Source organism: Bryobacter aggregatus MPL3, from assembly GCF_000702445.1.
Taxonomy (GTDB): domain Bacteria; phylum Acidobacteriota; class Terriglobia; order Bryobacterales; family Bryobacteraceae; genus Bryobacter; species Bryobacter aggregatus.
The window spans coordinates 1,150,857-1,266,199 of sequence record NZ_JNIF01000003.1 but is presented as its reverse complement, the minus strand read 5'-3'; the positions used below and the strand labels follow the sequence as shown (position 1 = coordinate 1,266,199).

The 115,343-nt window shown below is 57.2% G+C and carries 98 protein-coding genes and 2 pseudogenes (2 of these 100 cut by a window edge); 63 read left to right on the top strand and 37 right to left on the bottom strand.

Annotated features, from left to right (window positions below):
- Positions 1–655 carry the final stretch of a hypothetical protein gene (locus tag M017_RS0106180; protein ID WP_031496618.1) on the top strand. Its footprint begins 1,457 nt before the window's first position, so the window shows 655 of its 2,112 coding nt (coding positions 1,458–2,112); the start codon falls outside the window, past its left edge; it ends in the stop codon at positions 653–655.
- A 212-nt stretch (positions 656–867) separates the two neighbouring features.
- The gene (locus M017_RS0106175) at positions 868–2,229 is read left to right on the top strand and encodes a methyltransferase domain-containing protein (RefSeq protein ID WP_031496616.1); all 1,362 of its coding nucleotides are present in this window, start codon (positions 868–870) and stop codon (positions 2,227–2,229) included.
- Here M017_RS0106175 and M017_RS0106170 read toward each other — a convergent pair.
- Entirely contained in the window at positions 2,226–4,304 is a 2,079-nt protein-coding gene (locus tag M017_RS0106170) for a pyrroloquinoline quinone-dependent dehydrogenase (RefSeq protein WP_031496615.1), read from the bottom strand. The two genes, M017_RS0106175 and M017_RS0106170, sit on opposite strands and share 4 nt — an antisense overlap.
- 100 nt (positions 4,305–4,404) lie before the next feature.
- Here M017_RS0106170 and M017_RS0106165 point away from each other — a divergent pair, with 100 nt between their 5' ends.
- Genes M017_RS0106165 through M017_RS0106135 form a run of 7 tightly spaced genes read left to right on the top strand, consistent with a single transcriptional unit; the run spans position 4,405 to position 14,787 of the window.
- A complete protein-coding gene (locus M017_RS0106165) occupies positions 4,405–6,114 on the top strand; it encodes an efflux RND transporter periplasmic adaptor subunit (RefSeq protein WP_031496613.1) in 1,710 nt (569 codons plus the stop codon).
- A 3-nt stretch (positions 6,115–6,117) separates the two neighbouring features.
- Complete coding sequence (locus M017_RS0106160) at positions 6,118–7,422, top strand: efflux RND transporter periplasmic adaptor subunit (protein ID WP_080507537.1); 1,305 nt, start codon at positions 6,118–6,120, stop codon at positions 7,420–7,422.
- Between the two features lie 9 nt (positions 7,423–7,431).
- On the top strand, positions 7,432–9,132 hold the full coding sequence (locus M017_RS0106155) for an HlyD family secretion protein (protein ID WP_031496609.1): 1,701 nt from the start codon (positions 7,432–7,434) through the stop codon (positions 9,130–9,132).
- A gap of 5 nt (positions 9,133–9,137) precedes the next feature.
- Positions 9,138–10,397 (top strand): ABC transporter permease, encoded by a 1,260-nt coding sequence (locus tag M017_RS0106150; RefSeq protein ID WP_031496607.1) that lies wholly within the window; start codon positions 9,138–9,140, stop codon positions 10,395–10,397.
- A gap of 1 nt (position 10,398) precedes the next feature.
- Complete coding sequence (locus M017_RS0106145) at positions 10,399–12,105, top strand: TolC family protein (protein ID WP_031496606.1); 1,707 nt, start codon at positions 10,399–10,401, stop codon at positions 12,103–12,105.
- A complete protein-coding gene (gene mutL, locus M017_RS0106140; RefSeq protein WP_031496605.1) occupies positions 12,106–14,022 on the top strand; it encodes a DNA mismatch repair endonuclease MutL in 1,917 nt (638 codons plus the stop codon).
- 45 nt (positions 14,023–14,067) lie between these two features.
- A complete protein-coding gene (locus tag M017_RS0106135) occupies positions 14,068–14,787 on the top strand; it encodes a DOPA 4,5-dioxygenase family protein (protein ID WP_031496602.1) in 720 nt (239 codons plus the stop codon).
- A gap of 52 nt (positions 14,788–14,839) precedes the next feature.
- On the opposite strand, the gene M017_RS0106130 is transcribed toward M017_RS0106135, so the two are convergent.
- The 3 genes from M017_RS0106130 to M017_RS29180 all read right to left on the bottom strand — a co-directional run bounded on the left by M017_RS0106130 (position 14,840) and on the right by M017_RS29180 (position 23,007).
- Positions 14,840–18,298: a TonB-dependent receptor gene (locus M017_RS0106130; protein WP_155121276.1), complete on the bottom strand. Its 3,459-nt coding sequence runs from the start codon at positions 18,296–18,298 to the stop codon at positions 14,840–14,842.
- 151 nt (positions 18,299–18,449) lie between these two features.
- Positions 18,450–21,899 (bottom strand): TonB-dependent receptor, encoded by a 3,450-nt coding sequence (locus M017_RS0106125; protein ID WP_080507536.1) that lies wholly within the window; start codon positions 21,897–21,899, stop codon positions 18,450–18,452.
- A gap of 259 nt (positions 21,900–22,158) precedes the next feature.
- Positions 22,159–23,007: a hypothetical protein gene (locus M017_RS29180; RefSeq protein ID WP_155121275.1), complete on the bottom strand. Its 849-nt coding sequence runs from the start codon at positions 23,005–23,007 to the stop codon at positions 22,159–22,161.
- A 220-nt stretch (positions 23,008–23,227) separates the two neighbouring features.
- Here M017_RS29180 and M017_RS0106110 point away from each other — a divergent pair, with 220 nt between their 5' ends.
- From M017_RS0106110 to M017_RS30160, 5 genes and pseudogenes are all read left to right on the top strand, one after another.
- Entirely contained in the window at positions 23,228–23,650 is a 423-nt protein-coding gene (locus M017_RS0106110; protein WP_155121274.1) for a hypothetical protein, read from the top strand.
- A 9-nt stretch (positions 23,651–23,659) separates the two neighbouring features.
- Positions 23,660–27,298 carry an RHS repeat domain-containing protein gene (locus M017_RS0106105; protein ID WP_155121273.1) on the top strand — a complete coding sequence of 1,213 codons (3,639 nt, stop codon included), beginning with the start codon at positions 23,660–23,662 and terminating at the stop codon, positions 27,296–27,298.
- Positions 27,298–29,313 (top strand): RHS repeat protein, encoded by a 2,016-nt coding sequence (locus M017_RS0106100; RefSeq protein WP_031496592.1) that lies wholly within the window; start codon positions 27,298–27,300, stop codon positions 29,311–29,313. The genes M017_RS0106105 and M017_RS0106100 overlap by 1 nt, the downstream gene beginning before the upstream one ends.
- A gap of 6 nt (positions 29,314–29,319) precedes the next feature.
- Positions 29,320–29,895 (top strand): hypothetical protein, encoded by a 576-nt coding sequence (locus tag M017_RS0106095; protein WP_031496591.1) that lies wholly within the window; start codon positions 29,320–29,322, stop codon positions 29,893–29,895.
- A gap of 122 nt (positions 29,896–30,017) precedes the next feature.
- Positions 30,018–30,161, top strand: a pseudogene (locus tag M017_RS30160) (IS630 family transposase); the annotation flags it as partial.
- Between the two features lie 9 nt (positions 30,162–30,170).
- Here the strand turns inward: M017_RS30160 and M017_RS30155 are convergent.
- Positions 30,171–30,290 (bottom strand): annotated as a pseudogene (locus M017_RS30155) (IS630 family transposase); the annotation flags it as partial.
- A gap of 62 nt (positions 30,291–30,352) precedes the next feature.
- The gene (locus M017_RS0106085) at positions 30,353–31,387 is read right to left on the bottom strand and encodes an IS481 family transposase (RefSeq protein ID WP_031496587.1); all 1,035 of its coding nucleotides are present in this window, start codon (positions 31,385–31,387) and stop codon (positions 30,353–30,355) included.
- A 686-nt stretch (positions 31,388–32,073) separates the two neighbouring features.
- Between M017_RS0106085 and M017_RS0106075 the strand changes: the two genes are divergently transcribed.
- The 3 genes from M017_RS0106075 to M017_RS29175 all read left to right on the top strand — a co-directional run bounded on the left by M017_RS0106075 (position 32,074) and on the right by M017_RS29175 (position 35,492).
- Positions 32,074–32,739 (top strand): hypothetical protein, encoded by a 666-nt coding sequence (locus M017_RS0106075; protein WP_031496585.1) that lies wholly within the window; start codon positions 32,074–32,076, stop codon positions 32,737–32,739.
- Between the two features lie 531 nt (positions 32,740–33,270).
- Entirely contained in the window at positions 33,271–34,071 is an 801-nt protein-coding gene (locus M017_RS0106065; protein ID WP_031496581.1) for a hypothetical protein, read from the top strand.
- A 638-nt stretch (positions 34,072–34,709) separates the two neighbouring features.
- Entirely contained in the window at positions 34,710–35,492 is a 783-nt protein-coding gene (locus M017_RS29175) for a hypothetical protein (protein WP_155121270.1), read from the top strand.
- Positions 35,493–35,750: 258 nt separating this feature from the next.
- Here the strand turns inward: M017_RS29175 and M017_RS0106055 are convergent, their stop codons facing one another.
- A complete protein-coding gene (locus M017_RS0106055; RefSeq protein WP_031495428.1) occupies positions 35,751–36,785 on the bottom strand; it encodes an IS481 family transposase in 1,035 nt (344 codons plus the stop codon).
- A 253-nt stretch (positions 36,786–37,038) separates the two neighbouring features.
- Between M017_RS0106055 and M017_RS0106050 the strand changes: the two genes are divergently transcribed.
- Positions 37,039–37,266, top strand: a complete 228-nt coding sequence (locus tag M017_RS0106050) for an alkaline phosphatase family protein (RefSeq protein ID WP_155121269.1) — start codon at positions 37,039–37,041, stop codon at positions 37,264–37,266.
- A gap of 351 nt (positions 37,267–37,617) precedes the next feature.
- On the opposite strand, the gene M017_RS30630 is transcribed toward M017_RS0106050, so the two are convergent.
- Positions 37,618–38,121, bottom strand: a complete 504-nt coding sequence (locus M017_RS30630; RefSeq protein WP_080507451.1) for a transposase — start codon at positions 38,119–38,121, stop codon at positions 37,618–37,620.
- Positions 38,103–38,630 (bottom strand): IS630 family transposase, encoded by a 528-nt coding sequence (locus M017_RS29890; RefSeq protein ID WP_080507452.1) that lies wholly within the window; start codon positions 38,628–38,630, stop codon positions 38,103–38,105. Before M017_RS29890 ends, M017_RS30630 begins: the two co-directional genes overlap by 19 nt.
- A 366-nt stretch (positions 38,631–38,996) precedes the next feature.
- Here M017_RS29890 and M017_RS0106035 point away from each other — a divergent pair, with 366 nt between their 5' ends.
- A complete protein-coding gene (locus tag M017_RS0106035) occupies positions 38,997–40,721 on the top strand; it encodes an RHS repeat-associated core domain-containing protein (protein ID WP_031496577.1) in 1,725 nt (574 codons plus the stop codon).
- 434 nt (positions 40,722–41,155) lie between these two features.
- Here M017_RS0106035 and M017_RS28560 read toward each other — a convergent pair.
- A protein-coding gene (locus M017_RS28560) for an IS5 family transposase (RefSeq protein ID WP_202901601.1) occupies positions 41,156–41,931 on the bottom strand; the annotation gives its coding sequence in 2 pieces (ribosomal slippage) (positions 41,156–41,592 and positions 41,592–41,931; 777 coding nt in all).
- Between the two features lie 664 nt (positions 41,932–42,595).
- Entirely contained in the window at positions 42,596–43,120 is a 525-nt protein-coding gene (locus tag M017_RS29645; protein ID WP_162179849.1) for a transposase, read from the bottom strand.
- 165 nt (positions 43,121–43,285) lie between these two features.
- Here M017_RS29645 and M017_RS0106015 point away from each other — a divergent pair, with 165 nt between their 5' ends.
- Positions 43,286–45,784, top strand: a complete 2,499-nt coding sequence (locus M017_RS0106015; RefSeq protein WP_031496573.1) for a phosphocholine-specific phospholipase C — start codon at positions 43,286–43,288, stop codon at positions 45,782–45,784.
- A 254-nt stretch (positions 45,785–46,038) separates the two neighbouring features.
- Here the strand turns inward: M017_RS0106015 and M017_RS0106005 are convergent, their stop codons facing one another.
- Together M017_RS0106005 and M017_RS29160 are read right to left on the bottom strand one after the other, a co-directional pair.
- Positions 46,039–48,225, bottom strand: coding sequence for a hypothetical protein (locus tag M017_RS0106005; RefSeq protein WP_080507534.1), 2,187 nt, complete (start codon positions 48,223–48,225; stop codon positions 46,039–46,041).
- Between the two features lie 121 nt (positions 48,226–48,346).
- A complete protein-coding gene (locus tag M017_RS29160; protein WP_155121268.1) occupies positions 48,347–48,757 on the bottom strand; it encodes a hypothetical protein in 411 nt (136 codons plus the stop codon).
- A gap of 139 nt (positions 48,758–48,896) precedes the next feature.
- On the opposite strand from M017_RS29160, the gene M017_RS0105995 reads away from it, so the two are divergent.
- On the top strand, positions 48,897–49,394 hold the full coding sequence (locus M017_RS0105995; protein WP_031496568.1) for a hypothetical protein: 498 nt from the start codon (positions 48,897–48,899) through the stop codon (positions 49,392–49,394).
- Here M017_RS0105995 and M017_RS0105990 read toward each other — a convergent pair.
- Positions 49,391–50,176: a thiazole synthase gene (locus M017_RS0105990; RefSeq protein ID WP_031496566.1), complete on the bottom strand. Its 786-nt coding sequence runs from the start codon at positions 50,174–50,176 to the stop codon at positions 49,391–49,393. The genes M017_RS0105995 and M017_RS0105990 overlap by 4 nt on opposite strands.
- 55 nt (positions 50,177–50,231) lie before the next feature.
- Between M017_RS0105990 and rpsT the strand changes: the two genes are divergently transcribed.
- The gene (gene rpsT / locus M017_RS0105985) at positions 50,232–50,498 is read left to right on the top strand and encodes a 30S ribosomal protein S20 (protein ID WP_031496565.1); all 267 of its coding nucleotides are present in this window, start codon (positions 50,232–50,234) and stop codon (positions 50,496–50,498) included.
- Positions 50,499–50,522: 24 nt separating this feature from the next.
- Here rpsT and holA read toward each other — a convergent pair whose 3' ends face one another.
- The 10 genes from holA to M017_RS0105935 are packed head-to-tail and all read right to left on the bottom strand — an operon-like array spanning position 50,523 to position 60,398.
- A complete protein-coding gene (holA, locus tag M017_RS0105980; RefSeq protein WP_031496564.1) occupies positions 50,523–51,596 on the bottom strand; it encodes a DNA polymerase III subunit delta in 1,074 nt (357 codons plus the stop codon).
- A gap of 2 nt (positions 51,597–51,598) precedes the next feature.
- Positions 51,599–52,114, bottom strand: a complete 516-nt coding sequence (gene lptE / locus M017_RS0105975) for an LPS assembly lipoprotein LptE (protein WP_031496562.1) — start codon at positions 52,112–52,114, stop codon at positions 51,599–51,601.
- A complete protein-coding gene (locus M017_RS27435; protein WP_051669555.1) occupies positions 52,111–53,079 on the bottom strand; it encodes an Asd/ArgC dimerization domain-containing protein in 969 nt (322 codons plus the stop codon). Before M017_RS27435 ends, lptE begins: the two co-directional genes overlap by 4 nt.
- Positions 53,072–53,965 (bottom strand): CDP-diacylglycerol--serine O-phosphatidyltransferase, encoded by an 894-nt coding sequence (gene pssA / locus M017_RS0105965; protein ID WP_035957693.1) that lies wholly within the window; start codon positions 53,963–53,965, stop codon positions 53,072–53,074. Before pssA ends, M017_RS27435 begins: the two co-directional genes overlap by 8 nt.
- A gap of 5 nt (positions 53,966–53,970) precedes the next feature.
- Positions 53,971–54,576 (bottom strand): phosphatidylserine decarboxylase, encoded by a 606-nt coding sequence (locus M017_RS0105960; protein ID WP_031496555.1) that lies wholly within the window; start codon positions 54,574–54,576, stop codon positions 53,971–53,973.
- Between the two features lie 13 nt (positions 54,577–54,589).
- A complete protein-coding gene (locus tag M017_RS28555; RefSeq protein ID WP_162179848.1) occupies positions 54,590–54,898 on the bottom strand; it encodes a PilZ domain-containing protein in 309 nt (102 codons plus the stop codon).
- Positions 54,859–57,255, bottom strand: coding sequence for a DEAD/DEAH box helicase (locus M017_RS0105950; RefSeq protein WP_238325823.1), 2,397 nt, complete (start codon positions 57,253–57,255; stop codon positions 54,859–54,861). The genes M017_RS28555 and M017_RS0105950 overlap by 40 nt, the downstream gene beginning before the upstream one ends.
- Before the next feature lie 3 nt (positions 57,256–57,258).
- Positions 57,259–58,428, bottom strand: a complete 1,170-nt coding sequence (locus M017_RS0105945) for a Gfo/Idh/MocA family protein (protein ID WP_031496551.1) — start codon at positions 58,426–58,428, stop codon at positions 57,259–57,261.
- A gap of 2 nt (positions 58,429–58,430) precedes the next feature.
- Positions 58,431–59,804: an aspartate aminotransferase family protein gene (locus M017_RS0105940; RefSeq protein ID WP_031496549.1), complete on the bottom strand. Its 1,374-nt coding sequence runs from the start codon at positions 59,802–59,804 to the stop codon at positions 58,431–58,433.
- Entirely contained in the window at positions 59,805–60,398 is a 594-nt protein-coding gene (locus M017_RS0105935; protein ID WP_155121266.1) for a hypothetical protein, read from the bottom strand.
- 207 nt (positions 60,399–60,605) lie between these two features.
- Here M017_RS0105935 and M017_RS0105930 point away from each other — a divergent pair, with 207 nt between their 5' ends.
- The 7 genes from M017_RS0105930 to M017_RS0105900 all read left to right on the top strand — a co-directional run bounded on the left by M017_RS0105930 (position 60,606) and on the right by M017_RS0105900 (position 68,049).
- Positions 60,606–62,273, top strand: coding sequence for a DUF7948 domain-containing protein (locus tag M017_RS0105930; protein ID WP_080507532.1), 1,668 nt, complete (start codon positions 60,606–60,608; stop codon positions 62,271–62,273).
- A gap of 29 nt (positions 62,274–62,302) precedes the next feature.
- A complete protein-coding gene (locus M017_RS0105925) occupies positions 62,303–63,745 on the top strand; it encodes an SBBP repeat-containing protein (protein ID WP_155121265.1) in 1,443 nt (480 codons plus the stop codon).
- Positions 63,745–64,407 (top strand): HlyD family secretion protein, encoded by a 663-nt coding sequence (locus M017_RS0105920; protein WP_031496542.1) that lies wholly within the window; start codon positions 63,745–63,747, stop codon positions 64,405–64,407. Before M017_RS0105925 ends, M017_RS0105920 begins: the two co-directional genes overlap by 1 nt.
- Positions 64,404–65,039 carry an ABC transporter ATP-binding protein gene (locus tag M017_RS0105915; RefSeq protein ID WP_051669554.1) on the top strand — a complete coding sequence of 212 codons (636 nt, stop codon included), beginning with the start codon at positions 64,404–64,406 and terminating at the stop codon, positions 65,037–65,039. The genes M017_RS0105920 and M017_RS0105915 overlap by 4 nt, the downstream gene beginning before the upstream one ends.
- On the top strand, positions 65,036–66,166 hold the full coding sequence (locus M017_RS0105910; RefSeq protein ID WP_031496539.1) for an ABC transporter permease: 1,131 nt from the start codon (positions 65,036–65,038) through the stop codon (positions 66,164–66,166). The genes M017_RS0105915 and M017_RS0105910 overlap by 4 nt, the downstream gene beginning before the upstream one ends.
- 143 nt (positions 66,167–66,309) lie before the next feature.
- Positions 66,310–66,858 carry an RNA recognition motif domain-containing protein gene (locus M017_RS0105905; RefSeq protein WP_031496538.1) on the top strand — a complete coding sequence of 183 codons (549 nt, stop codon included), beginning with the start codon at positions 66,310–66,312 and terminating at the stop codon, positions 66,856–66,858.
- A gap of 138 nt (positions 66,859–66,996) precedes the next feature.
- Positions 66,997–68,049 (top strand): PIN/TRAM domain-containing protein, encoded by a 1,053-nt coding sequence (locus M017_RS0105900; protein WP_051669553.1) that lies wholly within the window; start codon positions 66,997–66,999, stop codon positions 68,047–68,049.
- Here M017_RS0105900 and M017_RS0105895 read toward each other — a convergent pair.
- On the bottom strand, positions 68,046–68,849 hold the full coding sequence (locus M017_RS0105895; protein WP_051669552.1) for a DUF4198 domain-containing protein: 804 nt from the start codon (positions 68,847–68,849) through the stop codon (positions 68,046–68,048). The two genes, M017_RS0105900 and M017_RS0105895, sit on opposite strands and share 4 nt — an antisense overlap.
- 187 nt (positions 68,850–69,036) lie before the next feature.
- Here M017_RS0105895 and M017_RS0105890 point away from each other — a divergent pair, with 187 nt between their 5' ends.
- Positions 69,037–70,053 carry a glycosyltransferase family 8 protein gene (locus M017_RS0105890; protein ID WP_035957692.1) on the top strand — a complete coding sequence of 339 codons (1,017 nt, stop codon included), beginning with the start codon at positions 69,037–69,039 and terminating at the stop codon, positions 70,051–70,053.
- A gap of 1 nt (position 70,054) precedes the next feature.
- On the opposite strand, the gene fdhD is transcribed toward M017_RS0105890, so the two are convergent.
- Both fdhD and M017_RS0105880 read right to left on the bottom strand, forming a co-directional pair.
- Positions 70,055–70,819, bottom strand: a complete 765-nt coding sequence (fdhD, locus tag M017_RS0105885) for a formate dehydrogenase accessory sulfurtransferase FdhD (protein ID WP_031496529.1) — start codon at positions 70,817–70,819, stop codon at positions 70,055–70,057.
- Positions 70,816–73,053 (bottom strand): FdhF/YdeP family oxidoreductase, encoded by a 2,238-nt coding sequence (locus M017_RS0105880; RefSeq protein WP_031496527.1) that lies wholly within the window; start codon positions 73,051–73,053, stop codon positions 70,816–70,818. The genes fdhD and M017_RS0105880 overlap by 4 nt, the downstream gene beginning before the upstream one ends.
- A gap of 63 nt (positions 73,054–73,116) precedes the next feature.
- Here M017_RS0105880 and fdhA point away from each other — a divergent pair, with 63 nt between their 5' ends.
- Positions 73,117–74,319 (top strand): formaldehyde dehydrogenase, glutathione-independent, encoded by a 1,203-nt coding sequence (fdhA, locus tag M017_RS0105875; protein ID WP_031496526.1) that lies wholly within the window; start codon positions 73,117–73,119, stop codon positions 74,317–74,319.
- A 77-nt stretch (positions 74,320–74,396) separates the two neighbouring features.
- The gene (locus tag M017_RS0105870; RefSeq protein WP_031496525.1) at positions 74,397–75,380 is read left to right on the top strand and encodes a multiheme c-type cytochrome; all 984 of its coding nucleotides are present in this window, start codon (positions 74,397–74,399) and stop codon (positions 75,378–75,380) included.
- Here M017_RS0105870 and M017_RS26340 read toward each other — a convergent pair.
- A complete protein-coding gene (locus M017_RS26340; RefSeq protein WP_162179847.1) occupies positions 75,370–78,558 on the bottom strand; it encodes a TonB-dependent receptor in 3,189 nt (1,062 codons plus the stop codon). The two genes, M017_RS0105870 and M017_RS26340, sit on opposite strands and share 11 nt — an antisense overlap.
- A 285-nt stretch (positions 78,559–78,843) precedes the next feature.
- Between M017_RS26340 and M017_RS0105860 the strand changes: the two genes are divergently transcribed.
- Positions 78,844–79,749 carry an NADP-dependent oxidoreductase gene (locus tag M017_RS0105860; protein WP_031496524.1) on the top strand — a complete coding sequence of 302 codons (906 nt, stop codon included), beginning with the start codon at positions 78,844–78,846 and terminating at the stop codon, positions 79,747–79,749.
- Positions 79,750–79,814: 65 nt separating this feature from the next.
- Here the strand turns inward: M017_RS0105860 and M017_RS0105855 are convergent, their stop codons facing one another.
- A complete protein-coding gene (locus M017_RS0105855; RefSeq protein ID WP_031496523.1) occupies positions 79,815–80,483 on the bottom strand; it encodes a PEP-CTERM sorting domain-containing protein in 669 nt (222 codons plus the stop codon).
- A 442-nt stretch (positions 80,484–80,925) separates the two neighbouring features.
- On the opposite strand from M017_RS0105855, the gene M017_RS0105850 reads away from it, so the two are divergent.
- Genes M017_RS0105850 through M017_RS27425 form a run of 11 tightly spaced genes read left to right on the top strand, consistent with a single transcriptional unit; the run spans position 80,926 to position 89,810 of the window.
- Positions 80,926–81,201 (top strand): hypothetical protein, encoded by a 276-nt coding sequence (locus M017_RS0105850; RefSeq protein ID WP_031496522.1) that lies wholly within the window; start codon positions 80,926–80,928, stop codon positions 81,199–81,201.
- Between the two features lie 19 nt (positions 81,202–81,220).
- On the top strand, positions 81,221–82,249 hold the full coding sequence (lpxD, locus tag M017_RS0105845; RefSeq protein ID WP_031496521.1) for a UDP-3-O-(3-hydroxymyristoyl)glucosamine N-acyltransferase: 1,029 nt from the start codon (positions 81,221–81,223) through the stop codon (positions 82,247–82,249).
- Entirely contained in the window at positions 82,242–83,054 is an 813-nt protein-coding gene (locus tag M017_RS0105840) for an LOG family protein (RefSeq protein WP_031496519.1), read from the top strand. The genes lpxD and M017_RS0105840 overlap by 8 nt, the downstream gene beginning before the upstream one ends.
- A gap of 26 nt (positions 83,055–83,080) precedes the next feature.
- Complete coding sequence (locus M017_RS0105835; protein ID WP_162179846.1) at positions 83,081–84,994, top strand: PP2C family protein-serine/threonine phosphatase; 1,914 nt, start codon at positions 83,081–83,083, stop codon at positions 84,992–84,994.
- Positions 84,995–85,003: 9 nt separating this feature from the next.
- On the top strand, positions 85,004–86,413 hold the full coding sequence (locus tag M017_RS0105830; protein WP_031496515.1) for a bifunctional ADP-dependent NAD(P)H-hydrate dehydratase/NAD(P)H-hydrate epimerase: 1,410 nt from the start codon (positions 85,004–85,006) through the stop codon (positions 86,411–86,413).
- A complete protein-coding gene (tsaE, locus tag M017_RS0105825; protein WP_031496513.1) occupies positions 86,394–86,828 on the top strand; it encodes a tRNA (adenosine(37)-N6)-threonylcarbamoyltransferase complex ATPase subunit type 1 TsaE in 435 nt (144 codons plus the stop codon). Before M017_RS0105830 ends, tsaE begins: the two co-directional genes overlap by 20 nt.
- Positions 86,825–87,568 (top strand): ABC transporter ATP-binding protein, encoded by a 744-nt coding sequence (locus M017_RS0105820; protein WP_031496512.1) that lies wholly within the window; start codon positions 86,825–86,827, stop codon positions 87,566–87,568. The genes tsaE and M017_RS0105820 overlap by 4 nt, the downstream gene beginning before the upstream one ends.
- On the top strand, positions 87,565–88,731 hold the full coding sequence (locus M017_RS0105815) for an ABC transporter permease (protein WP_031496511.1): 1,167 nt from the start codon (positions 87,565–87,567) through the stop codon (positions 88,729–88,731). Before M017_RS0105820 ends, M017_RS0105815 begins: the two co-directional genes overlap by 4 nt.
- 25 nt (positions 88,732–88,756) lie before the next feature.
- Entirely contained in the window at positions 88,757–88,927 is a 171-nt protein-coding gene (locus M017_RS29155) for a hypothetical protein (RefSeq protein WP_155121264.1), read from the top strand.
- Positions 88,928–88,947: 20 nt separating this feature from the next.
- The gene (locus M017_RS27430) at positions 88,948–89,439 is read left to right on the top strand and encodes a serine hydrolase (RefSeq protein ID WP_155121263.1); all 492 of its coding nucleotides are present in this window, start codon (positions 88,948–88,950) and stop codon (positions 89,437–89,439) included.
- Positions 89,397–89,810, top strand: coding sequence for a serine hydrolase domain-containing protein (locus M017_RS27425; protein WP_162179845.1), 414 nt, complete (start codon positions 89,397–89,399; stop codon positions 89,808–89,810). Before M017_RS27430 ends, M017_RS27425 begins: the two co-directional genes overlap by 43 nt.
- 5 nt (positions 89,811–89,815) lie before the next feature.
- Here M017_RS27425 and M017_RS0105800 read toward each other — a convergent pair whose 3' ends face one another.
- On the bottom strand, positions 89,816–90,916 hold the full coding sequence (locus M017_RS0105800; RefSeq protein WP_080507530.1) for a Gfo/Idh/MocA family protein: 1,101 nt from the start codon (positions 90,914–90,916) through the stop codon (positions 89,816–89,818).
- Between the two features lie 45 nt (positions 90,917–90,961).
- Here M017_RS0105800 and M017_RS0105795 point away from each other — a divergent pair, with 45 nt between their 5' ends.
- From M017_RS0105795 to M017_RS0105765, 7 genes are all read left to right on the top strand, one after another.
- Complete coding sequence (locus M017_RS0105795) at positions 90,962–91,810, top strand: 3-keto-disaccharide hydrolase (RefSeq protein WP_031496508.1); 849 nt, start codon at positions 90,962–90,964, stop codon at positions 91,808–91,810.
- Positions 91,811–91,813: 3 nt separating this feature from the next.
- Positions 91,814–92,170: a cupin domain-containing protein gene (locus M017_RS0105790; protein WP_031496507.1), complete on the top strand. Its 357-nt coding sequence runs from the start codon at positions 91,814–91,816 to the stop codon at positions 92,168–92,170.
- Positions 92,171–92,231: 61 nt separating this feature from the next.
- Positions 92,232–92,609 carry a BlaI/MecI/CopY family transcriptional regulator gene (locus M017_RS0105785; protein ID WP_031496505.1) on the top strand — a complete coding sequence of 126 codons (378 nt, stop codon included), beginning with the start codon at positions 92,232–92,234 and terminating at the stop codon, positions 92,607–92,609.
- The gene (locus M017_RS0105780; RefSeq protein ID WP_031496503.1) at positions 92,606–93,727 is read left to right on the top strand and encodes a M56 family metallopeptidase; all 1,122 of its coding nucleotides are present in this window, start codon (positions 92,606–92,608) and stop codon (positions 93,725–93,727) included. The genes M017_RS0105785 and M017_RS0105780 overlap by 4 nt, the downstream gene beginning before the upstream one ends.
- On the top strand, positions 93,728–94,855 hold the full coding sequence (locus M017_RS0105775; RefSeq protein WP_031496501.1) for a hypothetical protein: 1,128 nt from the start codon (positions 93,728–93,730) through the stop codon (positions 94,853–94,855).
- Positions 94,856–94,864: 9 nt separating this feature from the next.
- Positions 94,865–95,188 carry an energy transducer TonB gene (locus tag M017_RS0105770; RefSeq protein WP_080507529.1) on the top strand — a complete coding sequence of 108 codons (324 nt, stop codon included), beginning with the start codon at positions 94,865–94,867 and terminating at the stop codon, positions 95,186–95,188.
- 21 nt (positions 95,189–95,209) lie between these two features.
- Entirely contained in the window at positions 95,210–95,491 is a 282-nt protein-coding gene (locus tag M017_RS0105765; protein ID WP_031496497.1) for an energy transducer TonB, read from the top strand.
- Here the strand turns inward: M017_RS0105765 and M017_RS0105760 are convergent.
- Positions 95,478–96,056, bottom strand: a complete 579-nt coding sequence (locus M017_RS0105760) for a hypothetical protein (protein ID WP_155121261.1) — start codon at positions 96,054–96,056, stop codon at positions 95,478–95,480. The two genes, M017_RS0105765 and M017_RS0105760, sit on opposite strands and share 14 nt — an antisense overlap.
- Positions 96,057–96,078: 22 nt before the next feature.
- On the opposite strand from M017_RS0105760, the gene M017_RS0105755 reads away from it, so the two are divergent.
- Complete coding sequence (locus tag M017_RS0105755) at positions 96,079–96,747, top strand: class I SAM-dependent methyltransferase (protein WP_031496494.1); 669 nt, start codon at positions 96,079–96,081, stop codon at positions 96,745–96,747.
- 6 nt (positions 96,748–96,753) lie between these two features.
- Here the strand turns inward: M017_RS0105755 and tatC are convergent, their stop codons facing one another.
- Together tatC and M017_RS30395 are read right to left on the bottom strand one after the other, a co-directional pair.
- Positions 96,754–97,869, bottom strand: coding sequence for a twin-arginine translocase subunit TatC (gene tatC / locus M017_RS0105750; RefSeq protein ID WP_051669547.1), 1,116 nt, complete (start codon positions 97,867–97,869; stop codon positions 96,754–96,756).
- Positions 97,870–97,906: 37 nt separating this feature from the next.
- Positions 97,907–98,404: a twin-arginine translocase TatA/TatE family subunit gene (locus M017_RS30395; RefSeq protein WP_080507527.1), complete on the bottom strand. Its 498-nt coding sequence runs from the start codon at positions 98,402–98,404 to the stop codon at positions 97,907–97,909.
- Positions 98,405–98,462: 58 nt separating this feature from the next.
- On the opposite strand from M017_RS30395, the gene M017_RS0105740 reads away from it, so the two are divergent.
- Positions 98,463–99,401, top strand: a complete 939-nt coding sequence (locus M017_RS0105740) for a DUF6807 domain-containing protein (protein WP_031496490.1) — start codon at positions 98,463–98,465, stop codon at positions 99,399–99,401.
- Here the strand turns inward: M017_RS0105740 and M017_RS0105735 are convergent.
- A complete protein-coding gene (locus M017_RS0105735; RefSeq protein ID WP_031496489.1) occupies positions 99,331–101,892 on the bottom strand; it encodes a 1-acyl-sn-glycerol-3-phosphate acyltransferase in 2,562 nt (853 codons plus the stop codon). The genes M017_RS0105740 and M017_RS0105735 overlap by 71 nt on opposite strands.
- Positions 101,893–101,945: 53 nt before the next feature.
- On the opposite strand from M017_RS0105735, the gene M017_RS0105730 reads away from it, so the two are divergent.
- The 4 genes from M017_RS0105730 to M017_RS0105715 are packed head-to-tail and all read left to right on the top strand — an operon-like array spanning position 101,946 to position 106,833.
- Positions 101,946–103,154 carry an ATP-grasp domain-containing protein gene (locus M017_RS0105730; RefSeq protein ID WP_031496488.1) on the top strand — a complete coding sequence of 403 codons (1,209 nt, stop codon included), beginning with the start codon at positions 101,946–101,948 and terminating at the stop codon, positions 103,152–103,154.
- Positions 103,090–104,388 (top strand): hypothetical protein, encoded by a 1,299-nt coding sequence (locus M017_RS0105725; RefSeq protein WP_051669546.1) that lies wholly within the window; start codon positions 103,090–103,092, stop codon positions 104,386–104,388. Before M017_RS0105730 ends, M017_RS0105725 begins: the two co-directional genes overlap by 65 nt.
- A gap of 13 nt (positions 104,389–104,401) precedes the next feature.
- Positions 104,402–105,688 carry an AGE family epimerase/isomerase gene (locus M017_RS0105720; protein WP_162179843.1) on the top strand — a complete coding sequence of 429 codons (1,287 nt, stop codon included), beginning with the start codon at positions 104,402–104,404 and terminating at the stop codon, positions 105,686–105,688.
- Complete coding sequence (locus M017_RS0105715) at positions 105,685–106,833, top strand: amidohydrolase family protein (protein WP_051669544.1); 1,149 nt, start codon at positions 105,685–105,687, stop codon at positions 106,831–106,833. Before M017_RS0105720 ends, M017_RS0105715 begins: the two co-directional genes overlap by 4 nt.
- On the opposite strand, the gene M017_RS0105710 is transcribed toward M017_RS0105715, so the two are convergent.
- Complete coding sequence (locus M017_RS0105710; protein WP_031496482.1) at positions 106,830–107,096, bottom strand: DUF2277 domain-containing protein; 267 nt, start codon at positions 107,094–107,096, stop codon at positions 106,830–106,832. The two genes, M017_RS0105715 and M017_RS0105710, sit on opposite strands and share 4 nt — an antisense overlap.
- Positions 107,097–107,162: 66 nt before the next feature.
- On the opposite strand from M017_RS0105710, the gene M017_RS0105705 reads away from it, so the two are divergent.
- From M017_RS0105705 to M017_RS0105680, 6 genes are all read left to right on the top strand, one after another.
- Positions 107,163–107,780, top strand: coding sequence for a TetR/AcrR family transcriptional regulator (locus M017_RS0105705; protein ID WP_051669543.1), 618 nt, complete (start codon positions 107,163–107,165; stop codon positions 107,778–107,780).
- Between the two features lie 62 nt (positions 107,781–107,842).
- Entirely contained in the window at positions 107,843–108,226 is a 384-nt protein-coding gene (locus M017_RS0105700) for a DoxX family protein (protein WP_031496479.1), read from the top strand.
- A 26-nt stretch (positions 108,227–108,252) separates the two neighbouring features.
- Complete coding sequence (locus M017_RS0105695; RefSeq protein ID WP_031496478.1) at positions 108,253–108,669, top strand: VOC family protein; 417 nt, start codon at positions 108,253–108,255, stop codon at positions 108,667–108,669.
- 42 nt (positions 108,670–108,711) lie between these two features.
- Positions 108,712–109,203, top strand: coding sequence for an O-acetyl-ADP-ribose deacetylase (locus tag M017_RS0105690; protein WP_031496477.1), 492 nt, complete (start codon positions 108,712–108,714; stop codon positions 109,201–109,203).
- 20 nt (positions 109,204–109,223) lie between these two features.
- Entirely contained in the window at positions 109,224–110,348 is a 1,125-nt protein-coding gene (locus M017_RS0105685; RefSeq protein WP_080507525.1) for an alpha/beta hydrolase, read from the top strand.
- Positions 110,349–110,363: 15 nt separating this feature from the next.
- A complete protein-coding gene (locus M017_RS0105680; RefSeq protein ID WP_031496473.1) occupies positions 110,364–111,407 on the top strand; it encodes an aldo/keto reductase in 1,044 nt (347 codons plus the stop codon).
- Positions 111,408–111,419: 12 nt separating this feature from the next.
- Here M017_RS0105680 and M017_RS0105675 read toward each other — a convergent pair whose 3' ends face one another.
- Together M017_RS0105675 and M017_RS0105665 are read right to left on the bottom strand one after the other, a co-directional pair.
- The gene (locus M017_RS0105675) at positions 111,420–113,435 is read right to left on the bottom strand and encodes a sigma 54-interacting transcriptional regulator (RefSeq protein ID WP_238325822.1); all 2,016 of its coding nucleotides are present in this window, start codon (positions 113,433–113,435) and stop codon (positions 111,420–111,422) included.
- Between the two features lie 523 nt (positions 113,436–113,958).
- Positions 113,959–115,343 carry the 3' portion of a phosphoketolase family protein gene (locus tag M017_RS0105665; protein ID WP_031496471.1) on the bottom strand. It continues 973 nt past the right edge of the window, so the window shows 1,385 of its 2,358 coding nt (coding positions 974–2,358); its start codon lies beyond the right edge, outside the window; it ends in the stop codon at positions 113,959–113,961.

Sequence of the window (115,343 nt, the reverse complement as noted above, 5' to 3'; positions counted from 1 at the left end):
AATCCCAATTCCTCCCTCTGGCTATAAGGAGCTGTCCTTCGCCATTCCCATCCAAGTGCTCCGGCCAGGAACCTGTACATGGGAGGTGCAAGTCGTGACTCAGTCCGGATCTTTTGCATATACGGTAAATGAATTCTTTGAGGCCGCGGGAGCTATGCCATTTTCCTATACGCTAAGGGGATCTGTGCCAGGTTGGAAGATTCGTCGAGACCAAGCCGGTGGACACTTCAAAATTGAGCACGCGAGCGTCAATTGCGGTGGGCCGCTAGAGAGATGGTACGGTGAATCTTTGGCGAGTTCGGACTCCTACCGCTCGGCGGATTTTGAGAATCCAATTCCATCTTTCGATCTGAGTTTTGAGGAGTTTGATCGCCCTTCGCTTAACTTGACAGCTGACTTGTCGCCGACGAAGCCGTTTTTCTTCAATGTGAACGCTATAGCGGGTTTCGACAGCAACCTCTCATGTACAGCCGCCCCGACATACGCAGGCATCGCTTTGAGTTTCGATCGGATGCCCTCCCGAGAGGTGGATTGGCCAATTAAGGTTGTTGTGAGCGTGACACCGGATGCCATCGCGGGGCCGAGTCCCATTACCATCTCCTGCCTGGGGCGTGGCGTGACGAAAACAGCACTTCTGGATCTATCAATTTTTTGAGATCTGATGACGGGAATCGAGTAGAAGCCACTAGCCCCAGGTAAGCTGCATGGACGACGTGATTTTCGAAGAGTTCAAGGGAACGGGTAACCACGAAATCCACCTCGACGTCTGTCGAAGGCGCGGAGTAACTCGGACTTCCTTTCGAGCATGAACGGCTAAGATTTTTGATTTCAGAACGAGTGATATGACATAAGGGGGGAGATTTCTGAATGAGTCTGGCGCAGAGCGAAGAGTTTCGAGCGAAGGTGCGTGATTGGGTTGCCTCCATCGATCAGCAAACAAATTATCATAGCCTGGAGTTGCCCGATGGGGTCATTGTCCCTGGGGTGATTCCGATCGATGCGCTGCAGCAGCGGCTGCGCGACCTGGAAGTGCCGGGACAGCTCCAAGGGCTTCGGGTTTTAGACATCGGTGCGGCATCGGGTTGGAATAGTTTCGAGTTAGAGAAGCGTGGGGCAGAAGTTGTCGCAATCGACTGTGTGGAGTATCGCGAATTCAGCTCCATGATTGCGGTTTTAGATTCCAGCGTTGATTACAGAATTGTCGATGTCGATGAAATGTCTTCCCAGATCTTGGGAACCTTCGATGTTGTCCTCTTTCTCGGCGTGCTATACCACCTGCGTCATCCACTCCTTGCCTTGGAGCAACTGTGTTCTCTGACGCGAGACATTGCCTATGTCGAATCTTATGTCACCGATTCATCCGATTCGCGCAGCGATCAAGTGTCGATGGAGTTTTATGAAATCGATGAATTGGGCGGCCAGATTGACAATTGGTTTGGACCGACAACAAATTGTCTTCTCGCTCTGTGCAGAGCGGCTGGTTTTGCTTCCGTCACCTTGCAATATAGCCGCGGAGGACGTGCGGGGCTGATCTGCCGTCGGAAATGGGAGGCCCCGCCAATATGCCCTCAGGAGCAGCCCCCGGTATTAGTTGCTGCGGTGAACAATCGAAGCCATAACAATGAGTTTCATCTGGGGCTTGATGAGTACATCTGCATCTACTTCGACTGTGAAAAGTTTGTTGACCGGCATGGTCTCTTAATTGAGGTTGGCGGCTTTGGGATCGCACCGATGATTGTGGCTTGCAATGCCCAGGGGGAGTGGCAAGCAAACTCGCGCCTGCCTCCAGGCTTGCCGGTAGGGGAGCACGCGGTGAAGATTCGATTCCCCGGCAGTGCTTACTCCAATTCCTATGTGATCGAGCTCAAAGAGCGAGTGGAGAGGAGACGGCCCCAACGCTTTGAAGTTGCTCGAGAGATCACCGAAAGCCCCGTCGAGCTTTATCGGGTTGTGAATAGTAAGGATGGGAGCCAGCTTTTCCATGGACATCGCGCCGAACGCCTGTCGGCATCCTTCCGATCGACGGAAAAAGGTTTAGGGCCGGCTACGGTCTCCATGGAATGCGGTGGCCAAGCAATGAGTATCGATCTGTTGATTGAGTTGGGTGGCGGTGCCTGGCAAGTGAATGCGAAGCTGCCACCCTCGCTCGAGTCCGGATCGCATCCGGTGCGCCTGCGCACGGCAAAAAGTAATTTCAGCGCAGCGACGAGTGTGCGGCTGGAGCGCTAGGGCAAACTATAGGCGACAAAGGAGCCGCCTGATTCCCGCCCGCGGCCCCCGCCAGCAGGCACAACAATATACTGCTTGCCCTTATGCATATAGGTGGCAGGCGTCGCGTTGCCGCCTTGCGGCAATAGCGTCTCCCACAGTAGTTTCCCGGTCATTTTGTCGAAGACGCGGAACTTGCGGTCGTGGGCCGAGGCGGCAATGAAGAAAAGGCCCCCAGCGGTGACAATGCCGCCACCATGATTCTCTGCACCCGTATTCGGATAACCCTGGGCGACCAGTTCCGGATATTCCCCAAACGGAATCTTCCAGACATACTCGCCCGTGTTCAGATTGATCGCATTGAGGGTGCCCCAAGGGGGTGTCACGGCAGGATAGCCGTCCGGATCGAGAAACTTGTTGTAGCCGTCCATGGTGTACTTCAGCCGGGGCGCTGCGGCTCCAGCGCTGGCGATTTCGCTTTCCCGATCTTCTTGCTTGAGCAGCAGATTCGTGATCGCCTCAAGCGCCGGATCACCGAGATTGGCAAAGCCGGGCATGCGTCCCGAGCCTTTGCGCAGGAAATCGATCAGTTGCTCAGCCGTATACTTGCCGTTCAGATTGTCGACTGCCGGATATTCGGGCGGCGCGCCCTTTTGGTCGTCCCGATGGCAACTCGCGCAGCGGCTCATGTAGAGACGGCGAGCCGTATCAACCTTCTTCGTGACACGGGTGGGCACCAGTCGCAGCACCCAGGGCATCTCGTTCGCATTGATATAGAAGATGTTTGTGGTGGGGTCAAAGGCGCTGCCGCCCCATTCGGCGCCACCGGAGAATCCGGGAAAGACCACAGTGCCGCGCGTGCTCGGCGGCGTAAAGCGGCCACCATAGTCGAGATTCTTCAATCGTTCCACTACGGCCTTGTGGGCGAGTTCCGTCCGGGTGGTGGCCATGTCGGCAGTGAATTCCTGACGGCTGAAGGGCGCGGGCTTGGTGGGAATGCGTTGGGTGGTGGCGAGCAGTTCCCCTTCGACTCTACTGGCAGGAACCTGAATTTCCTGAAGCGGATAGATGCTTTCGCCGGTGTCGCGGTTGAGGAGATAAAGGTAACCATCCTTGCCCGCCTGCGCGACCGCATCGATCCACTTGCCGTCTTTGCGGATGGTGACCAGCACGGGCGCCTGCGGAAAATCGAGATCCCAGGCATCGTGTTTGACTGCCTGGAAGTGCCACTTGCGCTGGCCGGTCGCGGCGTCGAGGCAGAGAATTGTGTTCGCGTAGAGGTTGTCGCCGTGACGGTCGGCCCCGTAGAAGTCAAAGGCGGCCGAGCCCGTCGGGACAAAGACCGTGCCGCGTTTTTGGTCCACAACCAGCCCCGCCCAGTTGTTGGCGCCGCCACTATTCTTGCGGGCATCGGCGGGCCAGGTCTCGCTGCCGGGTTCGCCGGGCTTGGGAATGGTGTGGAAGGTCCAGGCGAGTGCGCCGGTGCGGACATTGTAGGCGCGGATGTCACCCGGCGTCGCAGGCAGATTCTCCGCAACCGAGCTGCCGAGAATAATCAGATCACGGTAAATAACGCCGGGCGTACTGACGCTGAGTTGGACGCTTTCGATCGGGCGGTCCTCAAAGGCGAGGCGCATGTCGATGCTGCCACCCTGGCCAAAGGCCGGATCGGGTTTGCCGGTGCGGGCGTCGAGCGAGTACAGCTTCAACCCCAGCGGCACGAAGATCCGCGCCTGCTTGCCGTCCGTCCAATGGGTGACGCCGCGATTCTTGTGATTAGGGCGTTTGCCGTCCCAGCCATCAAAACTCCAGATCAGTTTACCGGTGCCGGCATCGAGGGCAATCACTTTCAGCTTTGCCGTTGTGGTGTAAATGACCCCGCCGACCATGATCGGATTCGCCTGGATATCGGAGTCGCGCGAGGCGTCTCCAGCGTCGTAGGTCCAGGCGACCTTCAATTTGCTGGCATTGGACTTGTTGATCTGCTTCAGCGAAGAGTAGTGGGTATTGCCCGGACCGCCACCGAAGGCAGGCCAAGAGGAATATTGGCACCAGGCGTTTGTTACCAGTAGGGAAAGTAGCAGAAAGGTTCGCATGGAATTGAGCCAAGGACATTATTTCATTGCTGCGTCACGGAGTTTCTACAAGGCTAACCTTTCTTTACTTTTCGCCGTCTTGCATAATTAGTAGATTCCAATGCAGCCCAATGCCCAGCCAGACGCCGGAACTCCGGCGCCGGTCACGCCCAGTAGCAAGCCAGGTCCGGTGGTGGTCTCGGTCCACGAAGAGGAACGAAAACCGACCTCGAAGTGGTTGATTCTACTTGTCTTTGTCGTAGTCGGCGGGGTCGGCTACTGGTTGTGGACAAAACAGGTAGCGATCGATCGCGCGGCGGCGCAGGTGCGCGCCGGGGTTCGGACGGCGACCGTACAGACGGGACGCCTGGAGCGGTCTTTGCGTATTTCTGGCATCACGGCCGCGGAAAAATTCAATTCGCTGATCGCACCGCAGATCCGCGGCAACCGGAGTGGCCGTGGCCGGTCCGGTTTTAATCTTGCGGGCATGGATCAAGCTTCGGTGGCCAGCCTCCCGGCTCTCGGTGGAGGAGGGGGCGCTTCGAGTTCCGGTGGTTCTGCGGCCGCCGCAGGCGCGGCAAGTTCTTTAACCTCGAGTGGTGGAACGGCGGCTCGTTCTTTTGGTGGCTCGGGAGCGACCAAGGCGGCTTCCAGCCGTGTGAGTTCCGGCTCGAGCGGGTCGGCGAACCGGAGTACGGCCTCGGCTTCGAGCGGGTCGAGCTCCAGTCTCGGTTCGGACGGTCTGGGTTCCACTTCGAGCCAGCTCAATGGCGTACTCGGTGGCGGCGGTGGTGGCGGGGATTTCAATCTGGTTCTCCAGAATCTGGTGAAGCCGGGCTCGATGGTGCGGAAGGGGCAAACCGTCGCGGAATTTGACCGTCAGTTCATGCTGACCCGTCTCGACGACTACAACGCGACGGTCGCGACCGCCAAGGCGCAATTGGCGCAACAAAAGGCGAATCTGGAACTCGCTCGTTATACCCACAATCAAAATATCGAAAAAGCAAAAGCTGCTCTCGATAAGGCAAAGCTCGACATGCGCACGATTCCGGTGCTCAGCCAGATCGACGCGGAGCGGGCTCGGTTGTCGTTGGAAGAAGCGACGGCGCAGTACCAACAGCAATTGGCCGAGGGTAAGTTTATCGACGCACAGGAAAAAGCCCAGTTGAAGTATGCCGAACTGGAATTCAAGGCGCTCGAGATGGAACTCCGCCGGGCAGAACAGAACGCCGAGCGGATGATCTCAAAGGCGACGATCGACGGTATGACGGTGATGCAGAACATCTTCCGTGGTTCTGAGTTTGCTCAGATCCAGGAAGGCGATCAGCTCTACCCCGGACAGTTCTTTATGCAGGTGGTGGACCCGAACTCGATGATCATCAACGCGGTGGTGAATCAGGTGGATGGGGAACGACTGCGCATGGGCCAGAAGGCGCGGATTCGATTTGATGCCTATCCCGGCCTGGAAGTGCCGGCCCATATCGTGAGCATTGCTGCGGTGCCGAAATCAGGTGGCATGCGGGCGACCTACGTGCGCGAAATTCCGGTTCTGTTGCGGATCGATAAAATGGATCCGCGCATCATTCCAGATCTGAGTTGCAGCGTGGATGTCGTGTTGGCGGAAGATGCTGAGGCAACCATTGCGCCATTGGCCGGAGTGTTCGAGGACGAACGGACGGGGAAGAAGTTTGTGTACGTCAAACAGGGCGAGGCGTGGAATCGCCGCGAAATCGAAGTGGGACTGGAATCATATCTGGTGGCCTCGGTAAAGGGATTGAAGACGGGCGAGGTGATTGCTCTCGACAAGCCGCCGGCCGACAACAAGGGGTAGTGGATGTCAGAGATTAAACCAAAGATCCGTATTGGAATGACGGAAAGCAGCATCCGGCGCAAGCGGATCCTGATGGCGGTGGTTGTGATTGCTTGTGCAGGCGGGGCCTATGCCGCTTACAACTACAACCAGAAGGCGAGCGTGGTGGAGGTGCCGGTGGCGAAGGTGCGCCGCGGCGAGTTCCGCATTGTAGTGCGCACCCGTGGTGAGATTCGCAGTGTGAATTCAACCACGATCCTGGCGCCGCAAGTGCCGGAGTTGCGGATTGTCACGTTGGCCGAAAGCGGAAAAATGATTCGCAAGGGCGAAGTGGTGGTCGAATTTGACGCTGCGCAGCAGGAGCAGAATCTGCTCGAGCGCAATACGAGTGTCCGCACCATCGACAGCCAGACGGTGCAGACCCAAGCTTCGCATCGGATCGTTACCGAACTCGATGGCATGAACAAGATGACGGCGGAGTACAATCTCGAGCGCTCGAAGCTCGAGGCGAGCAAAGCCGAAGTGGTGAGCGAGATTGAAGGCGCCAAGAGCCGCATCGATGTGGGGATTTCTCACGGCGAACTCGGCCAGGTGGGGCAAACCATCAACACGCACAAGGCGACGCAACGCGCCGACATGGAGCGGATGGAGCAGAACAAGGACAAGGCGGTGCGCGACGTGAATCGCGCCAAGGGCTATCTGTCGAATATGGTGTTGCGCGCCCCGAGCGACGGCATCGTGAACCTGTTGCCGAATTTCCGCACCCAGGGGAATTGGGGATCGAGCCCGCCTCCCTTCAAGGAAGGCGACCGCGCCTGGACCGGTGCGGCGATCGCCGAGATTCCTGATCTCTCCGAGTTGCGCATTGATCTGAAGCTTGAAGAAGTAGACCGCGGCAAGATGGAGCTGGGACAGAAGGTAAAGGTGCGTGTCGATGCGATTCCCGATCGCGAATTCGATGCGAAGCTCGATTGGATCAGCCCGATTGCCTCGGTGCAATGGCGTGGCGGTGGCATGACGGAAAAGAGTTTTCCGGCGCGCGCCACGATCATTGGCAACGATAAGCGGCTGCGCCCGGGCATGAGTGCCTCAGCGGAGATTCTGATCGAAAGCAATGCGAATCAGCTCCTGATTCCGACACGGGCCAGCTTCAGCTCTCAGGGCAAGCCGAGCGTATATGTACAGAACGGACAGAACTTCACGGTGCGATTGATTGAAGTGGGCAAGCGCAATGACAACGAAATTGTTGTCCTGAACGGTCTCAAAGAGGGCGAAGCCGTCACTCTCGAGAACCCGGCAGAAGCAGCGCGGAAGCAGAAAAAACTCTAGACGGTAGCCATGCGAAAACTGATTTTGAGACTCGTCATCCTGTTGGCAGTCGTGGGGGCGGGTTATGCCGCCTTCCGCGTGTACCAACAACTGCCCCAGCGGCAGGAAACCACAGCAACCGCCAAGGTGAAGCAAGGAGATGTGGTGGTGCGAAGCTTTGCGCGCGGGGAACTGCGCGCGGTTCGCAGCGCAACGCTCACCGCACCGAATCTGTTTGGTACGGTGCAAGTGACCAAACTCGCCACGCTTGGTTCCATGGCGCGCGAGAAGGATTTGATCGTTGAGTTTGACGACGCCGAAGTGATTTCGCGTCTCGAAGAAAAGCAGCTCGAACTCGATCAAATCGATGAGCAAGTAAAGAAGGCGCAGGCCGATCTGGCGATTCGCGACAACCAGGATCAGGTGGAATTGCTGCGCTCGCGCTACGCTGTCCGGCGTGCGGAACTGGAAGTGAAGCGTAATGAGCTGATCAGCGCAATTGACGCGAAGAAGAATCTGTTGACGCTCGAGGAATCCAAGCGGCGCTTAGCCCAGCTCGAAAGCGACATCAAGAGCCGCCGGGAGCAGGCGCAGGCTGAACTGGCCGTACTCGGAGAGAAGCGCAATAAAGCGACGCTTGAATTGAATCGTGAAAATCAACGTCTGGCCCAGGTGAAGTTGATTGCCCCGATGAGCGGACTGGTGGCGATCAAGCCGAACCGTTCGACGGTCATGATGTTCGGGATGACCTTGCCGGATATCCGCGAAGGCGATCAAGTGCAACCCGGCATGCAGGTGGCTGACATCCTCGACCTCTCGGAGCTGGAGGTGGTGGCGAAGGTGGGCGAGTTAGACCGCGCCAATCTGACGGAAGGCCAGGATGTATCGATGCACCTTGATGCGCTGCCCGACAAGAAATTTACGGGCAAGATCAAGTCTTTGAGCGGCACCGCGTCTTCCAATATGTTCAGCGCAGACCCGGCTAAGAAGTTCGATGTGCTGTTCTCGATTGAGATGCACCAATTGTTGAAGGCGTTGGGGGCAAACGAGACCCAGATCAGCCGGATTCTCGCGCAGGCCGAAACGAATCGGCACAAGGCCCCGCTCCAGACAAATGCCAGCGCAGCGCCCGATGGAAATGTGGCCGATGAATTGACCAAGAAGCGCAAGGAACTGGTGGCGAAGTATGCCAATGGGAAGGTGCTGGCGGAACTCCGTCCAGAAGAGCGCAAGGCCGTCAACGCCAAGGTGGATGCGGATCTGCAGAAGCTTGGATTGATTGCCGCATCCAGTGGTGGCGGCGGGCATCGCCTTGCGGGACTGTTCAATGTGGGGGGCATCATGGTGTCGCAGAAAGATCTCGACAACGCCCGGCTCCCAGTTCCTCCTGATGAAGACAATCAACTCGACGTTTTGTTACGCCCCGGTCTGTTGGCTGACGTGGAAATCGTCGTCGACAAGGTGCCGAATGCGATCCATGTGCCTATCCAGTCCGTCTTTGAGAAGGACGGCAAGCAGATCGTCTACGTGAAGAACGGCAATCGCTTTGAGCCGCGTGAGATCAAGCCTTTGAAGCGCAGCGAGAGCGTCATGATCATTGCCAGTGGGGTCGCGGTGGGGGAAACCATCGCGCTGGCGGACCCGGAAGCAAAGCCGGGTGACAAGAAAAAGGGTGACCAGAAAAGCGGTGGTGCGGCTGCCGCGCTGCCTGGCGGCAAGGGAGGCATGTAAGCGCCATGAAGGGTATTTTCCAGGGCATTTTGCCCGAGCTTTACATGGGCCTCAGCAGCCTGCTCGTGCACAAGTTGCGCAGCATGCTGACGATGTTGGGCATGATCTTCGGCGTGGGCGCGGTGGTGGCCATGTTGTCCATCACAGCCGGCGCACAGAAGGAGATGATGAGCTACATCGACTTGCTCGGTGTGAACAACATCATTGTCGAGGCGAAGGAAGCGGTGGACCGCAACGAGTTGCAGGCGCGCCGTCTGGTTTCGCCCGGCTTGACTTTCCGCGACTACCGCGCGATCAAAGAGAATGTACAGGGGCTCGAAGCTTCGACTCCCCGCAAGCGCTTTAAGCCATTGAAGGTGTTGCCGAAGACCTCGGCCGAGACACCGCTGCTGATTGGCGTCGAGCCAAGCTATCTCATTATCAACAGCCTGAAGGTGACCGAAGGCCGCTTCTTCAACGAACAGGACAACGATACTTCGGCGCCCGTGTGCGTGCTGGGCGAAACGGCGAAGGTGAATCTGCTGGGCTATGAGCCCGCCGTGGGCAAGTTTGTGAAGGTGAATGACACCTGGCTGCAAGTGATCGGTGTGTTGTCGCAACAGGCGACGGCAGATTCGGATTCGGAAGGCGCTGAAGTCTCCAACCGCAACAATCTCATCATCTCGCCGCTGAACACCGTGATGCGGCGCTTTGAAGACAACAACAGCTTTTTGAAAGACGAGATTGACGGCATCTACATGCGGGTGTTGCCGACTGCGGACTCGATCGAGATTTCGGGTATTGTCCGATCGCTACTCGATTCCACCCACAAGGATGCGGGCGATTACAACACGATCGTGCCTGCGGGCTTGCTCGAACAGCGCCGCCGCACCTCCTTCATCTTCAGCGTCGTGATGCTTTGCATCGCCGGCATTTCTCTGTTGGTGGGCGGCATCGGCATCATGAACATCATGCTGGCGACGGTGCTCGAGCGCACCAAGGAGATCGGCATCCGCCGCGCCATCGGCGCGAGACAAGTCGACATCGTCCGGCAATTCTTGATGGAAGCCTTGCTGATCTCGATGCTCGGCGGGCTGATCGGCATTGCCTTTGGCTTTACGCTGTCGAAGGTGATCGCGACGGCGGCCGGATGGTCGACCGTTGTTACCACCTCGTCGATTGTCGTTGCCTTCGGCGTCTCGGTCGGCATCGGACTTGTCTTCGGTATTTATCCGGCCATGCAGGCCGCCAAACTGGATCCTATTGAGGCCATTCGCTACGAATAATATGCTCCGTACTATTAGCACTTCTGTGTTGCTCTGCTGCTGTGTGTTCGGGCAGACCACCACTACTACCACCACTGCTCCGAATGTCTTCAATGACTCCTCCGAGCTTTCGCCTTACCCGCAATTCGGGACCAAGAATTACTTTGCGACGATCTTCCGCCGGGACACTCCGAAGTTTGAACTTCAGGGGCCGGTGCGGTTGCAGGATCATGTTGTCGGCGAGAAGCTCGAGCTATCGCTGAAGGCGTATCTGGAACTCGCGTTAAATAACAACACGGACATCCAGATCCAGCGGCTGTCCTTGGAGATTCCGAAGAACGCAATCACCCGCGCCTTTTCCATGTACGACCCGCAGTTTGTCGGGCGTTTTGGCAGCACACGCTCCAAAACCGCTGCAACAGACGCCCTGGCGGGAGCCACGACCGTGTCCACCCTGTCGCAGCCTTTAACGCTGAACTGGTCGCAACTGGCGCCCACCGGCACGCAGTACAGCGTGAACTATGGGGCGAGCAAGAACAGCACCAATAGCACCTTTGCCAGCTTGAACCCAGCCTATTCGTCGAACCTCAATCTGGCCTTCACCCAGCCCCTGTGGCGTGGCCGCGACCTGTCGATCCTGCGGGCTCCGATCACACTTGCCAAGTCCCGTCTGCGGGCCAACGAGTATGCCTTCCAGGACCAGTTGCAGCAGTTGCTGACCAACGCGGAGAACGCGTATTGGGACGTGATTGGTGCGCGCGAGAATCAGAAGGTGCAGGAGCAGGCGCTGGCGCTGGCCGACACCAGTCTGAAGCGCGCACAGCGCGAACTGGAATTAGGCGCCCTGCCGGCTCTCGAAATCTACCAGCCGCAAGCCGTCTATGCCCGCGCTGAGATTCTTGTGACGCAGGCGCGTTATCGCCTGGCACAGGCTGAGGATGCCTTGCGCCGCCAGATGGGAATCGATCTCGATCCGGAACTGCGCAAACTTCCGATCATCCTGACGGAATCGGTGCTGCCTCCGACGGATAATACTCCCTTTGACAAGGAATCGATTGTGGCCGATGCGATCCGCCTGCGGCCGGACTTGCTGAATCAGCGCCAGCAGTTGGATATCGACGAGATCGGCATCAAAGTGACTTCTGACAGCCTGAAGCCGGACTTCTCGCTGTTTGGCAACTATTCGATCCAGGGCCGTGGTGGTCCTTTCATCCAACGGCAGAATATCTTCAATCCGGACGGCACCACCAGCCCGGTGGTATCGACGATTCCGGGGGGGATCGGCGATGCGCTCGGCCAGATGTGGGGCTTCGGCTATCCGATTATCGGCGGCGGCGTGCAGCTTCGTCTTCCGATCAAGGATCGCAATGCTTCGGCAAACTACGCCGATGCAGTGGTGAGCAAGCGGCTCGACCAGTTGCGCTTGCGCGTAGTCGAACAGAACGTCCGTCTCGATGTGCTGACGGCGATCAACCAGGTGGAGAATAGCCGGGCCAGTGTCGATCTCGCAAAGATCGCTGCAGACCTCGCGCAGAAGCGTGTCGAGGCCGACCAGAAGCGCTATGAACTCGGCACGATCACGCTGTTCTTCCTGCTTGATTCGCAGAATGCCCTGACCCAGGCGCAGAGTGATCTGGTGACGCAGAGCGTGCAGTACCGGCGCAATTTGCTGAACCTCTATCGCCGCGGCGGAACCCTTCTGACGGAGCGTGGTATTAGTACGAACTGAGTGGGAAAAATCAAAGTACTGCCGGACGCAGTCGCCAACCAGATCGCTGCTGGCGAAGTGGTGGAGCGTCCGGCCTCCGTCGTCAAGGAATTACTCGAGAATTCTCTCGATGCCGGTTCGACTGATATCCGGGTTGAAATTGAAGCAGGCGGGCGTCGCCTCATCCGCATCACCGACAACGGGTCGGGCATGATGCGCGATGATGCGATGCTCGCCTTTGAGCGTCATGCGACCTCAAAATTGAGCTCTGTCCATGATCTGGAGAGCATTGGCACGCTCGGCTTTCGCGGGGAAGCGCTGCCGTCGATCGGTTCGGTGTCGCGGCTGACTCTCGAGACGCATTCGCGCGACGAATCGAGCGGGACACGAGTCGAGATCAGCGGCGGCAAGATGATCAAGTGTGAGGACGCGGGACTCGCTGCCGGGACGATCCTCACGATTCGCGACCTCTTCTTCAATGTCCCGGCGCGCAAGAAGTTTCTGCGTAGCGAGCAGACCGAGCTGGCGCACATTGCCTCGCTGGTGACGCATTACAGCCTCGCACATCCAGACAAGTCCTTTGAACTGCATCATGGCCCGAGCGAATTGCTGCGGGTGACACCGGTGAGTACGGCGCTCGAACGGGTCTTTCAGGTGTTTGGGAATCGCATTCTCGAAGATCTGGTGGAGTTCGGCCCCGAGACCAAATCGCTGTCAACGCCTGAAGGGGAGCAGAAGAAGTTTTCATTGTCGGGCTTTGTCTCAAAGCCGCACATCCAGAAGCTGAACCGCAATTCGATCTATCTCTTTGTGAATGGGCGTCTGATTCGTGACAAGCTGTTGCTGCATGCTCTTACCAGCGCTTATCACAACCTTATTCCTCCGGCCTGCTATCCCTTTGCATTGCTGTTTCTCGATTGCGATTTTGGCGAAGTCGATGTGAATGTCCATCCGTCGAAGACCGAGGTTCGCTTTCGCCATAGCTCCTTTGTGCATGACTTTGTGCGCGATGCGGTTCGCGGCAAATTGATGGAATCGAAGCCAGTCTCGAGCCTGCCCTTGCCGAGCTACCAGACGCAGCCCGCCTCGTCGCTGCCCTTTAGCGAGTTCACGCAGCGGATCGAGAACACCGCACCCGACTACTCGGAGATGGTAGTTCCGTTTCCGGACGGGCCGCCGCCAGAGCCGCGTACGCTTCCGAACTTCCGGCTCGACCTGCCGGCGGGGCCTCCGCAGCGCTTTGACTTCAATGACGTTCCGCAAGCGACGATGCCACCGGCGCGGATGCGGATTCCCGATACGCATGGTCCTTTGCCGCCAGGCGTTGCTTCGGCTACGGAGATGGAGAGCATGGGTTCACTCGGCGATTTGCGGCCGATCGGGCAAATCCACAACAGCTTCATCATCGCGGCCGGCCGTGATGGTTTGTGGATCATCGATCAGCATGTGGCGCATGAGCGGATTCTGTTTGAGCAGGTGCTGCGGCAGTTTGCCCGCCGAGAAGCGCAGCAGCAACGGCTTCTCATGCCTATGGTGATGGAGCTCAGCGTGGGGCAGCACTTGGAGTATGCCCGGATCGCTGAAGAACTGGCGCGGGCCGGCTTTGAGACCGAGCCCTTCGGCAACCGGACCATCGCGATCCAGGCCGCGCCCACTGGCTTGGGGCCAGGGGATATCGAAAAGGCGATCCATGAGATTCTCGATATCGCAGAGACGGAGTTGCGCAAGTCTTCGGTGGAAGACCTGCGCCGCAACATTGCCGCCAGCGTCGCTTGCCGCGCGGCGATCAAGATCAATACACCGCTCGACCAGCAGAAGATGGACTATCTGCTGTTAGAACTGGCCAAGTGCGAGTATCCGATGGCCTGTCCGCACGGGAGGCCGATTGCCTTACGCTACTCCACACGGGACATTCTGAAGGGCTTTCATCGAATCTGAGCATTGTCTATGGATTTGGTATGCTATGTGGCAAGGAGATGTTGCATGGCTGACCACGATGAAGAAAAGATTGTTCCCAACACAGATGTTGACCAGTATTGGGCAGATCTGGTTGCGCCCTCGCGGCGGAATCTGATTCTTGCGGCTGGTGGTTTGGTAACGGCTGCTTTGGGAAGCGGGGAAGTCTTGGCCGCTGACGAGATCACGAGTGCGGACCCTCGCTATCAGGCGATCGTTCCTCCGCGCGATCAAGGCAAGAGTCCCTGGGGCTACGAGACTTATAAAGAGGCGACAACCCGGCCGCGCGGTGTCCGTCCGGGAGAAGAGGGTGGCTTGCCGAAAGCTCCCCGGCCCTATACCGACATCAAGAGCTATCACGCGCACTTCTACTTTGATGAGGACAGCTACGAGAAGGCGGCGCTGGTGCGCAAGTGGTCGGCTGAGCGCTTTCCGGTGGAGTTGGGCAATTGGAATCTCGAGCCGCGCGGGCCACATGTAACTCCGTCCTTCTACTTTGGTTTCACGAACGATCTGTTGCCGACTTTGGTGCCATGGCTACAACTGAACAGCCTGGGGCTGACGGTGTTGTTGCACCCGAATACAGACGACCCGCGCGCCGATCATCTGTACTACACACTGTGGGTGAATCGCTCGCAGCCGGTGAATGCCTATGGGATGAAGAAGCCACCGAAGAACGCCGATGGTTCGTCGCAGATCGAGAAGATCTTCCCGAACACGAAGCCGACGATCAAGCTGGAATCTTAGCAATTGAAAAAGGGCGCAGACTCCAGTCTGCGCCCTTTGCTTTTAGGTTGATTTAGAACTGCAGCATGAGCGTGAGGTTCATGAGCGGTTGGCCACCGAAGTTGGCAGTTGTGGGGTCGCCGGTGACTTTGCCGAAGTTCTGCGGATTGCGGAAATCGACTACCAAATCAGGGTTGTTGAAGTTGAAGGTCTTAAAGACGTTCTGCATGTCCCAGCGCAACTGAGCGCGGAAACGCTCGTTGACCTGGAAGTTCTTCTGCGCGGACACCGTGGTCCAGCGCAGCGGCGTGCCGGTGACGATGTTGCGGCCGGCGTTGCCGACCTTAAAGTCGCAGAGGCTGCGATCAAAGCCAGCCGGAATCGCCGTCGTGGTGCAGGCCGCGCCCCCGGGCAGTGCGAAGTTCGACAGCCCGTTGTTCGACCCGGTGAAGACCGAGGCGCTATTGCCCTTGTTGAAGCGGTCGCCGCCGAGGTCGGTCCAGCCGTCGCGGATCTCCATCTTGCCAATGACATCAGGACGTCCGCTGCCAGCAAAGCTGGGATAGTAGACATAGGGGCTGTTGGAGTAGCTGAAGTTCAGCGGGTTGCCGCTCTCGAGGGTTTGCACGATCGAGAAGCTCATGCCACCGAGCGCGTACTTCTTCCAACCATGGGTGGCCCACTTCTTGTTGAGTCCGAAGGGCAGCTCATAGTTGAAGGTGCCGACAAAGCGATGATTGCGGTCGAAGCCGGCGCGGCCTTTCTCGAGACCGCGATTCTGGATCGGCGCGACACCGGTGCCATCGTTGTCGCCGTCCTGCGAATCGATGGCTTTCGAGAAGGTGTAGAAGGTGCTGAAGAACATGCCCTTCGAGTAGCGCTTTTCGACCTTGACGGTGCCGCCGTGGAAGGTGGAGTGTCCGAAGTTCGACCGGAAGCGGACATTGCCAAATTGAGGGAAGGGCCGGAAGTTCTGGGCGGAACCGCGAACGACATTCTGCTGCACTGAATTGCCGGCGAAGTAATCGATCGGGAAGGTGTTGGCCTGCCAGCGTTCGATGAGTCCAACGCCTGCGGAGCCCTGGTAGCTGAGGTCGAGGACGTAGTTGCGGCGGAACTCATACTGCGTGCCCGCATTGAAGTTCAGCGTATAGGGGTTGCGTAGATTCGGGTCCCACCATTCGGCGGTGCGTTCGCTGTAGTTCGCTCCGATAAAGGGAGAGGTTTGGTTCGGACGAATGATGAAGTTGATCGGGGCCGGACCGGTTGAGAGTTGGAAGGCCGGTGTGGGGTTGCCTGGTACAGACTGCTGCGTGGAACTGGCTACATACTCTTCAAAGTTGCCGCGTGCGGACGGGAACTTCACATCGACGGTGTACATGCCAAAGCCGCCACGGAAGACCCAACGATCGAGAGGATGCCAGGCCAGACCAACGCGCGGGTTGAAGTTGTTGTTGTCCCGCTTATTCAGCCCGCTGGTGGGGTGGGTGAAGGTGCCCTTGAGCCCGGAGACCGGGTCTGTCCCATTCGGATCGAAATTCGTCATGTAGCCGTTCTTCGTGTTGAAGGGGCTCTCATTGGAATAGCGGATGCCGATGTTGGCGGTGAGTGTTTTCGAGATCTTCCAGTCATCTTGGAAGTAGAAGCTATGGATGCTCGAGCGGGGCAGCCAACTGGTGAGTTCGGAATTGAAGTTCGCGTAGTTGACATAGCCGGTGAGGAAGCCAGCGAAATCGATGCCGGTATTGGGAATCGATGTTGTCCCGGCGCCCTGCAGACCGGCGGTGACGCCAGAGAAGTAATAGCTGGAGTAGCGCGCCAGGTTTGCGGAGTTCAGGCGGAAGCGCAGAATCTCATAGCCAAACTTGAAGGCGTGTGAGGACTTGATCCAGGTGGTGTCGTTGCGCCAGGAGATGGTCTCATTGACGGTGCGGCTGGGCGTGGTGCCGTCCATGCCGTAAACGTTGAAGGCGGGCATGAGCGCTTTGTCTGAATTGGGGATGCCCAGCTTCTGCGCCCAGTCCTGTCCGTAGCTTGGGGTTGTGGTGGCGCTCTCGCGCCGGAAATAGCCGCCGCGGGAGTCGTTGATCAGCGTGGGGGAGATGATCCAGGTGTAGCCGAGCGAGTTGTTGGTTGTGATCACAGGGGAGTAGTTGCCATTGGCTGCATCAAAGATGCCAGCGCTCTCATTGAAGCGGGTGGGCCGTCCGAAGCCGCTGAGATCGTTGCGGGTGTAAGAGGCGTTGATCTTGAAAGCGGTGGAGAGCTGGTGATCGATACGCAGGTTGTAGTCGTTAAAGAAGTTGCGTGCGAACTCATTGGCGAGGACGTTGTTGGTGGGGCCGGTGTTGCTGGGCGTGCCTGCCGAGGTGGGTGCCACCCAGGGGTTGAGCGCCAGAACCTTCTTCGCCACCGGGTCAATCCGGTTGGAGGGGATGACATTGCCGGGGAAGGGAGTACGTGCCCAACTGCCATCGGCGAGTTGCCGGGTGGTGGCCGGATCATAGACCGTGTTCGCTCCGGCAAAGTTGAAGTTACCCTGCAGCATGTCGAGAGTGGGGACGCTCTGGAAGACTTGTGCGTACTTCTTTTCGTGGAGACGCTGATAACCGAAGAAGAAGAAGGTTCTGTTCTTGCCGTTATAGAGTTTGGGGATCACGACCGGACCGCTGATGTTGCCATCGGGCTGCATGAAGAACGCAGGCAGGCCGTCGGGTTTTCCAGGATAAGGGTCGGAGGTGCGCTTCTGATCGAAATAGCGGCGATGGGCCATCCTGCGGGTACGGCCATACCAGGAACCCATGCCATGCAGTTCATTGGTGCCGCTCTTTTTGACGACGCTGATGACGCCGCCGGCGGAGTGTCCGTATTCGGCAGGAGGCACTGTGGAGATGACATTCACCTCAGCGATGGAGTTCTGGAGGGGGCGAATGGTATTGGTGCCGCCCTGCGGGTCGCTGGCGCTGACGCCGTCCTCAAAGATGCCGATGGCGCCGCTGCGCTGGCCGGCGAGGTGATAGCTACCGAGGTCGCCGCCATAGGCATAACCACCGCTGGTCATGCCCGGCACCAGGCTGAGGGTGCTGTTGGTGTAGCGCTGGTAGAGCGATAAATCGTAGAGCACTTTGCCGCTCATGACAGTGCGGGTGGAGGAGGTTTCGGTTTCGAGTAGAGGCGTGGTGCTCTGGATCTCGACGGATTCGCTCGCTTGGCCCACGGGCATCAGCGCATCGACGGCGAGAGTATCGCCGGTGCGCAGTTCGACGGTTTCGTTGACAATCTTCTTGAAGCCGCCGGCCTCAAAGACAATGCGGTAGTCGCCAGGGGCGAGCGACGGGACACGATAGAGACCCTCCCCGTTGGTTTGGACGGTGGAGGTGATGTTGGTCGCCTTTTGGACAATGCTGACATTCACTCCAGGGACGATCGCCCCGGAAGAATCTGTCACCCGGCCTGTGATCGTGGATGTGCCGATCTGGCCCAAGATGGCCAGCGACACCGCAAGCATGGTGATGCTGATTCGTTTGAACACGGAAACTCCCTTGGAGTGGAATAGATTAAAGATCCTAAGCCTATGGCTCTAGGGAGAGACATTATCATTCTTTTTCTTTTGGTGGGTGCAATCTTTTCGAAATCATCTGGCCTGGGCGAACCGGGCTGAATCCGGTCCGCCCCTTGCCTTCTCAGAACAGCAGTTTCAGTCCGAGTTGCACCGATCGCGGCCCGTTGCTCTGGCCCGTGACTGTGCCAAATGCGCCGGATTCGACATTCGTGTTTGGCGCCGAGAAGATCGGCGTGTTGGTGATGTTGAAGGACTCCGCCCGGAACTGGAGATTGAATCGTTCCCTGAGCTTGATGTTCTTGAACAGGGAGAAATCCAGACCACGCGTAAAGTCGCTACGCAGGTTGGGATGGGTCCGCGCGAGGTTGCCGAAGGTGTAGTTCGGAGCGACGCGGAACTTGCTGGTGTCGAACCAGCGATCGACGGATCGGGAATCGATCCGCGCATCGCCGCCGAGAGCATCGGGACGTTGGTAGCCGCCGAAGGAGAAGCTGTTGTTTGTCGTCTGGCTGAAGATGAGCGGTTGGCCCGAGGCGATGGTGAAGATCCCATTCGTCTGCCAGCCGCCCAGCAGCGTGTCGGGCAACCAGTGCATGTTGGCGCCATAGCGTTTGCCTTTGCCGACGGGCAACTCATAGTTGAAGTTGAAGACGGCGCGGTGGGGAATGTCATAAGAGCTCAGCGAGCGCTCGCAACTGCGGCAATACCAGTTGCGCATGGTGCCTTGCCCGTCGTTCCAGATGCCGTCCGAGGAGTCAGCAATGGACTTGGACCAGGTGTAGGAAATGCCCAGGCTGGTGCCGCCTCCGAAGCGCTGCTCAAAGCGGGATTGCATCGCGTGGTAGTTGGAGTTGCCCCAAGCAGGAGCACCGCCCCCGACGCTGGTGAACTGGGCATAGGGGCCGCGCAGTAAGTAACCTCGCTGCACAGTGGGTTGTCCCATGATGCTGGCCGGGTCGATGAGGTTGTAGAAGGGATTGGGGACCGATTCGTTTAAGCGATTGGCGGGGTTGATCAGTTCGGGACGCAACTGACCGAGGTCGCCTTGCGCTAACTCATTGTGCGTTCCCTTGTTGCCGGCATAAGCTACTTCGAACATCATGTTGGTGGTGAGGTGGCGCTGGATGGTGAAGTTCCACTGCTGGTTGTAGGGAGTCTTCATCTCCGATGCCCAGGCAGAGCTGAGTGCGAAGCCAACGCCCGACATGGCGCCCAGCGAACGTCCGCTCGGCAGAACATAACCATTGGGGAAGGGATTGCTCAGCAGGTTATTGGGTGTGATGGTATCGAGAGTTGCCAGCCAGGGCGTGGCGCTCGAGTAAGGTGCGCCGGTCCAGCGATCAGTGGCGGCAAACTTCGGGACGCCGTAGAAGATGCCGTAGCCAGTGCGGATCACGGTCTTCTCATTGAGCTGGTAAGCGAGGCCGATGCGCGGATTGAACTTATGTTCGGCAGCGCGAATGCCGCGCCGGCCCAAGCTCTGCTTGTCGCCCGCAAAGAGATAGACGCCGCGCAGGTCGAGCCCGGTCTTGTCCGAGAGCGGGTTCTTGGCGTAAGGATCCATGACCGTTTGCTGGTCGTAGCGCTCGGTATTGGAGCCCTCGATTTCCCAACGCAAGCCGATGTTGAGCGTCAGTTTGCGATTCACTTTGAAGTCGTCTTGCGCGTAGAGGGCGTAGTAGCGGCTGAGATCGGCAGGCTTGATGCGATGGGTGGCGGATCCGCCGCTACCTGCTCCGAGGAGGAACGAGGCGAATCCATCGCCGCCGCTCGCGATCCGGGGATCGGGGCCCTGGGTCATTGCGCGGGTGAAGGAAAAGTTGGCTGGGGAGTTGCCGAACTGAGCAAAGCCGAGGCCGAAGGTGCGCCATTCTGCCCCGAACTTCATGCTGTGCTTGCCCGAGATTCTGGTGAGGTTGGCGACCGCCGTGTAGGAGACGTTGTTGCTCTTGTAGGTGGAACCGTTGTTGGGTCCGATGGAGGTGTAATCCTGGACGTCAAAGCGCGGGATTCGGGGCGCGCCGAGGCGCAGAGTAACTTCCTGCAAGGATGCCGGCAGGCCGAGCTTGGTGACGTCATAGCCATAAGAGAAGGCCGGGCGCCAGGCGTCAAACAGACTCAGGCCACCACGGAAGTTGATGACGGTGCCGCTTCCGATGGTCTGTGTGTAATCGAGGGCCGCATTGTGAGAACCCCAGAACATGGTGCCATCGCTGGGTGTTGCGCCATTGCCCCAGAAGTCGGCTGCGGCGGCCTCTTGCTTGAAGCGGTTGTAGCGGACAAACATGCGACGGTTCTGGGAAAGGTTGTGATCGATCTTGAAATCGAAACGGTCAGTGGGGGAACGTGGCACCTTCTGGATGCCGACATTGAACTGATTGGTGAAGGCTTGGCCTGTCTGATTGGGACTGGGCCAGAGCTTGATTGCATTGAGGGCGACCGGATCGAATCTGCTGGCTGGGATCCGGTTGTTGGCGAAAGGCGTACGGATGGACTTGGTGGCGTCGTCTGGATCGACTCGAGTGGAGAAGGGATCGTAAATGGTCCGCAGCGCGCCATTGGCGGTGCGAGTATCGGAGAAATCGCCACCGAGTTGGGCCGCCGTTGGGATCGTGTACTGCGCAAAGCTCCCGGATTTGACCAGGCGCTTCTCAAAGAGACCGAAGAAGAAGGTGCGGTCTTTGATCACCGGCCCGCCCAGGCTGGCGCCGTATTGGTGCTGTTGGAAGGAGGCCTTGCGTCCATTGGATCGATTCAGGAAAAAGTTCTTTGCGTCCATGGCGCTGTTGCGCAGAAACTCGAAGGCGCTGCCGTGGAACTGATTGCTTCCGGACTTGGTGATCATGGTGACTTGTCCGCCGCCGCTGCGCCCATACTCGGCGGTGTAGGAGTTGGTCTGGACGCGAAACTCCTGGATGCCTTCGACCGAAGGAATGGCCGAGGCTCCATAGATGCCCTGGATGTCGCTCTGCACCATGGCGGTGACGCCATCGAGTTGGACATCGTTCAACGATTCCTTACCACCGTTGATCGAGAAGCGGATGGTGCTGGTGAAGAAGTCACTCTCGGAGTTCGGCGTGGAAGGCGTGATGCCCGGCACGAGCTTCATGAGCGAATAGATGTTGCGATTGTTGAGGGGGAGATCGATGATCTTCTTGTTTTCAACGACAGAACTCAAGGTGGCGTTGGAGGCATCGAGCAACGGCCCGGTGGCCGTCACCTGGACGCGTTCACTGACAGAGCCAACGTCCAGCTTGATGTTGACGGTTGCGTTCTGGAGGGTGGAGAGTTGCAGGGATTCGAGTACGTAGGTGCGGAAGCCGGCCGCCTCCGCAGTGACTCGATAGATGCTTGGGGTTAACTCGATGACGCGGTAGACGCCGGAAGCGTTGGTCTCGGCGCGGTAATCCTGATTGCGCGAGATGTCTGTGATGGTGATCTTTGCGTTGGCTACTGCTGCACCGGAGTCATCCGTAACGATGCCTGATATGAGTGCTTTTGACGTTTGCGCGGTGGCGGGTGGAATGATTGCCACTGCGAGAAGAATTGCAAGTAAACGGGGTCTTGACATGAAACCTCCTGAATTCCCTGAAGTTCTTTCGGAAGCTTACATCTGTGAGGATGAAGCCTCCGACGCGGTTACCAGAGGAACCAGATGTGGCATAGGCTCTTGAGGCAAGCGCGTATTGGGGGTCGATTCTATCAGGTGCAGGCGTGGCTTGTTGGGATCGGCTTACTTTTCTTGGGCTGATGATCGCGCGGCAGTGGATCGTCTTGATGCTCTTGAGCTGATGTGTTGCCTCAATAACTTTGAGCGATCTGAGAAAGTATCAGTGGCTTCGATCGCCAGCGCTTCGGTTTTGTTCTGTTACAAACTTCCTGTTTCTGCGCTCTTTTTTGCTTCCTAAGCCATTAGAAGCAATGGAGATCAGTGCTCGGTAGGTTCGTTCCTTCATTTTTGCTGTTTGTTCCCCATTTCGGCTTCGTTGCGGCGGACCGACTGTATGTGGGACAGGGTGCTCTGGAAGGCACTCGCGAAGCGGAGTTCGAGGTGTTCCTGCTGGGCGAGTCCGGCTTTTCAGCTTTGAGCTTTTCGAAGGCACGGAGGTTGAAATCAGCGATGGACTGCTCGGCCTGAGGCGGCAGTTCGACGGCGGCGACGCCAGGAACTCGTCGAGGAGTTCGAGTGCGGTGGCGGATCTCGATTGGATGCCGGCGATGAGATCGTTAGCAAAGTTGCGGAAGAGTGCCGTGGCGAAGCGCATGAACTTAGCCTCGCTGCTTCTCGGGCCGCAAGCCGGGTTTGGGTTGGCATGGCAAAAGCCTTTCGTCGAAATAGAAAAGCCCGAGACCTGGGGGCTCGGGCTTTCGGGAAGGACGTTATTACGCCTTCGGAAGTAATAGTAGCAGGAGGTTTGAAGTGGGAAGCGGGAATGCGGGCCTAAAATATTGATAATTTGGGAGAAATTGTTTGCAGGAATGGGCGCGGGATGTTTTGCATGACGGCGGTAGTGATCCGATCCTGTATCGGGGAAACATTTGGTGCTGTCGCAGGATTGTTGCTGGAGTCTTTCGAAGTTAAATTCGGTACTGAATTCTTTGCCAGCCAGTCTGTGAGCTGCTTTCTTTGGTGCTGAGCCGGAAGGCAAGTCTGGAGCTTCGGTTCTTTGACCGCTCACAAAAGTGTAGATTGTTCCCGTGCGGACGGGATGGCGAATTCTACAGTTCCGTAATCGTCAGCTCCGGGTTTTCACTTAAATTAATAAATTTTAATCTACAGTTTTGTCTGTTTTTGATTGACGAAGTTTTGACGGCGCACAGATACTTATTGAAATGCGACGTACTGTATCCTGCTGTTTGCTTTTATTCCTATCCACAGTGTTACCGGCTTTTTCCCAGATGAGAAAGGTTCCTGTTGAATCGCTTGGGGAGCGAATTATCGTCATTGTTGAGTTAGTTGGGACAGGAAAAGCAGAGGATCCAATTCGGCCTAAGTACGCGCCTGTGCCTCCCTCGCCCAAACAACTGCAGGCGGCGGAGATGAAGCTTCGGACTTTGTCCGAAGAAGAACGGGAAGTCGAAGCAAAGAAGACGATCACTGCGTTCGGCTGGGTGGCCGGTGATGACGGGAAGACTGCCATTGTAGAGTTTGTTGCCAATGACCGGCTCGCATTTGCGGAGATGCGGAAAGACCCTACGGTTCGAGTGATCGAAAAGCAGGCCATCGTTGAGGGGCGGCTCTCTTTGGAGCAGGCAAAGTCAGATCTGGTCAAGGTGAAGAAAGACTTTGACTGGTCTCAGTTGCGGGTGGCGGGGAACTAGAGCACGACCATGAAGATCAAACTTGCCCTCGCGCTTCTTGGCGCATCCCTCTCTCTTTTGGGTCAGTACTCGTACTGTATTACTGACACGGCACCGATCAGCGGTAGCCTATGGAACACGGGGTCTGGCTACTATTTGTCGAGTGGTGCTTGTGCTAGTGGGAATACAGAAGTCAAGACTGTCATCGGAACATTTCGCCCCCTGTACGATTCTTCTGCCGGGACTTCAAATCCATTCAATGCATCCATTGTGCTCGGATACAGAATGGCCTATCCCTCGGGGGACTACTCCGAGATGGTTCCACACTTCTACCAAGTCAACTTGAGTAGCACAAGCACTTGGTATGGCACCATTACAACCTACCTTAGCCTTGAAAAATTCGTTGGTGATACACGAACCGTACTTGCTTCTTGGGCGGCGCCAAATATCGTGACCGGAAAGACTTTTGCCGCAAGTTTCCGGGCTGCAGCCTATAACGTACCTGCGGGGACAAGAGGAATCAATATCATTTGGAGCGATAACATCTACTACGTCGATATCAATGATAGTGCTGCTGGATTAGGCGGATTCTATACTAACTACCCGCTGAACCTGAGTTGGATTGGCATGGGCATGACAGATTCTATCGCGCCATCTGCAGTGAACGCGGCGACAATAGTCACCAGCTACAGCGCCGGAATGCTCAATGTGCAGTGGGGAGCGGTAAGCGATAACACCAATGGAATTGGGAGAATTCGGTACGAAGTCTACAAGGGCTCCACTTATCTTGGCGAAACCGACGGCACCACTTGGGCAATGGCGGCAGGACCTGGTGAAGTTTTGAATGTCGGCATTCGGGCTTATGATGGCCATCGGAACTTTGCGACAGTAACCACGAAGTCGGTCTCAATTCCTCCAAGTACGAGTGGAATCTGGGATGATTCCAGGCGTGTTGGCGTGCATGGGTTGGGCAGCTACTGGGGTGGCATGGGCGAACAGATCGACACGCGCAGCATGAACCTGAACTTTTCCTTACCCCTTCTTTCGGCGCGAGCCCGCAACGCTTCGGTCTCTTTAGGGATTTCTTACAATTCACAGAACTGGCGTTATGACGGCGCGGTGTGGCAGCCGGGAGGCGATGTTGGCTATGGGTTCGGATGGCGGTTGATGGTGGGAAGCATCTCTCCCGTGTGGGCGACTCCTACTTCCTTTTCTTATTATTTATTTACTGATGCTACTGGTGCAGAATACAAACTCGATGTCAACAATAGCGGGGTCTGGAGTTCCAAGGAAAGCGTTTATCTTTGGTATGACTCGAACGCGCAGAGGCTCTATTTCAAGAGCGGCGACTATTGGCAACTGGATAGCGTCAGCGGTGCGTCGGAACAAGATGCCGGCACTCGCTATCCCACGAAAATCTATGACCGTCATGGCAACTACGTCAAGATCCAGTACAAACCGCAGATCGGTGGCGGTACGGTAAACACGAGCGCCCGTATTGATTTCATCGATGATATTCGGTCCACCGCTCCCAATAGCTATCAGACCTATCGATTTACCTATAATAGCGATTCGATTCCGCATCTCACTGGGATCGCCAATACGATCTCTACGGGCGAGGCTTATACCTTTACTTACTCCGCCTCCGCTACCTTATATGAACCGTTCGGGAGTACCGCCAAGGGTTCTTTTGTCAAGCTTGCTTCATTGACGCAGAATGGTGTGAATCTGGCTCATAGCTTTGAATCGAATAGCTCCGGCGAATTGACGAAGGTGATTTATCCCTATGGTGGCGAACTACGCTGGAACTATGGAACACAGAATTTTGCGAGCTCGATGCGGATTCGTGTGGTGACGAGCCGGGACTTTCTGAAGGTGTCGGGTGCGACGCCGGTGAACTATCCCTTCACGCATCCGGGCGGAGATTCCAGCCTGAAGATGCATTCTCAGACAACGCTGAGTGACCCGGGCGGCGTGGGCAAGCGCATTTGGAGCTTTGCCACCAGCAACGACTTTAAGATTGGCTTGCAGACCGTTTATGAGGAGCAGGATAATTCCGGCGGAAGCTGGCTGACGAAATCGAAGAACGAGTCAACTTGGGCGCAATCGGTAAGTTCGAACGCCTATGTGAGCGAGAGCCTTTCCACTACGGATCAGGGCCAGACTTACCAGAAGCAGTCAAAAACAACACAGACCATTGATGAGTATGGGAATATAACCAATTCGACTCTTTACGGGTATAACAGCTTGTCGACTGCGATGCGCACCACTACCTGTGTTCGAGGCGGTGATCTCAACTATACAACGCGCTACTTGCGGAACTTGCCGGGCGGCTGTACCGTGACAGAAAATGGTGTAACAATCTATCCCCAATCATTTTATTATGATGGCTATGCTGGGAACGGATTTACGATGGCGGATCTTCCCTCCGGCTCCCGGCTGTGGGATGATCCTGGCCACCCTTATCGCGGATTGGTCACACAATTCAACGACGGGTACACGCTTCGTTATGCATCATATAACAAAGCGGGACAGACGACTGGCGGGTCAGATAGTCAGGGATTCTCCCAGGCAATTACGTACGGTGGTAGCTCTGGAAGTGTAGTGCCGACGCAGATGACTCCGAACGGCAACAGCGCCTTGGGAACATCTCTATCGTGGAACGGCTTTCTCGGACTGACGCAGACGCAGAGCGGAAGTGGTACCACTGCTAGCTATGGATATGATTCCTATGCGCGGCCGTCTTCATCGTCAATCCCCGACGGCGCGGTCACCTACTTCTCTTATTCGAACAGTCCAGCTTTCAGTACCGGGACAACGAACGGTCGCACGACTAAGACTTCTTATGATGGTATTGGCCGCCCAATCAAGACCGAACTGTACGATGCCAGTGGAACAAAATCGATCGTGGAAACCGAGTATGACTCTTGTGCCTGTTCCCCAATGGGCAAGCTGAAGCGCAGTTCCTTGCCCTATGCGCCAGGCGGCACCGTCTACTGGACTACTTATACTTACGATGGATTGGGGCGAACCTTGAGTGTCGCGCAGCCGAACAACTCTGGTACGACGACTTATCTCTATGAAGGAAATACGGTGAAGGTGACCTCGCCGAGCGGGAAGTGGAAGAAGTATGAGATGGATGCTGTGGGCCGGATGACACTGGTGACCGAGCCGCGACCGGGAAGCGGGACCTACACGACTAATTATAGCTATAACATTACCGGAAAGCTGATTGGAGTGAGCATGCCGCGCGATGGGGTCACGCAGACACGCAGCTTTACTTACGACACCACGACGCAGAGCCGCCTCCTCTCCGCGACGAATCCGGAGAATGGGACGGTCAGCTATGTCTATAATGCCGACGGAACCGCACAGTCCAAGACAGACGCGAAGGGAATCAAAAGTGAATTTGTCTATGACAGTTATAAGCGGGTGACACAAACGAAAAGGTCAACACAGAGTGGCGGAACATGGACTGAAGATCGCTGCCAGCGCGTTGATTATAAGTATGACGAGGGTGGCGGGGCGAACAATGGGCGCTTGACAAAGACCGTTGGAGTTGGTCGGTCGATGGAAGCAACAATGAAGTCGCTTGTCCCGTCTCAGCAACGGACACAAAGCTTGTGGGTTTTGAGGAATCCTACACCTATAATACTGCTGGCAGAGTGATGGCAAAGACAGTTTCTTATACGAGAAAACCATGGAGCGGTGCTACCTATACGGCTAATCTCACCGCCAACTGGACTTATAACAACGAGGGAAAGGTCACTGCTATCAGCTATCCGTGGCACAATGAAGGCTCGTTTGTTGGGCGACGCGAAGTGCAGCATGGATTTGATACGATGGGCAGGCTGAATGCCGTCGATACGAAATTGGGAAATGTATGGAATAACAATCCCGCCTGGCAGTCGGTGGTGTCTGGAGTCAGCTACAACGCGTTTGGAGCGATCACTGCGCTAACACAGCTTGGTGTCAGTGAAACGCGGCAGTATAATGTGCTTGGGCAGATGACGCGCATGACGAAGGGCAGCTCTATTGACGTGGAGTACCGGTTCAGTGCAACAGCGAACGATGGAAAGATCGTGTCGCAAAAGAACTGGCTGACCGGTGAGGATGTGACTTATCAATATGACGAGCTCGAAAGGCTCATCAGCGCGGCCACAACCAATAATACGTCGTGGGGCTTGTCGTTTTCTTACGACGGATTTGGCAACCGCCTAGCGCAGAGCGTGACGCAGGGAACGGGACCGGTGAATACGGTGCTTGTGAACGGCAACACAAATCGAATTTCGTCCAGCGGCTACTCCTACGATGCGAATGGAAACATGACTCAGATGCCCAATGGTGGCGGGTCGATGACCATGAATTACGATTATTCGAACCGGCTGGCAACCGCGACTTATCCGAGCGGAAGCGAGGACTATAAGTATGCTCCGGACAATCGGAGAATTTGGCGGAATAAGGGGCAAGTCACCTGTCCGGGTGTGGAAAATGACGGAACGATTCAGGACGCGTTGAGCCCGGCGCCCGGCGAGCAACTGATCTTCTACTCGCCTGGCGGCCAGAAGATGGGAGTGTATTGTGTCACTTATGCGTCGATTCCTAATGTATTGGTGATCACTGCCCATGAGGAGAACGTGTACTTTGGAGCGCGGCTGGCGGGGAAGCGGGTCTACCAGAATGGTGTGACGACGGTGAGTGCGTTCACTAGCGACCGACTGCAATCGAAGGGCAATGGATCGAGCTTCTATCCTTATGGTGAGTCGAAGACGGGGGCGGCTGGTGACGACAAGGAGCAGTTTGCTACTTATACCAGGGATGCCGGGACGGGGCTGGATTATGCCGATCAGCGCTGGTATGCCAATATTGTAGGGCGATTTGGATCTCCAGACCCCAGTCCCCTTGCTGTTAAGCTTAATGAGCCCGGATCGTGGAATGGGTACGCATATCTCCAGCAGAATCCGGTTGGGGGTACTGACTCAACAGGTCTATACTCTGATGGCGGAGATAATAGTTATTCGGTTAGTTATGGTTGTCTTGTCTTTGGAGCGCCCGGAAATGGTGGGCCAGGAGCTTTCGAATCCTTCTGCTTGGTTCAGAACCCTTTCTTTCTAGGTGCAAGTCAGATCATAGAAGATCAACGGTACAGTAGTTTTTCAGATTTAGTCACGAGAGTACTTTCGCCGCTGGATTATTTCGGATTCGACTTCATCCTTGAAGCAGGAACCGTTCAGGTCGCATTGCCTGGCGCTAGCGCGTTAGAAACTCTAGGTTTCTCTGCGACTGACGCAATGAAGATTGGCAGTGGAATTGGTGTCACAATAGGAGGTGGGTCCGTCACCCTTGTCTTAGTGGGAGGATATCTAATCGTTTCCGCTGCGATCCAATATTGGCCAGATATTGTCGAATTTTTCAGAAAGCCCCAAACCGATCCGCCAGAGGCTCGAACAGCGGGAAAATCTCGGCCGGGCGAAAGAACAGCGGATGGGAGGTGTGACGAGAATGCTAGGCCTCCGCAGTTCAAATGGCAGGCAGTTAACAAAAAGCAATCTGGTGAGAACCCTCTGCATTGGCATTGGCTTCAATGGAATTTAGAGTCAATTGGATGCGTGTGGTACTCAATTCGTCGTGAAGGCTTTGTCGACCCAGGGCCAGCCTATATTTTGATTCCAGGAATTTGGTAAACGCAGTTGGAAGATATCACAGAAGACGTTATAGCCTATCGAAACTGCCTCTACATCGTATGGAACAGTCAAATCTGGTCGCGAAAGGAGCTTAGGGAATCTCAGTCCACACTTTGGTTCCGTCGCTTCATCGAGCCGAGTTTGGCGATGCTCTTATTGTACGGATATACCCAGCCATTGCCCGGAGACTTCCAGCATGGTGATGGCCTGTATCAAATGTTCGTTGACGGCGTTTACTTGCACCCTAAGGAGGAATTCCAGTACTTCTCCCGTGTTATGGTTGAAGCGACTCAAAGATCTGGTATTTGGACCTTGCTTCCAGAAGCGGTGTCCAAAGGCAATCTTAAGTTGCAACTGTGTGACTTGTTTGATTGGTCGGAGTCCGATTTCAGAGAATTCTCACTTTTTCGAGCTAGAATTCTCGAATGCGCTACTCATCCACAATATGTGGGCTGTTCCGTTCTAGTTCCAGTTAGGCAATGTGTGGTCACTATTGCCGAAGACTCTATTGATGAAATCGGTCTAACAGAAGACAGCGCATCCTCAAACAAGGGAGCAGAGAATCAAAGAGAGCCGGTTTGAACTGCCTCTGCAAAGTTAGAAGACTTCAAAATTGTGTCTAGTGTCCTGAGTCATTGATTTCCCGCAGAAATGGGCGAGCGATGTGCGGCGAAAGTGGCAGGCGCAAACCGGGCGATGGAAGGTTCGCGTTGTTGGCGCAGCGGCAGATCAAGCGCGGTTCCCATCGCAGCGTTTCAGAATTGGAAGATGCCATCCGCAAGTTCATTGCCGTTCACAACGAGCAGCCCAAACCCTTCGTTTGGACCAAGTCCGCCACGCAAATCCTCGTGATACCGAGGCCTCTTTTGAAGCCACTGTCGAACCAGGGCTGTCTTGTGCGTTCCGTAGTTATCCAGCACCAGATGGACATCCAGGCCGGCAGGAGCAGCCGCATCGATTTTTCTCAGGAAATCAAGTGTATTTAGCTGAGGATCTCCGGACACGATGGCTTGCGGGCCTCGGTTGAGATTCGGTTACTTCATGCTGCCATAGGTTGTGCCTGGGCGAGTTTCCCATCGAGGAAAGCCTGGTATGGCGTTCGGCCTTGAGTCCGATATCCATGATGGGGGCGCTGGCGATTGTAGAAGCTCAGATAGGCGTCCAGATCATCCTGTAATTCAGCCACAGACTGATAGAGTTTTTGCCGGAACTTGATACTGTAAAACTCCTCCTTGATCGTGCGATGGAAGCGCTCACAGAAGCCGTTGGATTGAGGGGAGGCGATCTGTGTTCTCTTGTGGCGGATCTGGTTGATCGCCAGATAGATCTCGAAGGGATGACGAGCTTCGAGTCCACAGTACTCACGGCCATTGTCGGTGAGCAGCCTCTCGATCCCCACCTTCTCATCGTCGTAGAAGGGGATGACTCGATCGTTCAACGTGTCTGCCGCAGTGATCGGCATCTTGCTGAGATAGACCTTGGCGAAGGCCTGCGAGCAGTGCGCATCAATGACCGTCTGCATGTAGACCTTGCCGACGCCTTTGATCGTGCCTACAAAGTAAGTGTCCTGGCAAAGCAGATAGCCAGAATGCGGTGCAGCGATATGTTGTTCCGGGTCAACGTTTCGGCCCTGATGCTTCTGCAGGAGCCGCTTGGCTTGCTCCGTCAGCACGCCGCCTTCGGCGGCGGTCTTCTTGTCCAGCCAGAGCAGGCGCTGGAGCCGGAGAGTGATGCCGTGCCGTACCCAGACCCCTCGGACGGCGGGGGCAGAGACACCGATGCCGACCAAACGAAGCTGGTCGGCAATGCGGATGTAACTGTAGGTCGGATACTGCGCCGTCATCTCGAGGATCTGCTTTTCAAGCTCGGGCGGAGTCTGATTCGGCATCCGGGGCGTCCGGCGTTGCCTCGGCTCAAGCCCGTCGGCTCCGTGTTTCTCGTAAGCCTCTTTGATCTCGTAGAAGTGGCTCCGACTGATGCCGGCTCGCTGGCAAGCGGCCTTGATATTGCCCAGTTCCTGGGCGAGTTGGAGCAGACCAATGCGGGCTTTGATAAGCTTCTGGTTGTCGCTCATGAGTGTGTCCTTTCGGGGTGATTTTGGTGTTTTGGAAGATTCCAAATCTATCACCGTAAGGACCCGCTCGGGGCGCTTAGGGCTTCGGCTCCAGTCGGGCTACGCCCTCCCTTCGCCTCTTCCCCTAAGCGCCGTTTCCCATCATTGTGTCCGCTGATCTTCCGCTAATTTCATTTGAATGCATGCAAAGGTGACAACGAAGGGGGGACCTTGGGCGGAACCGCTTCTACTTGTGTCCACTCGATGGGAGCCATCTCTGGACTGCGATGCGCTATGTCGAACTGAATCCCGTTGGTGCTGGAATCGTTGTGAAAGCTGAGAAGCTCGTCTATTCCAGTGCTGCAGCCCACCTCGTCGGAAAGGACTCATCAATGCTTCTTGATATGGACTTCTGACGTCCCTCCGGCACGTTTGGCCATTGGGAGGGCGTCTGGAGTTCAATGAAAATGAAGAGGAAAAGAGACGCCTTCGGTGAACGAGCTACGTGAGCTTCTCTTGGGAGATCACGCTTTTCAGGAGAGGGAAAGCGGAAGATAGAAGTCATCAAGACTGCTCGGGACGTTTTGCGTGATGTGGTAAGAATGGAAATGTCCTGCGAAAATGCTTGTGACGAGTCAGGCTGTCCCGCACCCGCGCACCCGGCGGACGATACCTGGAAATGTATTGATTTCATAAAATAGATATATATGCGAGAAGATGAGGACATAAGATGGGTAACGGTAACTGCAATTAGATATCTTGCTGTGGAAGGTTGTATCATCTTTTGGCGCGCTGTGGGTCTATACGATGTTGCTGACTACGGAATGAGTGCACTTGCCGGCGAATGTTTTCGAGGTTACATGCATGAAATTAATAAGGGACTGTCGATTGTAGATCAAGAACGAGCGCAGGATCGACTGGTGGCGAGGTTTATGGAGGGATTGAGTCGATATCCTGATTCCAGGAAGGCGGAGCAGCTCAAGGAATGGATTGTGCAGTATTGGAAATGTGCGGATTCTTGGGCGCGCATTGACGATGCCATGCATAGTGTCCTAGGGCACGCGATTTCGACAAAAGCTGATGTCGCTTCGTGCCATGGTCTGCTGGATGAATATCGGCGAATAAGTAAGGGCCGACTATTAAAATGGTATCACTGGATGGAGCCGGAAGAGATTGAGTTTCAATTTAGTGAGACGGATGTAGAAAATTTTAAGGGTTTCGATATGGAGGAGCTGGAATTTGTATTGAGGGAGGATACTAATGGTCTTGCTGACATTCATACTACGATTCAATATTGGCGAGCATTGGAGGCTGAAGGTACATGTGCTTACTTGTTGAAGGAAATTAGAGACCTTGCCCATGTTGATGTGTAGCGGTGGGGATGGGGACTGAACTCTCCACCACATGGGTTACAGATCTTTAGTTTTATTGTCTTCTTCATTATGAGCAGTTGGCTGTCTCGAAAGGAAAGTTCCTGAGAAAAGGAATTGTGACCAGTCGGCCCGTCCTCTATGTCTGTGCCCCTGTGCAAAATATATATACAGTTTCCACTGGATGCCCTTGTCGCGGCTGGTCTGATTCAATCGCCTGCAGCGGCCTCAGGAGCGACTATGCTGCTGGGAGGCACCGTGACAATTGCAACGGGTGGTTGGGTAATTATAGGTTCCGCCAGCGTCCTGGTTGTAGCATACGAGCATCTTGGCAGCGTGGTCGAAAACTTGAGAACTCTCTTTCGAGAATCAGCCGAAAAAATCGTGGCGATACAGAGAGAATGTGAGCGTTGGGCCAAAGAGTACGTCAGAAGATGGAAGTCTGGCATGCCTGGCGATCTTAGCAAGTACCTGGGTGCGTATGTATGGTATGTACGCTGGGGTGGGCCCGCCGAGGCGGAGAAGCATCTTTAAATGTTTGTGAGCAAGATTGGAAGGAACAAAATATTAGTGCGGAGAACTGTAGTAGCAAGTTCGGGTGATGGTCGCACTGTAAAGCGTACATATTCAATTACGCAGCCCCAGAAGGACAGAAAGACAAAACTGCTATTTGCATTTGTTACTGTGCGCGGGAATGAGAGTGGAACTAAAATTAATGTGCGTTTAAATGGCGAAGATGTAATCGATATCCTGAAAGATGCGCTGATGTATATTAGTAGTGATCTTTATCTTCTGAATGAACATTATGGTTATGACTTCGAGTGGCGAGGTCAAGCTAATGGTGGTTTCCCTTACTTTCCTGATTTCCGACTGTTGCAGACTTCGTCGCTTGATATGGACAAGGTGAAGCCAGGCGAAGTGTTGAATCGTGAGCTCTCCGCGTTACTCGCGGAAGTGTCAGCTGCAGACATGCAAATCTTTAGCACGAGCGGAAATGCGGTGCCAACTGCTCCTTCTTTGTCCCCAGGAACTGTCATCAATTACAGCGGCCAGGGTCGTATATTTGGGTGTACGACGTTTGTTATCATGTCTGGTTCACGATTCAATCAGTTTGGCTGGGTGTTAGCGATCCCGATGTTGCTGGGGGGACGAGGATACCGCAGGCATGGGTTCGCTGTGCCGGCGGAACTGGATCATGGCATCAGAGGTATTGCGATCTGCCACAGACTCTTCACGATGGAGTTGAGGGCGAGCGAGTTCACTGTCCTCGGGATTCTAGGAACTTCGACGTTCGAGGAGATCGGGAGGAGAGCGAAATCTATTATTGCTGCCTGAGAATAGCGAATGGAGATCGCCTTGGAATGGGGATGGGAAGAGCCTGGAGCGTCCCTACTTCTACTTAACGGGGGGACAGCCTGACCCGCCCGTATGAAGTTTTTGTGAAGTTTGCGAGACGAATGACAGATCATCGCCATGATTCTTCAAATGCCGAGACAAGCCCGAATCGTTGGGCCGGACGACAACGAAGTGGCTACCTCTGGCAGAACCGCTTTACTTGTGTCCATTCGATGAGAGCCATCTCTGGACTGCGATGCGCTATGTCGAACTAAATCCCGTACTTGCCGGAATCGTTGTGAAAGCTGAGGAGTTCGTCTATTCAGTGCTGCCGCCCACATCGTTGGAAAGGACTCATCAATGCTTCTTGATATGGACTTCTGTCACCACTCCGGCACTTTGGGCTATTGGGGGAGACATCTGGAACTCAATGAAAATGAATCAGAGGATAGAAGTCATCAAGGCTGCTCGGGGAAGTCTTGCGTGATGTGGTAAGAATGGAAATGTCCTGAGAAAATCTTTGTGACTAATGGACATACTGTTTGGGCGCTAAGCTCAAGTGAGCGTGGTAGTCCTGGTCCAATCAAAGCCCCGAGGCCCAGTTCTAATCCTAAGGGAAGGGATAGAAAATAATTTACATGAATAAGTATCTTATATGTGCATATATTGTATTTTCTAGTGGTCAGCTGTTGGCTGTTCAGTCAAACTCTCCGACTTTAATGGATCCAGCTGCGGCATCCTGGCGGCGATTGGAGCGTTTGGCTGTGGAGCGCACTCGTTGGGAGTTACGCTGGAAAATTATCCCAGAACTCGCAGGCTTTCTGCCGTCCCAAGGTGGTGATGCCTTAGAGATTACCTATGATGGGCAGAATCACGAACTAACAGTGTGTCTTCGCGGGCCATCTGTTTGTAGCGTATATCAGTATGAGGGGCTTCGAATACTTGATCGAAAACGTTCTTGGAAGGATATTCCTTCGATCATCACACGGTCAGGAGATGGTCGGCAGCCACTCAATAATCAAGTGGACATGAAGTCTGGACTCGCTGCCAGTAGCAGGTATCGGAATATTCTGAAGGTAGATCTTTCCAGAAAAGAAGATCCTAGTTGTGCCGGGAAATTAGCAGGCGATGAAGAGTTACAGCAGCAGCTCCGAGAGTATGTGAGACTTGATCCTAGTATCAGAGAAGTTTCGGTACCCTGTGGCCTAAAGACGGATCCTTCCGTAATTGTGCAATTTGAGAAAAATTCAGTAAATAATAATATTGTGTTCTTCGGTTGGAATGAAGAGAGTGAAGGATGGTATGAGCAGTATGAAGTTCGATTAGACCGCGATCCAAACAGCTACAGGCAGTTGATATCCATAATTCACTCCGGAACGCGAATTGTCATTCCGTCAAGCATATGGAAAAATAATAAATGAGATGCGCGTGGCTTAGTTATTAATGAGAGGTGCAGGCAGGTTCTTCAAACGTGCATATAGCTATGGGTACAGCCTGACTCGTCACCATGGAACCAGCGCCACCGTCGATCCGCTTGCGATGATGCTTCCGCAAGAAGTTGTTGGCTGAGGCATCAGGCTCCTCGTTGATTTGGAAGATCGAAAACGTCAAATGACGTGTATTTAGCTGAAGATCTCCGGACACGAGGGCTTACGGGCCTCGGTTGAGATTCGGTTACTTCATGCTGCCATAGGTTGCGCCTGGGCGATTTTCCCATCGAGGAAAGCCTGGTATGGCGTTCGGCCTTGAGTCCGATATCCATGATGGGGTCGCTGGCGATTGTAGAAGCTCAGATAGGCGTCCAGATCATCTTGTAATTCAGCCACAGACTGATAGATCTTTTGCCGGAACTTGATGCTGTAAAACTCCTCCTTGATCGTGCGATGGAAGCGCTCACAGAAGCCGTTGGATTGAGGGGAAGCGATCTGCGTTCTCTTGTGGCGGATCTGGTTAATCGCCAGATAGATCTCGAAGGGATGACGAGCTTCGAGTCCACAGTACTCGCGGCCATTGTCGGTGAGCAACCGCTCGATCCCCACCTTCTCATCGTCATAGAAGGGGATGACTCGATCATTCAGTGTGTCTGCCGCAGTGATCGGCATCTTGCTGAGATAGACCTTGGCGAAGGCTTGCGAGCAGTGTGCGTCAATGACCGTCTGCATGTAGACCTTGCCGACGCCTTTGATCGTGCCTACAAAGTAAGTGTCCTGGCAAAGCAGATAGCCAGAATGCGGTGCAGCGATATGTTGTTCCGGGTCAACGTTTCGGCCCTGATGCTTCTGCAGGAGCCGCTTGGCTTGCTCCGTCAGCACGCCGCCTTCGGTGGCGGTCTTCTTGTCCAGCCAGAGCAGGCGCTGGAGCCGGAGAGTGATGCCGTGCCGTACCCAGACCCCTCGGACGGCGGGGGCAGAGACACCGATGCCGACCAAACGAAGCTGGTCGGCAATGCGGATGTAACTGTAGGTCGGATACTGCGCCGTCATCTCGAGGATCTGCTTTTCAAGCTCGGGCGGAGTCTGATTCGGCATCCGAGGCGTCCGGCGTTGCCTCGGCTCAAGCCCGTCGGCTCCGTGCTTCTCGTAGGCTTCCTTGATCTCGTAGAAGTGGCTGCGGCTGATGCCGGCTCGCTGGCAAGCGGCCTTGATGTTGCCCAGTTCCTGGGCGAGTTGGAGCAGTCCAATGCGCGCTTTGATAAGCTTCTGGTTGTCGCTCATGAGTGTGTCCTTTCGGGGTGATTTTGGTGTTTTGGAAGATTCCAAATCTATCACCGTAAGGACCCGCTCGGGGCGCTTAGGGGCTTCGGCTCCAGTCGGGCTACGCCCTCCCTTCGCCTCTTCCCCTAAGCGCCGTTTCCCATCATTGTGTCCGCTGATCTTCCGCTAATTTCAAATGACGCTTGGAGAGAATTTGGAGACGTTCATCTTCTCGTGACCTGTGCGCTACATAATCGGACAGTACGATCCTGACATGAGCACAAGACGAGACTTCCTCCAACGCGCCGCGCTGTTTGCCGGCGGAAGCGCGCTGACTGACAGCTTGATGGCGACCCTCCAAACCGCTTCGACCATCGAGGCGGACCAGGGCAGCACCTATCTCGACGCCGAGCACGTCGTCATCCTGATGCAGGAGAATCGCTCCTTCGATCACTCCTATGGCCATCTGCGGGGCGTGCGTGGCGGAGTGGGGACAGCCTGACCCGACCCTATAGAGTTTTTGTGGAGTTCGCGGGACGAATTACAGATCCTCGCCACGATTCTTCAAATGCCGAGACAATCCCGAATTATTGGGCCGGACGATAATGAAGTGGTTACCTCTGGCAGAACCGCTTCTACTTGTGTCCACTCGATGAGAGCCATCTCTGACTGCGATGCGCTATGTCGAACTGAATCCCGTACGTGCCGGAATCGTTGTGAAAGCTGAGGAGTTTGTCTATTCCAGTGCTGCCGCCCACCTCGTTGGAAGGACTCATCAATGCTTCTTGATATGGACTTCTGGCGCCACTCCGGCACGTTTGACCATTATTGAGTCTCGCGGAATATAGCGGATTCAGAAGCATAGAGAAGACTGCTTCCAGCAAGCAACGAGTAGATGCTTTCTTCGGCGCATGCGCTTGAGTTTAGTTCTGGCCATTTCACCGAGTTGCCAGAGATCTTTGGCGCAGATATTCGGGAGTTCGTGCTGCTTGAGATGAGCCCAGATATATTCGACGGGATTCAGTTCGGGAGCGTAAGCTGGAAGCCGAAGAGTCTGGATGCGGCCATCACAACTTGCGATGAAATCCTGAACGAACTTGCTGCGATGAGCAGCCAGTCCGTCCCATACGATCAGGATCTTGCCTGGGATGACCCGAAGTAGTTTTCCGAGGAAGATCACAATGTGCGGACTCTTGATCGTTTCGCTGAACATTTCAAAGTGAAGATTCCAGCGGCTCAGTCCTGCGATGAGCGAGAGGTTCTTCCAGTTGAAGTGATGGAACAGAATAGGTGTCTGGCCGCGCGGAGCCCAGGTGCGGCATCGATGAGGCTTCTGCGTTAGTCCGCTTTCGTCAATGAAGACAATGGTGCGGCCTTCTTCCTGGGCTTTTTTTTAGCGTTGGGCCAAGTCACCTGTTTCCACTCGCGAATGGCCTTCTCATCGCGTTCGAGCGCACGTCCCACTGGCCGTTGAGGACTCCAGCCCAAGGCGCGCAGAATGCGCCAGACGTGGCCCGGATGGTAGCGAATCTGAAATTCCTGCTCGATCAAATCGGCTACCCGCTGGCAGGTCCACAACGGCGTTTCATAGCCGAGTTTTTCCGGCCCCGCCAGCAACTTGTTCGTCAGAAGCTTTGCCTGTTTGTCCGCCAGCAAAGGCTTCCGGCCAGCGCGTCCAGCCTGCTCGAGAGCCTTCCTGCCACCTTCGCTATATTCCTTGCGCCAGCGGCTCACCGTCTGGTTGGCGACCATTAACTCATGGCCGATCTGACTGTTGTTGAAACTCTCTCGCATCAATGCCAGTGCTCTCATCCTCCGCACTTCCAAGGCATCGAAATCGCGAGCCACTCCACGCGGGTTTCCCATATACAGATTAGAACCCGACAGAAGTCAATGTGTTCCGCTATATTATGTGATTATCAATAGGGGAAACATCTGGAACTCAATGAAAATGAAGCGGAAAGAGACGCCTTCGGCGAGCGAGCTTCTCTTGGGGAGCAAGCTTTTCAGGAGAGGGGAAGCGGAAGATAGAAGTCATCAAGGCTGCTCGGGGAAGTCTTGCGTGATGTGGTAAGAATGGAAATGTCCTGAGAAAATGTTTGTGACGAGTCAGGCTGTCCCGCACCCTATACGTCCAATCTTACCGCCAACTGGACTTATAACAACGAGGGTAAGATTACATCGATTGCCTATCCAGGGCATTATGAAGGTCAATTCTACGGACGGCGTCAAGTGCAGCATGGATTTGATACGCTTGGCAGGCTGAATGCGGTCGATACCAAGCTGGGAAATATTTGGGATAACAATCCTGCCTGGCAGTCGGTGGTGTCTGGGGTGAGCTACAACGCGTTTGGAGCGATCACTGCGCTGACACAGCTTGGCGTGAGTGAAACGCGGCAGTATAATGTGCTTGGACAAATGACGCGCATGACGAAGGGCAGCTCTATTGACGTCGAGTACCGGTTCAGTGCGACGGCGAACGATGGAAAGATCGTGTCGCAGAAGAACTGGCTGACCGGCGAAGATGTGACCTATCAATATGACGAGCTCGAACGGCTCATCAGCGCGGCCACCACCAACAATACTTCGTGGGGTCTCTCGTTTTCTTATGACGGGTTCGGCAACCGCCTGGCGCAGAGCGTGACGCAGGGAACGGGACCGGTGAATACGGTACTTGTGAACGGAAACACAAATCGAATTTCGTCCAGCGGCTACTCCTACGATGCGAATGGAAACATGACTCAGATGCCCAATGGTGGCGGGTCGATGACCATGAATTACGATTATTCGAACCGGCTGGCAACGGCGACTTATCCGAGCGGAAGCGAGGACTATAAGTATGCGCCGGATAACCGGAGAATCTGGCGCAATAGAGGACTGAGAGAGTGTCAAGGGACAGATCCTGATGGAAATATTTACGGCTGGGGCACGTCGCCTGGCGAGCAAGTGATCTTCTATTCGCCTGGCGGCCAGAAGATGGGTGTGTACTGCGTATCTCCTTCGAACGTCGGTATATTGATTACGGCTCATGAGGAGAATGTGTACTTTGGAGCGCGGCTGGTGGGGAAACGAATCTACCAGAATGGGGTGACGACGGTGAGTGCGTTCACTAGCGACCGACTGCAATCGAAGGGCAATGGGTCGGCCTTCTATCCTTATGGCGAGTCGAAGACCGGAGCGGCCGGGGACGATAAGGAGCAGTTTGCTACTTATACCAGGGATGCTGGGACGGGACTGGACTATGCGGATCAGCGCTGGTATGCGAGCGGGTTGGGGCGGTTTTTGACTCAGGATCCGCTGCTAGCCTATCAATCCGAGCGCGCACCGTCACGGTATGCCTACGCAGGTAATGATCCTGTGAACTATTTTGATCCCGAAGGGCTGATGACTACTAAGCCCGTCCAGTACACATACTGCGTGACTCGACCAGAAACTTACCGCAATGACAATGGCATGTTGATTGTAATCGCAGGAAAGGTCGAATGTAAGGCTTTTGAAATTTTTATCGATGTTCAAATAGCTGCCGATCCTATTCAAATTCTTTTGGGGTCGCCTGAGGCGCAAAAGGAAATGCGGGAATGTGAGATGAGGGTGAAAGAGCTTTTCACCGACCTAAGAATCAAGTTGGCAGTCGATAGACAAACGACGCTGGATAATTCACGCCATGCAGTGGTGCAAAAGGTATTGGCAGAGACCGCCACTTTTGTTGCGGGATCAACATTTACGATTGGACTTACGCTTGCGAGGTTCACGTTTAACCCATGGGCCATGGGCTTTGCGATTACTGCGGTCACAGGGTCAGCCTATTTCCAGCTTACGGCGTGGGAGAATACAGCGCTACCTTTGATTGAAAGGCAGTATCAGCGGGCATTGGATGAATCGTTCAAACGCGAGACCGCATCTATAGGTGGATGTCACCAGTGGGCGCCGATATCCGTTCCTGCGATAAAGTTATGATGAAATACTGTGTAAGTGTGCTTAGCTGTCTGCTTATTGCTTATCCTATATCTTCCGTTGAGATCTGGACTGCGCTTACGGGGGTAAACTTCGGGTATCCGATGCCAAGGGGAGGCGTATTGCTGCCGATCCTCATTCGCGCCCTTTTACTATCCTGGTTTGTGAAGGTTAATGTACGGGCAAGACTGATTGATTGTCGAGCGGGCGCCGAGGGTGCAGTGCCTAGGTTCGGGAGTTTTTTTGAAGTGTCGTCAACTTTCTTGAAGGAATACTTTCGGAGGCTTATGCATGTTACGGTTGGTGGAATGTTACTGGTTCCTGGAACTATTGGAGAAATCTGGACTCAGAATGGCAATGAATTCGCGAGGCAGCCCCCAATTATAGCCTTCCTACTCTGGAATATCTTTCTTTTCTTTTGGCCACTAGAAGCGGTCTCATAAACGTCTGAGTAAGAGTTGTAAGCAACCGAGGCGAACGAAGCCGAGGAAGTTTTCGACGTGATATTCCCAACGATTGACCAAGCGTCGAAAGTGATGAAGCCACGCAAATAGTCGTTCGACGCGCCAGCGCCTACGGTAACGGCGCAGCGGACGACCATCCTGAGTCTTGCCCCGGTTGCGCCGATTCGGCGCGATCATTTCGATGCCGTACTCTTCGGCAAGTTTTTCGTCGAGCTTGTCCGAGTCGTAGGCTTTGTCTCCGATGAGCCGCTTGGGCAGGTCGTTGAGGAAGCTTCCGGCCAAAACGTCTTCCACAAGCTGGCACTCGGCTGGCGAAGCGCTGTCGACAGCAACGGCGAGAGGAAGACTGTTACCAGCGGCGATAGCGATGATCTTCGTGCCCTTGCCGCGGCGGGTGGGACCAACGGCGAGGCCCCCTTTTTTGCGCTCGCGAATGTGGCATCGACGAACGCTTCTTCCAGATTCAACTGACCTCGCTCATGTAAGTAGTGGGCCAACACTCTCAGCGTCTCTTCCAGCTTTCCGCTTCGCACCCACTGTTGAAAACGTCGGTGACAGGTCTGGTACGGCGGATATCTTTCCGGCAGTTCACGCCACTGCGCCCCACTCCCTAAAACCCACATCACCCCGTTCAACACGCATCGAGTATCGTGCCACGGCCTGCCACGGTTATCCGCCCGACGCTGCGGGCGCAGCACCGGCTCCACAACTTCCCATTGGTCGTCTTTTAAATCCCATCGTCCGCGCATACACTTCCGCGCAATTCACCAGAGCTCTTCCAGATTCTCATATTCCGCCCGCTTGTGGTTTATGAGACCGCTTCTAGTCTGGACGATCGAAGTGGCCGCATGGTCCAACTCGGGTGCGCCGGGCTCTCTCGCCAATAGCCATGTGCCCGCGCACGATGAATGACAACTCTACTGTTGGACAGTGGATCGTATCCGTCTGAGCAACCCATCTTTCCCTTTTACTTGTCTTTGTGACTATCTGAAGGAATTGACCTTCCCCTGTATCCGCACGCCGGATCATATAACAACTCCCAGCCGGTTTAGAGCGAGTGAGGTTTGGAACGGGGACATCCATGATAAGAAAAGTCAAGAGGGCAGACGGAGTTGCCCTTTGGCGTGCTCGAAGAGTCGCCTTGGTGAGATCGGTGCAGAGTGGCGCGCATCGGCGATTGAGCCTCACGGCTGGGTTCCTGCGGTGCGCAGAACCAGACTCCATTTGCTGTCTTGGGTCGATACCGGCGTGGTACAGACCGTCACAGAAGATTGAGTTTGGGTTTACCTGCCAGCCTCGAAACAGCCTGAGAGAGCCTCGCGGGATCACTCCCGTCCGCCCAGTCCCATTTCCGGTAGGGCCTGGCAGGTCGCGCGTTGCGTGCAATCGCGATGTGATCACAAGAAGAGGAACTTAGGCAGCCCGGGCCTCCTCGGAGCGGATCTCAACGGCGGAACCCCAACGGTCCACCGCGAGTAAGTACGAGACTAACTTCCGCGCCACAGCCAGGGTGGCGCGGTTGTGATTGCCTCTTTGTTTTTCCTGGTCGTAGATCCGGGCGAGGTCCGGGTTCCATCGTGGCGCCAGGTTTGCGGCTTCCACCAGCACCGTTTGCAGATGCTTGTTGCGCTGCTTGGAGATGGGGCTGCGCTTCTGCACTCCGGCAGAGCTGTCTTGCCCACTGCAAAGTCCGCAGTAACTAATCAGATGCTTGATATTCGGGGAGCGGCTGATGTCACCTGCCTCAAGAGCCCAGGTCAGCGAGGTGACGAGACCGGCGCCGGGGATCGTGGAAAGCCTGTCGACGCGGTCTTCCAGCAAGGGCTCGCGCTTGAGAGAGAGCAGCCGCGCGCGCGGTGAGGCTGAGTTGCTCGATCCCTTGGCGGCTGGCCTGGAACAGTGGCTTGGTTGATTCCATTGGCTCAGCGTTAGCGTCAAGCAGCTCCTGGAAGTACCTCTTCTGATGAAGAAGTTGCCGGCTGAGCCATCAGGCCCCTCGCTGATTTGGAAGATCGAGAACGTCAACGAACGCCTGGAGAAAATTTGGAGGCGTTCATCTTCTCGTGACCTGTCCGCTGCATAATCGAACAGTACGATCCTGACATGAGCACAAGACGAGACTTCCTCCAGCGCGCCGCACTCTTTGCCGGTGGCGCCGTGTTGACTGACAGCTTGATGGCGACCCTCCAAGCCGCTTCCGCCATTGAGGCGGACCAGGGCAGCAGCTATCTGGACGCCGAGCACGTCGTCATTCTGATGCAGGAGAATCGCTCCTTCGATCACTCCTATGGCCATCTGCGGGGCGTGCGTGGTTTCAATGATCCGCGCGGCGTGACGTTGCCCGATCAGAAACCGGTGTGGCTGCAGAGCAATGCGGCTGGCGAGACGTATGCGCCGTTTCGTCTGGACATTCGCGAGACCAAGATCACCTGGCTTGGGTCCTTGCCGCACGGCTGGCCCGACCAGAGCGGCGCTCGCAATCATGGGAACCAGGACGGCTGGCTCGAACATAAGAAATCGGGCCGCAAAGAGTGTGCTGGGATGCCGCTCACGCTTGGCTACTACCAACGTGAAGACCTTCCCTTCTACTACGCCCTCGCCGATGCCTTCACGATCTGCGACCAATACTTCTGCTCTTCACTCACCGGCACCACGCCAAACCGGCTCTATCTCTGGACCGGGACCGTGCGCGAAGAACAGAATGATCGCTGCAAGGCGAATGTTTTCAACTCCGATGTGGACTACGGCGTCGAGGCGAAGTGGACGACCTTCCCGGAACGCTTGGAAGACGCCGGGATCTCTTGGAAGATTTACCAGAATGAGCTCAGCATTGCGAGTGGGCTGAGCAGCGAAGATGCCGATTGGGTTGCGAACTTTACAGACAACCCGATCGAGTGGTTTGAGCAGTACAACGTTGGCTACCACGCCACTCATCGCGCCTATCTGGATCAGATTGCACCGGCTCTTCCTGGTGAGATCGCAGCAATGGAGAAAGAGCTGGCCACTCTCGCTCCGAATTCATCCGAGGCGGCCCGAGTGCGAAAGTTGCTACGGCAAAAGAAGTGGTTTCTCGCCCAGCATGAGAAGTTCAGTCCCGAGGCTGCGAAGCAACTCTCCGCTCGTTCGCGAGCGCTTCATGCCAAGGCCTTCAGTACAAATGCAGCAGACCCGCACTATCGCGAAGTTGCTACCTATCGCTATCAGGATGGTAACGAGCAGCGGGAGATGAAGATCCCCAAGGGGGACGTGCTGCATCAGTTTCGCCAGGATGTGAAGCAGGGCCAACTGCCCGCAGTGTCCTGGATTGTATCGCCCGAAAACTTCTCAGACCATGCGGGAGCGCCTTGGTATGGCGCGTGGTATCTGGCTGAGGTGATGAAGATCCTCACCGAGAATCCGGAGGTCTGGAAGAAGACGATCTTCATCCTCACCTACGACGAGAATGACGGCTACTTCGACCATGTTGCGCCCTTTGTTGCGCCAGACCCGAAGCGTCCCGAAACGGGTAAGACCTCGCCTGGTGCGGAAGGAAGTGTCGAATACGCCCAGCCAGGAACGACGACCCAGCCGGGGCCGATCGGAATGGGCTTCCGCGTGCCGTTTGTGGTGGCTTCGCCGTGGAGCCGGGGTGGTTATGTGAATTCGCAGGTCTTCGATCACACTTCGGTGCTGCAGTTGCTTGAGAAGATTTTGAGCCACCGCACCAAGCGCGAGATTCGCGAGAAGAATATCAGTCCGTGGCGGCGCGCGGTTTGCGGAGATTTGAGTTCGGTGTTTCGGCCTTCGCATGGTGAAGCGCAGCAGCCCTTGCCTTCTCCCCCGCGCGAAGAGGTATTCGCCAAGATTCATCGAGCGCAGTTTAAGAAGATGCCGGCGGGCTTCCGTCGCTTAGGTGCGGAGGATCTCGCGCAGTTTGAGAAAGATCGCTTCAGCGCCGAGTGGATGCCGCGCCAGGAGCCCGGAGTGCGACCCGCGACGGCGTTGCCGTATGAGCTGTACGCGAGCGGCGCCTTGACGAGCGATGGCAAGGGTTTCGCGATTCGGATGGAAGCGAAGAAGGATGCCTTTGGTGTGGCGGCTTCCGGTTCGGGCTTCCATGTCTATACGCCGAAGTCCTATCGTGGCGATGCAACGCTGCGATCGCGCGCCTATGCGGTGGCGGCAGGAGAAACGGTGGCCGATGTTTGGGATCTGGCTGGCTTTGCTGATGGCGGCTATGACTTGCGCATCTGTGGTCCGAACGGATTCCTACGGAGTTTCACTGGGGACTTACGGGATCCGCAGTTGGAGATCGAAGTCCGCTACGCCCGCGGCAAGGGGAAGCAACTCAGTGGGAACGTCGAACTTGTGCTCAACAATCGTGGAACGTCTGCCCAAAGCATTGTGGTGCGGGACTTAGCTTATGGTGCAAAGGAGCAGCAATTGCGGCTGGCAGCAGGTGCGGCGCGCACGCTCCTGCTCCATCTTGAGAAGAGCCAACGCTGGTATGACTTGAGTGTGACGGTTGCGGGCGCGGCTCGTTATCGACGCCACTTCGCAGGCCGGGTGGAGAACGGGAAGCCGAGCATGAGCGATCCGCAGATGGGGCGGGTGAATGCTTAAGTTTGGAATTGCAGTTAACAATTTGGAGCCGGATTCGTCTCCTGCAACGATTGATCGGATGGAGATGGAGTTTGAGAAGGAGTTGAGCGATCGTGTGTTGGATGGAGTGATGTTGACTGAACAAACCCGGCACAAGAAGAACCGAACCCGCTCACCGGCCTCAGCCTCGACGAACTCATGCAACTCGCCAAAGACATAGGCCTGCACAAGAAATAAGCGCGCCGATTGCAACCAGGCCGCGTCTTGTCAACGCATTACTTCACCGCGACTGTGACGTCGATCGGCGAACTAAGCGCGGACAAGCCAGCTCCGTCTTGAAAAAGAACATCCGGAGAGAAGGACCAGATTCCCGGAGCAACGTTGTCTTTGGGCAGTTGAAAATTGATTTGCGTCACTCCGCAAATGAGCGTGGGTGCGCTGCCTGCATACTGCACCTCAGAATTTGGGATGTGTACGCTGAGGCTGGGGAGCAGCGGCGCGGCCTGCGGAACGTTGAGGCTACCGCTCTGGCACGAGGGATTGGTTTGTCCAAAGCCAGTTCCCCAGATCGTTACGATGGAGCCCAGCGGCGCGGGGTTCGTCAATCCATTGAGCGTCCCGTCTTGATTGATCGCCACGGCCTGAGCCGACCGGCCGATTTGCAACCTGAAGATCCCCGGGCTTGCGAATGTCGTTTTTGCAACGATTGGGCCGAAGCGCTGATTGTTGTAGATCACCGTAACCTGTGTCGTCGCGTTGGCCGTCAACCCAGCCGGTGCAATGGAATTGATTTGGCGCGACTGTGCGTAGAGTACAGGCGCTGCTACACCGTCGAAGAGCACCTGAACACCTGCCAGTTCCGTGGGAATGTTGCCCCTAGCGTCGGGCTGGTACGCGACGCCGGCTTCAGGGCCGATTCCCAAACCAGTGAGCGTAATCAGTTCCCCCGGTGAGATGCCGCCCGTACCGATCTGCGTAGCGGCATTCAATACGCTGTCGGAAACGCAGCCAGGCGCAGTCCATCCTCCGCCGCCAAATCGAATCGTCGATAGGAAGCTGTCATGTGCTGCATCGCCGGACGTGAAGTTACGCCACGCCACCAGAACGGTCCCGTCGGACATCGCCGCTAACCCGTCGACAGTATCGCTATTCCCCAGATAGCTGGCATCCATCAACACTCCACTCGAGTTCAAACGAGCCAGGAAGTCGTTTGTCCGATTTGCGGCGCCTTGAAAGCAAACACCGGGAGCGGACGAGGTCACCGGAAATCCCGGTCCGGAGCGCCCGGCCACTACGATGTCGCCAGACGGACTCAGCGCAAGGGCGCTTACGCCAACACCTAAGTTTCCTCCTGGAACTTGAAAATCGGAACTCATCACGTAAGTGGCCCACTGCAAAGAAATTCCGTCTGGCGCAAACTGCGCCACGAAACCGGACAATCCAGTGCTATTCCAGGCCGGTAGGACGGCGCTTGCCTGCATCACTCCTGGCGTTGTGGGGAGATCAGGTGAATCGGTGGAGCCCGCGAGAACAACGTTGCCGGTTTTGCCGATGGCCACGGAAGATGGGCGGTCAAACCCGCTGCCACCAAAGTACGTGCTGCCGAGGATATTGCCGCGGGCGTCCAGCCTGACAACAAAGCAATCCTGTGGTCCGCCCAAACGCTTTTGAAAAGCGCCTGTGGTCACTGGAAAATCAGATGACGTTGTCTGCCCGACGACCACCAGATTGCCTCCGGCATCCGCGGCGATGCTGGTTGGCGCGTCTGCGCCGCTTCCGCCAAGCGTGACGCTGTAAAGAACCGTTGAGCCGTCCCCGTTGAGCTTCACCACCGCGCCGTGGCCGTCGGATGTCGTGCCCGCGACGTATGCGTTGCCTGCCGTGTCGACGCTCATGGCGGAAGCATTTGCCATAAGGTCTGGGAGGTAAGTTACGTATAGAAATTTGGCGCCATCCGCGCGAATCTTCGCGGCAAAGGTCGTAGCGCTATTGCTCGACGCAATTGCCGCTCCCGGCGTCGTGGGAAATTGACCCTCTGTTTTACCCGTCACAAAGACATTGCCATCAGCGTCGACGAAGAGAGCCCACGCCCTGTCGAGCTTCGGCCCACCGAGCAACGTGCCCCATACCTGATTCCCCTTCGGATCAACCTTACTCACCTCCACGTCCGGACAAGGTAACGAGATTGGAATGCCCTTGTTCGTAGAGCCGGTACACGTACCTCCACCGGGTTGAGTTTGCGCCGCCCCCGGCGTTGCCGGCCCCCTCAGGTAGTAGCTGTTTCCAGCGGCATCGAATAGAAGAGGATCCGAGTACGGCCTCGGGACACTAACCATGCTCGCGGGGATCGGCTGCGCCTTGAGGATGGCGCCCGCGAAAACAAGAGTTGTAATAACGAAGGGAAGGACGCTGCGCCCGATCGGATCGGAGCCTCCGAGCCGCTCTGTGGAAGAAGACTTCATAATGTTTACCCGAAGTTGAGATAAAACGTTCCGGCAAGTCCTGACTCAAATCGAAAGTCAGTGTTCTAAGGTTAGTAACCTTATCCCAACGATTCTAACGGATAGTCGAGTGATGCGCTGACTAGGGAGTTACCTTCTTCACTTGGGCGACATCTAGCTGAACCCCCGTACCGGTCATTACCCCAACAGGATCGGTACGGACCATCCAGAGCGAAAAATAACCAGAAGTCCCAGAGGTCGTAGAGTTTAGGTTGTCCGCCCCATTTGGTGTATCCACATTATCAGCGAAAAGTTGCGTTGTATCAGTTGAGTTCCAAACTTCTACGCGGAGTTTATCGCATTTGACCCATTTGCCATTTGGCTCGAAAACATGAGCGACTTTGACAGGATCAGTCACATCGGTGCGCAGCACAAGGCCAATGTCTTGCTGCCCAACTGCTGGACGAGCGATATCCAGCGCATAATTCGTGGGGTTAATCCCGAACTGGTGCTGACTGGCCATGAGAACGAAATGGCGCACTCGGTTGATCATCGAGAAGACTACACTCAGACCTACAATCGTCTCTTTGGGTCTCCCTATCCCTTTCTCGTGATGGCCTGGGGTGAGGGATATACACGATCCGTTAGCAAAGACTGGGGCCGCCAATGAATTCAAAGGCAGATTTTAACGTATGAGCATCAATATCACGAATCATGTGCATGCATACCGTAGTTGCTTGCAGACGGTTTGGAATAGCAGCTTCTGGTTGCGTGAGGATTTGTGCACCGAAGACTTGATTGCCTATTTCTATGTCGCCGCCAGCCTGGTGAATCTTTTGCTCCCTGACTGTGCGTATGCTCGTGGGGAAGCGAATTCCATCCCGGGGATCGAGAGAAAAATCTTTCAAGACGGGGTCTTGCTGAGGCCGAAAATATACTACGCCGCATTGCAAGTTACTCCTAAAGGCAAACAAGGACATTGGGAGTCGATCCCCGGATTTTTCGATGCACCCGATATTGTGCTGGAGCCTATTGAGGGGCGCGAGGGCGAAGGAGCAGAAGGGTCCTTGGGAACCAGACAGACCTTCCTAGAACGGTCTTCTGGGAGATTCTCGACGAAATCGCTGAAAGGGGCGATTGCCTCGGGGATCTTGACGCCGCAGCGGTCCGCGCACGCGCAGTCCGGCTAGCGCACCACGCCGCTCAGCGGACTACTCGCCGACGCATAAAGCCGCTTCGGCATGCGACCTGCCAGATAAGCGAGCCTACCCGCCTTCACTGCATAATTCATCGCCTCGGCCATCTTCTTCGCATCCCCAGCTTCAGCGACAGCGGTATTCAAGAGCACCCCGTCATAGCCCAGCTCCATCGCGATGGCGGCATCGCTCGCCGTTCCCACACCGGCGTCGACAATGAGCGGCACCTCGGTGATCATCTCGCGCAGAATGCGCAGATTCGCGATGTTCTGGATTCCCAAGCCCGACCCGATTGGCGCACCCATCGGCATCACCGCGGCAGCCCCGGCATCGATCAGCTTCCGAGCGACGATGAGATCGTCATTCGTATAAGGAAGCACGATGAATCCCTCTTTGACCAGAACCCGCGTTGCCTCGATCAGCCCGATGACGTCCGGGTACAGCGTTTGCTGGTCGCCAATCACTTCGAGCTTCACCCATTCCGACAGTCCTACCTCGCGGCCCAGACGGGCCGTGCGGATCGCTTCCTCGGCGGTATAGCAGGCGGCCGTATTGGGCAGCAGCGTGTAGCGATCACGATCAATGTAGTCGAGCAGGCTCTCTGTGCTTTTGTCCGTCAGGTTGACGCGGCGGACGGCGACGGTCACCACATCGGCGCCTGAGGCATCGTGGCACTGCCGCATTTCTTCAAAGCTGCGGTACTTGCCGGTACCAATCAGCAGCCGGGACCGGAATTGACGGCCGGCAATCACCAGGGAGTCAGTTTTGTCGTTCAAATCCCATGATAGCGAGATCGCCGATGCTGTGCTAAATTGGATGATGGTTTAGTACATGGCGAATACAGTTACCTCACTCAAGCGCGTCCGCATTACCGAACGTCGCACCGCAGCAAACCGCGCACGTCGCAGCCGCATCAAGGGCGCGATCAAGGTTATGCGTAAGTTTTTGGCCGAAAAGAATGTCGGCGAAGCAACCAAGCAGCTCACCGCAGTGTTTTCGATCGTGGATCGTGGCGCCAAATGGGGCGTGATCAAGAAGAATTCTGCTGCTCGTTACAAGAGCCGGTTGAGCCGTCGTCTGAAGGCCATTGCAGCTTAGGCTGGTGGCTTTTTGTTGTCCGCGTTAGCCTTCCTTTAAAGCTTCTTTCGCAGTCACCTTCCAGACAAAATCTTCCATCACCGTCTTGTCATCAGGACGTGTGTCCCGTAACGCTTGGTCTGCCGCGTAGACCAGGCGTATTGCCTTTTTGAGCCTGCTTGGCCCGAATGCGCTCATGGTCTCTTCTACTTGCTCGGCCCGAGCTCTCCACATGGGCGTTCCGAGTTTAGAAAAGTGACCTTGGATCGCGACGGCGCCTTTGACGCGCGACTCATGCGCCGCCAAGGCCAGGCGGAACTGTGTCGAGAGGAAGGCCAGCGAAACTGGCAGATATTCCCCTTCGCGAATCAATGTATCGAGAATATCGAGACTCTTCGCCCGATCCCCGCGGCCAATAGACCCTACGAGCGCAAAGATATTGGCGGCGCGGGCATTCGGCACGAGTGCGGTAATTGTATCCGCCGTGATTGTTTCGTCGGGCTTGGCGTAAAGCGCCAGCTTTTCTACCTCGTGACTAATGCGCGAGGCGTCCGCGCCGGTGGCTTCGACGAGGAGCGCCACTTCACTGGCTCCCAGCCGGATCTTGCGTTCCGCGGCCAGCTCGAGTGCGAGCCGCCGTGCTGAATCGGGTGTAAACCGCGGAAACTCCACCTGCGCTTTGACCGGAGCAAAGAACTTGCGCAGATTCTCGACCTTCGTTTTGTCGTCGCCGTCGAAATCGTAGCGGGAGCAGTCAAAGACGATGGTCGTGTCTGGCGTCGGGTTGTTCAGATAAGCTTGTAGCTCTTTGGCGCCGTGGCTTTCGTCGTCCTGCTTTGCCCGTCCCTTGGGTACGACGGCTTCTGCGCCGGCCACCCAGACAAGGCGGCGGCTGGCAAACAGCGACATCGATGCGGCGTCATCGAGGACTTGGGCGACGCTCACGTCGGTCAAATCCCAACGGCTCCAGCCGCTCTCCCGGTCTGCCGGCGTGGGGAGGACCACGGTGAGGAGCGCCTCCTTCGCCAGATTGCGCATATAGGCGTCCGGGCCGACAAAGAGGCAGACAGCCGGGGGCTTCTGCTTGGCTAATCCTGTGACAAACTGCTCAGCGGTCATGGTTAGAAATTTTCGAGAATGGCGGTGACCACGGCGGCGGCGACATCGCGGCACATGCGATCAAAGGCGCTTGTGGATTCGTCAAAGTAGACGGCCGGGTCGGAGGAGATTTCGTAGCGTTGGCGGAAGTCCATGGACGGGTTTGTATAAAGGACCTTGCCGGTCTTGGCATGGCGAAAGACCACCGAGAGGGAGGCCTGCACCTGCACACCCGCCGCGCGGCCCGTAGTGGGGTCGTAGACGGTCGGTGTGGCAAAGACGTTGTTGATTGCGCCTTCCAGCACGGCATCCGCACCATTTGAGTCCGGGAGAATCTGGTACTTGGTCCGGGAAATGAACTCGCGGGTGATCGCGATTGGCAATCGCTCGGTGAGCCGGTAGCGTGTCGACACGTTGCGGAACGGGGGAATGCCGATCGTGACGACATCTTTGGGCACCAGATCGGCTTTGCCTGCGACCTTATAGCCACAAGAAATGCCGCTCAGTGCTCCCGCTAATAAAAATCCGCGACGCTTCATGCCTGCACGAACTCCTTTGCCACCAGAATCGCATTCTGCGCGATGAGCCGGTGGTTATCGGCAGCCATCCAAAACCAGGCGGCCTTCGGCGCATTGCGATCGGCTTCGATTGCGCCCACGGCGATGCCGTCCTGATTGGCGAGCGAGACATTATTCGGCGGCTCAAGATCCTTGCCGCGGACATCGATGCCGGCAGCGGCAAGCAACTCTGCGACACGAGCGAGGTCCGGTGCTTCTTCAAACTCTACCCAGACCGAGGCCGAGAGGCCATGGAAGACTGGAGCCTGCACCAGTTTGAGCGAGGGCAGTGGCACGGCGCCGGCGAGCAGCGTCGTGAGGTTGCGTTCGATCCGCAGCTCAATGCGGTGCAGCTTGTAGGGCGATTCGTCGCCGAGCGCGGCGAGCATCGCAAACGCAGCCTGGACATCGAAGAGCTTCTTCGGGAGCGCTTTGAAGGTGAGCAGCGCGGTGGTCTGCTGTTCGAGCTCGGCCAGCGCGGGCGTGCCGAACTCACTGGCCGGATGAAAAATGGTTGCGACGCTGCGCGCAACCGGCGCGGCGGCATGCAAGCTGCGCAGGAAAAGACTCAGCAGGGACGCAGCCGGGTGGGCAATGACGGCGATCTTGGCCGGGGCCACGCCCGGGCTTTCGGCGAGGGGGGCACGGAGCCGTGCCGAAGGATCGATTTCGAGCGCGCCGGTGAGATCGATCAACTCGTGATTGCGCATCTTGCGCACCTTTGCGGTGGATTCAAGATCCCCGGCAAGAATCACCACCTGCGAATCGCCAATGACCTTGGCATCGATCGGCGACATCAGCGCCAGATCGTCTTCATCCCGGACAAGAGTCTTGCCCTCGTCGTCGGTACTATCCATCGGGATGACGGTGAAGTCGGCCGCATGATCGCGGATCTCGCGCCCAATCAGAGTCTGTCCTCCGACCAGGGCAATTGTTGGTTTAGCCAATGCTTGGGTTCTCCGAAACCGGCGGAACCTCAGTGGGGCGCCGGCGCAACAGGCCACCAATGCGCACGAGGATTCCACTCGCCGTATAGGTCAGGCACAGAGCAAATAAAACGGGCTGCGAGTAATACCAGACCAGGAAGATCAGGCTCCCGAGGACAATCAGGCTCAACGGCGAGCGGGGCTGTAACAGATTCAGATCCTTGAAGCTGCGGTAGCGCCAGGTGCTGACCATGAGAAAGCTGACCAGGCCGAGCAGCGCCAGCCAGCACAACGCCACCATCCAGTTCTCGATCGGCACGCTGTCCGAGGCATAGACGATGCTGGCAACGAAGGCGGCGGCAGCCGGGATCGGCAGGCCCACAAAGTACTTGCGATCGGGCCGTCCAGGATTTTTGGGAATGGGATTGGTGACCACGTTGAAACGCGCTAATCGCGCCGCGCCACACAACAGATAGACGAAACAGAGGAAATAGCCGCCCTGGAGAATCTGTTCGCGGAGCGGCGATTCGAGGGTCGGCTCGATAAAGAAGAAGCCCCAGCAGAAGGCAAGCACGGCCGGGGCAATGCCGAAGGTGATGACGTCGGCCAGCGAATCGAGTTCGCGGCCAAAATCGCTGACGGTATTCGTCATGCGGGCCATGCGTCCATCGAGACCGTCGCAGGCGACGGCCACTCCAATCAACTGGGCCGCCAGGGCAAACTCGGGAATGTGGGCGACGCCGCTTTGTTGCGCGCGCAAGGTGCCTTCCACTGTTTTGGTGATGGCGAGAAAGCCAAAGAACACATTGGCGGCCGTAAAGAAGGTGGGGAGTGCGTAGGCCGCTCGCCTGGGCCTGCGCTCGGGGCTCTTAGGATCGATGAGACGTTCCGAAATGCGCAGTGGCATATGTTTTATTGGACCCTTTTGGCGATGATGCTCGACGCAGCGGAGACGCGTTCCCCTAAGGAAACCGTAAGTTTCCAGTCGGAATTGAACAGCAGGTCGACGCGCGAGCCAAATTTGATGAGTCCGACGCGCTCGCCCTTTTCCACTTTGTCGCCGACATCTTTGTACCAGACAATCCGTCTTGCAATCAAGCCGGCGATTTGGCTGAACTCAACCGAGACACCATTGTCTTCGACGACAAAGGTATTCTGTTCGTTCTCGGTGCTCGCTTCATCCTTGCTGGCTACCAGGAATTTGCCTGGCTTGTAGATGCGCTTGGTGATCGTCCCGGCAATCGGCGAGCGATTCACGTGGACGTCGAAAACATTCAAAAAGATGCAGAGGCGGGTGCGGCCATCGGGATCCTTGGAAATCGACACCACCTTGCCGTCGGCTGGAGAAACGGCGACGGGCCCTCCGGGAACCACGCGATCAGGATCGCGGAAGAACCAAAGGCAAAATAAGGCCAGGAGCAGAAACGGAGCTCCAAGCCAGGCAGTCTTTGTGAAATAACCCGTCAGTACCCCTGCGGCTGTGAGAACCAAAGCGTACCAAACGCCTGTAATAACCATGAACCTCTATTATCTATGTCCAGCGAGGTGCTTTGGGTTGAATGTCGCGAGCGTTCATGAATTCGACACCGATCCGGAAGCGTAGGCCCTTCTGGTCGCAACGCCGCACTCTGGCGACTTCGCTGATCTTGTGGGCGGGCACTTCGAGTTTGACAAGTTGTTGAAACGCCAGGCGGTTCTTTGTTTCCATCAAGGCCCCTTGGGAGCTGAGATCGAGCATCATGATCTTTTCAGAGATGCGCGTTCCATCTTCTTGGACCCAAGTGATGGTGCCGGCCGAGTCTAGACTGCTTCGTAAATTTCTTCGTTTTTCGGTAGCCATGGAAGAATACCTTCCTTCAGAAGACCTAGCACGCGAAGGGCCACTTGCTTGCCCTTCTCTCCAATTTCTCCAGTTGGGCCGACGCAGGAGGGGCAACCTGCCTCGCAACTGCATTTCGAGATCAATTCCTCTGCCCCTTCGAGCAAGCGTTTCGTGGCATTGAAGAGAGGCAAGGATTGCCCAATTCCCCCGGGATACGCATCGTAGAGATATAGGTTGGGCTCCCAGGCGAGCAACCCGCCGGCAATCTCTTCCGTAAGGGCCACGCCGATGTCACGAGGGTCGCACATCACCAGCAGGGCTGCAACGGCGCGGAGTGCATTGGCTAGCCCGGATAAGCCGTTGGCCCGCTCGGACGGGGTATCGCCTTCGAGCTGGTTGAGGAAACTGCTGGGGAAATGCAGCCACCAGGCCGTTGTGTGCATTTCTTGTTCTGGCAGCGAAAGCAACCCCGCGCCAATGTTCTCAAGTGTGTAGAACTTGATCTTCTTGAAGCCGACAATCTGGCGGTTCACCCGGACGTCACCATGGCAAGCGCTCGCCTGCTGGATGGGGCGCTGGTCAAACTCCTCCAGCACCTTGACCTGGACATGGTCGATGGCGTCGGTGAAGTAGTCGCATTCCACGCGCCGGACAAAGGCCTTGCGCTGCTCGTAATCGAACTTTTCCACTTGGTACTGGCGCGCTTCATGCAGATAGATCGCCTTTTCGTGCAACTCCACCAACGCGGCCGGAAAGGAAACTTCCGCGATCACCGTTTCCGTATTCGTGATGTCGATGACGATGAAGTTGTCGCTGGTAACGGCGCGCAGGCTGATGGCATCTGCCGGGTAAGTATCACTGGTCCAATGCCAGGCCTGGGCCGAGTGGTTGACGAGCCCCAGGTCCTTGAGAAACTCGCACAACTCGCCGGTGTCATGGATGCCGAAGCGCTCGCCATCTTTGATCGGCAGCTCAAAGGCGGCGCATTTCAGGTGGTTGATCAGGATTTCGGTGTTGTCCGGATTGATGGTGGCGCTCTCGGGAGGCTGTCCAAAGAAGTAATCGGGGTTCTCGACAATGAACTGATCGAGCGGCGCCGAACTGGCCACCAGCACGGCGAGCGAGGTGTTCTGCCGGCGTCCGGCACGGCCCGAGCGCTGCCAGGTGGAGGCGATGGTGCCCGGATAGCCGGCCATCACCACACAATCGAGCGAGCCAATGTCGACGCCCAACTCGAGCGCATTGGTGGCGACAACACCGCGGATGTCGCCCGAGCGGAGCTTCCCTTCGATCTCGCGCCGCTCCTTGGGGAGATAGCCGCCGCGATAGCCACGGATGAGGCCCTGGGAGATGGCGCCTTTCTCGACGGCGTCCTTCAGGTAGGTGATCAGGATCTCGGTCGCCAGCCGGTTGTTGGTGAAGACCAGGGTCTGCTGGCCCCGCTGGATCGCATCAAGAGCAATGCGCCGCGTCTCGTGCAGATAACTACGGCGAATGCCCAACTGGCGGTTGACGATCGGCGGGTTGTAGAGGACAAAGAACTTTTCACCGGAAGGCGCGCCGTTCTGGTCAACCAGCGTAAAGGGTTCGGCGGTAATCGCCTCGGCCAGTTCCTTGGGGTTTGCGATGGTCGCCGAGCAGCAGATGAACTGCGGCTTTGAGCCATAGAACTCGCACAGGCGCCGCACCCGGCGGATGATGTTGGCCATGTGGCTGCCGTAGACGCCGCGATAGTAATGCAGCTCGTCGATGACAAAGTACTTCAGATTCTCGAAAAGCTTCGCCCACTTTGTGTGGTGCGGCAGGATCCCGGTGTGCAGCATGTCCGGGTTGGTGAGGACGACATTGGCGCGCTCGCGGATGGCGCGCCGGGCGTCTTGCGGCGTGTCGCCATCGTAGGTAAAGCACTTCAGATCGGCGCCCATGCTCTCGACGGCGGTGTGCAGTTCGTTGAGTTGATCCTCGGCAAGAGCCTTGGTGGGGAAGAGATAGAGCGCGCGTGCCCCTGGCTCGGCGAGCACCTTGTTCATCACCGGCAGGTTGTAGCAAAGCGTCTTCCCCGAGGCGGTTGGGGTGACAACGATTGTGTTGCGCCCGGCATTGACATTCTCAAATGCTGCAGCTTGGTGCGTATAGAGTTGTTCGATTCCCCGGGAACGCAGGCTCGCGGCGAGGCGCGGGTCGACTTCGGCCGGGATCGGCGCGAAGTTTCCCTCCCGGGCGGGCAGATGCCGGATGGCGCGAACCGGTGATTCCGGTTTGGTCGCGATCTCTTCAAACTTCTGAACCGCCTGGATCACCGTTTCGCGCCGGGGAATGGGAAGCGTGTTCCGGTTGCTATCGTCTTCCGGAAAATCGAACAACAGATTTGCCACTCTTTAGAGATAACTCTTTAGGTGAACAAAAGGCAAAACCCCGTACTGGATCAGCACTTCGCGCCCGTCATTTTCGAGGCTCAGGCGAGCCGCTTCGGTGACGAGTTCGTTATAGCTGGAGTTCGACGGCGTGGCGACAATGCCCCGTGCCTCGATTGCGGCGAGACTGCTGCGATCCTGCTCAACGGCCTGTGCCGCCTCGACCAGTGCCTCCACCGAGCGATAGCCATAGCCGACCACATGCTCTCCCTCATCGAGCGCGTTGGGGACATATTGCATGTAATCCGGACTGGGCTCCGAATAGCCGCCATCGACATAGCAATACTCGAGACCACGATGGGAATCCGTATGATTCAGGAAGCCGCCGCTGTCGCCACGGCTACACCAGAGCGTCATGCCCTGGGTGTTCGAGCCAGGCCCCTGGTCGGGATAGCCGAGCGCGTTCTGGACATTGAGCAGTGCGCCGTTCGACCATCGGACCCGGGCATCGGTCCACATCCAGGCTTCAGTGCCGTTCGGGAAGGCTTCGGGCACCCCGGCCACCGAGATGCTCACTGGCATCAATCCGGTGATGAAGTGAACGAGATCGACGTAGTGGCAACCGATGTAGGTGAAGGCATCGGAGTTCTCCATCGAGAACCAGTTCTGGAAGTTCGAGTGGCGGTAATACCACTTCTCAAACAGGCGGGCGGTGCCGAGCTTGAAGTCGCCAAACAGACCTTGTCGGTAGCGATCCCGGGCCATGAGTGCGCGGTCATCAAAACGCTTGTGATACTCAATGCCGACAAAAAGGCCGCGCTCGTGCGCCGCCTTTTCGATGAGGACGGCCTGCTGGATCTTCTGCACCAGCGGCTTGACGCAAATGACATGCTGCTCTGCTGCAATCGCGTGCATCACGGCGTCGAAATGCAGTTGGTCGGGCAGGCAGATGATGGTCAGGTTGCGCTGGGCCGCGTTGGCGAGTACATCAGCATAAGGCGCGGTGGTGGCGGTAAAGCTCTGGCCGGGGAAGGCCGCCGCAATCCGGGGATTGGCGGCCAACGAATCGAGGGTTTCCTTCCGGCGGGCGCAAACCGTAATGTTGCCCACCAGTCCGCGGCGGCGCAACTGATAGAGCGAAGGCAGGATCTGATCGTGAACGATCATCCCGCCGCCGACAACCGTAACGTGCATTTTCACTGTTTCACCAGGATTTCTGCAAAGCAATCAAAGAGAACCGCGATCGATTCGCGCAAGGCTTCTTCGGTGATGCAAAGCGGCGGGCAGATTTTGATGGTGGCCCCGCCGAAGCCGACCGGCGAGAAGAGCAACACACCTTTCTCCATCATGGCGTTAATCACCGCGAAGGCAAGGTCGCCGTCGGGTTCGAGGCCCCCAGGCTGGACGCAGGCGATGCCGGCAACCAAGCCCTTGCCGTCGACGCAGCCGATCCGCTCGGGATAGGTTTTCTGTAGTTCCTTCAATTTCTCGAGCAACAGCGCGCCGAGCCGGGCGGAATTTCCGGTGAGATCCTCTTTGAGCACGAGATCAATCGACGCCAATGCGGCCGCGCAGCAGACCGGATTGCCGGTGTGCGTGCTGGTCATGCTGCCGGGAGGGAAGAGGTCCATCAGATCGGGACGGCCGGCGACAAAGGCGAGGGGCAGAGAACTCGAGACGCCCTTGCCCCAGGTGGTGAGGTCCGGAACGATGCCGTAATGTTCAAAGCCCCAGAGTTTGCCGGTGCGGCCAAAGCCGGCCTGCACTTCGTCGCAGGTGAGGACGATATCGTGCTCCTGGGTCCAGGCCCGCATCTTCTGCATGTATTCGGCGGGGGCGAAGCTCGCGCTGCCGCCTTGGTAGGTCTCGAGAATGACGCCTGCAATGCGCTCCGGGCCCACGCCCTGTTTCTTGAGGGAATCGAGGAAGAACTCAAAGCTGGTGTCCGGTGTGCGGAAGCCGTCGGGGAAGGGAACCTGGACAAAGCCGGGATCGAGATTCACGATCCATTCCTTGAGGGCCGGGATGCCGCCGGCCTGCTGGCTGCCCATCGTGCGGCCGTGGAAGGCCTTCTCAAAGCTGACAATGATGTTCTTCTCGCGGCCATGGAATTTTGTGGCATGCGCGCGGGAGAGCTTGATGGCGCATTCGACGGTTTCCGAGCCGGTGGTGAGGAGGAAAACCTTCTTGAGCGGATGGGGGAGCAGATCGATCAGGCGCTGGGTGAGTTCGGCGCGGATCTCGCTCGGGAAGCAGTAGTTGGTCAGGAGCTTTGATTGCGCCTGGCGGACGATGGCGTCGACAATTTCTTTGCGTCCATGACCCGCATTGGTGATCAGGACGCCGCTGGACCAATCGATCCAGCAGTTGCCCCATTTGTCGTAGACCTGGAAGCCTTCGGCATGATCCCAAACTACGGGCGGCTGCCCCTGCATGGCAATGGGTTCGTTCTCGCGGAGGCGCTCGATGGTCGCAATCGACCCTGGCGCAGGAATAGAAGTGACGATCTTTCGAAGCTTGGTGTCTACCTTTTGGACATCTTGGGGAGTGGAAGAATAAGTACGGGCCATCTAGGCCATTATGTAAAATGCGACGCCAGCCCCGGCGGCGGCGACGGCAGTTCCCACCAGAAGGACCTGCAAAAGACGATTCAACTCGAGATGTGCCTGTGTCTTAAGTGTCTGAAAATGCGTGAGTTGGATGTTCTTCTGTGATTCCCGTTCCCGCTCGATCTGGCGGAGCGTTGCTTCCAATACCGTCACCTGCCGTTCTTCGCTCGAGTGGATGCGCCGGTTGATTTCGCCGAAGGCCTCGGTCATCGAATGGGTGAAGGGTTGCAGGGCCTGGAGATTCACTTCGGCGGGGGGCGGGGTGATCAGCCGCTCATACATCAGGTCGAGCAACTGGCTCATTGCTCCAAACACCTGGGACATTTGCTGCCCAGTCTGTTTCATTTCGGACTTGATCTGTTCCTGCTGGTCCACACTGGCCCGGAGTCCATGCGCGAACTCTTCGAGGTTGTGTAGGATTTGCCCCGGCAACGCGGGGTCCTGCCAGACTTCAAAACCGTTGTCGGCCACGGCGAGCGAAAGCTTCGACATTTCCTCGCCCTCCATCGCCGCTGTCACCGGTTGTAGTTCATTCGCTATTTCGGTAGTTCGCATGAGCGTGTCTCACTGTGGCTCCTTATCGGTCCACCGCACTCTTTCAATAAAAATACTTTGGCTTCGTTTTTGTGTCACGAATGAGGGTTTCGCCGCGACTGGAGGACTGCTAGGATTCCGATAAGGTTTTTTGGGAGGAGGAACGTGCGTTTCACATTCTTGATTTTGGGAACAGTTCTCTGCTCAGCTGCGGGCATAGACTTGCCGATGAGCTTTGAGCCAAATTTAGGGCAGGCAAGACCGGGCGTGCATTATGTCGCCCGCGGAGCGGGCTACACCGTACAGCTTGATTCCTCCGGTTCTCTCCTCACCTTACGGAAGGGCAGCGGGCAACTGGCCATGAGCTTTCCCGGCGCCCGGATGGGAACTCCGGCCGCGCTGGAGAAGCTGCCCGGCGTGGCGAATTACTTTCTCGGGAAAGACGAGAAGACCTGGCGCCGCAACATCCCAACCTATGGCAAGCTGCGCTATTCCGCCATCTATCCGGGGATTGATCTTGTTTACTACGGCTCCCAGAATCGGCTGGAGTACGACTTTGTGGTGGCGCCGGGAGCCGATCCCTCCCGGGTGCGCCTGCGCTTCCAAGGAGCGGGCCCAGCGCAGTTGACGGCGGCGGGCGAGTTGCAGTTTGGGGCGTCAGGACAGACGTTCCGGCAACAGCTTCCTGTGGCCTATCAGGAGCAGGACGGCGTGCGCTCGCAGGTGGAGGCCTCCTATCGCATTCTGCCGGGCGGCGATGTCGCCATCGCGCTCGGCGCTTATGACCGGACGCGGCGGCTCGTCATCGATCCGACGCTCAGCTATGCCTCCTTTCTTGGCGGGAACAATAATGACGGCATTTTGAGCCTCAAGGTGGACGCCACCGGATCGCTCTACATGGCGGGCTTTACCTCGTCGGCAAACTTCAAGACCGCTGCGCCGCTGCAGACCTCCTTCGGCGGGCGTGTGACCAGCGATGCCTTCTTTGGCTTCGGGGACGCTTTTATCGCCAAGCTCAATCCCGCGGGCACGGCGCTGGTCTATTGCACCTATCTCGGCGGGAGCGCCGATGATGTCGCCACTGCCCTTGCGATTGATGGAGCGGGCAATGCCTATGTCGCCGGCAGCACGCAATCGGTGAATTTCCCGGTCAGCTCTGGCGCCTATCAGACCCGCTATGGCGGCGGCATCGCCGACACCTTCTATAGCCGCGGGGATGCGTTTCTTCTCAAGCTGAACCCCAGCGGCGACAAGATTCTGTACAGCACTTATCTCGGCGGCAGCGGCAACGAAATGGCCTGGGGGCTGGCTGTAGACGCCACTGGAAGCGCCGTGATTGTGGGGGATACGAATTCCACGAATCTTCCCACCACCGCGAACGCCATATCCCGCTCCTTCCGGGGGGGCGCAAATATCGCCACCAATCCCAGCGGGGATGCCTTTGTCGCCCGCTTTAATGAGACGGGCACGGCGCTCGTCTACGGAAGCTATCTCGGCGGCAAGAGCCATGACATGGCCCGTGGCGTGGCGCTCGGGACGGGGGGCGCGATCTATGTTGCCGGTGGCACCTACTCAAGCGACTTCCCCACCACACCGGGGGCCTACCAGACCAAGGGTGGAGTGGTGGAAAGCAGCTCCAGCTATGACGGGGCTGCCGACGATGCCTGGGTGATGAAGATCAACGCGGCGGGGATGGCGGATTACAGCACTTATCTTGGCGGCTCCTATCGCGACACCGCGTTCAGCATCGCGGTCGATGCAGGGGGAAATGCTTATGTTGCCGGGCGCACCCGCTCGACCAACTTTCCTACCACGGCTGCTGCGCTGCAAACTCGTTATGGCGGCGCCGGTGCGCGGGGAAAGGGGGGGATTCCTGGGACGGCGATGCCTTTCTGACCAAGCTGAATCCCAGCGGTTCTGCGTTGGTGTACTCCACCTATCTCGGTGGCAGCGGGGATGATGCGGCTTCCGAGGTGGTGGTGGATTCCGATGGCAATGCGTATCTGGCCGGCTACACGCTGTCGACGGAGTTTCCAGTCAGCGCCGACGCGCTGCAGAAGACCTTTGCCGGCTTCGGCGGGCAGGGGCTTGCGGTTGGGGGGCCTGGAGCAGAGGGGGCTGTGAATACCGGCGATGCTTTTGTGCTGAAGCTCGATGCGGCTGGGAGGCTGCTGTACTCGTCGTTCTTTGGCGGCTCTGCGGACGATATCGGTATGTCGCTTGCCATCGATTCGGCGCGGAATATCTATGTCGGCGGCGTCACGATGTCGGGAAATCTCACGACCGCCTCGCCGGTCCAGGCCAGCTATGGGGGCGCGGCCAGCCTCTTTCCACGCGGCGATGCGTTCTTTGCGAAGTTTGATTTCGGCGGAAAGCTGGCTGGCTCTCCCGCCAAGCTGAGCTTTGTTGATATTCCGACGGCAGGCGTGACGGGCGGCGTCACGCCGGTGACGGTGCTGGTCAGCGATGCGGCCAATGCACCGTTGGCCGGTGTCCCCGTCTCCTTCACGGCTGTTGGCGCAACGCTCGGCGCGAGTGCGGCGACCAGCGATGCCCAAGGCAAGGCGACCGTGCAGGCGACTCTGGGCGCCGCCGGCACGGCAACGCTGACGGCCACGGTGGCTGGGCTGCCTGCTCTGACGGCAAACATCACGGTGCAGCCGGCTGGAGCCGTGCCGGTGATTGGCGGTGTCGTCAATGGCGCCAGCTTCCTCGCCCCCATTGCACCCGGCTCCTGGGTGACAATTGGCGGCTCGAATCTGAGCGCGGCGCGAGCCGATGCGACGGCCGTGCCGCTCCCGGCCACCCTCGGTGGCGTGAGGGTGCGCATCAACAATAGTGATGCGCCGCTGCTGTTTGTCATCGATGGCCAGATCAATCTGCAGATTCCGTTTGAAGTGGCTCCTGGCAACGCAACGGTGACGGTGATCCGCAATGGCGTCAGTTCGGCTCCGTTCCCGATTACGGTGCTTCCGGCCGCGCCTGGCATCTTTCTCTACAACGGAAACCGGGCCGTTGCTCAGAACGTTGCGGATGATGGCAGCGTGAGTCTGAACACTCCGGAGAATCCCGTGGGCGTCTCGAAGCTGATGCTGGTTTACTTCACCGGGCAGGGGGCTCTCGATGTTCCGGTTGCCAGTGGGGCCGCCGCCGGCGTGCCGCTCTCCCGTCCGGTTGCCTCCTATTCGGTGACCATCGGTGGCAAGCCGGTGACCCCGGATTTTGTCGGCATGACACCCGGCAATATTGCGCTGGGCCAGGCCAATGTCCGGATTCCGGAACTGGAAAGCGGAGAACATCCGGTGGTGATCACGATTGGAGGTCAGGCCAGCAATGCGGCTATGATTTCTGTCAGGCGTAAAGAGTAGTGCAGCAGAGGGAACTGACGCGACTGGTAATTCTGGTGGGAAGTGTCGGGCTCGGAGCCTTCTGGTTGCTCCGTCTTTCGGCGGAGCCTGCACAGGCTCTGGCGCCGCCGGCGCTCGCTCGAGAAGAATTGTCTGTTGTGTCTGCCACCCTCGGCGGCACGGTTTCGGAAGTTCTGGTGCAGCAGGGCGCGGAGTTGCGGACGGGCCAGAGCCTGCTGCGCTTCCGTTCCCAACCCTCTCTCCGCAATTCGCAGGAGCAACTCGCGACGCTCCGCGGTTTGCTCAGCCGGGTTCCTCTGCAAACCTGGCAATCGCTTCTTCATTCCGATCCAGATCGCTTAGCGGCAGAGCAGGAGTATGCGGATGCGCTTGCGGCGCAGGAGGCAAACCCGGCGCCGGGGAACCGGGCTCGTCTCCGTGCTGCTGAGCGCAAGCGCGTGCTTGTGCAGCAGCGGCTGGGAGCACTGCGGCCCGAGCAACTGGCGAGTCTCTCCCTCGAGGATGGCCAGGAAAAGGAACTAAGGCGCCGCTTTGAGCAGTTGGTGGGCGACAACGAAGTGCGAGCCACGCGTGCTGGCAGAATCGTTGTCTTGGACCTCCATCCCGGCGATTTTGTAGAGCCCTATGGCCGGGTGGCGCTGGTGGCGGTGACGGCGCGATGAGCATCCGGGTAGAAGCTCTGTCCTATCACTACGGCAACCGGCCTGCGCTGGAAGGGATCGATTTCCAGCTTGAGCCCGGCACCCTGACTGCGTTGCTGGGGAGCAATGGGGCGGGCAAGTCGACCTTGTTCAAGATTCTGTGCGGCTTGCTCCAGCCGCGTACGGGATGGGTTGCGGTCAACGGATACCGGCTGCCCGGGCAGAAGAAGGAAGCCAGGCAGAGCATCGGATATGTGGCGCAACGGTTTGCTCTCTATGAGGATCTGAGCGTCGAGGAGAATCTGCGATTCTTTGCGCAGGCCTATGGCCTCAGCCGTTTGTTGCTGGCTGCGCGGATGGACGAATTGCTCGATCGTTTTGAGTTGGCCTCCCGGAGGCGGCAGCGCGCCAGTTCGCTGTCCCAGGGCTGGAAGCAACGTCTGGCCTTTGCTGTGGCGCTGGCCCATCGCCCCACCGTGCTGCTGCTTGATGAAGTGACGGCCGGGCTTGATGCGGCCACCCGGCACTATGCCTGGAAGATCCTCGAAGAGGAGGCCGCGCGCGGCGCCACGGTGCTGCTCAGCACGCATCATGAGGATGAGGCGGCCCGCTGCACGATGCGGGTTTGGTTGGAGCAGGGGCGGCAGCGATGAGATTCTGGTCGGGACTGCTGGCTGTTGCCGGGAAAGAGTTCCAGCACCTCTGGCACGACCCCTACACCTTGGGACTGGCTTGCGTGGTTCCGGTTTGCGCGTTTCTGCTCTTCGGCACGGCGCTGGACACCAGGATTCGCGCGGTGCCTACCGTGGTGGAGAATCTCGATCAGGGGCCATATGGACGCGCGCTGGTCGCTGGGCTGGCCGCCTCGCCGGTCTTTCGGGTGCGCAGCCGTACAGCCGCAGATCCGGAGCTCCGCGAATTGCTGCGCCGTGGGGAGTGTAAGTTTGCCCTCCAGATTCCACCGCAGTATTCGAGTGACGCTTTTTATGGCAGAATCCCCACCGGGCTGGGCCGGGCACAGCTTTGGGTGGAGGGAACAGACCCGATTCTCGCTGGGCAGGCGCTGGCTGCGGCCAAGGCGATCGGGCTGGAGCAAGGGTTGGCGATCGCCGCGGCAGGTGATCCCAATGCGCCGCAGCCGCTGCGCTTCGAGGCCGAGACGCTCTACAACCCGGAGGGCCGCAGTACGAACTTCTTCGTACCCGCCCTCGCCGCCTTGCTGGGCGAGACCACCACGCTGCTTCTGGTGGCGCTATCGATGGCGAAGGAAAGCGAGCGGGGGACGCTCGATCAACTGCGCATCACCACGCTCAGCCTCGGCTCTTTGATCGCGGGCAAGCTGCTGGCCTGCGCGGTGGTTGGGCTTGGGATCTCTGTTTTTCTGATGTTGCTCCTGCAACTGGTCTTTGCCGTTCCCATTCTTGGAAGCTTCTGGGGGATTGGATTGGCCTTGCTGGCCTTCCAGGGGCCTGTCTTAGGGCTGGGGCTCATCCTCACGGCGGAGGCGCGCAATCAGGCCCAGGCGCTGCAGCTCACCTACTTTGTTTTCCTGCCCTCCATCTTGCTGTCAGGGATGATCTTTCCCCGTGCCAGCATGCCGGCCGCGGCACAGGCGGCAAGCGCGCTGATTCCGGCCACCTGGACGATGCAGATGCTACGCGATCTTGTTTTACGCGGCCAGAATGTGTCCGAAATGGGAAATGCCTTCCTGGCACTCCTGATTCTTACGGTGATTTTCATCGCGATCGGCGCATGGCGCTTGCAAAAACGCCTGAGTTAAGTTGCTTTTCGTGCGTTTTAGGGAGAATCTCTGTATCTTCGTTGTGTCCTTTCGTTTTTGGTGCTACGATAGAAACTGCCTGACGACTGCAATCCCCCAAAGCAACCTTCGTCACAATCCCTGTTAGCGAGACGCCCCCACGAATGAGTTTTACCGTTTTTCTTGGCAATCTACCCACCTGGGTTACAGCCGATGACATCCAGTCATGGTTGAATGCCGAAGCTCTGGTAGCAGATTCCATCAAAGTGATTCGGAATCCAGAGACCCAGGAATCCAAAGGCTTTGCCTTCATCGAGGCCCCAAACGGGGAAGAGATGCAGTCAATCATTCGCCGGTTTGACCGTGCTCCGCTTGAGGACAAGCTTCTTCGCGCTAATCCGGCGCAACCCCCCAAGGGCCGCACTGGCCCGCCTGGCTCCCGCCCTGAGGGCCGCATGGGTGCAGACCGTCGTCGTGACGGCTCCGCATTCGGTGCTCGTCCTTCTGGCGACGCTCGCCCGGCCGGGGATCGCCCTGCTGGCGATCGTCCGATGGGTGACCGTCCCCCCATGGGAGACCGTCCTCCGATGGGCGACCGGATTGCCGCAAGTGGTGCAGCTGCCGCCGCAAATCGCGATCGCAGCGCCAAGCGCCGCAGTGGCGCCCGCTCCGGCACCAGTGCTTTCGCAGAAGAGTTAGCAAAAGCCCTCTAGTAACTGTTTCGACAGTTCTTATCTTCGCTAACATATCGACCTATCTATAGATAGAAACCCGGTGCTAGAATGAGGCACCGGGTTTCGCCGTTTTCGCGTCCCAAGCCAGTATCGATAGGGCACCCGTCGGTTCTCGATATGTTCGACCTCTTACTGATTCGCTGCCTATTCGTTTTACTGCTTGCCCTCTGTGCCTGGTTTTTCCAGCCACTTCAATTGGCCCCCGCGCCCGCCGCCGGTTTCGGTGTCGTGCTCGGCTCGGCAATCCTTCTCTTTGAAATCCGTCTCCGCCGGATGAGTCTCAAGCGCCTGATTGGCGCAGCCATCGGCTCCATCCTTGGGATTCTCGGCGCCTTCCTGATCTCGATGGTGCTGCGGCAGGCGGTCACTGATTCCTCTTCCACCATTCCCTTTCTCCAGATCGCTACCTTGCTTCTGATGGGCTATGTGGGGCTTGCGACGGGAGCCAACAAAGGCGACCTGCTCAACCTCTCCGCCCTGGGAGGCGTGTTTGGTGAGGCAAAGTCCCAGAATGGATCCACCTTCAAGATTCTCGATACCAGCGTGATTATCGACGGCCGGATCGCCGACGTGCTGGAGACGGGGTTTCTGGACGGGGTGATGGTGATTCCCCAGTTTGTGCTGCGCGAGCTGCAAATGGTGGCGGATTCGAGTGACTCTCTGAAGCGCAACCGTGGGCGGCGCGGACTCGACATCCTCCAGCGCATCCAGAAGATGCCGAATCTGCACATCCAAATTGTCGAGGACGATTTTCCGCTCGTAAAAGAAGTCGACTTGAAGCTGATCGAACTCGCCAAGATGTACGACTGCAAGATTGTCACAAACGACTTCAACCTGAACAAGGTCGCCCAATTGCACGGAGTTCCGGTGCTGAACATCAATGAGTTGGCCAACGCAATGCGGCCTGTCGTTCTGCCGGGCGAACTGATGCGGGTCTTCATCCTCAAGGAAGGCAAAGAGCCCACCCAGGGGGTTGCTTATCTCGATGATGGAACGATGGTGGTGGTGGACAACGCCCGCCGGATGATTTCAAAAACGATTGATATCTCGGTGACGAGCGTGCTGCAAACCACGGCGGGCAAGATGATCTTTGGCCGCTTCGATGACCGCACCCACGCCGTCCACGACCCGAAGCATATGGGCAAAGAAACCGCAGCGACGGGAGTCTAACGGACTTCGAAGGTCAGACTGGCCCAGGAGCTTTCCCAGTCGGCGATAGCGGGTTCTGCACAGCGTTCCATCTGTAGCGCATGCAAACGCCATTTGCCCGTGCTGGTGAGAGGCACCTCGATGCGTCCTTCGGCATTGGTACGGCCGACCACGGTGACTTTCGATTTTCCGTTCTCGGCCCAGGCCGATTCCACTTGGAGCCCTGCGACGGGTTTGCCTCGGAGCAGCACCTGGATCGGGAGTACCGCCCCGGGTTTGAGCAGCGAGGGGTTTGCCTCCGGAATGATCTCGATCGTGAACCCTAATGCCTGCCGGTAGGTGTCATCGGCAGCTCCAGAGCGGAGCAGCGATTTTGCGAATTTCGTATAGCGTTCGCGGCCGGGCTTCTTTGCTTCTCCGTTTTTCTCACGCCAGGCAATGATTTCGGGCAGGCCTTCTTCCGTGAGATAAGCGGTAAATTTTTTCGGCGCAAGTTGGATGAAGTTCGGGACCGTGCGCACTCCAAGCAACAGATTGCCATCCCCTTCCGGAATCGCAACGGTGCCGACAGTCCGTTTGCCCGCCACGCGGAGGCCTTGGAGCGGGATCACCTTGGCGCCCTTGTGGAGCTCCGCATTCTGCAACCTCTCCACCCGGGGTGCAACCTCACTGGCTGGAAAGGCATCGCCATTGTGGAAGCCTACTTCCAGTGTCGTGTTGGCCGTGACGCGGAAGCGGTCGGGCATGATGTACAGATCGTGGGCCATCAGGCTGGCGCTGAGCAGACAGGTGAGAGAGAGGGTTTGGACAGGGCGGATCATGGTAGCAAGAATATATAAATCGTAGCACTCTATCCAGGAGCGCCTGCCGGAAGGCTTTCCAGAATCTCTCTTCACATTATTTATTCCTCAAAAATAACAGGAGGTGCAGTCACGGCGATTCCAAAATGCTAGCTTCGGTAATACCTTAGTTGTCGCTTGTAAAAATCTGATCTACCGGGGATGAATCTTGAGTAGCCGCGAACTGATACAGGTAATTACCTTAGCTGACGATCGCTACGCACTTCCTTTGGCCGTGATGGTGCGCAGCTTATTGGATCATTTGGAAGAGGACCGCCGCGTCCGGCTCACTGTGATCGATGGGGGAATCCTCGCAACAACCAAGAGGAAGCTGGTGGATTCGTGGCGCAACGCAGCCGCCTTTCCGCGTCTGGAGTTGCGATGGCACGCACCGGATTATGGGAATCTGGGGGCGGTGGGGGAATGGGGCCGCGTCCCGAAGCTCACTTACGCGCGAATCAACCTCCAGGCCTATCTCCCGGTTGAGGAGCGCGTCATCCTGCTGGATTCCGATGTAGTTGTGCAGACTTGCATTGGCAAGCTTTGGGATACACCGCTCGAAGGCGCCGTGGCTGCGGCGACGGTAGATCCCTTCATCCCGAAAGTATCCTCCCACGACGGGCTGGCGGGGTATGAACGCCTCGGCCTTGCTGGCGATGCTCCTTATTTCAACGCTGGCGTCATGCTGGTGGATTTGCAGTTATGGCGGAGGATGGGGGGAGGGCAGAAGGCTCTGGCCTTTGCCGGGGAGAACTGGAAGCTGGCTCGTTATTATGATCAGGATGCGTTGAATGTTGTGTTGGCAGGCAAGTGGAAGCAACTGGACGCCAGATGGCAGCAACAGCCGCGGCTGGCGCGCTTTCTCGACCGGAAGAGTTCCAATCGGAACGACGCCTGGATCATCCACTTCTCGGGCCGTTTGAAGCCGTGGATGTATCATCTGGCTTCGGAGGCCGACAGAGAGTTCTTCGCGGTCATGGATCGGACGGAGTGGCGAGGCTCGCGTCCCCCGCATACGCTGCAGAGTGCGCTCACGGAATTCTACGAACGATGGTTGCGGCGGATGCTGTATCCCTTTGAATCGCGAACCCTGAATCTCCTGGGCCGTTTCGCCCGCAGCAGAAAAGCGACGGATTCGTTATCGGCTTCGAAGGATCCCGGAGTGGAATCGGTCGCTTCCTACTGATTCAGGCCAGCCCGGCGTACTGCGTGACGCGATGCGGGCGTAGGAATCCAAAGAGTGCAATGCCTGCCCGCGCGGCGACTTCGATCGCAAGCGAAGAGGGCGCTCCGATGGTGGCAACGACCGGAATCCCGGCGAGAGCCGCTTTCTGAAGAATGTCGAAGCTGGCGCGGCTGGACATCACCAGGATGTGGTTTTGCAGCGGAAGAACAGCGTCGAGAAAGCACCGGCCAATCACTTTATCGAGAGCGTTATGCCGGCCCACATCCTCGGCAAGGCCAAGTAGCGTTCCCTGGGCCGAGAAGATTCCGGCTGCGTGGAGGCCGCCGGTCGCGGCGAATGCAGACTGGTGTTCTTCCAGTTGCTGGACGAGGGGGGCGAGGCTTGCGGGATCGACGCGAAGCGGCGGGATCTCTGGCAGACGCTGGGTGAGCGCGTCTATCGCAGTTCTGCCGCAAACCCCGCAACTGGAACTGCGATAGAAATTGCGTGTGGCTCCCGGCAGGAGCGGACCGCGGAGGGTGACCAGCGATTCGGCGCTGGTGGGGTGACCGGAGGGGAGAATGCTGACAATCTCGCCAGGCTCATCGACGATGCCCTCTGTGAACAGGAAACCGGCGCTGAGTTCCTGGTCCCGACCAGGAGTACGCATCAGAATCGCAACATCCTGCTCGTTGACCCGGAGCAGGAGCGGCTCCTCGATGGCAATGCTTTCCTCGATCCGGCCAGCCTGCTCCCCATAGCGTTGCGCTTTGACTTTGCGAATCATGAAGAGCGGGTGACAGTAATGATGACGCTCTTCGAGGCTGGGGTAAAACTCTTGCGGGCGCGCTGGCCTAAGGGCACCAGCGGGTTGGCCTCGGGGAAGTAAGTGGCGGCGTTACCGCGTGGGATGTCGTAGGGCAGAACGCGAAACGCCTGGACGGTGCGGACCTGGCCTTCGAAATGACTGCTGATATCCACCAACTGCTGTTCTTCAAGGTCCCTCTCCTGCATGTCCTCACGGTTCATCAGAATGACGCGGCGTCCGTGGTGGATGCCCCGGTAGCGATCATTCTCGTCATAGACAACGGTATTGAACTGGTCGTGGCTCCGGACGGTCATCATCACCAACTGCCCGGGTTCGACGGGCAGCGGCTCGATGTTGTGGCGCGTGAACTCAGCCTTGCCGCTGCGGGTTGGGAACTTTCTTTCCTTGGGAGGAACCGGCGCGTAAAAGCCACCCTCTTTGAGCCGCTCATTGAAATTTTGAAAGCCAGGAATGATGCAGGCGATGCGCTCGCGCAGCAACTCAAAGTCATTCGCGTACGCGCTCCAGTCGACGTCGCAGGTGGCCCGGGCAATGCCCGCAATGATGGCGGCCTCACTTTTCAGTTGCGGCGAGGCGGGGGGAAAGCGGCCTTGTGAGGTGGAGACCCAACTGACGGTGTTTTCGACGCTGGCAATCTGGTCCTGCTCGGTACGGCCGATGCAGGGCAGAATCAAGGCGCGTTGGCCAGTAATGAGATGTCCCCGGTTCAGTTTGGTGGCAATGCTCACCGTCAGCCGGGTTCGGCGCATGCCCTGGGCGACGGCATGCGTGTCTGGCGTGGCCGAGAGAAAATTGCCTCCCAGGCTGACAAAGACACGGAGATGCCCCTCGTTCATTGCTTCGATGGTCTCGACGGTGTTGTAGCCGGGCTCGCGCGGGCAAGTGAAATGAAACTCGCGCTCGAGCGCCTTGTAGAAGGCCTCCGGCATCGATTCCGAAATTCCCATGGTGCGGTCGCCTTGCACGTTGGAGTGCCCGCGCACGCAGAAGAGTCCGGCGCCGGGCCGTCCGATGTGGCCTCCGAGCAACAACAGGTTCACGAGGGCCTGGATGGTGTCGACCGCATTGGTGTGCTGGGTGAGACCCATCGCCCAGGTGGCGACGGTGCCTTTTGAGCTGGCGAGAATGTCGGCGGTTTCGCGAATCTGCGCCTCGCTGATTCCACTTTCTTTTGCAATCAGATCCCAGGGCACCTGGGCGATCTGGGCGGCGAATTCCTCAAAGCCGCGCGTATTCTGATCGATGAAGATCGAATCGATCGCCTGCATTTCAAGCAGGACCTTCGCCAGTCCTTGTAACAGGGCCAGATCGCCGTTGATGCGCACCTGGAGGAAGTGGTCGGCGAGGATCTGCGTTTTGCCCAGGAGGGCCAAGGGGTCCTGGGGATAGCGAAAGCGAAAGAGTCCGAGTTCGGGCAGGGGATTGACCGCGATGATGCGCGCGCCTTTGCGTTTGGCGATCTGCAACGAGGTGAGCATCCGGGGGTGATTGGTGGCTGGGTTTTGCCCGATCACCACGATTACATCCGCGTTCTCGAGATCCTCGAGGGTCACGGTGCTCTTGCCGGCGCCGAGCGATTCGGTCAGCCCGACGCCAGAACTCTCGTGGCACATGTTGGAACAGTCCGGCAGGTTGTTGGTGCCAAAGCGGCGCGCCAGCAACTGGAAGAGAAAGGCAGACTCGTTCACTGCCTTCCCGCTGGTGTAAAAAGCAGCGTGGTGGGGGGTGGGACAGTCCCGCAGTTCCTGCCCGATCAACGAGAAGGCGTTCTCCCAGGAGATCGGCTTGTAATTGGCTTCGTTTGGATCGAGTACTAAGGGCTCGGCGAGCCTGCCCTGGGCGTTGAGCCAGTGGTCGGTCTGGGTGGCAAGCTGCTCGACGCTGTGTGTAGCGAAGAACTCCCGCCCAATCGTCTTACGGGTGGCGTCGTCGGCGAAGGCCTTGGCTCCGTTTTCGCAGAATTCAAAAGAGTGGCGGTGGCCCAGAGGATCGGCCCAGGCGCAACTGGGACAGTCGAAGCCGCCCACCTGGTTCACATGAGTCCAGGCGTTGATGGTGCGTGCCGGCCCCATCTCGCGCAAGGAGACATCGAGAGAATGCACAATGGCGCCCAGACCTGTGGCTGCGCCCGGGATTTTCTCAATCTCAGGGCCTTTCGGTTCCAACGGGGGTTCCGGAGAGAAGGCTCGCATGGTCCGATCATATCTCTCCTATGGCTTGACCGGAGTGGCTGGCTGTGATGTGATTGCGTACCTATGGCATCCAACCGTGGCGTAGTTTATATGGGACCTGGCAAGGTCGAGGTCCAGACCATTGATTTTCCGAAATTGGAACTGGACCTCCCAGGAGGTGGCGTTCGTCCCTGCCAACATGGCGTGATCCTCCGGATTGTAGCGACGAACATTTGCGGCAGTGACCAGCACATGGTGCGTGGCAGAACGACGGCTCCGATCGGTCTTGTGCTGGGGCATGAAATTACGGGTGAGGTGATCGAATGCGGCCGCGACGTCGAGTTCATCAAGAAAGGTGACCTGGTCAGTGTCCCCTTTAATATCGCCTGTGGACGTTGCAAGAATTGCAAGTCTGGCAAGACGGGCATCTGCCTGAATGTGAACCCGGCACGTCCCGGCGCAGCCTATGGCTATGTCGACATGGGCGGCTGGATCGGCGGGCAGGCCGAGTATGTCATGGTGCCCTACGCCGACTTCAACTTACTGAAGTTCCAGGATCGTGACCGGGCGATGTCGAAGATCGGCGACTTGACGCTTTTGAGCGATATCTTCCCCACCGGCTATCATGGCGCGGTGACGGCGGGTGTCGGGCCGGGTTCGATCGTCTATATTGCGGGCGCCGGGCCGGTTGGCCTTGCTTGCGCGGCAAGCTGCCAGTTGCTGGGTGCGGCTTGTGTGATTGTCGGAGACATGATCGATGAACGTCTCGCTCAGGCGAAGAGCTTCGGTTGCGAAGTGATCGATCTGAAAAAGAATGCGACGCTCGGTGAGCAGATTGCGCAGATCATCGGCATTCCAGAAGTGGATTGTGCCGTGGATTGCGTTGGGTTTGAAGCGCGCGGACATGGTTCCGAAGCTGGTGTGGAGCGTCCGGCGACCGTGTTGAATTCTCTGATGGAAGTGACGGAAGCGGGCGGCGCGATCGGGATTCCGGGGCTCTATGTGACGGGCGATCCAGGTGGTGTCGACGCCAACGCGAAGATTGGCATGCTGGGCATTCGCATCGGTCTCGGCTGGGCCAAGTCGCATACCTTCTGCACGGGGCAGTGCCCGGTGATGAAGTACCATCGCAATCTGATGAACGCCATTCTGTATGAAAAGGTGAAGCCGGCGAAGGCCGTGGGCGTGACGGTGATCAGTCTTGATGATGCACCGAAGGGCTATCACGACTTCGACAGGGGCGCGGCGCGGAAGTTTGTGATCGATCCGCACAAGCTGATCCACTAAGCATTGAGTCGCTTGAAAAGGCCCCGCCAGGTGCGGGGCTTTTTCTATTTGAGGGAGGCCCCGAATAGACTGAATAGGTGCAGCGGGTGCTTTGGATTCTCATTGCCGGTGGTCTTCTCGCACAGGATTTTGTTGGTTCAAAATCTTGTGTGCCGTGCCATGCCGAACAGAGCCGCCGCCATGCGGCGAGTTTCCACGAGCGGGCTCTTCGCCCGGCTGCCGGGAGTCGCTTTGCCGATTTGATGGACCGCCCGGTGGTAGAGCGGAGCGGGGTAGAGTTACATTACTCGAAATCTGAGACGGGATTCCAGGTGGAGGTGCGGCGGGATGCGGACTCACGGACGGCGACTCTCGACTGGATCTTTGGGGCTGGGATGTTGGCCTTCACGCCGGTGGGGCAGAGGGATGGAGCCTACTTTGAGCATCGCGTTTCCTGGTATTCGAACTTACAGCGGCCGGGGATGACGATGGGACATCCGATTGCAAAGCCCGCCACCGCTACGGCGGCTCTGGGCCAGGCACAGACTGCCGGGACGATCTTTCGCTGTTTCAACTGCCACGCGACGAATGTCCGTCCAGGGCCGGATCTCTCCGGGATGCAGGCCGGCATCCAGTGTGAGCGTTGTCATGGAGCGGCGGGCAATCATGTGCAGGCTCCAAGCCGCAGGAATATTCGCCGGGATGCAAGTGTCGAGGCTTGCGCCGAGTGCCACCGTATGCCAGACCCAAAGGCGCTCGATCGGCTGCGACCAGAAGTGTCGGACCCCATGTCGATTCGCTTTGCTCCGGTGGGGCTGACGGCAAGCAAGTGTTTTGCCGCCAGCGGAAAGATGAGTTGTACGACTTGCCACGATCCGCATGGCCGCCCGCAAGCAGAGAAACCCGCATACGAAAAAAAGTGCCAAGGCTGTCATGCCCTGGCACCGGTTGCTTCTTCTGCGTGTCCCCGGGTGGAGAACACGAATTGCTTGAGTTGTCATATGAGGAAGGCCACGCCGTTGCCCGGCCTGACCTTCACCGATCATCGAATCCGTATCTACCCAGCGGGCGCTAGAAATTGAATTTCAGCGCCATCTGGATGGTGCGTGAGGAGCCTGAAACCCCGGTGATCACGCCGAAGTTGTTGCCGCCGAGCGAGGTACCTGGGTTGGCGAAATAAGGCGTATTGGTGAGGTTGTAGAACTCCGCGCGGAATTCCAGATTCGACCGTTCACTCAACATCGGCGTGGCGAAACGCTTGCCGAGGTTGAGATCGTGATTGACCAGGCCAGGGCCGAAGAAGAGTCCGCGGCCGGCATTGCCGATCGTGAACTGCGCGGGAATGCTGAAGGCGCCCGTGTCGAACCACTGGTTGACCGAGCGCTTGTCGCTGCTGAGAACAGGACTGCGTGAGACGTTCGGACGGTTGATCGCGCCGCACTGGCACTGGTTCTGCGCCGTGGTGACGGTGAGCGGGAAGCCGCTCTGGAGCGTGGTAATTCCATTGAATTCCCAACCGCCCAGCACCTGGGATGCAATCCCGTTGGTCAGCCAACGATGGCCACGGCCAAAGGGAAGGGCATAGGTGTAGGCGATGGTGAAGCGGTGGGGAGCGCTATTCGGCTCGATCCCGTAATCGAGATTGCGGTTGCCGAGAGGATCGCGATAGCCGAGATCCCCGACAGCCATTGTCTTCTGGAAGGTGTAAGCGGCGAGGAAGCCGAAGCCTTGGGCGAAGCGGCGTTCCACCTTCACCTGCAGCGAATTGTAGTTCGAGGAGCCGATGGAGGTGTTGACGGTGACGCCGTTCGGGTACTGCGGATAGGCGACATAGGGAGCGATGAAGCGGCCCTGAGCTGCCGGAGCCATGCTGGGCGGGATGGCGTTGAGGTTGTAGTTGCCGTAGGGAAGGTGGGTGCCCTTGCTCCCTGCGTAACCCGCTTCAAAGAAGTAGCTGGAGATCTGGTGGCCAATGTTCAGGTTCCACTGCTGGAAGTAGGAAACCGGATTGTTGGCCGGATAGATGCCAACCGAGACAGCGTTGCTACCGGTCTTGTCGGCAGGAGTGTATGGAATCAGGTCGAGCGTGGTCTTCGGGTTGATCAGGTCTACGCTCGTGTAGCGACCGGCATCGGCGTCGGCGAAGATCGGTTGACGAGGCAGACCGCCCGATTGTCCAAAGCCCTGCTGGCTGATGGTGAAGATGCCGTAGCCGCCACGAACGACCGTCGAGTTCTTGGCGAAAGGAGAGTAAGCAAAGCCAAATCGCGGACCAAAGTTGTTGTAGTCCTGATTCCAGTTGGTGGTGCGGAAGCCGTTGGTGCCGAATTGGATGAAGCGCTTCTGATCGAGATCAAAGACGCCGCTGCGGTTCTTGCGCTCGTTCCAGTAGAGAGGTGCATCCCAGCGGAGGCCGAGGTTCAAGGTGAGCTTCTTGTTGACGCGGTAGTCATCCTGCACGAAGACGGCGTAAACCGAGGTGCGGGGCGAAATGTAGCCGGGGTAATTCTCGTAGGTGTAGGACTGCGGCAAACCGAGCAGGAAGCTCGCGTAGTCGTAGCCGGTATTGTTGAAGCCGCGCTGGTCCGTAAAGACGTTATTAAAGAAGAAGCGGCCATTATCCGGTTGGGGTTGGATGTTGTCGGTGCGCAGCTTGCGAACTTCGCCGCCAAACTTAATGGTGTGGCTGCCACGGACGAGAGTGGTGATGTTGACGAGGGCGAAGCTCTCCTGCTTTTCGAGCAGCAGCGATCCGGAAGGACTGCCGAGGGCAGTGAAGCCACCCGTGCCACCGAATTCGATCAGGGGGGCGCCCTTCTTCTCGTTCGCCGTGTTCATGCCCATGATGCCGAGATCGGCCTGGCTCAGCTTTCCGTAACCTGCGTTGTAGCGCTTGGGGAAGGTGCGGAAGTAGGAGAGATGGAGGTCGTTCGTCGTACGGGAGCCGATGATGCGGACATAGTTCAAGACGGCCTGGCGAGCGGTGTTCAAGCTATTGGTTCCATAGGAGCTTCCGCCACCGATCATTTCGTTGAACAACTGGGGCATGAGCTGGGTGTTACCCGTCTGGGAGTAACGGCCCATCAACTTGTCTTTGTCGGAGAAGTTGTGGTCTACCTTGAGGTCGATGGCGTACTGATTGGTCACATTCGAGCCGGATGCACTGTAGTTGTTTCTCACGCTGCCTGTCTGGGGCAGCGGATAGTAGGACTGCAGCTTCAATGCGGCCGGGCTCAAACGGCTCATCGGAATGACGTTACCAGCAAAGGCATCGCGAACGACCACATCGGCGCCGGAAGCATTCTTCACTGTGCGTGCGCTCGCAGGATCGAAAATCTGGTTCCGGAAAACCGGGCGTCCGAGAAGGTCGGTGCCGAGACTCTCGCCGAGGATGCTGGAGAAATCGCCGCGGCGGAAGGCTTCGAGCGGCAAGGTCTGGTTATTAAAAACCGTCGTGCCGCGCTGGCGGTTGATCTGGACGCCGCCGAAGGCAAAGGTCTTGTTCTTGATGACCGGGCCGCCGAGGGTGCCGCCGAACTGGTTGTAGCGAACGATCGGCTTCTGGCCGGTGTAGTAGTTGCCAGCGTTCAGTACGTTGTTGCGGAAGAACTCGAACAGGGTGCCGTGGAACTCATTGGTGCCGCTCTTGGTATTGGCGAGCATCACGGAGCCACTGGTCTGGCCATACTCGGCCGAGAAGCTGTTGGTGACAACCTTCACTTCAGAGACGACGTCCGGGTTTGGATTGACGGGGGTGCCGCTCCAGACGTGGTTGGAGCTGTGTGCGCCGTCGATGTAATAGGGATCCTTGCGCACCATGCCGCCGTTGGTGATGATGTCGCCGTCGCGGTTCTTGATGACGCCGGCAGAGAGATTCTTCAATTCCTGGGGATTGCGGCCCTGCAGGGGGAGATTGACGACTTGCCGGTTCTCGACGGTGGTGCTGAGCGCGCCGGTTTCGGTTTGCACCATCGCCGCCTCAGCGGTGACGCTGATTGATTCGCTGGCCTGGCCTGTTTCCAGGGCGACATCGACGCGGAGTTCCCGGTCGAGTTCGAGGCTGATGTCTTTGCGGATGAATCGCTTGAAGCCGCCGGCCTGTGCCTCGAGCGTGTACTGTCCGGGTTGTAGGTAAGGAACACGGAAATTGCCGGTCCCGTCTGTGTTTGCGGTGGCCCGGACGCCAGTATTGACGTTTCGAGCAGTGACTTGCGCGCCTGGAACTACGGCTCCTGAGGGATCGGTAACGGTCCCGACCATGCTACTGTTGACGCCTTGCGCGTAGAGTCCAGTTGCAAATAGAGCACTACAGGCCAAGACCCCAATCTGGCGCTTCAAAACTTGGAAAGCTGAATGAACCTTCATAGTGCCGCCAAATCTATCATGAAAGTCCTAGTACCGACTACAACCAATGAAAGATTATAGAAAGCGTTTGCGAAATGGGCGAATTTCGCGCAAAAGCCGATTTTCAGCCGGACTCCGAAACACTCGGGCCGTAGAGATCTCCACTTTATGTCAGATCTACGCCTACAGAGGAGCCGAAATATGAAAGCCGCACAGATCCACCAGTACGGAGGCCCAGAAGTACTGCAGTATGAGGATGCGCCAGACCCCAAACCCGGCCCGAAGGAGGTACTGGTGCGAGTGATCTCCACAAGCGTCAATCCAATTGACTATAAATTGCGGAGTGGCGCGCTCAAGGCCTTGATGCCGCTGAAGTTTCCGGCCATTCTCGGGCGTGATCTTGCGGGTGAGGTGCTGTCCGTCGGTCAGGACGTGACGGGCTTTGGCCCAGGGGATCTGGTGATGGGCCTGACGGATCGTTGCTATGCCGATCTTGTGGCTATTCCCTCAGATGCTCTCACCAGGATTCCAGATGGGATGACTGCAAGTGAAGTCGGAGTTCTGCCCTTGGTGTGCATGACGGGGGCTCAACTGATGGAACGTGGGGTTCATGTCAAAGAAGGGATGCGGGTTCTGGTGACAGGCGCCTTGGGGAGCGTGGGCCGTGTCGCCGTTCATGTCGCAATGCAGCATGGGGCGATTGTCGTTGCGGGAGTCCGGGCGGCACAGCGGGAAGAAGCACAATTGCTTCGGGCCAGCGCGGTACTGGCAATGGACGATGAGAAAGAGATTGGGGCGCTGCCGGAACTGGATGCCATTGCCGACACAGTCGGTGGCCCCCTCCTGTCGAAGCTGATCTGGCGAATGAAGAAGAGCGGAGTACTGGCTTCGGTTGTGGGAAAACCGGATTTACCCCCTGGCACTTCCATCGATGCGCGGAGCATCTTTGCGCATTCCGATCCAGACCGTCTGACACAGCTTGCCATTGATATTCGTGAGGGCCTGTTTCAGGTTCCGATTGCGCATTATTTTCCGTTGCGCGATATTCAGCAAGCTCATCAGGCAGCGGAGCATCACCCGGGCGGGAAAATCTCTATCGAGCCCTAGGATGAGGGCGAGCATCGCGCGAGTAGGAGCGAGGGCAACACCTGGCGCGCGATGCTGGATTCACCCTAGCAGTTGGGATCTTTGCGCTTTCTGGCGAGACAAAGAGCGATGAGTCCGAAGGCGGCGAATCCAATACTTGCGGGTTCGGGCACGTCGGAAGTGGTCTCAGGCCGGAACGACCCAATCAGATTTTGTGCTGGCGTGTTGTTGCTCGTCAATGTATTGATGAAGATCGTTGCGTTGGTCGAGGACATTCCCAAGCTTTCGGCAAGGAATAGATTTACCAGCGTAATGATTTCAGTAGGTGTTTGATTGGCGGGAGATCCGCTGAAAGATGCCTGAATTGAACCAGTTGCTAATCCGTCACCACCGTCGTGGATAATGTCCCAAATCGCCAATTGTAATGCAATTCCATAGTTTGGGCTGTTGATGTCAGTCAAGCGTGTATTCAGCAGCCAGGCGACACGATCCTCTGATCGCTCACTGTGAGGATAAACGAGGCGAGATTCGTAGTCATCAAAATTTATCGGAGTAAAGAGATCAACGCAAAAGAGGGTGTCGATCGAATTTCCGTTGTAAATGCCTTGGATGACGCCGGCGTAACCTAGAGTGAGCTCGCCATTCTCCAGAAAATAGACGCTTCCACCGCGAGAGGTATCGACGCCGGTGATTTGAAGTGTACCTCCGTAAGCTGCAGAACAGAACAAGAGAGATGTGATCAGCGTTGCTCTCATGCAGAATGCCGAGGAGAGTCGGCGAAATTGTTGGTTAATCTGGTGCAAGTGATGTTCCTATTTTTGTTTGTCTGAATACTTAAATATAGAAGGCTGCAGCTTAGGTAAAAAATAACATTCATCTGATTTGTGTTCAAGTAAGATTTTGATCTAGGGTAAAATTGCATGAGTAGTAATTATAATTACTTAGATTCTTGAGCTGTGCTGGCACAGCTCATGGGGAATGCGCAGGAAAATGGGCAAGAGGAGGCAGTTTGTTTACGGTTTTATTCTTAAAGTCTGGAGGAGTCTATTGGGCGCAATGGGATTTGAGGTGGTTCAGAGGAAAATGCGCCTCCCTCTCAGGTTTTGTCTCTCGCGATCTTCGCCCTAATTTGCGGCAGGAATCGGTGGAGCGTGGATCTTTGCTCTCTGGAGGTGCTGTGGGCGCTACATTAAAGGGATGATCCGCGCACTCATCGGGCTTTTGGTTGCCGCCATTGCAGCGGCGTTTGTGCGTGCCATCATCGCGATGATCACTCGAGAGGTGAAGGACATGGTCAATCCGGAAGCTGCCAAGAGCGGCCCAAATCCAAGTTCCTCGCAAGCGCCTCCTCCGTCTCAGGGGCCAACAGGCACGCCACTCAAAAAATGTGTTGTTTGTGGAACCTATACTCCCGGCGATCGGCTGATTGCTGGCGCCTATTGTTCGCAGGATTGTGCTGCCCGAGCCCGCTAGACGCGCTTCATAATAGGGTATGCGTCTTTCTGAGATTGCGGCTCAGCTTGGCTGTCGCGTGGCGGGCGAGAGTGACCCCGAAATTCATTCCCTCAGTGGCATGGAGCAGGCTGCGGTGGGCCAACTCACCTTTTTGGCCAACCCCAAATATGCCCATAAGGTGAAAGATACGCAGGCCAGCGCGATCATTGCGGCGCAGCCGAGTGCGCTGTTGCCGACGCTTCTTTCCTCCAATCCTTATCTCGATTTTGCGCGCGCCTTGGAACTGTTCTATCAGGCGCCGCAACCCGCGCCTGGCATCTCGCCCCTCGCCCACATTGCGGCCAGCGCCGAGATTGGGGAGGGGGCGAGGATTGGCCCCTTTTGCTCGGTTGGCGAGAAGGTGAAAATTGGTAAGAACGCGATTCTGCATCCCCATGTCGTGATCTATGAGGGAGCCAGCATCGGTGATGACTTTCTCGCCCACTCGCATGCTGTGGTGCGGGAGTTCTGCCGTGTGGGGCACCGGGTGATTCTGCAGAATCATGTGGTCATTGGCGGCGATGGATTTGGCTTTGCCAAGGGCGCCGATGGCACGCATCACAAGATTGTGCAATCGGGAGTCACGGTTCTCGAAGACGATGTTGAGATTCAGGCGCTGAGTAATATCGATCGCGCCACGATGGGTGAAACACGTATCAAGCGTGGAGCGAAAGTCGATTCCCTCGTGCAGGTCGGACACGCCTGTGTGGTGGGCGAAGACAATATTCTCTGTGCTCAGGTTGGGCTGGCTGGGTCGACGATTCTGAAGAAGTCGGTGCTGCTGGCCGGACAGGTGGGCGTCTCTGGCCATCTGACGATTCACGACAATGCGGTTGTGTACGCTCAGAGCGGTATTGGACATGATGTTCCACAGGACACGATTGTTTCGGGTTCACCGGCGTTTGATTACCGGGAATGGCGGCGGGCCGTGACCGCGTTTCCGAAGCTGGGCGAGATGGTCCGCCATCTGCGCGACCTCGAGACCAGATTGAAAGCTTTAGAAGAAGGTAAGTCCACGAATGGCTGAAAATCGTCGCTATAAAGATCCTCTTGCGTATCAGAAAGAGGAGTTTCTGCACTCTCCCGAAGCACGGAGTGTCCGGATTTTATCGGAGTATCTCGATCCACTTCGTGAGTTTCGGCTGCACCAGATTCACGACACGATCATTTTCTTTGGCTCGGCACGCATTCCGTCTCCGGAGAGCGAGGGCTTTGAAACCAGTTCGATGGGGCGCTATTACAAAGAATGCCAGGAACTGGCTTGCCGCCTGACGGAATGGTCCATGAGCCTTGATCGGGACGAATCGAAATTTGTCGTCTGTACGGGCGGTGGTCCCGGCATTATGGAAGCGGCCAATCGGGGCGCGAGCGAGGCAGGGGGCAGCACTATCGGGCTGAATATCGGCTTGCCGATGGAGCAGTTTCCGAATCCGTACATCACTCCCGATCTGAGCTTTGAGTTTCACTACTTCTTCATGCGCAAGTTCTGGTTCGCCTATCTGGCGAAGGCCATGGTGGTGTTCCCTGGTGGTTTTGGGACCCTCGATGAGTTGATGGAGTTACTGACTCTCACCCAGACCCGGAAGCTGCGCAAGAAGATGGTGACGGTTCTTTATGGCACCACCTTCTGGCAGAAGATTCTCAATTTTGATGCCCTGGTTGAGTATGGAATGATCAGCCCGGAGGATCTGGAACTGTTTCAATTTGCAGACGACGTCGACACAGCTTTCCAGATGCTGCGGGATGGTCTGACGAATCTATACTTGAATCCGGAGGTTCTGCTGCCCGAGGCTGAAGTGACAACTCCCGCCATCGCCAGCTCTCGCGTGTGACACCGCTTCTCGCACCCCCTCGCAGCTTGACTGTCCGCGAAGCCCTCAGCCGTGTTGGCTGGTGGGAGCGCATTTTTGCGGTGTTCTTTCTGGTATTTGTCGTGGGCTCTCTGACGGGTGGGTTGGGGGATGTCGGTTTCGCGCTGGTGTTGATGGGACTGATCGCCACCGCTCCGGTGGCGATCTTACGGATTAGCCGTCTGCTCTTGCGCAGTGTGATCTGGCGGCTCAGCAATCGCCTCATCGTCTCGTACATCTTCATCGCACTTGTTCCGCTGCTGCTGCTGCTGACATTATGCGGGATTGCGACTTATCTGGCGACAGGCCAGATGGCGACCTATTTGATCAATAGCGAACTCGACCGCCAGATTGGCACCTTGCGCGGGGCCGCGGAATCGGTCTTGCGTGTTCCTGCGGAACGGCGCGTTGCCTCGATTGAGCGGCTGGGGGATTACTTTACGGATCGCTTTCCGAACTTCGAGATTCGTCTGGACCAGACGGACTCGTATGTTTATCCGGAAGATGCCAGCATCCAGAAACCTCCGGCCGGGACAAAGGATGCCGCCGGGATCCTTCGCAAAGACAACGAGTATTACATTTGGGCGCATGTGAAGAGTACGGACGGTGAAGTGACTGCGCTGGCTCCGCTCTCGGGCGCCTACCTGTCGAGCCTGGTGCCGCATTTGGGCGCGGTTTCCCTGCGTGGCTCCGCGAGTGAAGCGGAAGGGCGCGTGCGCCTGCGCAGGCAGAAGCGGAATCGGACCGCGGTGGGGGAGGTGTCGATTCCCACTCCGGTCAATGCGGCAGACATCCAGCTCAATTGGTTCACAGTTGTGCCTGTGCATGTCTGGGAGGCTCCGGCACAGGAGAGTGACGGCATTCTGATGTTGCGCACTCGCTTTTTCGCGGTGGTGGGTGTCATTTTCGCGACGCAACAGGAACAGAACTCGCTCTTGAACTCCCTGCTCTTTGCGTCGTCGCTGTTTCTGCTTTTTGAGATTGTCGCGCTAGTCATTGGCGTGAAGATGACGCGTACAATCACCGTCGCCGTGCATGATTTGTATGAAGGCACCAACCGTGTGATGGAAGGTGACTTCTCGCACCGCATTCCACTGACCGGACGAGATCAGTTGGCGCAGTTGAGCGATTCGTTCAATCGCATGACGGAGAACCTGGAGAAACTGCTTCAGGTGGCCAAAGAGAATGAGCGCCTGAATGCTGAGCTTGAGATTGCTCGTGAGGTGCAGCGGCAGCTCTATCCGAAGTTTGTCCCAGAGTCAAAAGAGATCTGTCTGACGGCGCATTATCAGCCGGCGCGCATGGTCTCTGGTGACTACTTTGACTTCCATCGCTTGTCCGAGCATGAGATCTGTTTTTCGATGGGCGACGTGGCGGGCAAAGGAATTTCGGCGGCTCTTTTGATGGCAACGGTGCAATCGAGTTTCCGGTCGCGGATCCAGACCTCCAGTGCCGATCTCAACTGTGCGCAAACGGTGACGGAGCTGAACAAGCAGCTTTATGCAAACACGGCGCCGGAGAAGTTTTCTACCTTCTTTCTCGGCATCTTCGATGAAACAAGCGGGAAGCTGCGTTATACGAATGCGGGCCACTTGCCGCCGATTCTGATTCGCAAAGGCGAGGCTACTCTCTTAAATGTGGACGGTATGGTGGTGGGCGCTTTTCCCTTTGCAAAGTATGGCGAAAGTGAAGTGGCGCTCGAGCCGGGAGATTTTCTGCTGCTCTACACCGATGGAATCTCAGAGCCACAGAATGACTATGGCGAGATGTACGGCGAAGATCGTCTGATCGAATTGGTCAAGCGGAATGTCCATCTGAGTGACCAGGGAATCATCGAAGCAGTGATGGCTGCTGTGGAGCAATGGACCGGATCGCCGGATCTCCAAGACGATATGACGCTTTTGATTGCACGCCGTCCCTGAGGTGAACAAGTGAAAATCCTGAGTCCTGAAGAAATGCGCGCTGCGGATGCGGCGGCAGTGAAAGCCGGAATTCCGGCGGTGATTCTGATGGAGAATGCTGCCTATGGCGTGCTGCGCGAGCTAGAGCGCCGCTATGCGCCGCTCGAGAAGCAACGGATCGCCATCTTCTGCGGCAAGGGGAACAATGGGGGCGATGGCCTTGCCCTGGCTCGCTTGCTGCACGTGCACCACCGGCCGGCATGGCTCAAGGTGATTCTCGCCTTCGATGTGGAAGACATGACGGAGAGTGCGACCGGGCAATTGAAGATGCTGGAAGCGCTCGGCATTCCGTACACGATGCAGATTCCGCTCGACTTGGCGGTAACTACTTTGGCGATCGATGCCTTGTTGGGCACTGGGGCCAGCGGCGCGCCGCGCGAACCGATTGCGAGTCTGGTGGCGCAGATCAATGCTTTACCCATTGCCACGCGGGTGGCCGTGGATATTCCGAGCGGGGCGGTCCAGGCCGATTTGACTGTGAGTTTTGAAGCGCCGAAGTTATTGCAGGTATTGCAGCCGATGGGCGAACTGGTTGTAGTTCCGATTGGATTGCCGGTGCTGCACTCGCAGTTACAACTCACCACGCGTGCGGATCTGCAGCCGGTGGGGGCACCGCGCGCGGCGGCCAGCTACAAGAACAGCTTTGGCCATGTCGCGATTCTCGGTGGAGCTAGTGGCAAGCATGGGGCCTTGAATCTGGCGGGGACTACGGCGATTCGCGCGGGCGCAGGTTTGGTGACGCTGTATTCTCCCGATGCGGGCTTTGTGCCGCTCCTGCCGGATTTGATGATGGGCCGCTGGCAGGACATCCCCAAAACGCTTCAGGGAAAAAGTGTTTTGGCGATTGGTCCGGGGCTGGGTGAGGATGCAGACAAGAAAAAACTGGTGGCGGATCTGTATCTCCACTGGCCCGCGCCGCTGGTGCTGGATGCGGATGCGCTGAATCTACTGTCTCCGCTGACGGAGGCGGCTTCGTTCCCGCGTGTGCTGACGCCGCATCCGGGCGAGATGAAGCGTTTGCTCGGACGGGATATTGTTGACCGGATTGAGGATGCCAGAGAGTTGGCAAAACGAAGCCATTGCATTGTTGTTCTGAAGGGTGATCGCACGGTGATTGCCTTTCCGGATGGCGAGACATGGATCAATCCGACGGGCTCTCCCGCATTGGCGAAGGCGGGCTCGGGCGACGTGCTTACCGGCCTGACGGCGGCGCTACTGAGTCAGTATCGCGACCATACGAAGACCGCGGTGATTGCGGCGGTCTATTTGCATGGACGTTGTGGAGAACTTGCTGCACAGCACCAGCACGAGATGACCTCGCTGGCCTCGACACTGTGCGAATATCTGCCGGAGGCACTGCATGAACTATCGTACCCGTAGCGAAGAAGAGACGATTGCGCTTGGTCACGAGCTGTCGGCGTTGCTGCCCCAGCGAGGGGCCGTGCTGTTGATCGGCAATCTAGGGGCAGGGAAGACGACACTCGTGAAAGGCATTGCCGAGGCGCGTGGCGCTGCGCTGCGCGACGATGTTTCCTCCCCTACCTTTCCGCTGATTCATGAGTATGGCAACCCGGCGCGGGTCTTCCACATTGACCTCTACCGGCTGGAGAGCGAGCAGGAAGTGTTGTCCTTGGGCATTGATGAATTGCTCGATCGCAATGCGCTCACACTCATCGAATGGGGCGAGCGCTTTCCGGCTCTCTGGCCCCGGGATATCCTGGCTATCCGTCTGGAGCATGGAGGAGAAGACGAGCGCCGCATTACGCTCGCTCCGTTACAATCAAGGGACTCATGATACAAGTGCAAGGGCTCAGCCGTTCCTTCCACGATGCGAAGCGTGGAGATTTTCTGGCTGTGGACAAGGTCAGCTTCTCCGTTGGGCAGGGCGAGATCTTTGGCCTGCTGGGTCCGAATGGCGCGGGGAAAAGCACGACGCTGCGTCTGATCGCAACGCTGCTCGAGCCGAGTGCCGGTAGCGTGACGGTAAATGGTTTTGAGATCTCGCAAGCTCCGGCCGAAGTGCGGCGGCAGATTGGTTTTCTCACCGGCGACATGGGCCTCTATGCGCGGCTCACGCCGCGTGAGATTCTGCATTTCTTCGGACGCCTGGCCGAGGTGCCTGAGGCCCGCCTGATGAGCCGCACGGAAGAACTCATCGCCCGGCTCGACATGGGTAGCTTTGCCGACATCCGTTGCGACAAGCTCTCGAGCGGCATGAAGCAGAAGACGGCGATCGCGCGGACGCTGGTGCATGATCCGCCGGTGTTGATTCTCGATGAGCCCACGGCGATGCTCGACTTACCCACCGCCCGCATCATCGAGAGGTGTATTCTCGAGGCCAAGCGGAATGGCAAGTGCATTGTCTATTCGACTCACATCATGGAAGAAGCCGAGTATCTTTGCGATCGCATCGCCGTGATCAATCATGGACAACTGAAGATCTGCGGCAGCATGGATGAGCTTCGTGCGGCCACAGGAAAGCAACGCCTGCGTGAGATCTTCCTCGACTTGTTGGAACTGGAGAGAGCCGCATGAATCGGAGCGTCACGTGGACGGTGTATCGCAAAGAACTGACTGAGTTGCTGCGCGATCGCCGCACGCTGATCAGCATGGTGCTGTTGCCGATGGTGGTGTTCCCACTTCTTTTTGGGGTGGTGGGACGCTTTATGGGAGAGGCCGAGAAGAAGGCGGCGACGGAGGCTACCACGGTTGCCATTGTGGCCGGCTCCATCCCCGAGGTCTTTCTGGCTCCGATTGCGAAGAGCGGTTTGCAGCGAGTGGAGGTGCCTGATGTGGCGAGTGCCGTGGCAAATAAGACGGCCGCGACCGGACTGAGCGTGTCGGCCGATCAGAAGTCGCTCACCATCTATGCCGAGGGCACGCGCCAGGCAAGCGGCATGGCCGCTGACAAGCTACGGAGTGCCTTGTCGGAGTATCGGGATTCACTTGTAGTCGAGAAGTTGCGCGAGGTGAAGTTGGATGCGAGTGTCCTCACGCCGTTTACGGTGAAGCGCGAAAATGTGGCGAGCGAACGCAAGATGGGCGGCTTCATGCTGGGCAGCATTTTGGGCTACGTGGTGATTCTGCTGATGTTCTCGGGAGGCATGTATCCGGCGATCGATATGACGGCAGGAGAAAAGGAACGCAAGACAATCGAGACTCTGCTGGCCAGCCCTGCGCGGCGTACGGACATCGTGCTCGCAAAGATTCTTGCCTGCGTTACGGCCACCTATCTCACTGCAGTGCTGACCACGACGAGCCTCTTCCTCAGTTTGAAACGGGGAGGCGGCACGATGAAGGGCATGGAGAAGATGGTTGGCAATGTTCCGACAGATGTCTCGACGATTGGATTGGTGCTGCTGACGCTGTTGCCGGTGGCGGTGATGGCTGGGGCGTTGATGATCTCGATTGCCCTGCGCGCCCGCAGTTTCAAGGAAGCACAGAGCTATCTAACGCCGCTGATCATGCTGGCGATCTTCCCGTCACTGTTGGGCGGACTGCCGGGCATGGAACTGAGCCCGGCCCTGAGCCTGGTGCCCATCTTCAACGCGAGCCAGTTGTTGAAGAGCATTTTGCAGGGCGATGTTCCGCTTGTCTCCTTCGCGATCACGAACCTGGCGAATCTGTCCTATGCCGTGCTTTGTTTTGCCCTGGCCGTGCGCATCTTCAACAATGAGAAGGTGCTGTTTCGGACTTAGGCATTCTGATAAGATCCCGGGCACGATGCGGGCTCTTTCTCAACGGAAGTGTCTGGCGGCATGTGGCTTGGTGATGGCCGGCATGAGTTGGGCGCAAAGCGCCAAGACTTCCTTCCCGGAAACAAACTGGACGACGGTAAAGCCTGAAGAAGAAGACTATTCGAGCGAGAAGCTAGAAGTGTTGCGGGTTTGCTGAAAACCCAGAAGACGACCGCGATGCAGGTTTCAGTTCGATGCCGGGTGATTTTTGAGTCTGGCGATTTGAAGCGTGTCAGCAAGGTCGCCTCGGTTCGCAAAAGCATTCTGGCAATGCTGTACGGGAAGTATCAGATCGATCTCGATCTGACCGTCGAACAACTGGGGCTCACTGACGTTTCCCCGTTCTTACCCATCGAAAAGAAGGCTCGCCTCTACCATCTCCTGACCGCGCGCTCCGGCATCTATTTGCCGACGGCGAACGAGGGATTGACGGTGCTTGCTTCCCGCCGCGGATCGCAAGGTCCGGGCACCTATTTTCAATATCACAACTGGGACTTTAACGCGGTAGGAACCGCATTTGAGAAGGAAACCGGAAAGGATATCTTCGTCGCTCTCGAGCAGGACTTGACCGGGCGTTGCAACGAAAGAACGATGAGATGCCAATTACCAGGCATCCGGAGTACGCGATGTATCTTTCGACGCGCGACATGGCGCGGCTCGGATTGTTGATGCTGTCTGACGGCAACTGGAATGGGAAGCAGATCATGCCGGCGGGTTGGGCCAAGAGAGTTACAACACTCGTGACCCCTTCGCGCGATATCCATCCGATGACCATCGGCGCCTTCCAGACTCAAATCGGCTGCTGGGGCTACGGAATGCTTTGGTGGGTGTGGGACGCGCCAGACTGGCCGGGAACCTTGACTGGCCCCTATCAAAACGCTTACAGCGCAATGGGGGCCAATGGCCAATACATCACGGTCCTGCCGGTGATGAATCTTGTCGTCGCCCACAAAGTGGACTTCGATCAAGACGGAAGCCGCAGCATTTCGCCGAGCGAGTACCACACGATTCTGCAGATGGTGATCGACTCCACCTTGTAGCTGTTCTAGACCTTCACTCCCAAATCGGACCACTGCAGTACTTTGCCCTGGCGGCAGACTTCGTTGCCCAGGATGGCGGTGAGTGCGCCAGTGGCTCCCACGTTGATGTCGGCGGGATTCGGAGTCCCCTTCTGGATGGCGCTAAAGAATGCGACCGTGTGCGCATCGGGGTTCTCCTCCACCTTCGGCGAGAGCAAGGTCTGTTGGGTGCCGTCGCTGCTGTAAAAGTTCATCGACCCCATCAGCTCAACGGAGCCCTTGCTGCCGTAAACATTGACGTACTGGTTGCCTGCGGGCATGTTGCGCGGGTGATAGACCAGCTGGGTGAAGGACAGCGTGACGCCGTTCGGATAGTCGTAGATCAGATTTTGATGATCGTAGATGTCGCGCCCGGCTGGTTCGTTCTTGTGGAGATTGATGCCGCCAAAGCCCGCGGCGCGGGTGGGATGATTGCCGATCACCCAATTGCAGAGGTCCAGATTGTGGACCGATTGCTCGACGAGATAGCCGCCCGATTTCTTGAGGTCGAAGTACCAGTCGCCGGAACTGCCGTCGTACTTCAGGTCTGCTGAGGCGTGGCGTTGCGCTTTGACAAAGAGGATGTCGCCAATGACGCCGTCCTGGATTTTGCGAATAGCGTCGTTCAACTGGACCATGGAACGCAACTGCTGCCCGGCCTGGAAGACCTTCCCACTCGCCTTGGCGGCGGCCATCAGGTCGCGGATGGAACTGGGGGTGAGTCCGATCGGCTTCTCGCAATAGACATGCTTGCCTGCTTTGAGGGCCGCGATCGCCATCTCGGCGTGCAGATGCGGCGGGGTGGCGATGTAGACGGCCTGGACGTCTTTGTTGTCGATGACGCGTTGCCAGTCCGCGGTGGCCTTCGGGTTTGATTTTGCGGCAGTGGTTGCCGCTTTGTCCAGGCGGTCAGGTTTGTTGTCGCAAACCATGACGACCTTTGCATTCGGTTGCTTCAAAATGCCGTCCAGGAGTCCGGTGCCTCGCCCTCCGATGCCGATGATCGCGGTGGGAATGGTGTCCCCTGAGGATTGAGCCAGGAGCGGCGCGGCCGCACCCATCAAGAAGCTTCGTCTGCGCAAAATCATTCTTAACTTCTTACCATGTTGCTCAAGGAAGATATACTTTTCGACGTGAAGCTCTTTGGAATTTTTTTTATGTTGGCTCTCGGCCTGTCCGCACAACAGAAGGGAGATTGGGTCCAACTCTTCAATGGGAAAGACCTGAAGGGCTGGACGCCCAAGATCTCCGGCTATGCGGTGGGCGAGAACTTCGCCAATACCTTCCGCGTGACGGATGGCTATCTGAGCGTTGGCTATGAGGGCTATGATTCGTTTCTGGACAAGAATGGCGCGGGCAAGTTTGGCCATCTGTTCTACAAGGACAACTTCTCGTACTACATCATTGCGGTGGAGTATCGGTTCATCGGAGACCAGGCCAAGGATGGCCCAGGCTGGGCGACGCGTAACAGCGGCATCATGGTGCATGGACAGCCTGCCAGCACGATGCAGAAGGATCAGGATTTTCCGATCTCGATCGAAGTACAGTTGCTCGGCGGTTTAGGCAAAGGGCCGCGGAGCACGGCGAATCTCTGTACGCCCGGGACCAACGTGGAGCGGGACGGCAAACTGTTCACCTCGCATTGCCTGAACTCTTCCTCGAAGACCTATGACGGCGACCAGTGGGTGCGTGTTGAGGCGATCGTCCACGGCAGCGAAAGCATTGAGCATCGGGTGAACGGCGAGACGGTTCTGAAGTATGAGCATCCGCAGATTGGCGGCGGCAACGTGCTCCATGCCGACCCGGCGGTGAAGCAGGATGGCAAGCTGCTGACGGAGGGTTCGATTTCCTTGCAGAGCGAGAGCCATCCGGTGCAGTTTCGCAAAGTAGAGTTGCTGAATCTGGTGGGCTGTATGGATGCGAAGGCCAAGAATTACCGCTCTTACTTCGTGAAGAACAACGCGGCGGCCTGCAAGTATTAAGAGATGGAAGACTCAACGTTTCTCGCTCTCGACACGGTTGCCCTCCCTTGGGAGGAGCGCTTCAATGCGCATCTTGGCAAGATGCTGTACCGCAAGAATCTGGTGACCGACCCCGACACCGGCATGGAGATTCGCATCGTGAAGTATCCGGCCGGTGTGATCAACACGCTGCATACACACCCTTGCGCGCACGGCATGTATGTGATCGAAGGGACGCTAGTAACGAATCGCGGCAACTTCGGGCCCGGATATTTTGTCTGGTTTGCCGAGGGAGAAGTGATGGAGCACGGCGCGACAGCGGAAGCCGACGTGACCGTACTCTTCATTACAAACAAGCCGTTCGAGATTCATTACCGTTAGCCTGTTAAATAATTAACACAAGCCTATTGTAGTTTTTGCTTGCCGGTGTTAATTTCTTAGCATGAAGGAACTCAGCAGGCGCGAGCGGGAGCTGATGGAGATTCTGTTGCGCCGGGGAAAATTGACGGCGCAGGAGATTCGCGAGGAGCTTGCCGATGGCTCGAGCTACAGCACGGTGCGCACGCTCCTGCGGATTCTGGCCGAGAAGGGGCACATCCTGGCGAAGCTCGTCGAGGGCCGCTATGAGTACGAAGCGGCGCAGAGCAAGGACCGCGCTGCGAGGGCGAGCTTGAAGAGCCTGCTGGCCACCTTCTATGAGAACTCCGCGGAGAAGGCGATGGCGGCACTGCTGGACCAGTCGGCTTCGCGGATGTCGCGCGAGGAGTTAGATCGTCTGGCGCAGATGATCGATGAGGCCCGGAAGGGGGCCAGGAAATGACCTGGACCCTGTGGTGGAATGGCGCTCTGCTGGGGGCTGCTGTCTGGTTGGGACTGCGTCTGGTTTCGCGACTGAGCGCCGCAGAGCGCTTCCAAGTTTGGTTGCTGTATTTGCTGACGCTGCCCTTGCTTGGGCTGTTGCCCCTCCGGCCTGCGCATTCCTTTGTTCTGGAATCGGGTGCGGCGCAAGGGATCGCGCGGGCTGCTGGGCGCCTGCCATTGGCGATTCCCTACTACTGGCTGATTGCCGGTGCGATCACGGTGTGGTGTCTGTCCGCGCGCATCGCGGCCTTGCGCATCTGGCGGCGGGCCAGTGGCGACAAGGAGCTTCGCTATAGCGATGAGATCGCCGGCCCTGCTGCTTATGGGCTTTTCCGTTCCCGCATTTTACTTCCCCTCGATGCTGCCAGTTGGACTGGCGACCGTCTGGCCCGGGTGCTGGCACACGAGCGGGCTCACGGCGAGCGCCGTGACATTCTTTGGGATCTTGTTGGCTCCGTCATCGTCGCCCTTTGTTGGCTGCAGCCCTTCGCCTGGCTGGCCTTGCGCGAGATGCGGCGTCTGCGGGAGTGGGCTTGCGATGACTGTGTTCTCGCAGAGGGATCGGATCGAATTGAGTACGCGCAGACACTATATGAGCTAGCCTCGGAGACTTCGTTGCAGCCTGCCATGGCTGGCCTCGGACGGGGCAGCTTGGAGAAACGAATGAAACATCTGTTGAACGATCGCGTTCCCCGCCGTAGAGCCACTGTGCTTTCGGCAAGTCTGGCAATGCTGACGCTTGTGGCGCTGGCTTGCTTTACACCCAAACTGAGCATTGCCCAGGATCAGGAACGGGCAGAAAAGAAATGGGACAAGGCACCGCGGGTCCTCCACAAGGTGGAGCCGCAGTATACGGAAGATGCGCGCGAGCGAAAGGTGCGCGGGACTGCGATTTACCGGATCCTCATTGGGATCGATGGAAAAGCGAGCGATGTGCAGGTGCTCCGTAGTCTTGATCCTGATCTCGATGCGCAGGGAATTCTGGCGCTCGAGCGGTGGGAGTTCCAGCCGGCGGAGAAGGATGGTCATCCGATCGCCGTGGACGCGACTGTCGAGATCAATTTCCGGCTGTTCTAAATGGAGCGACCTTTGTTGGGCCTGGCTGCAGTCTTGTACTGCAGCCTTTCTATTTGCGGGTGTGCGCCGAAGACCTATCGCCTGGCGCCGCCTTTGCTGATTCCGCCGCAAGTGGCCCATGCCAGCCTGACACGGCGTGTCTTGCACTTCGATTCGAAGTCGGTGCAGGCGAGTTGTTGGGAGTCGCTGCATGGCGTTGCTGTCCGGGCCAGGCGCGGTGGTCTGCAAGTGCAGGTGGATCGAGACCTGCTTGCCGTTTCGCCTGCAGGATGGCTGCTGCCCTGGGCTGCGCAGTTGCAGACGAAAGGATGTCTGGGCGTTGGGGAGGCGAATGGCTTTGCCGAATTGGTTGCCGGGAGCCTTCCTCTTCCCCTCGGTGTTGCGGATCGGTTGCTGCATCCCGATACCGGTGCGGCGGGCTACATCGACTTGCGACCTGGGAACTGGATGCGTGTCCTCAGTCCGATTCTGCGCGCAGGGGCCGCTCCCGGCTCCAGCGCGATTGAGGCGGTGGAAGGAACTCAGGATGGGCAGCTCTCGGTCACTGCGCGTTCGTCGGCGAATTTGCTGGGCTACGAGATCGCTTGGTATACGCTGACTCCGGTCCCGCAAGGCGGCGCGAAGATTGAGCCGCTTGGGGCCGAGTCTCATCTCGGCGATACCGTGGAGAAGTCCGCGACTTCCCGCTTCCCTTACTTCCATCTGGATCCTGCGGCAGTCTTCCAGCGCGTACTCTTCTTGACTCGCGCGAGTGCGAGCGATCGCGATTCGCTGTTCCTGGCCGCGCGGAGCGAAGCGCAACTGGAGACTGACACCGCTGCTCTGCGAGAGACCCCAGCCCTTTGCCAATCGGAGAAATTCCGCTCCCGCTGCATCGTCCTGCCGCAGCAGGTGGCGCTGCTTGTCTTTGTAACGGTTTCACTCCAGGGGCAGGAGATCACAACACGAAGCGGAACCACGCTCGGGGCGTTGATCGGTCAGAACACGAAGGAGAATCCGGAGTTGTTGGTGCCGAGGCTGCAGGTGTCGAAGCGATTCTGGGAGAAGCAAATCCCTGTCCAGTTTGATCCTCACTCCGCTGCCATTCTGGGGTTGCCGCTCGGCGGCGGAGAGAAAATCTTCTGGTAGCCTACGGCCATGCAACGAAAGTGGGACAAACCTCCTCAGATCCTCAGTAGGGTGTTGGCGGAGTACACAGCCGCTGCGAGAGAGAAAAAAATCGAAGGCCTCGTCCGTTTGAGCGTTGTGATTCGCGCGGATGGCAGCATTGGCGAGGTCGAGTTGGTGGACAGTCTGGACCCGGGGCTCGACCAGAAGGCGATTGCCGCGGTGCAACAGTGGCGCTGTGAGCCTGCCCAACTGGATGGCGAAGCTGTGGCGGCTGCGGCGACGATTGAGATCGCGTTTCAGTTGCCGCGCTCCGGGCCTGCGCCGGAGCGGCCCACCATTGAGGTGGGATGATTCTTTGCGGATCCTGGGGCCATGCTCGAGAACACGTTGCGCCCGCCCAAAGTCCTCCACAGAGTGAAGGCGGAATATCCGGCGTCTGTGCGGGAACGCAAGATTGAGGGTCCAGTGCGATTGCAGATTGTGATTCGCCCGGATGGAACAGTCGGCGAGATTGGCGTTGCGCGCAGTCTCGACCCGGAACTTGATCAGCAGGCAATCCTGGCGGTGCGGCAGTGGCTCTTTGAGCCTGCCATCGTTGGCGGTCAAGCGGTGGAGTCACGCGGTACCGTTGAGATTCCCTTTAGCGTGGCGTGACCTTGAAGTTGCGAAATTGCGCCGTCTCAAAGAACGAACCCAATCCGACCTTGCCAGTGGTTAGTGACACGTCCACTGCGTCGAGCGATGGGTAGCGTTGTCCACCGACTTCCACCACGATCCTGCCACTTTTTGCGTCGTAGTCCATCTTCACCTTGGTCCACTCGGCCGTCGGCAGACTGCCTGCGCCGATACCCTTTGAGATGCGCGAGCGGTCGGATCCATAGACGTGGAAGATGCCGTTGTGGACAATCTGCTTCTCGGGCGAATCGACGCTCAGATGCACATAGTTGAAGTGCGCGGTGTCACGCCAGTTATAGACCAGGATCAGGCTGCCCATATCACGCTTCACTTCACACTCGAGCGTAAAGGAGTCAAAATCACGATCCTGCAAGATGGCGTACTGCGTGGGGTAGCGGGGATTCGCCTCTTGTGGCCGTGCCACGAGCATGGTGAGTACGCCATTCCGGGTGACCCAATCCCCGGCATCAGGCACCTTCCACTTCTGACCGAAACTCTCAATCGTTTCGCTGGCGAGCATGAGGGCCAAGACTAGCGGTAGCATTCCTTCTAAAATAAGTGATTTGATGGACCTTGAACAGCAACTGGCAAAAATGCGCGAGGACTGGGACGCCCGTGCCCGCGAAAATGCCAAACACTACGTACAGACCGCGCAGACGGATTGGACCGACGAGGAGTTCTACGCTTCCGGCGAACAGACCGTGAAAGAAGAGATCCGCACCGACATGATCAACATCTGCCAGGGCAAAGACCCCAAGGAGATGCGGGTTCTGGAGATCGGCTGCGGTGCCGGCCGCGTCACACGCGCTTTGGCCAATCTCTTTGGCGAAGTCTATGCGGTGGATGTCAGCGGCGAGATGATTGCCCAGGCGAAGAAGGGGCTGGAGAATCACCCGAACGCCCATGTCTTTCAGAACAACGGCAAGGATCTGAGCGTGCTTCCCGAACTCGGCTACGACTTTGCGTTCTCGACCATCGTCTTCCAGCACATTCCTTCAAAGGAAGTGATCGAGACTTATGTGCGTGAGGTCAGCCGTTTGCTCAAGCCGGGGGCTCTGTTCAAGTTTCAAGTGCAGGGTTTTACGGGGATGCAGGCGACGCCAGACGATACCTGGCTGGGAGTGAGCTACAGCGACGAGCAAGCCAAAGAGCTTGGCGAGCGGTGTGGGTTTGAACCCCGGCACCGTCATGGCGCCGGGGAACAGTACTTCTGGTTGTGGTTCTTTAAGCGCTAAGCGCGCTTATTGAGTGAGGTAGGGCCAGCTTCCGATCAGTTTGAAGCCGTAGTACTTCACCATGACGGCAATCGCGGCTCCAGAGAGGATCGCGATCGAAGCCAGGATGATCCACAGGATGTGCCAGGGGAACTTTCTGCCTTCACGGGAAAGCACGAGGAGATACCCGGCAAAAACACCGATGAAGTACAACAGGATCATCGGAATGGCGAAGATCAACAGATTGACGATGTCTGGCGTTGGTGTGATCACTGCCGCCAGAATCGTGATTCCGAGAATCGCGTAACGCGAGTGCTCAATGAGGAAGCCCGGCGTGACAATGCGGAGCATGGTCAGGAAGAAGATCAGTACGGGCAACTCAAAGGTGGCGCTGATGCCGAGCATGACGTTGACGAAGAGATCGAAGTAGGAGACGATCGAGACCACCGGAACGATCTTTGCGCCTACGTTGCCAGCTTCCTGCCCAAAATTCATTCCAATGCCGAGCAGGAAGGCGAGGCCAAAACGGAAGGCAACAAAATATGCAAAACAGCCGCCCAGAATGAAGAGGCCAGCGGTGCTGAAGACAAAGGGGACGGCGAGTTTGCGCTCGTTTTTATACAGTCCCGGGGCGACGAAAGACCACACTTGCCAAAGAATCCAAGGCGAGGCGATGAAGACGGCGGCCAAGAGCGGGAGTTTGAAATAGACGACGAGGAAGCCGTCCATGGGATCGAGCTGTGCGAGGTCGGGCTTGGCGCCGATGGCACGGAGTGCGGCTGCGGCCGGTTCTGAGACAATTTCCCAGAGTTTTCCCGCGAACAACAGGCAAAAGCCATATGTCACGACAAGGCCGACGACAGCTTTGATCAGCCGCGATCGTAATTCCTCCAGATGGTCGAGGAACGACATGCGCAGCATGCCGTCGTCTTCCTCATCTTCCTCTTCACTGGCAGGAGGAGGGGGTGGCGGCGGGGGTGGTTGGTAAGCCGATGTTTCATCGGCCGATGGTGTTGATACTACGAGTTCGGTGCTGGCATGCGGATCATACGCGTGCTCGTCCTGGTAGTGCCCGTGGCTGTCGGCGCCACCTGGATGATCGTAAGCGGGCACACTTTTCTTGTCTTGCTCGTCCTGCGGCATGCTCGGTTGCTTCCTAACGGTTGGTTGTGGCTAAGCTCTAAGCGTCGTGCTCTTTGGCTTTTTCCGTTGCGCTTTCCGCAGTGGACACTACTGGGAGATCGTCATGATGCGATCCCACAGCGACTGTTCCCTCAGCTTGGGCGATGTGCAGGGTCTCGTGAGTCGTGCTGGAGCTTTCCTCTGTCGCGACCGAATCCGCTTCTGTGCCTTCAATCGACGTCTCGGAGTTGTACTCCGGGTGCGTATAGCCGTCGTAGCTATAGCCATAGTCGTCGTTGTATGAACTGGTGTGATCATAGACCGTGTTGTGCAGGTCGCTGGTCAGCTTGTGAGCTTCTTCCTTGATGGGAGCCGTCTCCCGCTCGATGTTTGCCATCTCGCGATCAAAGGTAGAACGCAGTTCATTTGAGGCACGGCGGAATTCCGTGAGAGCCTTACCGATGTTTCGTCCAAGTTCGGGCAGTTTTTTGGGGCCAAAGATGAGCAGAGCAAGCGCGAAAATAAAGATAGTCTCTTGAAAGCCCAAAGGTCCCATTGCTGTCCTCCTAGCGTTTATTGTAGCTGACACCCTTGATGTGATCTACTCGACAATAATGAAGCTCATTGGCATTCTGCTCGTTACAGCCACTCTCGGCCTGACGCAGGTAAAAATCACGCAAGCTCCTGACCGCATCCGTGTCGAGATTGACGGCAAACATTTCACCGATTACATCATCAGCGCCGAGGCTCCCAAGCCCTATCTCCACCCGTTGCGGACTGCGGATGGCAAGCAGGTTTCCCGCAGCTTTCCCATGGATCTGGTAGAAGGCGAAAAGCGGGATCATCCGCATCATCGCGGCCTCTGGTTCAGCTACGGCGAAGTCAACGGCTGGGATTTCTGGGCGAACGAGAAGAGTCAGAAGGGCGTCGGCAAGGGCAAGGGCGAAATCAAGGTCGTCAAAGTCAAAGACGTTAAGAGCGGCAAGAAGAGCGGTAGCGTGTCCACCGTACAGGATTGGATCGATGGCAACGGCAAGCGCATCATTTCAGAATCGCGGCTGATGACTTTTTACTCAGACCCGGCGCTGCGCATGGTCGATTTTGACATTACGCTGACGGGTCTCGAAGACGTCGAATTTGGCGACACCAAGGAAGGCGCGTTTGCGATTCGCCTGGCGCGGAGTCTCGAAGAAGAGATGACCGGCACGATGGTGAATGCCGAGGGCGCTGAGAAAGAAAAGAACGTCTGGGGCAAGCGTAGCAACTGGGTGGACTACTCCGGCACCGTCGATGGCCAGAAGGTGGGGATTCTCATCCTGGATCATCCGACCAGCTTCAACCACCCGACCTACTGGCACTCACGCGCCTACGGGCTCTTTGCCGCCAACATGTTTGGCGAGAAGGATTTCACCAAGAACAAGGAAGCGAAGGGGCCCGGTACGCTCAAGGCCGGACAGTCCTGGCGTTTCCGCCTGCGGGTGATCATTCATCCGGGAGACTCGAAATCGTTTGATGCAGCAGAGGCGTGGAAGAAGTACTCGGCTCTGAAGTAGATTTCCGGGTCACGAAGAACTGATCGGTAAAGACCGCAGGCACTTCCACTTCGATCCAATCCTCGATGCGGGTCTGCGTCTTGGTTGGCCCATCATTCGGCTCCTGGTCCAGGTAGCGCAACACGCGCGCCGGGCCCCGGAGCCGAATTCCTTTTTCAGTCTCGATCATTTCAAGGCCGAAGGGGAGATAGCCCTGGGTACCTTCTTTGATGCCACTCTGTTTTTCTCCAGCGAAATCGACCTCGGGAGAAGAGAGGGCCAGCACTCCGGATGCCTCCGGCAACTCGAAGACCGGGAGATAGCGGTGCGCGAGGCTGGCGACAACTTCCTCCGGCGTGCTGCGCAACTCGTCTTCCGCCACCAGCACATGCTTGCTGTGCGGATGGACCTCGCGTGCCTGCTGGGGATCGATGATCTCGAAGTCTGCTGCACGATCGTCAATGGTGAGCGTGGCCCCGTTCAGGAGCGGCATCCAAAAGCCGAGCAGGAGTCCTGCGGAGCGCTGTAGAGAAACCCGATTGTGAACGATGACACCGGGCTTGAACCAGAGCACCCGTCTTGCACCCTGAGCGGCACTCCAGATTCCCCGTTGCGACAGAACCGCCGGACCTCGCCGTGAGGCGACAATCGCTACCGCGCTCTCTTTGCGCATCGGGAAGGTGCACACCTGCCGCCAAGCGAGGCGGGGAGCGAGCATCCGGTAGATCCAGGTACGGGCGCGATCCCGGTGGCCGAAGTGCTTGATGGCGCGGCCAATCCAGAAGGTATTCTCCGTTTTTGCGACGCCGTGCTGTTCCATCCAGGATTGGGAACTGATGATCGAGCCGAGTCCGTGCGTGCTGACAAAGGAATCGAAGTCCGCGCCGCGGAGTTCCCCGATCTCCATGCCGACATGGCCTGCCAGGGCAATCGCGACATGGGCGATCATTTTCTCCGGGCCGTTCGGTAGATACACGCCAATGCGTTTCTTGCGGCGCAGCCGGCGGTTCAAGTAGCGGGCAAAGAGCAGTGCGGTGGAGGCGAGTTCTCCGTAGGACAAGATTTGGCCGTTTGAAATCAACGCTGTTTTGCCTTCATTGCGTCCAGCCGCTTCGAGAAAGGCGAGGGGTAGAATGGCGGCCCGTTCCGAGTCGCGAAATGCGGCATTCACTTCGAGTGATTTGACGGTGCGCCAGAGCTCGGCGGCGCTGACCTTTGCCGGAAGCGGGGCGCCATACTCAATTTCAACCGCGCGGAAGAAGCGGGGAATGCAAAAGTTGACTTTCTGCTCTGAAAAACTCAAGAGCGTGCCCCAGAGTCCATTCATATAAGCCGGAATGACCGGAATTTCGGTACCCGCGACGATTCGGGTGAAGCCCTTTTGAAAGGGGTGCAGGTGGCCGCTCCGGCTGATGCCGCCTTCGGGGAAGATGCCAGCGAAATGGCCCTCTTCGATGACCGCGCGTGCCTTCTTGAGGCTTTCGACTACATCGCGGCGGGCGCCCTGGGAGATTGGAATTGTCCGGAACAGAGAGAGCAGAAAGCTGGTGACTGGATTTTTGTAGAAGGCATCGTACACAAGAAAGCGAACCATGCGCTGGGTGAATGCGCCGAGCAGAAAACCGTCGACGAGCGTGATGTGATTCGAGAGCAGGAGGGCGGCCCCGTCAGAGCTGTAATTCCTTTTGCCATAGATCCGGAAGCGGTAAAAGGTGCGGAGGAAAGTCATCACCAGCAGGCGCAGCGACAGCGGCCACATTTCGAGACTGAGCAGGAACAGCAGTCCCGCGGCGACAGGTCCTGCGATGGGGGGCGCCCAGAAGCCAGTCGCACCCACGATCGAGGCGAGGAGGGCTCTGGTGGCAAACGAGGCCTTCAGGTTTAAGGTGATCTGCACTGCGGTGGGCACCATCCAACCGGCGCCAACGGCTAGCAGCAGGGGTTGCCCCAGGAGCGAGCCGAGAAAGAAGAGGCTCGTGCCGGGGATGAGCAGGCCCGGCTCTCCCTTGCGCCCGGCGATGAGCGTAGGCAGATAGGACGATCCGATGCTGACAATCAGACAAGGAAGAATCATGGCTTCCGGAAGCTGTCGGCCCTCTGCGACCAGGCCCAAGGCCAGCAAGGCCCATCCAAAGAGGTTGCGGCCTGCAGGGCCTTGCCATTCGCTGGCTGCGAAGCTGGGCACAATTGCCATCGCGGAGCGCTCTCCGAAGAGGAGAGCTCCGAAGCTGAGAATCAGAAAGAAAACGGAAACTACGATGCGGTCAAAAGGAATTTGCCCGACCGCCTTAGCGATCAAAACTCCTAATGCGAGAGCGACGAACAACGCAACTTCCCGCGCCGCGGCGGTCTGCGCTTGCGCCCCTCGGGGCGTGTAATTCCGCCAAACGGTACGACGGCTGAAGAGAGAATAAAGCGCCACTCCGGAGATCGCGGAACCCAAGGAGAGCGCGATTGCAGCGAAGAGTTTTTCAAAGAATTCTAGAATGATCTGCTGACGAACGCCCTGCATGCGGATACTCTGAGAAGTGTAGCAACCACATCAGTTTACGAGGTTTGTCGAGCATGCCCGCCCTCACGGTGCTTTGTATCGCCAGTTACGAAAAAGGCTATGAATTCCTCCGTGAAGCCAAACGTCAGGGCTGCCGCGTGTTGCTTCTGACTTCGCACAGCCTGAAGGATGTTGCGAAGTGGCCAATGGAGGCGATCGACGAAATCTTCTACATGCCCGACGAGCAGAAGAAGTGGGATCAGCAGCAGACCATCAATGCAGTGAGCTACCTGGCGCAGACCGAAAAGCTGGACCGTATTGTCCCCCTGGATGATTTTGATCTTGAGATGGCCGCCGCTTTGCGGGAGCATCTTCGCATTCCCGGCATGGGCGCAACTACGACTCGCTACTTTCGGGATAAGCTTGCGATGCGGCGCCAGGCTGCGGAGAAGGGCCTGAATATCCCGGAGTTCGTGCATGTTTTGAATCATGCCGAGATCAATGCCTTCATTGCGCGTGTGCCTGGACCGTGGATGCTGAAGCCGCGATTGATGGCCGGCGCGATCGGGATTCGCAAGGTCTATTCTCCTGACGATCTCTGGAACGCGATCAATACTCTCGGCGACGAACGCTCCAACTATCTTCTGGAAAAGTACATTGCCGGTCCGATCTTTCATGTGGATTCGATTGTTTCGGAGCGAAAGCTTCTGTTTGCCGTGGCCAGCCGTTATGGGCGGCCGCCGATGGACGTGAGTCACGAGGGCGGAGTCTTTACCACGCGTTTGCTGGAGCACGGCACGCCGCTTGAAAAGTCGCTGCTCGAACAGAACGCGATGGTCTTGGGGGCGATGGGATTGCTGCGTGGCGTTTCGCACACGGAGTTCATCCAAGGACGTGAGGATGGCAAGATCTACTTTCTCGAGACCTCGGCTCGGGTGGGTGGCGCGCATATCGCCGACCTGATCGCGAACAGCACGGGCGTCAATCTTTGGGCAGAATGGGCCAAGATTGAAGTGGATGGTGGCGCAGGCTCTTACAGCATTGGTCCGGTACGCAACGACTATGGCGGTTTGCTGGTTAGTCTGGCCCGTCAGGAGAAACCGGATACTTCGGCTTTCAACGATCCGGAACTGGTTTGGCGCATGGAGAAAAAGCACCATGTCGGCCTCATTGTCGTCAGTCCGAATTATGACCGGGTGCAATCGCTCATGGACAAGTATGTCGAGCGCGTGCGGGAAGATTTTCTGGCTGTGGCTCCTCCTCGCGAAAAGCCTTCCGAGTAGCGGCGCCACTTATTCCTCGGAGGTTCGCCCCATCCTCGAGAAGCACTGCGTCCAGTGCCATCGGCCGGGTGAGGTTGGTCCTTTTGCTCTCGATACTTTTGAGGCCGCACGGAAGCATGCAAAGCAGATTGCCTTGGCCGCTTCCACTCGCTTTATGCCTCCCTGGAAGCCAGCGCCACCCAGTGTTGCCTTCCACCGCGAACGCCGTTTGACCCTCGCCGAAATCGCGACGCTGCAGGCCTGGTCTGTTGCAGGAGCGCCGCTTGGGACAGGCGCGCTGGTGGAGGCGAAGGCGGCTGCGCCTACGCCTGTTGCCGATCGTAGTTGGACCATGGCCCAGCCTTTTGAAGTGCCGGCGGAGAGCCAGGATCTCTATCGTTGCTTTGTCATTCCGTCCGGACTGGCGCAGCCTGCTTGGATCCATGGCTATGAGTTTGTCCCGGGGAATCGCAAGGTTGTGCACCATGCGTTAGTCTTCTTTGATCTGTCGGGCGCTGCCCGCAAGTTGGATGCGGAAGACCCTGGGCCGGGTTATTCGTGCTTTGGCACGCCTGGCTTTCTGCCTGTTGCGAGCCTGGGGGGATGGTCGCCGGGAAATGGACCACTGACAATGCCTCCTGGGACGGCGGTGCGCGCTCCCAAGGGCGCCGATGTGGTGATCCAGATTCACTATCACGCCACCGGCAAGCCAGAGACGGATCAAAGCAAGATCAATGTATTCTTTGCCGCAAACGCACCGGAACGGCGCCTGCTCGATATCGCGCTCACCTCCAATCGCATCGACATTCCAGCGGGCCAGGCAAAGTATCAGGTTCATGATTACTTTGAAGTGCCGGTGGATGTAACGCTGTGGCAGATGATTCCCCATGCGCACTTCGTTGCCAGGCGGGTGCGTGCTTCGATCACGCCTCCGGGAGGGCGCAAGCGGACGGTCCTGTGGATTCCGGACTGGGACTTCAATTGGCAGGACATCTACCAACTGAAAGTGCCGCTAAAGCTCAAGGCGGGTACGCTGCTTGAGATGGAGATCGACTATGACAATTCCGCGGCGAATCCGCGCAACCCGAATCAGCCTCCCCAGCGAGTGGTCTGGGGACCTGGCACCGCAGATGAGATGGCGGGAATGCACTGGAACGTCACGGTCGATCACGAGGCGCGCGATCTGGAAGATCTCACGTCCTCTTTGTGGGGAAAGATGATTCGCGCGACGCAGGTGACCAACCGTCGGCGCTAGGATGAAAGCTCCCATGACTCGCCGTAGCTTTGCAATCCTTCCAGTGGGGGCGGCCGCCGCACCACTGCTCCCGACCAAGGCTGAACTCGATCGATTGATCGTGAAGCTGGAGAAAACACTGACGGAGAATATTCTCGGCTTCTGGTATCCGAATACGATCGATCCCGCGGGCGGCTATCTTCTGAATCACGATGTCGATGGCAACCCGAAGGGGCCGGGTGTACGGATGATTGTGACGCAAGCGCGCATGGTCTGGTTCTACTCCCGGATGGCGCGTTGGGGCCATGAGCCGAAGAATATGCTGGCGGCCGCGGAGCATGGGTATCGCTTTCTGCGCTCCAAGATGTGGGACTCGAAGGATGGCGGATTTTTCTGGGAGCTGGATGCCGGTGGGAATGCGACCAAGAGGAATAAGCATCTCTATGGGCAGAGCTTTGCGATCTATGCAATTGCCGAGTACGCCATGGCTTCGAGGCGCAAGGATGTGCTTGAATTTGCGATGCGCTTCTTTGACCTGCTGGAGAAGAGGGCTCATGACCCGGTGCATGGCGGCTATGTCGAATACTTTCTGCCGGACTGGTCGACACCTCCTGTCAACGAACCCATCTACATCGGCGATTCCGCACCTGGCATGAAGTTGATGAACACGCACCTTCACCTGATGGAGGCGATGACCACGCTCTATCAGGCATCTCACCATGCGACGGTGCGGGATCGGCTTCTCGAATTGATCTCGATTGAATCGAATGCGGTGGTGCGCAAGGCGGCGGTTGTTTGCACGGACAAGTACAATCGCGACTGGTCGCCGCGTCTTGAGGGTTCCTTTGCCACGGTGAGCTATGGTCACGATCTCGAGAACATCTGGTTGATTGTGGAGGCGGCGCGCGCCGCCGGAGTTCCCTTCAGCCCGTATGTCGACCTGTTTCGTGCGAACTTCGCCAAATGCCGCAGCTACGGTTTTGACGAAAAGCTGGGTGGCTTCTTTACGAGTGGGGCCATCGGCGAAGCGGCGAACAATCGCAACAAGAGCTGGTGGGTCCAGGCGGAAGCTCTCGTGGGGGCGCTCACGATGTATCAACTGACGAGCAATACTGAGTACTTCGATGTTTTTCGCAAGACCTGGGACTTCTGTGATAAGTTCCAGATCGATTGGAAACATGGCGATTGGCACTCGAATCTATCGCCCGCTGGCAAAGCGGAGGGCGATAAGGCGCAGGCCTGGAAGTCCGCGTATCATAATGGCCGCGCGATGATGGAATCGATTCTTCGCCTTCGTGCGATCCGGGAGAAAACTGCTTGAACCGACGTCTCTTTCTTAGTGCTGCGAGCGCTGCCTTTGCACAGGATCAATTGCCATTGAAGGACTTTGAGCCTCGTTCGATGCTCCGGGTTCCGCAGACGGCAATCACAGAACCGGCTTATCCGGTGATTGACTTCCATACCCATCTCAGCTTCGCGGCGAAGTCAGAGAACGGCGTTTCACTGACGCCAGAGCGGCGCTATCTGGTGGGGCCGGAAGAGCTATTGCCGGTGATGGATCGCAAGAAGCTCAAGACGATGGTGAACCTGACGGGCGGTTATCAGGGCGGGCTGAAGGATTGCGTTGCCAAGTACGACAAGGCGCATCCGGGCCGCTTTCTGACCTTCACGGAACCGGCCTGGGCGCGAATCGACGAACCGGGCTACGACAAGCTGCAGGTGCAACTGCTCGAAGAGGCCAAGAGCAACGGGGCTCGCGGCATCAAGGTGCTGAAAACCTTAGGGCTCTATCTGCGTGAGAAGGTGACCACCGGCAAGCTGGTGAAGATCGATGACCCGCGCTTTGATCCGATGTGGGATGCGGCAGGGCGGCTTGGCTTGCCCATTGCCATTCATGTGTCCGATCCGAGTGCCTTCTTCACACCGACGGATCGCAATAACGAACGCTTTGAGGAACTGAACAATCACCCGGACTGGAGCTTCAACGGGAAAGACTTTCCGTCGAACGATGCGATTCTAGAGGCGCGCAATCGGGTTTTCGCGCGGCATCCCAAAACAACTTTTGTCGCGCTTCATGTCGGCAACTATGCGGAAGATCTGGCGAATGTGTCGGCTGCGCTCGACAAGTATCCGAATATGAATGTCGAGTTGGCGGCGCGTATCGGAGAGCTGGGCCGTCAGCCCCGCACCGCGCGGCGCTTTATCGAGAAGTATCAAGATCGCGTGTTGTTTGGGACGGATGCGGTGCCTCGCGGGGTGCAGTATCCGCAGCAGCTCTTTGGCGACAAGCTCTACGAAATCTACTACCGCTTTCTCGAAACTGAGGATGAGTATTTTGACTATGCGCCCGCGCCGGTGCCGCCGCAAGGGCGGTGGCGGATCTACGGGCTTGGTCTGCCGAAGCCGATCCTCAAGAAAATTTATTACAACAATGCCGCGAGGGTGATTGGTCTGGCGCGTATCTAGCCAAAGCGGGCGGTTGCGCGTGCTTTGGCTTTCAGCGCTTCCGTCTCACGATTCTTGGGGAGCGCGACGGTTTCGAGCGCATCGAGCAGCCGCGCGGACACGGCGGTGATGTCGTCCACCGCTTGGTGAAAGGCTTTCTCATTCGATTGCGATGGCTTCTGAAAGCCGCTAATCTTGCGGACAAACTGCAGCGCCGCGGCCCGAATCTCCTCCTCGGTGGTTGGCGGATCAAAGTTGAACAACGGTTTGATATTGCGGCACACAAGCAACAAGCTAGCAAGTTCAAAAGTTCTTGACAACGATACCGACTGGTCTGTACTTTGAATGCTGTGGCAGTAAAAGAGATACCGACCAGAACGCCCGAAGGGACCCGCCGCAAAATTCTAGCCGCTGCCTTCGTGGAGTTCTATCGCAATGGCTTTCAGGGTGGAAGTTTGAACCACATTGTCGAGATGGCAGGCGCTACCAAGGGCGCTCTTTTTCATCACTTTGCGGGCAAACAGCAATTGGGCTATGCCGTGGTCGACGAAGTGATTCGCCCCCTCTTGCAGGAGCGCTGGCTGGACCCGCTCAAAGATTCTCAGAATCCGATCGGAGATTTGAAGCGGGCGTTTCGAAAGTTCGTCAAGCAAGATATCGAATCGGGCTCCTGGCTCAATGGTTGCCCGTTGAATAATCTGGCGCAGGAGATGTCTCCTCTCGATGAAGGATTTCGTACCCGGATTGACAAGCTATATACGGAGTGGCGGGACCTCTATACGGCAAGCTTGGCCGCGGCCATTCAGGTCGGCAAGATCCGGAAAGACGTTTCTGCCCGCAATACGGCTGCGCTGATCGTGGCTGGACAGATGGGCATCTGGGGAACTGGAAAATATTCTCAGAATCAGGAAATTATGATGCAAGCCAGCGATGCCATGTGCGATTATCTGGACAGTCTGTGGGCCTGAGCGCCTCAGGAGCATGGGAAGAAACCGACTGGTCGGTTTTATCTTGAGTTGAGGAGTGGAGCTTGAGTCAATCTGAATCATCCACCGGCCGCCTTTGGGCGGGACGTGTCCTGACCGGACTTCCAATCGTATTTCTGCTCGGCGATGGCGCTGTGAAATTTACGAGCGCCGCAGGGGTGATCGAAGCATTTCATCATCTCGGCCTCCCCATTTCAACTGCGCCTGCGATCGGCTCTCTCGAACTCTTCTGTACCCTGCTCTATGCCTACCCGCGCACCAGCATTCTCGGCGCCGTGTTGCTCACCGGCTATCTTGGCGGAGCGACCGCAATTCACGTCCGGATCGGTGACCCGTTCTGGTTTCCGATTCTCATGGGCTTGATTGTTTGGGCTGGGCTGTATCTACGCGAATCCCGTCTGCACCCCTTATTGCCCCTCAGCAAATAGGGCAGATCACTCTGAAAGGAATCATCATGAAAGACTTTGTCACCTACCTGAACTTCGATCGAAATGCGCGCGAAGCGATGACCTTCTATGCAACCAGCCTCGGTGGAGAACTGGAGATCTCCAGCTTCGCCGATGGCCCCATGCCATCCTCACCGGAAACAAAGGATCTCGTCATGCACGCGAGAATCACCAAAGGCGGCAAGGTGCTGCTGATGGCTTCTGATTGCCCTCCAGGGATGTCCCTGCAGATGGGAAACAACTTCTCGATTTCGATCGACTGCGAGAGCAGGGAAGAAGTGGATCGCCTGGCCGCTGCGCTGGGCGCTGGCGGGACGGTGGTGATGGCGGCACAGGATATGTTCTGGGGTGCTTATTTCGGCATGATCAAGGACAAGTTCCAGGTGGCCTGGATGTTCAATTACGATGTCGCCAAGGCGCACTAATCGATCCTGAACGGAGTTCCGCCTGGGCTGCAGAATAGAAAGATGCGGGCAATCCAGGCGGACATCACGACACTGGCCGTAGACGCGATCGTCAATGCGGCCAACTCTTCTCTTCTCGGCGGGGGCGGCGTAGATGGCGCGATTCACCGCGCAGCCGGACCGGAGCTGTTGGAGGAGTGCCGGAGTCTTGGTGGGTGCAAGACCGGCGAGGCAAAGCTGACCAAGGGCTATCGCCTGCCAGCCCAGTACGTGATCCACACCGTGGGCCCCGTCTGGCGCGGTGGTGCTTTCGGCGAGGCGGAACTTCTGCGCTCCTGTTATCAGAGCTGCTTGCGCCTGGCGCAGCAGGTGCATGCCCGATCGATTGCTTTTCCATCGATCAGCACCGGCATCTATGGCTATCCCGTGGAGCAGGCGGCGAGGGTTGCGATCCAATCCGTGCAGGGAGCCGCATTCGACGATCTCATCTTTTGTTGTTTTTCACAGAAAGACCTGGAGATCTATGAAGCGCTGCTCAATGCCTCCATTCGGTGATAGAGTCGCTTTAGTCCGCAATGACAAGAACGATTTTTGCTTCCGCTGCACTGACAGTTTCACTCGCATCGGCACAGACCGCAAGGCCTCTGCCCCCGCTTCCCGCGCCTCTCTCGATCCCCAAGCCTGCGCCTGCTACCAACGAGCCTTATGCGCCGCAACCCATCCTTCCCGGTGGGATTGTCGTGCCGTTGTACCCGCCGAATTCTCCCTACCTCAAGGCCGATAAGCTCCGTGAGCCGGAGGTCTATAACATGAGCCAGGCCGTGCCCGGCCGCATCAGTAGCATCGTCGGCATCCACAACCCGTCGATTGAGGTTCATCTCGTCGAGAAGGGCATCAACACCGGCGCCGTTGTCATTCTGGCCGCTGGTGGTGGCCACAATACCTTGAATGTTGGCGGCGAGAGTGCTGACTTTGTTCCGTACTTCTTCAATTACGGCGTCAATACCGTCATCCTGCGCAACCGTCTCCGGCGCGATGGATACAACCCGCAGGTGGATGCAGTGAATGATGCGCTGCAAGCCATTCGTATGGTCCGCGCCTATGCGAAAGAGTGGAACATCGATCCGAATAAGATCGGCATGATGGGCTTCTCAGCCGGTGCAGAACTTTCAGCTCCGGCGGCCGTCCTATACGAGGAATTCGACAAGAAGAATAGTGACCCGGGTGATCCTTTTGCCGGTGTCAGTTCGCGTCCGGACTTTGTGGGCATCATCTACCCCGGCCCCTCACCGTTTGCGCGCAATCGTACGGCTCCGCCGATTCCGAAGAACGTGCCGCCAGCCTTCCTGACCTGCGCCAGTGCCGGTGATCGTGTGCATACGATCTGGGCGATGGAATACTACAACGCCATGCTGATGCAGGGTGTGCCAAATCTTGAGATGCACCTCTACGGCAATGGCCGCCATCCGGGCGATCCGCTGCCTGACGGCAGCCGGATGAGCGGTGGTTTGACCGATCGGAACAACATTCCTTTTGGGACCTGGCAACTCCGTTTCATCGATTGGTTCCGCGATTTGGGCTTTCTGCAGAAGCCTGGAGTGGAGACAAAAGCGGCCAAAGATGTCGCGGCTTTTGTCGCTCAGCCCCCACCGCCTCCACGTAGTTTTGGCCCGCCTCCACCGGCAAAGCCACAACCCTGATATCCTCAGCCCTTGATGGCTGCATTTCGCGAAGTACCTATTGAGAAGTTTGTTTTTGGTTGTCACCGCTTTGGATTCGGTCCGCCTCCAGGGGGCGGACCGGTCGATACGCTCAAGCATGTTGTCCCGCTGGTAAAGACCGCATTGGACCTGGGCATCCGGACTTTTGATTCCGCTGTCCTGTACCGTGCGACGCTGCAATTGGGACGTGCTCTTGAGGCGCTTGAGGTGGACCCGAATTCCATTGAGCTGCAGACCAAGTGCCTCCGCTATCTGGGGCTCCAGACGGCAGATGTGAAAGAGCACCAGCCGGAAGCACTCCTGCAGGGCATCCAAGCGCGTTACCGCGGGCTGACGGATAAGTGGGACACTTCACCAGAAGGCGTTGAGCAGCAGATTTGCCGGGAACGAATCGAATTTGGCGGCAAGTATTTGAAGGGCGTTGCTCTGCACGATCCTCCTGACAAGGAAAAACAGGCAGGCCTGGACTGGGCTCAGGATGTCAGCCGGCCAGTGGACTTCTTAAACCGCGCAAAACAGGCTGGCGCGATTGGCCGCATTGGCCTCGGCATTAAGGAGCCTGCCTTTGTGCACCGCTTTCTTTTGGAAGAACCCGGGATGCTCGACTATGCCGGCGTCACCTTCTGCCCCAGCATCCTCGGTCCGATGATGCGTATTCTGAACGCGGCGCAGTTGCATAAATTCGAAGTGACGCTGATGGGGATCAATTATGGCCAGGCCTTTACGCTGACCGAGGATCCTGCCACGGCTCCGGACTTCCTGTACAACTATGAGGTGGCCACGGCCGAAGAACGCGCGCTCATGTCGCGTTTCTACAAGATTTGCGGCTCCACCCCACTGCTGCATCTGGCTGCCGCGGTGGCTGGCTTGCTCGCGATGAATTTCCCCACGCTTCTCACGCAGATCGTCACCTCTACGATGACGCCAAGCCGTTTGGTTGAGACCGTGAAGCTGGTGCGCGAAGCTGAAGTTCCTGCTCCTGTCTGGGCAGAACTCAAGGCCGCGGAGTTGATTCCGAAAGAATTTCCAACCAGCTAGCGCTTCTTCCGCTTAAAGATCCTTGCGTGAAAGCTCGAGCTTCCGCATCAAGGCGTTCAAGGTGGTCCGGGGCATTCCCAGACGGTGTGCCGCCTTGGTGATGATGCCGCGTGTTTCGCGCAAGGCTCGCAGCACATGTTCCCGTTCCATCTCGTGGAGGGTGCCACAGGGCGAGGTCTCTTGGAATTCGGAGCGGATCTCGCTCAGAGGAACGCGCAGGGTCGATCCGGGCGACAGGATCACGGCCCGTTCGATGAAGTTTTCGAGCTCGCGGATGTTGCCTGGCCAAGTCCAGTTGGCAAGAGCCTTCATTGTCTCGGAAGGAATCTTATCGATCGTTTTGTTCATCTCCCGCGCATACTTCTGGGTGAAGTGCCTCACCAACAGCGGAATGTCCTCAGGCCGATCCCGCAATGGGGGCGTCGTAATCGGGAATACTTTCAGGCGGTAGTAAAGATCGCTCCGGAAGAGCTTCTCCTCAAGCATCTGTGTCAGGTTGCGATTGGTCGCAGCCACCAGCCGGACATCAATGGGAATGGTTTTGGTGCCGCCCAATCTCTCAAAGGACTTCTCTTGCAAGGCCCGCAGTAGCTTGGGTTGCAGGTCCAGCGGAATGTCCCCCACTTCGTCGAGGAACAAGGTTCCGCGATGGGCCATTTCAAAACGGCCAATCTTCTGCGCCAGCGCTCCGGTGAATGCTCCTCGTTCGTATCCGAAGAGTTCACTTTCCAGAAGCCCAGTGGGAATCGCGGCGCAGTTCAAGGTGACAAAGGGATGGTCGCAACGCTTGCTCCTCCGATGGATGGCGCGTGCGATCAATTCCTTGCCCGTACCTGTTTCCCCAAGAATCAGCACGGTTGCGTTGGTGGGCGCCACTGTTTCCACAAGATCCAAGACCTGCTTCAGTGAGGTGCTGCGGCCTACGATTTCTTCGAAGTTATGTTCCCTCTCTGAAACCTCTTCATTGATACAGTCGGTTCGTTTGCTCTCTCGAAGGTCCTGGATGAAGCTGATCCATCGAAAAGGCGAAAGCGTGAGAATCGCCGTTGCCACCATCACGGGAATGCGGGCGCCGTTCTTGCTGATCAGTTCCTTTTCAAACGGAGTGCAGGCTCCGAAGCGAAGTCCTTCTTCGTGGGCCATCTCGTCTTTGGCTAAGTGCTCGGCAGGAGTGAGGTCCTGCCATCGCAGGCGTCCATGATGCAAGTCCTCGCGGCTATAGTCCACCATCTCCAGAAAGGCATCGTTTGCCTCAAGGATGGAGTCGAACTCCCCCGAGGCAATCCCTGCGATTCTTGATTCTGAAGGCCCCGGGGTCAGATGGCTTCCTTCGTTCGGCAGGCGGGAGCTAAAATCCCGGACGATGCGTGCATAGCCCTGCAGCGCTCCATCAAAATCTTTGACAGCCATGGTGATTTCATTTGCCCAGAAGTGGTCTCCATTTTTCTTTCGGCCCCAGCATTCGGTTCCACAATGGCCTTCCTGGTCTGACCGGTGGAGGTCTATTTGCAACTTGCTGCGGAGCTCCGTGTCTTCGGGATAGAGCATTTGCAATCTCCGGCCGATGACCTCTTTTTCGGAGTATCCGTAGAGCTGTTCCGCGCCTGCATTCCAGGTGACGATGGTGCCCAGCGGATCGATTAGCAGGGCTGCATACTCGGAGGTCCAGGCCGTTGGGACATGGGGTCCGTTACTCCGCCCATTGGAATCGCTCTTACGGCGTAGTCCTTCCTCTCTGGCGATCTGGAGTTTGCTGGACTGCGCGCCGCGATTGAGAATGCCTTTCCAGAGGGTAGCGGTGTCAGACGGGGCGAACGGCGAGAGCATCTCGTCCAGGCGGCCCTCTCCATGAGACGAACTCAGGGCTCTTGCCCGCGCAGTGCTTTGCTGTTTCCGCTCGTATTCTGCAATTGGGACTGGAGCTGATGGACGATATGCGATGGCTTGGACCATCCACTCCAGTTGCCGCAAGCCCCTCTCAACAAACCAAGTCGTAGACTTCAATGCTTCGACCGCCGAAGACATCATGCTCCTCCTTTCTTACTTCGCCTGCTCCGCACAGGCGATAACACTTGAAGCGATGCTAGCATTTAGCACTTCAATTTGATGTCCTCTTTTGAACGCATTTGGTTATGAGAGTAAGGGATATTTATCCAATTAGTCAGTTTTGAAGTTTTACTCATTATCTGTAAGTAGAGTCGGGCTATAGGAGTACTGGGGGTGGTTTCTTTGAGAATGGGAATTTGGCAATGCGTGCCGTAATGTGATTTCAGATACGAAATGAGGCCACAGTGCGCTGTTTTGTTTCACAATGAAAATATTTCTGAAACAGATCGCAATTGTGATGCAACGAAAATTGCGAGGAAGATGGGCGTTTTCCTGCTCGAGATCTCGGTTTCTGGGCGTCGAAGCTGGGAACGAGTCCAAGAAAAGGAGTGGGTCCTGGAACGGATGGATTAGACCATTCGCCTTTCTGGGCGGGGCATCTCTCGTTGCAGTACTAAGAAGACGGTGCGTGGTTCTACAAAATGACGCACCGCCGCGGGACTATTTAGAACTTCCATTCCCAGTTGAGAATTTCGGGCATATCGTCGCCATATTGATTCACATACTGCCGGTGTTCAATCAGCTTGTCTCGTAAAAACTGCTTGAAGTGGCCGGTGGTGTCGCGGATTCGCGCTACCCGGTCGACGACATCGCCGGCCAAGTGGAAGCGGTCGAGGTCATTGAGCACGGTCATATCGAAGGGGGTGGTGGTGGTTCCTTCTTCTTTGTACCCGCGCACATGGAAATTGTCATGATTCGTGCGCCGGTATGTCAGCCTGTGGATCAGGGTCGGGTATCCATGATAGGCAAAAATGACGGGGCGATTGGTCGTGAAGATGGAGTCGAATTCCGTGTCCGGCAATCCGTGTGGATGTTCGCTTTTTGGTTGCAGCACCATCAGATCGACGACGTTTACAAAACGAATCTTGAGGTCGGGAACATGTTCTCGCAGTAGGCTCACCGCCGCGAGCGCTTCGAGAGTGGGGACATCGCCCGCGCAGGCAATCACTACATCGGGCTCGCCGCTCTGATCGTTGCTCGCCCAATCCCAGATGCCAACCCCGGTTGTACAGTGTTTGATCGCCGATTCGAGGTCCAGCCACTGCCGCTCCGGTTGCTTGCCCGCGACAATGACGTTGACATAATTGCGGCTCCGCAGGCAGTGATCCACCACCGAGAGTAGGGTATTGGCGTCGGGAGGAAGATAGACGCGGACGACATCGGCCTTCTTATTGACAACGTGGTCAATGAAGCCCGGGTCCTGGTGGCTGAAGCCATTGTGGTCCTGCCTCCAGACATGCGAAGTGAGGAGATAGTTCAGGGAGGCGATCGGTTTTCTCCATCCAATCCGCCGGGTGGTCTTGAGCCATTTCGCGTGCTGGTTGAACATCGAATCGACGATGTGGATGAAGGCCTCGTAGCAGGAAAAGAAGCCATGGCGGCCGGTGAGAAGATAGCCTTCCAGCCAGCCTTGGCAGAGATGTTCGCTCAGCACTTCCATGACGCGGCCGTCTGGCGAGACGTGATCGTCGATGGGAATAATCTGCGCCGTTGAGGTGCGATCGGTGATGTCAAACAAGGCGGTCAGCCGGTTGGACGCCGTCTCATCCGGCCCGAAAATGCGGAAGTCCCGCCGCTCCCAATTCAGTTTCATCACGTCGCGCAGAAACTGGCCCGCCACTTGAGTGGCTTCGGCGATGACACTGCCCGGATGGTTGACTGCCACCGCGTAGTGCTGCATGTCGGGCATCTGCAAATCGCGCAGGAAGATCCCGCCATTGGCGTGCGGGTTTGCCGACATCCGGCTCTGCCCTTTAGGCGCCAGTGCGGCTAACTCGGGTAGCAGCGCACCTTCCGCGGTGAAGAGCTCTTCCGGTTTGTAGCTCCGCA

Excerpts from the sequence above, each read along its gene's own strand:
- M017_RS0106175 (WP_031496616.1), top strand. The coding sequence starts at position 868 with ATGAGTCTGGCGCAGAGCGAAGAGTTTCGAGCGAAGGTGCGTGATTGG.
- M017_RS0106170 (WP_031496615.1), bottom strand. The coding sequence starts at position 4,304 with ATGCGAACCTTTCTGCTACTTTCCCTACTGGTAACAAACGCCTGGTGC.
- M017_RS0106165 (WP_031496613.1), top strand. The coding sequence starts at position 4,405 with ATGCAGCCCAATGCCCAGCCAGACGCCGGAACTCCGGCGCCGGTCACG.
- M017_RS0106160 (WP_080507537.1), top strand. The coding sequence starts at position 6,118 with ATGTCAGAGATTAAACCAAAGATCCGTATTGGAATGACGGAAAGCAGC.
- M017_RS0106155 (WP_031496609.1), top strand. The coding sequence starts at position 7,432 with ATGCGAAAACTGATTTTGAGACTCGTCATCCTGTTGGCAGTCGTGGGG.
- M017_RS0106150 (WP_031496607.1), top strand. The coding sequence starts at position 9,138 with ATGAAGGGTATTTTCCAGGGCATTTTGCCCGAGCTTTACATGGGCCTC.
- M017_RS0106145 (WP_031496606.1), top strand. The coding sequence starts at position 10,399 with ATGCTCCGTACTATTAGCACTTCTGTGTTGCTCTGCTGCTGTGTGTTC.
- M017_RS0106135 (WP_031496602.1), top strand. The coding sequence starts at position 14,068 with ATGGCTGACCACGATGAAGAAAAGATTGTTCCCAACACAGATGTTGAC.
- M017_RS0106125 (WP_080507536.1), bottom strand. The coding sequence starts at position 21,899 with ATGTCAAGACCCCGTTTACTTGCAATTCTTCTCGCAGTGGCAATCATT.
- M017_RS0106110 (WP_155121274.1), top strand. The coding sequence starts at position 23,228 with ATGAGAAAGGTTCCTGTTGAATCGCTTGGGGAGCGAATTATCGTCATT.
- M017_RS0106105 (WP_155121273.1), top strand. The coding sequence starts at position 23,660 with ATGAAGATCAAACTTGCCCTCGCGCTTCTTGGCGCATCCCTCTCTCTT.
- M017_RS0106100 (WP_031496592.1), top strand. The coding sequence starts at position 27,298 with ATGGCAAAGACAGTTTCTTATACGAGAAAACCATGGAGCGGTGCTACC.
- M017_RS0106085 (WP_031496587.1), bottom strand. The coding sequence starts at position 31,387 with ATGAGCGACAACCAGAAGCTTATCAAAGCCCGCATTGGTCTGCTCCAA.
- M017_RS0106075 (WP_031496585.1), top strand. The coding sequence starts at position 32,074 with ATGCGAGAAGATGAGGACATAAGATGGGTAACGGTAACTGCAATTAGA.
- M017_RS0106065 (WP_031496581.1), top strand. The coding sequence starts at position 33,271 with ATGTTTGTGAGCAAGATTGGAAGGAACAAAATATTAGTGCGGAGAACT.
- M017_RS29175 (WP_155121270.1), top strand. The coding sequence starts at position 34,710 with ATGAATAAGTATCTTATATGTGCATATATTGTATTTTCTAGTGGTCAG.
- M017_RS0106055 (WP_031495428.1), bottom strand. The coding sequence starts at position 36,785 with ATGAGCGACAACCAGAAGCTTATCAAAGCGCGCATTGGACTGCTCCAA.
- M017_RS0106050 (WP_155121269.1), top strand. The coding sequence starts at position 37,039 with ATGAGCACAAGACGAGACTTCCTCCAACGCGCCGCGCTGTTTGCCGGC.
- M017_RS29890 (WP_080507452.1), bottom strand. The coding sequence starts at position 38,630 with ATGGGAAACCCGCGTGGAGTGGCTCGCGATTTCGATGCCTTGGAAGTG.
- M017_RS0106015 (WP_031496573.1), top strand. The coding sequence starts at position 43,286 with ATGAGCACAAGACGAGACTTCCTCCAGCGCGCCGCACTCTTTGCCGGT.
- M017_RS0106005 (WP_080507534.1), bottom strand. The coding sequence starts at position 48,225 with ATGAAGTCTTCTTCCACAGAGCGGCTCGGAGGCTCCGATCCGATCGGG.
- M017_RS29160 (WP_155121268.1), bottom strand. The coding sequence starts at position 48,757 with ATGATCAACCGAGTGCGCCATTTCGTTCTCATGGCCAGTCAGCACCAG.
- M017_RS0105995 (WP_031496568.1), top strand. The coding sequence starts at position 48,897 with ATGAGCATCAATATCACGAATCATGTGCATGCATACCGTAGTTGCTTG.
- rpsT (WP_031496565.1), top strand. The coding sequence starts at position 50,232 with ATGGCGAATACAGTTACCTCACTCAAGCGCGTCCGCATTACCGAACGT.
- holA (WP_031496564.1), bottom strand. The coding sequence starts at position 51,596 with ATGACCGCTGAGCAGTTTGTCACAGGATTAGCCAAGCAGAAGCCCCCG.
- lptE (WP_031496562.1), bottom strand. The coding sequence starts at position 52,114 with ATGAAGCGTCGCGGATTTTTATTAGCGGGAGCACTGAGCGGCATTTCT.
- pssA (WP_035957693.1), bottom strand. The coding sequence starts at position 53,965 with ATGCCACTGCGCATTTCGGAACGTCTCATCGATCCTAAGAGCCCCGAG.
- M017_RS0105960 (WP_031496555.1), bottom strand. The coding sequence starts at position 54,576 with ATGGTTATTACAGGCGTTTGGTACGCTTTGGTTCTCACAGCCGCAGGG.
- M017_RS28555 (WP_162179848.1), bottom strand. The coding sequence starts at position 54,898 with ATGGCTACCGAAAAACGAAGAAATTTACGAAGCAGTCTAGACTCGGCC.
- M017_RS0105945 (WP_031496551.1), bottom strand. The coding sequence starts at position 58,428 with ATGCACGTTACGGTTGTCGGCGGCGGGATGATCGTTCACGATCAGATC.
- M017_RS0105940 (WP_031496549.1), bottom strand. The coding sequence starts at position 59,804 with ATGGCCCGTACTTATTCTTCCACTCCCCAAGATGTCCAAAAGGTAGAC.
- M017_RS0105935 (WP_155121266.1), bottom strand. The coding sequence starts at position 60,398 with ATGCGAACTACCGAAATAGCGAATGAACTACAACCGGTGACAGCGGCG.
- M017_RS0105930 (WP_080507532.1), top strand. The coding sequence starts at position 60,606 with ATGAGCTTTGAGCCAAATTTAGGGCAGGCAAGACCGGGCGTGCATTAT.
- M017_RS0105915 (WP_051669554.1), top strand. The coding sequence starts at position 64,404 with ATGAGCATCCGGGTAGAAGCTCTGTCCTATCACTACGGCAACCGGCCT.
- M017_RS0105910 (WP_031496539.1), top strand. The coding sequence starts at position 65,036 with ATGAGATTCTGGTCGGGACTGCTGGCTGTTGCCGGGAAAGAGTTCCAG.
- M017_RS0105905 (WP_031496538.1), top strand. The coding sequence starts at position 66,310 with ATGAGTTTTACCGTTTTTCTTGGCAATCTACCCACCTGGGTTACAGCC.
- M017_RS0105900 (WP_051669553.1), top strand. The coding sequence starts at position 66,997 with ATGTTCGACCTCTTACTGATTCGCTGCCTATTCGTTTTACTGCTTGCC.
- M017_RS0105895 (WP_051669552.1), bottom strand. The coding sequence starts at position 68,849 with ATGATCCGCCCTGTCCAAACCCTCTCTCTCACCTGTCTGCTCAGCGCC.
- fdhD (WP_031496529.1), bottom strand. The coding sequence starts at position 70,819 with ATGATTCGCAAAGTCAAAGCGCAACGCTATGGGGAGCAGGCTGGCCGG.
- M017_RS0105880 (WP_031496527.1), bottom strand. The coding sequence starts at position 73,053 with ATGCGAGCCTTCTCTCCGGAACCCCCGTTGGAACCGAAAGGCCCTGAG.
- fdhA (WP_031496526.1), top strand. The coding sequence starts at position 73,117 with ATGGCATCCAACCGTGGCGTAGTTTATATGGGACCTGGCAAGGTCGAG.
- M017_RS26340 (WP_162179847.1), bottom strand. The coding sequence starts at position 78,558 with ATGGTCGGGACCGTTACCGATCCCTCAGGAGCCGTAGTTCCAGGCGCG.
- M017_RS0105860 (WP_031496524.1), top strand. The coding sequence starts at position 78,844 with ATGAAAGCCGCACAGATCCACCAGTACGGAGGCCCAGAAGTACTGCAG.
- M017_RS0105855 (WP_031496523.1), bottom strand. The coding sequence starts at position 80,483 with ATGAGAGCAACGCTGATCACATCTCTCTTGTTCTGTTCTGCAGCTTAC.
- M017_RS0105850 (WP_031496522.1), top strand. The coding sequence starts at position 80,926 with ATGATCCGCGCACTCATCGGGCTTTTGGTTGCCGCCATTGCAGCGGCG.
- lpxD (WP_031496521.1), top strand. The coding sequence starts at position 81,221 with ATGCGTCTTTCTGAGATTGCGGCTCAGCTTGGCTGTCGCGTGGCGGGC.
- M017_RS0105840 (WP_031496519.1), top strand. The coding sequence starts at position 82,242 with ATGGCTGAAAATCGTCGCTATAAAGATCCTCTTGCGTATCAGAAAGAG.
- tsaE (WP_031496513.1), top strand. The coding sequence starts at position 86,394 with ATGAACTATCGTACCCGTAGCGAAGAAGAGACGATTGCGCTTGGTCAC.
- M017_RS0105820 (WP_031496512.1), top strand. The coding sequence starts at position 86,825 with ATGATACAAGTGCAAGGGCTCAGCCGTTCCTTCCACGATGCGAAGCGT.
- M017_RS0105815 (WP_031496511.1), top strand. The coding sequence starts at position 87,565 with ATGAATCGGAGCGTCACGTGGACGGTGTATCGCAAAGAACTGACTGAG.
- M017_RS29155 (WP_155121264.1), top strand. The coding sequence starts at position 88,757 with ATGCGGGCTCTTTCTCAACGGAAGTGTCTGGCGGCATGTGGCTTGGTG.
- M017_RS27430 (WP_155121263.1), top strand. The coding sequence starts at position 88,948 with ATGCAGGTTTCAGTTCGATGCCGGGTGATTTTTGAGTCTGGCGATTTG.
- M017_RS27425 (WP_162179845.1), top strand. The coding sequence starts at position 89,397 with ATGTATCTTTCGACGCGCGACATGGCGCGGCTCGGATTGTTGATGCTG.
- M017_RS0105800 (WP_080507530.1), bottom strand. The coding sequence starts at position 90,916 with ATGATTTTGCGCAGACGAAGCTTCTTGATGGGTGCGGCCGCGCCGCTC.
- M017_RS0105790 (WP_031496507.1), top strand. The coding sequence starts at position 91,814 with ATGGAAGACTCAACGTTTCTCGCTCTCGACACGGTTGCCCTCCCTTGG.
- M017_RS0105785 (WP_031496505.1), top strand. The coding sequence starts at position 92,232 with ATGAAGGAACTCAGCAGGCGCGAGCGGGAGCTGATGGAGATTCTGTTG.
- M017_RS0105780 (WP_031496503.1), top strand. The coding sequence starts at position 92,606 with ATGACCTGGACCCTGTGGTGGAATGGCGCTCTGCTGGGGGCTGCTGTC.
- M017_RS0105775 (WP_031496501.1), top strand. The coding sequence starts at position 93,728 with ATGGAGCGACCTTTGTTGGGCCTGGCTGCAGTCTTGTACTGCAGCCTT.
- M017_RS0105770 (WP_080507529.1), top strand. The coding sequence starts at position 94,865 with ATGCAACGAAAGTGGGACAAACCTCCTCAGATCCTCAGTAGGGTGTTG.
- M017_RS0105765 (WP_031496497.1), top strand. The coding sequence starts at position 95,210 with ATGCTCGAGAACACGTTGCGCCCGCCCAAAGTCCTCCACAGAGTGAAG.
- M017_RS0105760 (WP_155121261.1), bottom strand. The coding sequence starts at position 96,056 with ATGCTACCGCTAGTCTTGGCCCTCATGCTCGCCAGCGAAACGATTGAG.
- M017_RS0105755 (WP_031496494.1), top strand. The coding sequence starts at position 96,079 with ATGGACCTTGAACAGCAACTGGCAAAAATGCGCGAGGACTGGGACGCC.
- tatC (WP_051669547.1), bottom strand. The coding sequence starts at position 97,869 with ATGCCGCAGGACGAGCAAGACAAGAAAAGTGTGCCCGCTTACGATCAT.
- M017_RS30395 (WP_080507527.1), bottom strand. The coding sequence starts at position 98,404 with ATGGGACCTTTGGGCTTTCAAGAGACTATCTTTATTTTCGCGCTTGCT.
- M017_RS0105740 (WP_031496490.1), top strand. The coding sequence starts at position 98,463 with ATGAAGCTCATTGGCATTCTGCTCGTTACAGCCACTCTCGGCCTGACG.
- M017_RS0105735 (WP_031496489.1), bottom strand. The coding sequence starts at position 101,892 with ATGCAGGGCGTTCGTCAGCAGATCATTCTAGAATTCTTTGAAAAACTC.
- M017_RS0105730 (WP_031496488.1), top strand. The coding sequence starts at position 101,946 with ATGCCCGCCCTCACGGTGCTTTGTATCGCCAGTTACGAAAAAGGCTAT.
- M017_RS0105725 (WP_051669546.1), top strand. The coding sequence starts at position 103,090 with ATGTCGAGCGCGTGCGGGAAGATTTTCTGGCTGTGGCTCCTCCTCGCG.
- M017_RS0105720 (WP_162179843.1), top strand. The coding sequence starts at position 104,402 with ATGACTCGCCGTAGCTTTGCAATCCTTCCAGTGGGGGCGGCCGCCGCA.
- M017_RS0105695 (WP_031496478.1), top strand. The coding sequence starts at position 108,253 with ATGAAAGACTTTGTCACCTACCTGAACTTCGATCGAAATGCGCGCGAA.
- M017_RS0105690 (WP_031496477.1), top strand. The coding sequence starts at position 108,712 with ATGCGGGCAATCCAGGCGGACATCACGACACTGGCCGTAGACGCGATC.
- M017_RS0105685 (WP_080507525.1), top strand. The coding sequence starts at position 109,224 with ATGACAAGAACGATTTTTGCTTCCGCTGCACTGACAGTTTCACTCGCA.
- M017_RS0105680 (WP_031496473.1), top strand. The coding sequence starts at position 110,364 with ATGGCTGCATTTCGCGAAGTACCTATTGAGAAGTTTGTTTTTGGTTGT.
- M017_RS0105675 (WP_238325822.1), bottom strand. The coding sequence starts at position 113,435 with ATGATGTCTTCGGCGGTCGAAGCATTGAAGTCTACGACTTGGTTTGTT.